Raw genomic sequence first — 114,508 nt, forward strand, 5'->3', positions numbered from 1 at the left:
AGCCGAACGCCAACGACCGCGGCAGCGCGCGCGGCAACAACCGCCAGCAGCAACAACCCCGTCGCGACGAGCGCAGCCGCAACGCACAGGGCAGCAGCGGCAACCGCCAGCAGCAGCGTCGCGATGAACGTCGCGATAGCGGTACGCAGCAGGCCAAGCCGAACGCGCAGCAGCAGAACAGCCGCAACAAGGGCAACGAGGGCGCGCAGCGCCAGCAGCAGGCCAGCCAGGCACCAAAGCAAGAGCGCCAGCAAGACCGCCAACAGCAGCCGCGCAACAACAATCTGGAGAGCAACAAGGCTCCCCAGCCTGAGCGCAAGCCTGCGGCTCCGGCCCCCGTCGCCGCCGTGCCCGCAGCACCGAAACCGGAAGCACCGGCTGTACGTCCCACTGTCGCTCCTGCTGAAGCAATGGATGAAGCCAAACTGGCCGTCGCCCCGGTGACTGATGGCCAGGAAGTGGCGGCCGGCGCCACCGAGGGCGACGCCGAAGGTTCCTCGCGTCGCCGTCGTGGTCGCCGTGGCGGGCGTCGCCGCCGCCGTCACGACGAGGCCACCGCAGGCCTGCCCGGCGCCGAGCAGGCTGGCGAACTGGACGACGAGGATCGCGACGAGGCGGACGTCGCCGCTGGAGAAGCCAGACCTGCAGATGCCGCTTCGCCCGCCGTGGCGGCACCTGCTGCCGTTGCCGATGAGGCTGTCGCCGAAGCCGTTTCGCCCAGCCCGGCCACTTCCCCGGCTCCTCGTCCGGCCCCCGCTCCACGTGTCGCGCCTCCGCAAGCCGAACGCCACGAACCCGTGCGCGTAGTACTGACCGAAGCGCCGCTGGCCGCGGCCGTTGCCACTGCCTTCAGTCTGCCGACACTGCCGCCGATTCCCGAAAAGCCCATGGCACCCGCCACCGCGGAAACAGAAGTGTCGTCCTCCGCTGAAACAGAGGCTGCCACTGTTGAAACGGAGCAGTCGCGTGAGCCCGTAACGAAGAATCCGGCCGCGGAGCAGGAGAAGCCTACGGAAACCGCTGTGCCGGCTGCTCCGGCTCCGGTTGCCGTCGTGGAAACGCACGCGGAGCCTTCCGGGAACGAGCACGCCGCACCGCCGGCTGCCACGCAACCGCAACAGGGCGATTTGCTTGGCCTCGTGGCCGAAACCACGAGTGCTCCTGCCTCGCCCGTGCGGCCTGCCACGACCGAACCTTCCGACGATGTGGCCACGGAGTCCCCGGAAAAGCCTCGACACGACGCGGCGCCCTAAGCGCCACCCGTCATCAAAACAAAAAAGCCGAACCCTAGGGGTTCGGCTTTTTTGTCAGCCCATACCGTGCCGGTTGCTCAGGTTCCCACTCGATGATTCGGGGCGTCGATCAAACCGTGCGTCGTCATCAGGTGCGCAAGCTCCAGCACGTGCTCCACGCGCAACTTTTCCATCAATCGTTGCTTGTAGGTGGATACGGTCTTGGGACTGAGGTTGAGTTGCTCACCGATCATCGTCAGGGGCTTGCCTCGCACCAGCATCATTGCCACTTCCAGCTCACGGCTGGACAGGGAGTCAAACGGCGAGGCTTTGCCATCCAGCGTGGCCAGTGCCAATTGCTGAGCCACTGCCGGCGCGAGGTAACGCCGGCCGCCAGCCACTTGCCGCACGGCAGTCACCAGCTCGTCGGCATTGCAACCCTTGGTCAGGTAGCCCGAGGCACCCGCATCGAGCAGGCGTTTGGGGAAGCGGCCATCGTCCACCACGGTGACCACCACGATACGCGTGGCCAAGTCGGCACGACTAACCCGTTCCGTCAACTCGATACCACTCATGCCCGGCATGTGTACGTCCACCAGAGCGATCTCCGGTTTCAGGCTGCGGATCAAGCGCAAGCCATCTTCCGCACTCGTCGCCTCGCCACAAATGTGCATGTCCGGCTGCTGCTGCAGGATCATCCGGAAGCCCGTGCGAACAAGCTCGTGGTCGTCGATCAGAACAATCTGGATCATGCCCTCTCCTCCTTGATGGATATCTCGGTTGCCGATGCACCATGTCATCGCGCCCACGGGGACACTCCTGCCTGCAAGCTAGGCAGCCCCGCCGCCAGATGCAAGCGTGGGGTGTACATCGAACAACGCAAGCCGTCACAAAATTGCCAATCACCAAGTGTTTCTTCACGTGTGAATCACGGTGCGAGGCGGCGTCGAACACCGCCGATCCCATGCACTGTGCCATGCCATGTCCATTGGATGCGTCAGCCGATGCCCACATCTCGTGTCCGCTAAACAGGCAGGAATTGGCCATTCCCCGACAAAGGCCGGACTGCGATGAATGCCCGAGGCGGCTTCGAGCAAGAAAAGCCCGTAGCCTCGATGTTGCCGAGCTTACCGGCCTTTTACGGATATCCCTACAGAGTCGGCCAAGGTCGACCCGCGACACTGCACGTACCTGGCGAATCACGTTTCACCCAGCAGTAGCCAGCTGGCATAGACGAATCGCACGCTGCGTGGACAGATCAGGTGCGCTACGCGTTGCTGGCGCCGTACAGAGCCGAAGATGGATCGGCATCGCCTGTCGCAGCCTCGAAACGGTTGCGGCCATTGCGCTTGGCGCGATATAGCGCATGATCGGCTTGATCCAGCATAGCCACAGGATCTATCGGCGTCTGCTCTGTCTGGGTAGCCACTCCGATGCTGATCGAAAGGCGTCCAAGAGGACAGGCCGGATGGGCGATCTGCAGGTGCTCGATCGCGGTGACCAGGCGGCGCGCCACTTCCAGCGCCACCTCCGCATTGGTATCGACCAGCACGATGGCGAACTCTTCGCCGCCGTAACGCGCCACCAGATCGCGTGCACGCACCTGGCTGCGACTCAGGGCACCGGCCACCTGTATCAGGCAAGCGTCGCCGGCGATATGTCCGAGGCTGTCGTTGTATTGCTTGAAGTAATCGATATCGATCATCAGCAGCGAGCCGAAGCAGCCGGTGCTGCGCCCCTCTTCCAGTACTTCGCGCAGGCGCGTGTCCAGCGTGGCCCGGTTGGCGATGCCAGTAAGCGGGTCGCGCCCCACCTGTTGTTCCAATCGCCAGGTACTCAGATCGATGGCACGCTGCTGGTCGATATGGCGGCTCTGGATGAATGCGACACGCAAGCCATAGAACAGCACCGCCGCCGCCCCGACCAGCAAGCTGAGCACGAAGTTGATGCGCGAAGTGCTGATGCCGAGCATCACCACCATCATTGCCAGCAGGATCGGCGCAAACGAGCCGATCGTCTGGGAAACCCCCAGCGACGGACGGTAAGTGCGCAACCAGCGCGGTGGCTGGCGCAAGGCCACCACCAGCAGCAAGGCATGCGGAACATCGATCAATGAACCCGCCCACCACGGCAGGCCGTGCATTTCGACGCGGTTGTAGATGCAGGCCACTGATGCATTGACCAGCAGATAGGCACTGGCCACGTAGTAGAAGAAACGCCAGCGGAAGCTGCGCGCACCAAACAGGCGCAGTATCGCCATCGCAGCCAGCGAAAAGTCGATGGCGTCGGCAAGGTAGACCACCACGTAGATGCTGGCCGGATCGGAAGCCAGCGGGCCGCTCAACAGCGTGATGAAGAACTGGTAGACCAGCGCCGCCACCATGCACAGCAGCACCAGATCCAGCGCCGCCACGGTGCGCGGCTCATGCTGCGTAAACAAGCGCGTCGACATGAACATGCACGGGATCACGTACAAGGCCGACAACACCGTTGCCAACGCAGCCAGGTAGCCGCCCTTGTCGCCCAGCACTGTTGCCAGCACATTGGTACTGTCCCATAGCATCTGCATCAGCACAGCCAGCGCCAACAGCAGCCATGGCAGCCGTATCAGAGACGGGCTGCGCCGATAGCGTGTAAATACCGCCCACACCGCCATGCCCTGCACGGCCAACATGGCCAACTGGGGCAGCACTGCCTCCGCATGCCCGTACCAGTGCGCTAGTGCCAAGTGGGCCGTCAGCAATACGATGAGCAAGACAACTTGCAAGCGTATGGTTCCTCTAGATCAGCGCAGGGGCGATGGCCCAACGTCTACGGACAAAACGCGTCGCGTTAATAGGGAAAGTGCTCCGCCAGCGCCGTCGTGCAGGCATATGCATGGAAATGTAGGCAACGCCCCAGGTCCTACTCATTCTGCCCTGACGCTGGCAAACATCCTACGTAACCGCCCTTAAGCAAATCATATGCTTATTCCCGCCATCATCGTCGACACCAAGTCCAGACCCAACCACCACCAAAATGAAAAAGCCACCTGAGCGAATCATTCGCTTAGGTGGCTGTATTGGTGGAGGTGGCGGGAGTCGAACCCGCGTCCGAAGGCGCTTGACGCCCGGTACTACATGCTTAGCTCACCGTTGAATCTCGTCCCGCGACAGCACGATGTGCGAAGCGCATCGAAGGACCAGCCTGCTTGATTTAACCCTTACCGACAGGCGGCAGCTTCGGGCGATCTCGTGATAATGACCCTACACCGGCGAGCACGAGCACAAGCGGGTTCGGGGCTAGGCCTTAAGCGGCCAGAGCGTAGTTGTCGTCGTTGGCAACTATAAGTTTGCTGCTGGATTAACGAGGAAAGCTGCCCCCTCGGCATGCACCAAGCCATCTCACTACCCCCGTCGAAGCCAGTACACCCCCGGGGAAACGGTATGGCCGCTCAAGTATATGGGTCGCGACGTATTGCATCAATGCGATCGCATTGCTGGGGCTCTGCAAAGCCGCCCCCACCTGGGCTAGGGCACAACTACGTTGAAATGTGCCCCTCCCATCCGCCGCAGGCGTCCGATGCGTGACCGCCTCGCTGCGAACTAAATCCAGACCAACTGAACCGAAGCCGGCTTTCACCTCCCGTCCACGCTTTTATTCAGACCACCGTCTGGAATGCGATGGTCTCATTTGTTCTGTCAGAGCCGACAGACGATCTATCCATCGCAAACACCGAACCGTGAGCTTTCCCTGCCGGCACGACCCTGCCCCATCATCAAGGAGTGCATCATGAGCAAACGCCTGCTTCCCCTGTTGATTGGACTGTCGATTGGCGGTGTCGCCTTCGCGCAAACCCAGCCTTCGCCAACCTCGCCGCCTACGCCAATGGCCGCGTCGTCCATGACCCACACCACCACGACCACCACCACAAGCACTTGGTCTACGCAGCCGCCCAATGGGGCCATGAGCGAGAACGCTATCAAGACCGCGATCGCCGATGCCGGCTACAAGGAAGTGAAAGACCTGGAATTCAAGGACGGTGTGTGGCGCAGCAAGGCTCGTGGCGGCAACAAGAAGTGGGTCAAGCTTGCGGTCGGCCCCGTTTCCGGCCGGGTCTATCCTACCGATGCACCGTCCAAGCTCGACGAAGACGAGGTCAGCGCCAAGCTGACTGCCACCGGCTACCAGAACGTCAAGGACGTGAAGTTCGATCACGGCTTGTGGAGTGCAAAGGCGAAGTCCAATGATGGACATAGCGTCGAATTGCTGGCCGATCCCAATGACGGCAGCGTGGTCGCTCAGTCACACGGATGATCCGACACTTCGCACCTGACAGCGTTATGTCGGGCCGATAATTCCGGCGCACAAAAAAGCCCCGCTGTGCGGGGCTTTTTCATGAAGCGGAGCGGGCTCTTACATTTCCACGCAGTCGAAGCGGCGATCGGCATCCACCTCGGCGCCATAGTCCACGTCGTTGCGGTCGAAGCCGAAAAGCTTGAGAAACTCGTGCTTGTAGCCGTCGTAGTCCGTGACCTCGCGCAGCGTCTCGGTGGTAACGGTGGGCCAGAGCGCTTTGCAGGCATCCTGCACGTCCTCGCGCAGTTCCCAGTCGTCGAGGCGTACGCGACCATCGTCGTCAGTAGGCACCGCAGCCCCGTCGGCCCGGTAGAGACGATCATGGAACAGGCGGTTGATCTGCTCGATGCAACCTTCGTGGATACCCTTGCTCTTCATCACGCGGAAGGCGATGGAGACGTACAGCGGGATCACCGGGATCGCGGCGCTGGCCTGGGTGACCACTGACTTCATCACGCCCACGCGGGCATCCAGCCCGGCATGGCTCCCGCGCAACGCCTTGGCGGTGTTGTCGAGGTGCTGCTTGGCCTGGCCCAGCGTGCCGTGCCAGTACATCGGCCAGGTGATCTCGGTGCCGATGTAGCTGTAGGCGATGGTCTTTGCATTCGGCGCCAGCACGCCAGCGTTGCCCAGCGCCTCGATCCACAGCGCCCAATCCTCGCCCCCCATCACGGTGACGGTGTCCTTGATCTCCTGCTCGGTGGCTGGCTCAACGCTGGCCTGGATCACCGTGTCCTTGTTGGTATCGACGGAGCTCGCCGTGAACGTGTCGCCAATCGTCTTGAGCGCGGAGCGCACCACCTCGCCGGAGTCCGGCAGCTTGCGCACGGGAGATGCCAGCGAATAGACGACGAGATCGATCTGGCCGCCCATCTCGTTCCTGATGATCTCGATGGCGCGTTCTCGGGTCTCGTTGGCGAAGGCGTCGCCGTTGATGGACTTCGCGTACAGGCCGGTGTTCTTGGCGAACTTGTCGAACGCGGCAGCGTTGTACCAGCCGGCAGTACCGGGCTTGTCCTCGCTGCTTGGCTTCTCGAAGAACACTCCCAGTGTGGCGGCACCATAACCGAAGGCGGCGGTGATGCGCGAAGCGAGGCCGTAGCCGGTGGAGGCTCCGATCACCAGCACGCGCTTCGGGCCCTTGCCGTCGTCATGGATGGCGGACTTGGTGGTGGCGATCTGCTCGGCCACGTTGAGCTCGCAACCGACCGGATGGGCCGTGACACAGATGAAGCCGCGCACTTTGGGTTTGATGATCACAGGAACTCGCTCCGCAAGGGAATTGCAAAGCGGCATCTTAGCGAAGGTGGGGCAACATGCGCTGCGGTAGGGAAATCGACCCTGGTCTCGGCCCTTCCGAAGCCGGGCCACGACTCCCCCAAGCGAGAGAAGCTAAGGCTGCATCGCCCGCACCAAGGCGCGCACCTGCTCGACATCGCTGCGCAGCTCCCCGCCTTGCATGTCGCCGAGCCGTGGCGGCTGATGGCGCATGCCGGAAGGCAATTGCCGCTTGGCTGAGGCGTGGATTTCGTGCGCCCCGGTGGCCGCGGCGAGCGCGGCAATGTTGCGCTCGGTGACGCCCGCCCCGGGCATGATGCTGATGCGGCCGTGGGCCTGCGCGATCAAATCGCGTATCAGCGGAGCGCCTTCCATCGCGCTGGCCTGGCCGCCCGAAGTAAGCACGCGCTCGCAGCCCAGGGCGATCACGTCGTCCAGCGCGCGATGCGGATCGCTCGCAAGATCGAAGGCGCGATGGAAGGTGACGCCGATATGGCCCGCCGCGGCGATCAGGCCGTAGCAGCGCTCCATGTCCACGTCGCCATCGGCATCCAGAGCACCCAGCACCACGCCGTCGCAACCCAGCGCCACGCAGGTTTCGATGTCGCGGCGCATGGCCTCGCATTCGTCGTCGTCGTAAAGGAAATCGCCGGCACGCGGCCGGATAAGCACGTACAGCGGGATGCGCACCCGCTCGCGCGCCATCGCGATGGTGGCGTGCGAAGGAGTAAGGCCGCCGAGCTCCAGCGCGGCGCACAGCTCCACCCGCCCTGCCCCGCCGGCCTGTGCAGCCAGCGCGGAGGCCACCGAATTGGCAGAGACTTCGAGGATCATGAGTAGCTCGTGGTATAGACGCTGGCCGAAGGCAGCAACGCGTCCTGCTTCTTTGCGTCGCACACGGCGTAGGTGAAGCCATGCTGGATCGCGTAGGCGCCCACTTCGCCCTCCTTGTTCATGGCGAGGAAGCCGACCTGCAGTGTCTTGGTGGCCTCAGGGCGGCGCTTGATGATGCGCATCACCGCCTCCTTGCAGGCCTCGGTAGGCGTGCGGCCCTGGCGCATCAGCTCCACCACCAGGAAGCTTCCGGCGTTGCGGATCACTTCTTCGCCAACGCCGGTGGACGTGGCGCCGCCGACATCGCCGTCCACGTACAGGCCGGCACCGATAATTGGACTGTCACCGACGCGACCGCGCATCTTCCACGCCATGCCGCTGGTGGTGCAGGCACCAGCCAGCTTGCCGTGCGCGTCCAGCGCGAGCATGCCGATGGTGTCGTGGTTGTCCTTGCCGCCGGGCAGGCCGAGATTCGTCTTGCCGTAATCGCGCACTTCGCTGTTGATCGACGGCTCGTAGTGCGCCGTCTTCAGCCATTCGTGCCAGGCCTTTTCGGATTCGGGCGTGAGCAGATGCTCCTTCTTGAAGCCCTGCTCCAGCGCGAACTGCAGCGCGCCGTCGCCGACCAGCAACACGTGCGGCGTGCGTTCCATCACGCGCCGGGCCACTGAGATCGGATGGGCGATGTGTTCGATCGCGGCGACCGCGCCACAGTTGCCCTCGGCGTCCATGATGCTGGCATCGAGGCTGACGTGGCCGTCGCGATCCGGATAACCCGCGCGGCCCACGCTGTGGTTCTTGAGATCGGCCTCCGGGACGCGTACGCCGGTTTCGACCGCGTCCAACGCATGGCCGCCCTGGCCCAGGACAGTCCATGCCGCCTGGTTCGCCGCCACGCCGAAATCCCAGGTGGAAGCCACGCGCACGATGCCGGGCTGGCCCGTGGCACCCGTTGCGCCCGAGGAAGCAGCCGCGGCAAGCGGCTTGGCCATCGCTAGCGCTGATGCGCCAAGCAAGGAAGTCTTGAGGAATTGTCGCCGGTCAGTCATGTCTATTCCTTCGTTTTTGCGATCGTCCATGGTCGCGGAGATCAAACGGACAGTCGTCCGTGGCTGCATTCTTATTTTTTGCGATCGTCATGGTGATGAGATCAAACGAGTAGCCGTCCGTGGCCGCTTTTTTCAAATCTGGCGATCGCGCCGCGGAAACCATGTGCGGTTGCCCATGGTCACTCTTCTCAAAGCAAAAAGCCCCGCGCCTGGGCGCGGGGCTCGACTTCATTGCATGGCCGACGCAAGGCCGGCCCATGGAGATCAACCCGCGATTTCGACGCCCGAAGCCTGGGCGCCTTTCGGGCCCTGAGTGACTTCGAACTTCACGCGCTGGCCTTCCTGCAGGCTGCGGAAGCCCTTGGAATTGATCGCCGAGAAATGGACGAACACGTCCTCCCCACCGTCCTCGGGCGCGATGAAACCGAAGCCCTTGGCGTCGTTGAACCACTTGACCGTACCGAAACGCATTGCTGGAACCTCTGGAAGCATGGACAGGATGCACCCGACCGAGCTCGAACCATCCCCCTGGCTCACCGTCCTGGTGCCTGGGAAGTATCCGCATGATCCGGGGCAAAGCGCAATATGCGCGGACCGATTCGCGGCTTGCCCGCACACTCCGCGCAAGATGCTGCGCAACGCGGTAATGCGCTAATGCGCGATCAGGCGCGCAGCATCGCCTCCAACAGGCGTGGCACTTCGGCGGTGGCGGCGGCGAGATGGGCGAAGATTTCCTCGATGCTGATTTCGGCCTCGTCGCCGCAACCGGCGGCGAAATTCGCCACCAGGGCGAGGCAGGCGTATTCCAGCGAGAGTTCGCGCGCCAGCGAGGCTTCGGGCATGCCTGTCATGCCGACCAGGTCGCAACCATCGCGCCGCATGCGCGCGATCTCGGCACGGGTTTCCAACCGTGGTCCTTGCGTGGCGCCGTAGCAGCCGCCATCGATTACCGCGATGCCGGTCTTGCGCGCGGCCTGCAGCAGGCGATGGCGCAGCGAAGCGGTGTACGGCTCGCTGAAATCGATGTGGTTCACCTCGGCTCCCTCGATGTCGCAGAAGCTGGTGTAGCGGCCATGGGTGTAGTCGATCAGCTGATCGGGCACCACGATGGCGCGCGGCCCCATGTCGGAACGGATACCGCCTACGGCGTTGACGCCGATCACCGCGCGCGCACCGAGCTGGTGCAGCGCCCAGAGATTGGCGCGGTAGTTCACCCGGTGCGGCGGCAGGCTGTGGCTCTCGCCGTGGCGCGCAAGGAAGGCCACGCGCTTACCCGCGAAATCACCCAGCACCACCTCACCCGAGGCCACACCGAACGGTGTCCCCACCGCATGCCGGCTGGTGTTTTCCAGGCCCGGAAACTTGTACAGGCCACTGCCGCCGATCACGGCCAGGTCAATCAGGTGGTTGCTCATGCGAAGGTTCCGAGGAAGTTGTGAAGGTGGCGCGCCAGCAGTTCGCGGGTGCGCTCGTCCGCCAGCCGGCCATCGGCGATCTTGGTGTGCGCCTGGAATACCAGGACTTCGCCTTGCGGTTCGACCACAGCACCGGCACGGCGCAGCACCAGCCGCAACTGATCCTGCGCGCGCACCGTACCGGTGATGCCCGGGCTGGCCCCGAAGATGCAGGCACGCTTGCCTGCCAGCGGCGCGACCGTCCTGGCAATGCCTGGCCGCGAGACCCAGTCGATGGCGTTCTTCAGCACGCCGGTGATGCCGCCGTTGTATTCGGGGCAGGCCAGCAGCAACGCATCCGCTCGGGCCACCGCCTCCTTCAACGCGGCGACCGACGCGGGGTCACCCTGCTCCTCCACGTCCTGGTCGAACAGCGGCAAGCCGTGCAGGTCGTGGATGGCAAGGGTCGTGCCCACTGGCAGCAGTTCCTGCGCAGCATGCAACAGCGCCGTGTTGAACGAAGCCCGGCGCAGGCTGCCGGAGATGCCCAGAATGTTCATGCACGAGTTCCCAGGAAGTGCTGCTCAACGCAATGCGTAGATCGCCGGCAGATTGCGACCCTGCTCGTGGTAGTCCATGCCATAACCGAACACGTAGCGATCTGGCAAGACCACACCATTGAAGTCGGAGGTGACGCCCTCGGCCAGGCGGTCATGATCCTTGCAGCACAGGCTGGCGATCAGCACGCGCCTGGCGCCGCGGTGCAGGCAGTCATCGCGCACGGCCTTCAGCGTGTGGCCTTCGTCGAGAATGTCGTCCACCAGCAATACGGTACGACCGGCGAGATCCACCGTCGGCTCGCGCAGCCAATGCAGATCGCTACCGCTGGTCGCACCGCGGTAGCGGGTGGCATGCACGTAGTCGAATTCGAGATCCGTGCGTATCGTCAGCGCGAGCTGGCCGGCGAACATCAGGGCGCCGTTCATCACGGTAAGGAACACCGCGCGCTCGCCGTCCAGCGCGGCATCGATGCGTCGGCCGAGCTCGGCGATCACGGTTTCCAGTTCGGCGCGCTCGAACAGCACGTCGGCGTTCGCCAGTGCATCTCTCAAGGATGGAAGCTTGTCGTTCATGCATTGGCCTGCGTGGCGTCCAGCGCCGTGATGCGCGCGACGAAGCGGTCGCGCTGCGGGTTGTCGGTGAGGCTGTCCCAACTGGCGCCGATGGCGCCGCGCAGCGCAGCCAACCGCTCGGGATGCGAGGATGGGCGATGCGCCACGGCTGTAATGGCTTCATCCACCACTTCGGGGAAACAGGCCAGCACGAGGTCGCAACCGGCATCCAGATGGCCATGCACGCGCTCGGCCACGCCACCAGCGACGCCCGCGGCAGCCATGCTGATGTCGTCGCTGATCGCCGCGCCGGCAAAACCCAGTTCGCCGCGCAGGATTTCGATGGTCCATTTGCGCGAATAGCCCGCCGGCTGGGCGTCCACAGCGGGATAGACTACGTGCGCCATCATCACCGCCTCCACCCGCGCGGCGATGCACTCGACGAACGGGCGCAGATCATCGCGGCGGATCAGTTCCAGCGGCCGCGCATCGACCGCCTGCGCCTTGTGCGTATCCACCGCGATCGAGCCATGGCCGGGGAAATGCTTGAGCACCGCGGCCATGCCAGCGAGATGCATGCCGCGCACGTAGGCCGCGGCGAGTTCGGCGGCCACGGCGGGATCGGCGTGGAAAGCACGCGCGCCGATGGCCGCGTTGCCACGCGCCAGGTCCGCCACCGGTGCGAAGCTGAAGTCGACGCCGCAGGCGCGCAACTCGCTGGCCATCACCCAGGCGTGCTCCTCGGCGAGACGCACCGCCTCGATGGGGTCGCAGTCGTATACCTCGCCGATGCGCGCCAGCGCCGGCAGGCGGGTGAAGCCCTCGCGGAAGCGTTGTACCGGGCCGCCCTCCTGATCCACCGCGACCAGCAGGTGCTCGCCGCCGATCTCGCGGATGGATTCACACAAGGCCATCAATTGCGCACGGTCGGCATAGTTGCGCGCGAACAGGATCACGCCCGCCACGCCAGGGGCACCAAGCCATGCGCGTTCACGCTCGGCGACTTCGAGTCCGGCCAGGCCGATCAGCAGCATCAGGCATTCGCTCCATCGTTGGCGTCGCGCTCGGCAGCCGTCCAGCGGGCATATGGGTGCGCGATCAGGTTGACGTTGTAATAGCGCGCCAGTGCGCTCACCTCGCGACCCAGCCATGAGGGTCGCGGGAATGGCGCATCCACCGACGGCAGTTCCACCTCGGCCACTACCAGGCCGGCATTGTCGCCCAGAAACTCGTCGATCTCGAACAGCACGCCTTCCACCGTGACGTGGTGGCGCCGTTTGCCCAGCACGCCATCGCACAAAGTCGCCAGCAACGCATCGGCATCGCCGGGCGGAATAGCGTAATCGTATTCGGCGCGTTCGATGCCCAGTCGCGCGGCCTTGATGTTGAGCCACGCTTCGTCGCCCGCGCGGCGCACGCGCACCGAACCGCGCGCGTTCCCTGCCGCAAGCGCTGCCGCACCGACCAGATAGCCCTGTGCAATGTGCTCGCTGTACGAAACCTGCGCACGCCAGCCGTCGTCGCGCAGGAGGAATTTGCGTTCGATCTCTATACCCATGGTTCGGCGCCAGCAGTCTGCAGAATCCCACTCACAAGGTGCGGCGTTGGCAAGGGTGCGGCCATGGATCGCCGCCGCCCGATCTTCGCATGCATGGACAAAAACACGGGCATCACCTCTCGAACACGGCGATGGATTCGACATGCGCCGTATGCGGGAACATGTCCATCACTCCGGCTGCGCTGAGCTTGAAACCGTGCTGGTTGACCAGAATGCCGGCATCGCGTGCCAGCGAAGCGGGATGGCAGGAAACATAGACGATGCGCCGCGTGGCCTTGTGCGGCAGGTAGGCCAACACCTGGTCGGCGCCGGCACGTGGCGGATCGAGCAACAGTTTGTCCCAAGGCTGGCACGCCCAGTCTGTACCGCGCTGGTCCTCGAACAGGTTGGCGACGTGGAAGTCCGCGTTGGCGATGCCGTTGCGCCGGGCGTTTTCGCCCGCTCGCTCGACCAGGCCGTGTTCGCCTTCCACACCCGCCACCTCGGCCACCCGGCGCGCGATGGGCAGAGTGAAGTTGCCCAGGCCGCAGAACAGGTCGAGCACGCGGTCGGTGGGCTGCGGATCGAGCAATTCCATCGCGCGCGCCATCATGCGCCGGTTCATGCCGGCATTGACCTGTACGAAATCCAGGGGCCGGAATTCCAGTTCCACATCTTCCGCGCCGCCACCCGGCGACAGCTTGAACGCCAGCCTGGGCGCCTCCGGCCACAACGAATGCACGCTGCTCACGCCGCCTGGCTGCAGATAGATGGCAAAGCCGTGCTGCTGGCCGAAGGCGATGAGCGCGGCGCGGTCGCCATCGCTCAATGGCTGCAGGTGGCGGAACACCAGCGCCACGGTGTCGTCGCCGGCGGCGAATTCGATCTGCGCGATGTCGGCAGCGGCGTCCAGTGAACCGACCAGCTCACCGAGCAGTTCGATCTTCGTACCCAACGCAGGATGCACCACGTCGCAATGACGGATATCGGCCACATAGCGCGGGTTGGCCTCCTCGCGGAACCCGACCAGCACACGTCCCTTCTTCGCCACGGCCCGCACGGAAAGACGGCCTTTGCGGCGATAACCCCAGGGTTCGTCCACCAAGGGCGGAAGCCAACCGGATGGCTCAACCTTGCCGATGCGCGCGAAGTTGTCGGCCAGCACGCGCTGCTTGGCGACGATCTGCGCGGCTGCATCCAGGTGTTGCAGCGAGCAGCCGCCGCACACGCCGAAATGGGGGCATTTCGGTTCGACCCGATGTGGCGAGGCCATGAGAACCTCGACCGCCTCTGCCTCGTCGAAATGGCGATGGCGCTTGCGGATGCGCAACCGCACCCTCTCGCCTTCGAGCGCACCGGCGACGAATACCGCCTTGCCATCGATGCGGGCCACCCCACGGCCATCGTGGGCGAGGTCGGCGATGTCGGCTTCAATCTCCGCGACGGGCGCGCGGGAACGGGAGTTGGATCGGGACATGTCTGCGAGGTTTCAACACGGCAGGAGCAGACCGGGCATTATCGCCGATTCGAGGGTCAGTGAGCCGTCGGCGCACGGCTGCTTGCGGCCTCGTGCAGGCGTCGCTGCAGGGTGGGCCAATCCACCTTGGTCTGGCGGCCGAGCAACTGCAAGTGCGGCAAGCCACTGCCATCGATGATGGTGTAACCGTCCTCCTCGTTCGCCAACCCGCCCATCAGACAGACTCCGCTTTGCAGCGTGCAGGCCAGGCCGATGCGTTTGTAGCTGAAGTTTCTGAACAGTTTCAGCATTGCACCCTGCAGACCGTTGGCCACGCCGCCGCCGCTCAAAGCGGCGAGGTTGTTCACCGCGCGCTGACTGATGCGTCCGCCGCCGTCGGCCAGCAGCGATGCCTTGAATGCGACGGGATGCCAGTCCACCAGGCGCAGGTCATCGACGGCACCATGCAATCGCCCGGTTATGGCGCCGATGTCGAACACGCTGGTGAACGCCGCCAGATCGAGCTGGTCGAACTTGAAGTCGCCGGCCAGCACCGGCGCGTCGCCAAATGGCTGCTGCAATGAAAGATGCGTAGCTTCCACGGTGCCGCCGAACACGCCTGCCGCGAGGCTGCCATCCAGCTCCAGGCGATCATTGGCCCAGCGCAGCGAAGGGAAGGTACCGGCCAGCGTGCCGGGGATGATCGGCCAATCCAGCATGCGGCTGAGGTCTGCCATGTCCACGCCGGCGACGGCAACGCTGGCAGTAATGCGCTGTCCCCTTGCCGGCGCTGGACGCCAATCCAGGCTGGTCAACCGCACCTCGCCCTTCAGCATGGGCATGGCGAGCGGCTGCGACAGGATCAGGCTGCCACCGCGATCCCGCCAGTGCGATGTCGCGGCGGCCACGGAAATCCGACGGAGCTGCAGTCCTTGCCAGGCCAGCGTAGTGGCGGGGCGATCGTCTTGCGCCGACCAGTCCAGGCCGCCATGCAGTCCGCTCACTGCAAAACGCCCTTCGCCATCGGCCAAGTCGAGCCCGTCGGTATCGAATGCGAAGGCATGCAGACCGTCGCTGCGCCAGTCGATGCTGCCGGCGACGCGCCCGGCGATGCGCGCGTCGCGCAGGCCCAGCGTGGCCAGCCAAGCCTGACCATAGCGCTGGCTGGCCAGCGGGAAATTCGCCTGGAAACGATTCAGTTGCAGTTTCTGCAGCTTGCCCCTGGCATCGAACGCCATCGCGCCATCGAGCTGCAGTGCATCCATATCGTCGATATAGAGCTTCTGCAATTCGACCGTACCCTGGCGGGTGCGCACATCCACATCCAATTGCACCGGATGCGCTGGCAGCTTCGCGTAGAACGGGCCCAGCAACAGCTCGCCCCCCTCCAGGTTGCACTGAACGTTTACCCTGCGGCCGTCCGCACTGTTGTCGAAACCAAAGCGCCCGCTGCCGGCCACACCCTGCCCTGCCATCGCGTTGCTGGGCGTGTCGAAGCCCACGTCATCCAGCGTGAACTGGCCGGACGACTGCACGCTTGCATCCTCCACATCCAGCGCAAGGTCGGCATCCACGTGACCGCTGGTGAGTCGCGCCGGCCACAAGCGCCCCAACACCCCCTGCAACCAGCCGGCGGGCAACTGGTGCAGGCTGATCTTTGCGTGGCTGGGCTGGTCCAGCGGCAGCCATGCGTTGGCCAGTGCTTTGTCCTGCTGCACTTCGACCTGCATGGTGTCGGCGTCGGGATCCAACACCCAAGTCAGCTGCGCATCGGCCAACGCGCCGCCAGGCGCTCCACGCAGTTGCACCCGGCCGTCGAACACCCAACGCAATTGCGCATCGCGTTGCAGACGACCTTCGAGATGCAGACCCACGTGGCGCCAACCCATCGCGGCAACATCGGCTTGGCTCGCCTGCAATTGCAGATGCAGACCGCCCGCTGGGTCCTCGCCGAGTTGCGCGTTCACGTCCTGCAGGCGAAGGCCCGGCAGATCGATCTGCTTAGCAGCGACCGTGACGTCAGCACGCGCGGTCGGCAGCAGGCCCAGGCCGAGCAGCAGGAACAGGCACAACAGCAGGTGGCTTGAAGTCGCACGCATGTCCGTCCATTCTGCCAAACAACAGCTGAACCAAGGAGACGGTCATGCCGGCCCAACCCGCCTATCTCTCGCCACGCGTGCTGGTGGCCGACGACGATGCGGCCAGCCGCCGCTTCCTGTGCGATGGCCTGCATTCGCTGGGCGCCGAGGCCTGGGAGTGTGTCGACGGCACGCAAGCCTTGCAATTGGCCCGCGAGCGGGCATTCGACCTGCTGCTGCTGGATTGCCGCATGCCCGGCGCCGGTGCACGCGAGGTGCTGGCGGCCCTGCACGCGAACGGTGGCGCCTCCGCCAGTTGCCTTGCCGTCGCCAGTTCCGCCGAGCTGGGTGCCGCCGAACGGCGCGAACTGCTGGCCGGCGGCTTTCACGAGGTGCTGCGCAAGCCCTGTGGCATCGCCGAGCTGCAGCGCCTGCTGGCCCTGTTGCCTGGCACCGTTCCCGTGCTGGACAACGAAGCAGCGTTGCGTGCCAGTGGCGATGCCGCCACCATGCAGGCGCTGCGCAGTTTGCTGCGCGATGAACTCGCTCAACTGCACTGCGACCTGGGTCAGGTCGGCCGGGATGACTCGGCGCTGGGCGATCGTCTGCACCGGATGCGCTCGTCCTGCGGCTTCTGCGGCGCCACTGCACTGGCGATCGAGGCGGAACACCTGCAACGGCGGCTCCGCGAATCCCCTTCTGCGCCCCTCAAGGCTATCGAACAGTTCCGCACCGCCTTGCAGGTCACATTGCAGGCACTGGATATTTGACCTCAGCGTTGCGGTTGCACGCCGGCCAGCACCCGCCAGGCACGCAACTCGCCACCGCCGAGGTGGTAGCGGATCACCTCGCGCATCAGGTGGCGCAAGGCAGCCATCCCTGCGCGATCCGGCATGCGGTCATCAGCCAGTGCCTGCAGGTCGGCACCACGCACGGCGTGAGGCGTTCCCTGGGTGCAACGCAGCGCTCCCTGTTCGACGTCGTAACGGTAATGCGCCTGCACCTGCAGGGTGCTCTCGCCATCAGCCTCGTGCTGCAACTGCAATCCGTAGCCAATGGCTTCCAGCAGGTCGCGCTCGAAACGGCGCAGCGTCCATGCCACCGGTTCACCGGCAGCCAGCCGCGTCAGTGTCCGCGCATACGCGTCGAACAGCACCGGCTGTGCGTCCTGTCGTGCGGTGAGCCGCACCACCAGCTCGTTGAGGTAGAGCCCGGCAAAACCATGGTCGCCAGCCAGCCGCAACGGCATGCCCACCACTTCGGCGCCGGCCAGCGTGGCCAACTCGCCGCGCAGCACCAGATCCAGCACCAAAGTCTGGAACGGTTCCAACTGCGAACGGCGCAAGCGCGCCCGCTCGCCACGCGCCCCGCGCGCAACCACGCCCAGCCGGCCGTGGTCCCGCGTCAGGCATTCGAGCAGCAGCGATGTTTCGCGGTAAGGCCGCGCATGCAACACAAAAGCGGGTTGCTGGTCGAGGCGCATCGCAGCCTGGCATGCCTCAGTCGGTGTAGCCGAACTTCTTCAGCATCGCCTCGTCGTCGACCCAGCCCTCGCGCACCTTCACCCACAGCTTGAGGAAGACCTTGCGCTCGAACAGGCGCTCCATGTGGCGGCGCGCGGCCGTGCCGATCGCCTTGAGCTGGGCACCGCCCTGGCCGATCACGATGGCCTTCTGGCCATCGCGTTCCACCCAGATCACGGCGTGGATTTCGGCGATGCCATCAGGGCGGTCGTTGAACTGCTCGATTTCCACCGTGGTGGCGTAAGGCAGTTCCTGGTCGAGCCGCAGCATCAACTGCTCGCGCACCATCTCCGCAGCAAGGAAACGCTCGCTGCGGTCGGTGATCTCGTCTTCGCCGTAAACCGGTGCACGCACCGGCAGGCGGCCGAGGATGGCGCGCTCCAGCTCAGCCAGGCCCTTCTTCTTCAATGCACTGACGTAGTGGATCTCGTCGTAGACATGGCTCTCGCTGAGCGAGGCCACGAATGGCAGCAGGGCGCCCTTGTCCTTGCTCAAGTCCACCTTGTTGATGACCAGGATACGCGGCGCCTTCTGTTCGGTGAGTGCGGCATATAGCGCCTCGTCCTCGTCGGTCCAGCGGCCGGCCTCGATCACCTGCACCACCAGATCCACATCGCTGATCGCCGCCCGGGCGGCACGGTTGAGGCTGCGGTTCATCGCCCGTTTGGCGCCGCGATGCAGGCCAGGCGTATCGACATACAGGATCTGCCCCGCCTCGCTGCTGGCAATGCCAAGGATGCGATGGCGCGTGGTCTGCGGACGCGGGCTGACGATGGAGAGGCGGAAGCCGATCAGCGCGTTGAGCAGGGTCGACTTGCCCACGTTCGGCCGGCCGGCGAGCGCGACCAGGCCACAGCGATAGTCGTCGTGTGGCAGCGCGGCGTCAGCTTCGGTTTCGAGGGTGTGATCCATGGATGACGACTACTGAAAGGAATGCAGGCATTGTAGTGCGCCTGACGGTGATCTAGGCGACACGCACCGCGTGTTCAGGTGTTGCGCGCCTGCGCGGTCAGTCGAGCCAGCACGATCTCCGCGGCGTCCTGCTCCGCCTGGCGGCGATTGGAGCCACTGGCTTCGGCGCTATGCACTTGCGGCTCGCTCACCGTACAGCGCACGTCGAAGGTCTTGGCGTGGTCCTCGCCATGGCTGTCGATCAATTCGTACTGCGGCAACGCATGGCCATGGCCTTGCAACCATTCCTGCAAGCGTGTCTTGGCGTCCTTGGAAGAACGCGGCAATGCGCCGACGCGCTCGCCAAACAGCTCGCGTACCACCTGTCGGCACGCCTCAAGGCCGCCATCGAGGAAAACTGCCGCCAGCGAGGCTTCGAATGCATCGGCCAGGATGGAGTCGCGACGGAAACCACCGCTCTTCAATTCACCGGGGCCGAGCGTCAGCGCATCGCCCAGCTCGAGTTTCCGCGCGATTTCCGCCAATGCCTGGCCGTTGACCAGCTGCGCGCGAAGACGCGACAACTCGCCTTCGCTGGCTTTGGGATGCGCCTCGTAAAGCATCTCGGCGACAAAGGCGCCGAGCAGCGCGTCGCCGAGGAACTCCATGCGCTCGTTGTTCGGCTTGCCGACGCTGCGATGGGTCAGCGCCAGCGCGGCAAGCGCGGGATCGCGGAAGCGGTAGTTCAGGGCCAAGCAGAGTAACTCACTCGTTCACGTTGCCCTGTAAGCGCACGCTCTTCTGGAAATGCAACAAGAAGTCGATGTTGTATATGAACGGGATGTCCTTGTCGTAAGACACGTTTAGCGAGCTCCCGCCCCCATTATCGCGAGTGATTGTGATGTCGGTTGGCTTAACCGTGGCATCGTCAACATATTGGAAGCTCATCTTGCGGAGTAGTTCGCTACGAATCTCGCCAAGCGACTTGCCGTTGGTACTGGAGCTGGCAATACCGTCCATTGCCTTCACCGCACCTGCGTATTCAGTGTAAGCCGGCACTAGCTTCATCGCCATGAAGCCGAAGAAGCCAACGATTAGTAGGATCACCAGGAATCCGATCAAGGTCACGCCCGACTGTTTCGTTTTCATAGTCCCCTCGCCATGCGGCCAGCCAGGCCGGTTGTGGATGCGTGCGACGGCCGCACCCCATGCAGCCGCTCGTAGGCGATTATGCCAGCGGCGGAGCAACCTGCACGCGCCGCTGCATCACATCAATGGATGATCCTGCCGATGCGATGGAAATCCACGCCGCCGGTGCCCCAGCCCTTCCAGCTCATCCAGATCATGAAGGCCTTGCCCGCCAGGTTCTTCTCCGGCAGGCAGCCCCACCAACGGCTGTCGGTGCTGTTGTTGCGGTTGTCGCCCATCACCAGGTAGCAACCCGACGGCACCTTGGACGGCACCACCGGGTTCGGGATCGAGTTGGGCGTGGTATAGGCCGGCATGCGCGCGATGGTGTGGTTGACCACCTTGCCGTCCTCGCGCACCAGGTGTTCGGTCCAGACCGTGGCGCCCATGTCCAGCATCAGCCGGTCTTCGTCGCGCTGCGGGTTGCCCACGAAGGGGCCGATTTCATCGGCCTGCACCGGTTTGCCGTTGACGAGCAGGTCGGAACCCTGGACTTCCAGCGTGTCGCCGGGCAGGCCGATCACGCGTTTGATCCAGTTCTGGTTCTGCACCGGCAGCATCGTGCTCGGGCAACTTTGCTCCGGGCCGACAGCCGGCGAGCCATTGCCTTCGTCGCCTCCGACGCGAATCAGCGAACCATCCGGCCGGCGGCACAGGTAACCCGGGAACCGGAATACCACCACATCGCCGCGCTTGGGCTCGCCAAGGTCGAGGAACTTGGTGTTGAACGCGGGCATGCGCAGGCCATAGGCGAACTTGTTGACCAGGATGAAATCGCCCACGTCCAGCGTCGGCATCATCGAGCCGGAGGGGATGCGGAACGGCTCGGCCACGAAGGAACGCAGCAGCAACACCACCAGCACCACCGGGAACAACGAACGCGCCCAGTCCACCGCCACCGGGTCGACGTACTCGCTGCCCGTCGCGTCCAGTCTTGCCTTGCGCTTCTTGTAGAAGAACAGCCGGTCCAGTCCCCACACCACACCGAACAATACGGTGAGGGCCAGCAGGATGGCGGAAAAGTCGAATTCCATGCTTGCTCCTGAGAGTGCCGCTTCTTATTTGTCTGTACGCAACACGGCGAGGAAGGCTTCCTGCGGAATCTCCACCCGGCCGACCTGCTTCATGCGCTTCTTGCCTTCTTTCTGCTTTTCCAGGAGCTTCTTCTTGCGGCTGACGTCGCCGCCGTAGCACTTGGCAAGCACGTTCTTGCGCAACGCTTTCACCGTCGAGCGCGCGATGATCTGCGCGCCGATCGCCGCCTGGATCGCCACATCGAACTGCTGGCGCGGGATCAGGTCCTTCATGCGCTCCACCAGCTCGCGACCGCGGCGATCCGCATGCGTACGGTGCACGATCAGCGAAAGCGCGTCCACGCGATCGCCGTTGATCAGCACGTCCACGCGCGCGAAGGGACCGGCGTCGAAGCGCTCGAAGTGGTAATCCATCGAGGCATAGCCGCGCGACACGGACTTCAGGCGGTCGAAGAAATCCAGCACCACCTCGGCCAGCGGCAGCTCGTAGGTGATCTGCACCTGGGTGGCCAGGTACTGGATCGAGCGCTGCACGCCGCGCTTCTCCTCGCACAGTGTGATGATGTTGCCGATGTAGTCCGGCGGGGTGAGGATGCTGGCCACGATGATCGGCTCGCGGATCTCGTCGATCTGCGGCACCGGCGGCAGCTTGGCCGGATTGTCCAGCGCCAGCACTGTACCGTCGGTCTTCAGCACCTCGTACACCACGGTGGGCGCGGTGGTGATGAGGTTGAGGTCGTACTCGCGCTCCAGCCGTTCCTGCACGATTTCCATGTGCAGCATGCCGAGGAAGCCGCAGCGGAAACCGAAGCCCATCGCCTCGGAGCTTTCCGGCTCGAAGAACAGCGCGGCGTCATTGAGGCGCAGCTTGTCCAGCGCTTCGCGCATGGCTGGAAAGTCGTCCGCCGAGACGGGGAACAGGCCGGCAAACACGCGCGGCTGCATGGTCTGGAAGCCGGGCAACGGTTCGGAAGCAGGCTTGCCAGCATGCGTAAGCGTGTCGCCAACCGGCGCGCCATGCACGTCCTTGATCGAGGCGTTGATCCAACCCACCTCGCCCGCCGCAAGCTTGTCCAGCTTCTTGCGCTTGGGCGTGAACACGCCCACGTCATCCACTTCGTGCACGCGGCCGGTGGACATCACCAGCAGCTTGTCGCCCGGCTTGATCTCGCCTTGCATCACGCGCACCAGCGACACCACGCCGAGGTAGTTGTCGAACCACGAGTCGATGATCAGCGCCTGCAGCTTGTCGGTGTCGCGCGGCTTCGGTGGCGGGATGCGCGCCACGATGGCTTCCAGCACCTCGGTCACGTTGAGGCCGGTCTTGGCGCTGATCGCCACCGCGTCGATGGCATCGATGCCGATCACCGCCTCGATCTCGCCTTTCACCTTGTCGATGTCGGCAGTGGGCAGGTCGATCTTGTTGAGAACAGGCACCACTTCCAGCCCCATCTCCACCGCCGTGTAGCAGTTGGCGACGGACTGCGCCTCCACGCCCTGTGCGGCGTCCACCACCAGCAGCGCGCCTTCGCAGGCGGCCAGCGAACGGCTCACCTCGTAGCTGAAATCCACATGGCCGGGGGTGTCGATGAAGTTGAGCTGGTAGGTCTTGCCGTCGCGAGCCTTGTACGGCAGCGACACCGACTGTGCCTTGATCGTGATGCCACGCTCGCGTTCGATCGGGTTGTTGTCGAGCACCTGCGCTTCCATCTCGCGCTCGGCCAGGCCGCCGCAGATCTGGATGATGCGATCCGCCAGCGTGGACTTGCCGTGGTCGATGTGGGCGATGATGGAGAAATTGCGGATCAGTTCCATGGAGCGCGGACAGCCAGCCTTACCTTGGGGATGCCGCCGGTAGGGCGACATGAACCCCCTATTGTCGCATGGAACCGTGGTGGTGCGAGGCGCACCGGCCGATCAAGCCGGCGCGCGCGCCACCCTCACTTGCCGCCCGGCACCGTCAGGCCGATGAAGCCGTTCTGGCCGTTGCGGCGCACCAGCAGCAGCACGGTGGAATCGGCCTTCACGTCCTTGGTGGCGGCCCGGAACGCCTCTACGCTGCCTACCGGCTGCTGATTCACCATCAGGATCACGTCGCCCGGCTGCAGGCCGGCCTGCGCTGCCAGATCGCCCGTGACATCGCCCACCAACACGCCCTGCCCAGGTTTCAGGCCAGCCTGCTTGCGCGTGGCATCGTCCAACGACTGTACGGTGATGCCCAGCATGCTGGAGCCGCTGCTGCCTGGATTTGGCGCGGCGCCGCTGCTGTCTACCGAATCCTTGTCACGCGCCATCGCACCGACGGTGACCTGCACGGTCTTCCTGCTGCCGTTGCGCAGGATCTCCAAGGGCACCCGGGTGCCCGGCTTGGTCATGGCGACCAGCGGCGGCAAATCCGCAGGATCGTGGATGGCCTGCCCGTTGTAATTAAGGATGATGTCACCGTTCTGGATACCCGCCTTGTCGGCACTGCCGCCAGAGGTGACATCCGCCACCGCTGCGCCGGAGGCATCCGGCAATTTGTAGGCTTTCTCCATGTCGTCACTCACCGCCGACACCTGCACGCCGAGCTGGCCGCGTGTCACGTACCCCTTGGTCTTGAGCTGATCCACCGCACTCATCGCAACGTCGATGGGGATGGAGAACGCCACGCCCTGGTATCCTCCCGTGCTGGAGTAGATCTGCGAATTGACACCCACTACCTGGCCCTGCAGGTTGAACAGCGGACCGCCGGAATTACCTCGGTTGATCGGTACGTCGGTCTGAATGAAAGAGGTGTAGGGTTGGTCCTGGCTGCCCAGGTTGCGGCCCACCGCGCTCACGATGCCCTGGGTCACGGTGTAGTCGAAGCCGAACGGCGAGCCCATCGCCAAGACCCATTGGCCGGGCTTGAGGCTGCGCGAATCGCCGATGCTCACCGTGGGCAGACTGCTGCTCGTGTTCACCTTGAGCAGGGCAATGTCGTAAGTGGCATCGGTACCCACCACTTTGGCGTCGAGAATGCGCCGGTCCTGCAGGCGCACGATCACCTTGTCCGCGTCGGCAACGACGTGATTGTTGGTAAGGATGTAGCCATCGCCGGAAATGATGAAACCGGAACCCAGCGACGTGTGCGCCTGCTCCGCCGGCGACGGCATCATCGGCATGCCGAAGAAGCGGCGAAGGATCTCGGCCTGCGGGTCGTCCGGCATGCCGCCCTGCCCCTGCCGGCCACGCGCGCTTGGCTTGTCGTGGCCATCGTACTTCGCCTCCACCTGCACCACGGCAGGCGCGTTCTTCTGCACGATGCCAGTGAAATCGGGCAGCGACAAAGCCGTGGACGGGGCAGACTGGGCCGGCGCATCAGGCACGACAAAGGCCGTGCCGGCCAAGGCGCAACACACCAGTATGCTCAAGCGGGTGCTGCGCAGGATGGACGAATGCATGACTCCTCCTTTGGTTGAACTCGGGCAATGGAACAGGCATGCCTCACCCGCGACCCGGATCGGGCGGTGTGTGGGTGAAGACATTTGGAACGGCGATCCGACTGCGCAGCGGACACGCGGACCGGCCTTACTGCGCGCTGACGGTACCCTGGCGCAGGGCATTCGGCGCCGGCTGCTGGGCCGGATCGAGCAGGATCAGGTAACTGCCATCGTGGTTGTCCAGCGTGCGGTAGCGTTGCACGGGAAATGGCGAAGCGCTGCTGCCGTAAGGCGAGAAACGGGAACTGGCCGGCGCACCCAAGGTGGCCGAGGCCTGCTGGCTGAGCAGGCCAGGTGTGTTGCCGCTCAACCACTGCGGTACCACCGCCACCTCGGGCTGTGGCGCCGTGGTCGGCAGGCTGTGCGCCGGAGCACCAGCCGCAGCCCGGGCAGTGAGCGGGGCTGCATGCCGATCAGCATTGCCGGCAGGCTGGGAAACCATCAACGCCGCGGCGGCCACACCGGCGGCAATGGCGCCACCAGCCGACCACCGCAACCAACGATGATGTCGCGGTGCCGCAACCGCGACTGCCACGGAATCTTGCTCGATAGCCAACATCACCCGCGAGGCGAAGCCTGATCCGGCCAGCGGCGGCAACTGCCGACGCAAGCCGTCGCGAACCACGTGATAGCTAACCCAGGTGCGCTGAAGCTCGATGTCGTGGTCGAGCCGGCGCAGCAGGAAGCGCAGTTCCTCGTGCGCCAGCTCGCCATCGATGCCGGCCGAAAGATGTTCACGCGCGTGCTGGTCAGGCTGGTTCATGTCGTTTCCTCGCCACCCGTCAACAACGGGCGCAATTTTTCGTCGATCGCCTCACGGGCCCGGAAGATGCGCGAACGCACCGTGCCGATGGGGCAGCCCATTTGTTCGGCAATTTCCTCGTAACTCAAGCCGTCCACCTCGCGCAGCGTAATGGCCACCCGCAGTTCCTCGGGCAGGGCTTGGACAGTGGAAAATACCGAACGTTCAATTTCCTGCCGCATCAATTCGCGTTCAGGGGTGGCGCTGTCGTGCATGCGTTCGGCACCGCTCAGGAACACGGCCTCCTCGGCATCGATATCGTCGGTGGGCGGCCGACGGCCCATCGCTACCAGATGGTTCTTGGCCGTATTCACCGCGATCTTGTAGAGCCAGGTATAGAACGCGCTGTCGCCACGGAACGAGCCGATCGCCCGCCAGGCGCGTATGAAGGACTCTTGGGCGATGTCCTCGCATTCGGCATGGCTCTTAACATAGCGTGAGACCAGCCCCACCACCTTGTGCTGGTATTTGCGCACCAGCAGGTCGAAAGCACGCTTGTCGCCGCCCTGCACGCGTTCGACCAGAGCCCGATCCACTTCGTTTTCGCCCGTACGGGCCGTTTCCGTCGTCAATGCCATGTCCCGCTGCGGAGCCTATGCCAGATCGAGCGCGCTGTCAGACAGGAATCAAGCACGCAAGTTCAGCGTTGCCGCCAAGTCTAGCGATTCCTTGCTGACGCATGGCTAGCATGGGGACGACGCGCAGCCGGCTCAAGCCGGTACGGCGGTCGGCAAACCCATTAACTGCTGGCGCTCGGCCAGCAAGCGTTCGAAGGACACCACCGGCAGCGGCCGGCAGAACAGATAACCCTGCAGTTCGTCGCAAGCCTGTTCGCGCAGGAAGGCAAGATGCGCTTCGGTTTCCACGCCCTCCGCGACCACGGTGCGCTTGAGCCGGTGCGCCATCTCGATGGTGGCGCGTACGATGGCCTCGTCGTCCGGATCCACGCCGATGTTGCGCACGAAGCTCTGATCGACCTTGATGCGATCGGCGGGCAGCTTGCGCAGGTAGTCCAGCGAAGCGGCGCCGGTGCCGAAATCGTCGATCGCGATGCCACAGCCCATGCGATGCAGCGCCTGCAGGTTCTCCACCAGGTTCGGCGCGGCTTTGATGCTGATGCTTTCGGTGATTTCCAGCTCCAGCAGCGCAGGATCGAGGCCGGTTTCCTGCAGGGCGCGGAACACCGTGGAGGGCAGCTTGGGCTCCATCAGCTGCAGCGCGGACAGGTTCACGCCCAAGCGCAGGCGCAAGCCGTAACGTTGCTCCCACTCCTGGGCCTGCCGGCAAGCGGTACGCAGCACCCATTCGCCGATGGGCACGATCAGCCCGGTTTCCTCGGCCAACGGCACAAATACCGCGGGACTGATCGGCCCCAGTTCGGGGTGCTCCCAGCGCAGCAGCGCCTCCATTCCCACAATGTCCTCGCTGCCGGTGTCCACCTGCGGTTGGTAGACCAGGCGCAGTTCGCCGTTGCCCAACGCATGGCGCAGGCGCGAGCGCAACGCCATGCCATGCTCGCGCGCGTACTCCGGGCTCACTTCGTAGATGCGATAGGCGTTGCGCCCCTGGTGCTTGGCCGCGTACATCGCCTCATCGGCGTGCTTCAGCAGGGTTTCCGCATCGGAAGCGTCGTCGGGGAAGAAGCTCACGCCGATCGACACGGCGACCTGCAGGCGTACACCATTTTCCAGTTGCAGCGGCTCGGCCACCGTCTGCAGGATCTTCTCGGCGATGCGCTGCACGTCATCGCTCTTCACGATGTGGCGCACCACCACGGTGAACTCGTCGCCGGCATAGCGCGCGACCGTGTCGGACGCGCGCACGCTGCCACGCAGCCGACGGGTGATCTCCTGCAACACCTGATCGCCGGCGGCGTGGCCATGGGTGTCGTTGATCACCTTGAAGTGGTCGAGATCCACGAACAGCACGGCGAAGCATTCACCATTGCGCACGGCTTCGCGCAGGATGGATTCCAGCCGATCGGCGAACAGCAGCCGGTTCGGCAAGCCGGTAAGTGCGTCGATCAAGCCCTCGGCCCGCCCCTGCTCGCGGGTCAGGCCCAGTTCCAGCCCTTGCGCGAAGCGTGCCGCCGCGCAGCGCAGCAGCGGTTCGACGATGGCCATGTCGCCGAAGCCACGCCGGGTGCCGGCCAGCATTGCGCCCAGCACCACACTGCGCTCGTCCAGCAATGGAATGCCCACAAAACCGGACAGCCCAAGCAACGGCAGAAGCGGGTCGTCTGGCACCCGTTGTTGCGCGTCACTGCGGCAAAGCACCGGCTCGCCGGCCAACACGTGTTGCAGCAGCGCCTGCGACTCGACCGCCGGCCAAGCCGGCTCGGTACCGTTCCACAGCTGCAGCAGCGGCACCGGGAACTCGCCGCCGTCCTTGCGCAGCGGCCACACCGCGAAGTAATCCAACGCCATCTCGTCGAACAGCAATCGCGCAGTGGCATCCCGGGTGGCGCCACCGCCGCCGGTGGCGAAGATGCGCGCGAGCAAGGCCAGTGCCTTCTCCGCCGCGCCGGGAGCTGGCGCAGGACGCGCCGTCGACGCTGTGGGCGGGTGTTGTTTCCAGCGCATCAACAACTCGGTCTCTATCTGCGCAGCATGCAGCCAACCGGCGATATCGCCGGGCAACTGCGCTGGCTGCAACGATGCCCCTTCGTCGAGCACCGCCAACAGAGGGACGTCTTCGCAGGCCTTAAGCGTGCGCAGTTGCTCGCAGCACTGGCGGGCCTGCGCCGCGTCGTCGCCGAGCACGGCCACCATCAGGTCGAGCGATTGGCGCCCTTCCAGCACGATCGCAGCGTGCTGTGCATCGCGCGCACTGTGGATGTGCCGGCAGCCCGCTTGGTCGAACACGTCGAACAGGCGGCGGCGCAGATCGCGCCGTTCGGCGAGAACAAGGATGCCCTCGCTCATGCCTGCCCACTCAACCAGCGGCCATCGCGCAAACGCAGGCGCGCAGGCGCCTCGGGCTCGCCATCGACGCATGCGATCTGGTCGCCCAACTGTTCGACGAGAGCCCGCGGCGCATTGAGCAGCACCACACGACGCAGGTGCCCAGTGGTGGCGCGCGCCAGTTGCCGCAGCAAGGTGAGATCGGTCGCAGCCAAAGGCAACTCCACCTCCTGCAACAGGTAGATGCCGAAATGCATGCTCTGCTGCATGTAGCGCAGCGCCTGGCCGAGGCGCTGCGCGTCAGGAACCCGCGCATAAGCATCGCGCAGGCTGGACAGCCCCTGCCCGGGCTGCCAGAGGTAGACCGCCTGCCCGCTATGCCTGGCAATACTGCGGAACTGCTCCAGCAAGGCCTCGCAATCGCGGCTGCGCAGAGCCACCACCCCGGCCGGCGCGGCCAGGATGCGCTCGAACACGTCATGACCGGAGGACGGCATGGGCATGCGCATCAAGGATGTCATCGCGGTTTCCTGGGTAATCCGGCGCCGGCAACCGGCGTCACCCTGCATTCTCCACGGTTTACGCCCATTCTGCGCATTGGCCGGTGCCGCGAATGGCGAACCGCTTCACATTCGGGGGTGCATCTCGCATTCCACCACACGGAACGGTATGGTTCGGGTTCCCACCACCACCCCACTCCGGCCATGTTCGAAGGACTGCGCTTCAACCACTGGAAGACGAGCCTGGACGAGCACGGCATCGTCATGCTCGGCCTCGACCGCGCCGGCAGCAGCGTCAATGCGATCAGCCGCGCCGTGCTGGACGAGCTGGGCCAGATCGTCGAGCGACTGGCCATCGAAAGGCCGGCAGGCGTGATCGTGCATTCCGCCAAGGCCGCCGGCTTCGCGGTGGGGGCGGACATCAAGGAATTCGTGGAGTACGCCAAGCAAGGCAGCGTGCTTGAGAACATCGAGAACGGCCAGCGCGTGTTCGATGCCCTGGCCCAACTGCCCTGCCCAACGGTAGCCGCGATCCATGGCGCCTGCATGGGCGGAGGCACCGAGCTGGCGCTGGCCTGCAGGCAGCGCATCGCCGCAGACGACGACAAAACCAGGATCGCCCTGCCCGAGGTGATGCTCGGCATCCATCCCGGCTGGGGCGGTACGGCACGCCTGCCGCGACTGATTGGCGCACCCGAGGCGCTGCCATTGATGCTTACCGGCAAGGCCTCATCGGCCCGGCGCGCGTTGACGCTGGGAGTGATCGACCGCGTGGCACCGCCCGACGAGCTGCTGGCCGAAGCGCGTGCATTGTTGCGCCGTCCGCAGGCGCGTCCGTTCGCGCGACGGGCCAAAGCGTGGCTCACCAATTCATGGCCTGCGCGGCAGATACTCGCGCCGATGGTGATGAAGCAGACAGCAGCCAAGGTGCGCAGGGAACACTATCCGGCACCATTCGCAATGATCGATGTGTGGCAGCGTGGCGGCGGGGACATCAAGCAACGGCTGAAGCTTGAAGCCCGCTCGGTGGCGAAACTGGCGCAGACGCCCACTGCGCGCAACCTGATCCGCATCTTCTTCTTGCAGGAGCGGCTGAAGAATCAAGGCACCGGCGCCGAGCATGGCATCGGTCACGTACATGTGGTGGGCGCCGGCGTGATGGGTGGCGACATCGCAGCGTGGGCAGCGCTCAAGGGCTTCGACGTGACCTTGCAGGATCGCGAGATGAAGTTCGTCCAGCCTGCGCTGGATCGTGCATTCAAGCTCTACGAAAAGAAGCTGAAGACGCCGGAGAAGATCGAGGCCGCCACGCGCCGACTGCGCGCCGATGTGGAAGGCGCCGGCGTAAAGGACGCCGACCTCGCCATCGAGGCGATTTACGAAAATGCCGAGGCCAAGGAGGCGCTGTACGCTGCCATCGAGCCGCAATTCCAGGACGACGAAATCCTCGCCAGCAACACTTCAAGCATTCCGCTGGACGAGCTGCGCAAGAAACTCAAGGCGCCGCAACGTTTCCTCGGCCTGCACTTCTTCAACCCGGTAGCGCAGATGCCGCTGGTGGAAGTGGTGCGCCACGACACGTTGGATCCCGCCATCGAGAGGCGCGCCCTGGCCTTCTGCAAGGCCATCGGCAAGCTGCCGGTGGCGGTGAAAGGCACGCCCGGCTTCCTGGTCAACCGCATCCTGGTGCCCTACCTGCTGGAAGCGTTGCGCCTGTACAACGAAGGTGTGCCCGGCCCGGTACTGGACAAGGCAGCCACGCAATTCGGCATGCCGATGGGACCGATCGAACTCGCCGACACTGTGGGTCTGGATGTGTGCGCCTCGGTGGGCAAGGAGCTGTCACCCTTCCTCGGTCTGGAATTGCCGCCTGGCCTGGAGGAAAAGCTCGATGCCGGCAAGCGCGGCAAGAAGGACGGTCAGGGCTTGTACGTGTGGCAGGAAGGCAAACCCATCAAACCGGAGGTCGATCCCGACTACCAGCCCGCGCCCGACCTCACGGATCGCATGATTCTGGCCATGGTGAACGAGGCCGTCGCCTGCCTCGCCGACGGCGTGGTGGACGATGCCGACCTGCTCGATGCCGGCGTGATCTTCGGTACCGGCTTCGCGCCGTTCCGTGGCGGCCCGATCCAGTACGTGCGCAGCGAGGGCATGGACAAGGTAAGGGCGAAGCTGGAGCAACTGGCGCAGCGCCACGGCGCCCGCTTCACGCCCAAGGAAGGCTGGGATCATCCGGCCCTGGTGGCTGTCACCGACCTCGTCTGAAAGACGGCCCGCATCAAGACGCAAAACGCCCGGTCATGGCCGGGCGTTTCCGTGAGCGCCAGCAGTTCACCAAACCAGATCGTCCGGCACGCCGTCGTCGTCGCGGGCAGCGTTCGGATCTATCAGCAAAGCCAGCTGATGTTCGTCGATCGCCCGCACCTGCTCGGCGATTTCGCGGGCAACCAGCAGATAACGTCCCGCCTGCTGCACCACGGCCAGCTCGCCGGCGTTGAGCGCCACCAGTTGGGCAGCATCGACGTGAATACGGCGGATCTTGCCGCCGTATTCAAAGTTGCGCACCTGATCGGTCTCGGCCTTGTTCAAGACTTTGCCGTCCAGCAATTGCTGGATCTTCTGCTTGCGCTCACGGCGCGCGCGCGCCTGTTCCTCGGCTTCCTGCTGGGCACGCTTGCGTTCGTTCGCCTCTGTTTGCGCCCGGATCGCGTAGGCCTTGGCGAGATCGATCTCTTCCTGGTTGCGGCGCGAAGACGGCGGCTTTCCGTCATGGCCTTGCGGCTTTCCGCCATGACCCTGCGGCTTTCCGCCATGACCTTGAGGCCTGCCAGCCGGCCTGCCTTTGCCCTCGTTGCCGCGCTTTTCCTCGCGGATTTGCTTGACGAGGCCGCTCTTCAGCAGCTGATCGCGCAGGGATTCGCTCATGCTCGTGGTTCCAGTGATGCTCGATGCTTTTCAATTGCGACCATCCATGATCGCGGAGATCGTATGGGCGGCCTTTCTCGCCGCACTTTTCAATTTTCCGACCATCCACGATCACGGGAATCAAAGGTTGGTCGTCATTGGAGACATGTATCAATAATGCGGCGGCGGCGGTTCGTTGTGCGGATCGGAAGCCGAACCGAGGCGCACGCTCTGCAACTCCTGCCGCAGCAGATGCAGCAGCCGTTCCAGTTCGACGATGCGCATCGCCTGTTCGGCATCCGCGGCGGCCAGCGCCTGCACGGTATCGTCAATGAAGGTCAACCGCACCTCCAGATCCGCAAGGCGCTGTTCTATGGCGTCCATCAGCGCACCGCCTGCAGGCTGCGACCGCGGCCGATACCGTAATACGCGAGGCCCGCCTCCTCCACCGTCGCCGGGTCGTAGAGGTTGCGGCCGTCGAAAATCGCCGGCGTTTTCAGCACGGCGCGGATGCGCGCGAAATCCGGGCTGCGGAAGGCCTTCCATTCGGTAACGATGGCCAAGGCATCGGCGCCCTGCAAGGCATCCCACGCATGCTCGCACAACACCAGATCAGCGCGCTCGCCGTAGATGCGCCGGGTTTCGCCGCGCGCCTCGGGATCGAAAGCCTGCACGTTGGCACCGACCGCCCACAGCGCTTCCATCAGACGGCGGCTGGAGGCTTCGCGCATGTCGTCGGTATTCGGCTTGAAGGCCAGTCCCCACAGGGCGATGGTCCGACCGCGCAGATCGCCATTGAAGTGGCGCGCGATCAGCTCGAACAGCTTGGTCTTCTGGTCGCGGTTCACCGCCTCGACTGCGCCGAGCAGGCGCGCCTCGTAACCCGCGCCGCGCGCGGTACGTTCCAGCGCCTGTACATCCTTGGGAAAACACGAACCGCCATAGCCCGCGCCCGGATAGATGAAGTGATAGCCGATACGCGGATCGGCGCCGATACCCTGGCGCACCTGCTCCACGTCGGCACCCACACGTTCGGCGATATTGGCGATCTCGTTCATGAAGCTGATCTTGGTCGCGAGCATCGCGTTGGCGGCGTACTTGGTCAGTTCGGCGGAACGCTCGTCCATCACCACGATACGCTCATGGTTGCGGTTGAACGGCGCGTAGAGCTTGCGCAGCAAGGCCACCGCACGCGCGCTGGAGCTGCCGATCACGATGCGGTCCGGACGCAGGCAATCCTCCACCGCGTCCCCCTCCTTGAGGAATTCGGGGTTGGAGACCACGTCGAACTCGACACCGACACCGCGCGCCGCGAGTTCCGCCGCAATCGCCTCGCGCACGCGATCGGCCGTGCCCACCGGCACAGTGGATTTGTTCACCACCACGGCATGGCGCTCCAGGTGCTGGCCGATGGTCCCGGCCACACCCAGCACGTACTTGAGATCGGCGCTGCCGTCCTCGTCAGGCGGCGTGCCCACCGCAATGAAGACTATGTCGCCGTGCGCGATGCCGGCCGCGGCGTCGGTGGTGAAATCAATCTGGCCGTCCGCGTGGTTGCGCTTGACGATGGGCTCAAGGCCAGGCTCGTAGATCGGGATTTCTCCACGCGCCAGCCGGTCGACCTTGCCCGCGTCGATATCGACGCACACCACGTGATTGCCCATCTCGGCAAGGCAGGCACCAGTAACCAGGCCGACATAGCCGGTACCGAAGATCGTGACTTTCATCGTGCGGTCGATTCCCGGAAAACGCGAGCGCGCATTCTAACGCGCGATGGTTACAGCAACGGAAAAGCGAGAGGGCGCGAATCGCTTCGCGCCCTCTCGCCATGGACTGAGCAACAGCGCTTACTGGCCGCTGTCGCCACCGCCGGGACCGCCATTGCCGGCAGGGGCAGCCGGAGTGGGCTTGGTGCTGACCAGCGTCACGTCGAAGATCAGCGTCTCGTTGGGCTGCATCGGCGGCTGCGGCTCGGCGCCATAGGCCAGGCCCGCCGGGATGTACAGCTTGTAATGGCCGCCCACCTGCATCAGCTGCAGGCCTTCGCGGAAGCCCGGGATCACGCCGCTCAGCGGGATTTCGGCCGGGGCATCGCCGTGCTTGGACGAAGCGTCAAACTCGGTACCGTCGATAAGGGTGCCGGTGTAGTTGATCTTCACGGTGTCGCTCGGGCCCGGGCGGGCGCCGGTGCCCTGGCTGATGACCTGGTACTGCAGGCCCGAGGCGGTGACCTTCACGCCGGGCTGGGTACGGTTCTTGGCGAGGAAGGCATCACCTGCAGCCTTGTTCTTGGCTGCCTCCTGTGCCCGCTCGGCCTCGTAATTGGCCTTGACCCTGGCCATGAAGGGCTTCATCACCTCTTCGGCCTCGGCATTGGTCATCGTCGGCTTCTGGCCGGAGAGCGCAGCCTTCACCGCGTTCGCCACGGCATTGGGGTCGAGCTCGGCGCGCATCGGCTCCGGAATCTGCCCAGCCAGCTGGTAGCCCACCACGTAGCTGGCTTTGGCCTTGTCGACCGTGCCAGGGGCACTGCTAGCCGCTTTGGCGGTTGTCTGGGCGGCGAACGCACCCGCCGACAGGCCCAGCGCCGCGGTCATCGCCACCGCCGTCAGCGTAGGACGCAGAAAATGCTTCATTCGGAACTCCCTCGTGTTTGGATATGCCGGTGCCGCCGGCCGGGCCCCTACTGCAGGGGCATGGTCGCCCATTGTGGGGTTCCCGCGCCGGGCTTGCAATCGGGTGCAGTTGCGACAATCAAGCAGGGAAAAGGTTCAGCAGCCCCGGAATTCAGGGGGAATGTTCGGGCGCTGGCGGCTCCGGCTTGTCCAGCGTCTCTTTCAAGGCCGCCTGCAAGCGTGCGTGCAGCTTAACGAGCGTGCGCCAAAGCACTACCGCCAGCACCACCAGCGCCACCAGCAGCGACAGCGCCACCCCGCGCGGCGGCAGGATCGCCGACCCCAGTGCACCGACCAGCAATGCCAGCGCGAACAGCGTGGCCAAGGGGATCATCCGCGCCAATACCTTGCGGATCGCATGCGTGTACGCACCCGTGTAGCGCTCGCGTATGCCCAACTCGGCCAGCAGCATGCCGAGTGCCTCGGCCTTTCGATACACCGCGATCAGCATCGGCAGCGACAGGAACAATGCGCAAGCCCAGATCAGCGCGTGGCGCAGGTCGCGCTGGATGCCGAACCGCGAGAACCAGTCCCAACCGTGCGCATTCACGTAGGCACCGATCACGAACAACGTGACCACCAGCAACACGTTGATCGCGATGTGCCACAACAGGCGCCGGAACATCGCCGCCAACGCGGCGTTCTCGTTCACCGGCCCGAGGTTTTCCAGCCAGCCGCTGTAGCTGTCCAGCAGTACGTGCAGCGGTCGCGGCACGATGCGCGCCAGACCATCGGCGACACGATCGGACGACCGGTTGAGGTAGGGCGAGGCCGCCATGCACAGCACCGAGACCGCGACCGCGATGGGATACAGGAAGTCGCTGGTCACATGCAGCGACAGGCCCAGTGTGGCGATCACGAACGAAAACTCGCCGATCTGCGCCATGCCCAGACCCGATCGCAACGCTGCGCGCGCGTCGTGCCCCAGGGCGAGGATGCCGAAGCTGCATGCCAGGGTCTTGCCAACGACCACCACACAGGCGATCAGCAACGCCGGCAGCGCGTATTGCCACAGCATGGCCGGGTCGATCTTCAGTCCGATCGCAACGAAGAACAGCGCCGCGAACATGTCGCGCAACGGCTCGACCAGATGCAGCACGCGCCCCACGCTGCGCGCCTCCGCCACCACCGCACCGGCAATAAAGGCGCCCAGCGCCACGCTGAAACCCATCTGCGCCGCCAGCAGGCTCGCACCGAAACAGATGCCCAGCACGCTCACCAGCAAGGTTTCGTCGCGACCGAAGCCGGCCACGTAATCCACCAGCCGCGGCAACAGCAGCAGGCCCAGGATCATGCCCACCACCACGAACAAGCCCAGGTGGCCGATCACTGCGAACGCGGTTCCCGCGTGCACACTGCCGCCCACCGCCAACGCGGTGAGCAAGGTCAGCATCACGATGGCCAACACATCCTCGGCCACCAGCAATCCGATCACCAGCTTCGCGAACGGCTCCGCCTGCTTGCCGGTGTCCTTCAGCGTGCGCGTGGCAACCATGGTGGAGGACAACGCAATGATCGCGCCGAGAAACAGGGCGTCGATACCCTTCCAGCCAAACGCGCGGCCCATGCCTGTACCCACCCACAGCATCAGCCCGACTTCCAGCACCGCCACCAGGAGCACGCCTATGCCGACTTCGCGCAACTTGCGCACGCTGAACTCCAGGCCCAGCGTGAACATCAACAGCACCACGCCAAGGTTGGAGATGTCGTCGATGGCTTGCGCGTCGGCCACCAGCATGCCCGGCGTATGCGGGCCGATCAGCACGCCGGCGAGGATGTAACCCAGCAGTACCGGCTGGCGCAGGCGCTGGAACAGGATCGTGGTGGCGCCGGCGACCAGCATCACCAGGGCGAGGTCGCGAATGAAGCCGATCTCGTGCATGTCTTCCTCTGTGCAGCTTCCAGGTCCGAAGCTTAATCGCGATGTCTTCGATGCGTCGCACTTGGCGCTCCGCGAAGCACCTCGTCGCGCTTCGACACTTGCGTGAAAATTTGTTGAAAAAAAGCTTGACGGAAATGCGAACCGTGCCTATTCTTTGCGGCTTCCAGCGGCGGGGCCATAGCTCAGCTGGGAGAGCGCCTGCATGGCATGCAGGAGGTCGGCGGTTCGATCCCGCCTGGCTCCACCAACCTAAACACGTCCCCATCGTCTAGAGGCCTAGGACATCACCCTTTCACGGTGGCGACCGGGGTTCGAATCCCCGTGGGGACGCCAAGGTTGGCTCACAACGCTGGTAAACAAAGTGGAGCGGTAGTTCAGTCGGTTAGAATGCTGGCCTGTCACGCCGGAGGTCGCGGGTTCGAGTCCCGTCCGCTCCGCCACTAACAACAAAGAAGCCGCCTTCGGGCGGTTTTTTTGTTGTTGTGCATTTGTGCACTCGTCCGTGAAGGCCAGTATCAAAAGACAGCCGCACACGGCTGCTTTTTTTACGAAGCGTCGCTACACCCTGTCGCTTTCGCGTGGCTCGAACGGTTCCAGCGTACCCACCGAATGCCCCTGCTCCGCCAGATACTCCAGCCAGCGCGCGAGAAAGCCATTCATCTGCAGGCGATGCTGGAAAACCGTGTGCGCCGGCGCGAACGGTCCAAGCACCTGCCACAGGTGCCGTCCCGGATGGCAATGCAGCGCCTCCGCCACATGGGCGTCGGTATACATGCGCAGTTGCGCCGACGGCGCGCGGCGGCCGGTGTGCGCATCGACGAAATCGTAGGTGAGCTCCAGCTCCAGCGTGTAGGGATGGCGCTCCTGCACCGACAGGTGCACGTTGAGCCTGTCGTCCACGTCCGATACGTACTGTCCCGGCGCCAGCTGCTGGGGCGCGAACAGCCGCGTCAGCCGGTGGTAATTCTCCGCGTACAGCCCCATCAGGAACTCGAAGCGTCCCGGCAGAAGACTGTGGCGATCGTCGAGTACGGCACTCATGGGGCGCTGACTACTCCGTGCGGCTTCAGTACATGGTGCGCTCGATACCGAAGCTCGCGAAGATCTTGCTCGCGATCTCCTCGATCGAGACGTGTGTGGTGTTGAGAAACGGGAGGCCGGCCTGGCGCATCAGCCGGTCGGCCTGCTCCAGTTCCCAGCGGCATTGTTTGAGCGTGGCGTAACGGCTGCCGGCCCGACGCTGTTCGCGGATCTGCGCCAGCCGCTCGGGCTCGATGGTGAGGCCGAACAGGCGATCGCGATACGGCCGCAGGCGTGCAGGCAGTTCCAGTTTTTCCAGATCCTCGTCGGTCAAGGGGTAGTTGGCGGCGCTGACGCCGTAATGCAAGGCCATGTACAGGCAAGTCGGCGTCTTGCCCGAGCGCGACACCCCCACCAGGATCAGGTCGGCCTGCGCGTAGTCCACGTCCATGCCGTCGTCGTGCGACAGCGCGTAGTTGGTGGCGTTGATGCGTGCCTCGTACTTGTCGAAATCCACCAGACCGTGCGAACGGTTGACTGCGCCGGAACGCTTGGCGCCGAGCTCCTCCTCCAGCGGACCGATGAAAGGCGCGAACACGTCCAGCATCAACGCGCCGCTGGAGGCCACGATTTCGCACAATGCGCGGTCCGCCAGGGTGTTGACCACGATGGGTCGTTCGCCGCTCTTCGCGTAGTGCGTCTTGATGCGCAGCGCGGCCGCCTCGGCCTTGCCCGCGTCGTCGACGAAGGGCAAGCGATGCTTGTCGAAGCTCACGCCCTCGAACTGCGCGAGGATGCTGTTGCCTATCGTCTCCGCGGTGATGCCGGTGGAGTCGGATATGAAGAAAACCGTGCGCTGCATGGGAAGTCCGAAGGCCGTGTCATCTGTCTGTCTCGCACCATATCGCAAGGTCCGGATGCTGTCGCCGCTTGACCGCCGCCTGACTGGTATGCAGTTGGCGCGACGCCGGCTGGCATTGGTCTTCTTGTGCCACGCACCATCGACAGCGGACAATACCAATCCTTTGCAGCCCGCTTCGGGCCTTCGCTGCGCGTGCATTCCACTCTTTATCGCCCTTCCCTCTAGGAGATTGCCTTGAACCACCTGGTGCTTTGGCTCGACCAACTGCGCATGACCGACCTTGCCAAGGTCGGCGGCAAGAACGCGTCGCTCGGCGAAATGATCGGCAATCTCGCCAAGCTCGGCGTGTCCGTGCCGGGCGGCTTCGCCACCACCGCCGACGCGTTCCAGCAGTACCTGGAAAAGAGCGGCGTAGCCAAGCGCATCGCCGCGCGCCTCGCCGACCTCAACGTGGACGACGTGGACGCGCTGACCACGGCAGGCAAGGAAATCCGCGAGTGGGTTACCGAGACGCCGCTGCCTTCCGACCTCGACCAGGCGATCCGCGATGCCTATGCCAAGCTGTGCAAGGACGCCGGCGCCGACGACATCGCCGTAGCCGTGCGCTCCTCCGCCACCGCCGAGGACCTGCCCGACGCCAGCTTCGCCGGCCAGCAGGAGACCTTCCTCAACGTGGTCGGCATCGAGGACGTGCTGCATAAGGTGAAGGAAGTCTTCGCCTCGCTGTATAACGACCGCGCCATCGCCTACCGCGTGCACCAGGGCTTCGCCCACGAGAACGTGTTCCTCTCCGCCGGCGTGCAGCTGATGGTGCGCTCGGACGTGGGCGCCTCCGGCGTGCTGTTCACGCTGGACACCGAGTCGGGATTCCGCGACGTGGTGTTCGTCACCGGCAGCTACGGCCTGGGCGAGATGGTCGTGCAGGGCGCGGTGAACCCTGATGAGTTCTACGTGTTCAAGCCCACGCTGAAAGCCGGCAAGCCTGCGGTGCTGCGCCGCAATCTCGGCGCCAAGCAGTTGCGCATGATCTATTCGAACCAGCCCGGCGAGCGCGTGAAGACTGAGGAGACGCCCGCCGAACTGCGCCGCAAGTTCTGCATCAACGACACCGACGTGGAATCGCTGGCGAAGCAGGCGCTGATCATCGAGCAGCACTACGGCCGTCCGATGGACATCGAGTGGGCGAAGGACGGCAATACCGGCAAGCTCTACATCGTGCAGGCGCGCCCGGAGACGGTGAAGTCGCGCGCGCACGCCACCCAGCTCGAACGCTTCCATCTCAGCGAGAAGGGCAAGGTGCTGGCCGAGGGCCGCGCCATTGGCCAGAAGATCGGCGCCGGCAAGGCACGCGTGATCCGCTCGCTGGCCGACATGAACAAGGTGCAGCCCGGCGACGTACTCGTAGCCGACATGACCGACCCCGACTGGGAGCCGGTGATGAAGCGCGCCAGCGCCATCGTCACCAATCGCGGCGGCCGCACCTGCCACGCGGCGATCATCGCGCGCGAGCTGGGCGTGCCGGCCGTAGTGGGCACCCACAACGCGCTGGACACCATCCCCGATGGCGCCGACGTCACCGTGTCCTGCGCCGAAGGTGACACAGGCACGATCTACGCAGGCCAGCTGAAATTCGAACGTGTCACCGCTGATCTCGGCGCGATGCCCGAAGCGCCGCTGAAGATCATGATGAACGTGGCCAACCCCGAGCGCGCCTTCGATTTCGGCATGCTGCCGAACGCCGGCATCGGCCTGGCCCGCCTGGAGATGATCATCGCCAGCCACATCGGCGTGCATCCCAAGGCGCTGCTGGAATACGGCAAGCAGGATGCCGAGACCCGCGCGAAAATCGACGAACGTATCGCCGGTTACACCGGCCCAGTCGAGTTCTACGTGGATCGCCTCGCGGAAGGCATCGCCACCATCGCCGCCTCGGTGTACCCGAAGCCGGTGATCGTGCGCATGAGCGACTTCAAGTCCAACGAGTACGCCAACCTGCTCGGCGGCTCGCGCTACGAGCCGCACGAAGAGAACCCGATGATCGGCTTCCGCGGCGCCAGCCGCTACGTCGACCCCAGCTTCGCCGAGGCCTTCGGGCTGGAGTGCAAGGCGGTCAAGCGCGTGCGCGAGACGATGGGCCTGGACAACGTGTGGGTGATGATCCCGTTCGTGCGCACGCTCGACGAAGGCCGCAAGGTGGTCGAGGTGCTGGCGAAGAACCACCTCAAGCAGGGCGAGCACGGCCTCAAGGTCATCATGATGTGCGAGGTACCCTCCAATGCCCTGCTTGCCGAAGAGTTCCTGGAGATCTTCGACGGCTTCTCGATTGGCTCCAACGATCTTACCCAGCTCACCCTGGGCCTGGACCGCGATTCCTCCATCGTCGCCAGCCTGTTCGATGAGCGGAACCCGGCGGTAAAGAAGCTGCTGTCGATGGCGATCCAGACCGCGCGCGCCAAGGGCAAGTACGTCGGTATCTGCGGCCAGGGCCCCAGCGACCATCCCGACCTGGCCGAATGGCTGATGGACCAGGGCATCGAGTCCGTATCGCTCAACCCGGACACCGTGGTCGACACCTGGCTGCGGCTGGCGAAGAAGAAGGCCGGCTAAACCTCACGGCAGGCGCGGCAAGCCGACCCGTCGCGCTTGCCACAGCCCCGGCCAGCACGTAAAATCGCCGGCTCGCGCAGACCACGCGACAGCTTCCGGAGAGGTGGCAGAGTGGTCGAATGTACCTGACTCGAAATCAGGCGTACGTGTAAGCGTACCGTGGGTTCGAATCCCACCCTCTCCGCCAGTAATATCAAAGCCCTACACGATCCCAGCCATGCGCTGGGATTTGTGTTTCTGGGGGGTCGGGGTCACCTTGGGGTCACCGCGGCATCCGTAGTGGTGACCCACAAATGGGTGCCACCCATCGTCAACTCGCTGACCTGACCTCCGTACACCGGCACCGCGGACACGCCATCGGTTCTGCCAAGACTCGCTGGATCGTGGGTGTACCGTCAGTCCGCGATTTGATCGGGAAGATCATTAACGCTGGCATAAATGGCTGCTACGGACGAGCAGTGCACTGCGGGGCACAGCGAGGCATCACCGGGAAAAGAATGAAGCAATGGCGTACTGCTAGCTCAGCGTATGCGGCGCCCCTGGTCGCCCCGGCATCCCAACTCAGCCACTTCGTAGTGGTCACCGGATGAACCCGTCCATGCGTCCGTCGCTATTCCTGATAGGCCGGCCCGGGCAACACATCACAGGAATCCACCTGTCTGGGCCGGAAGTCGTCGCTGGTGGTGACCCAGTGATCGCCGAGCACCGATCGGTAGCAAACCGCTGCCGAAACATGCTCCCTGGCATCGTCCAGCGCTTTCCAGTGGTCAAGCATCGGCCCCTCGCCTGGCCTCTTCATCTGCAGAAAATAGGCAGACTCCCTGGCAGCCACGGCACGCCCGTTCATGCTGCCGGTGATCATGTTGGCTTTCATCGCAGTGACATCGCCAGCATCTTTGACACAGCAGTGGCGCAACAGGTCGGTAGTGGTCTTGATGGGCGTTCCTTGATAGCTCACGGTGAACTTCTCGATCAAGGCCGGGCCGACACCGGCATTGGTAAGCCCCAGTAGCGCCACCGCGTCGCCGCTGCTGCCGACGTTGCTGGATTCGTGCCGCAGGTAAGGCCACGAGTTGGCCATGACCAACTGCTTCATGGCGTGATGGTTCTCGATGGCGATGATCATCGAAACGACGGAGAGCACCAGCGCGCTCAAGGCCAGCATCAGATCGACCAGGCTGTGTCCTGATTTGTGCGAGTGCGCGTGTACCTCAGGTTCCAGTTCCATAACCAGGCCTTGTCTTCCCGTGGGCGTTGCCGGAGCATCGAATGCAACCGGTTGAAGCGCCCGATCATCGCGACCAACGGCAGGTGCGCGCAAGGGCCGGAAGTCCCATCAACCAGGCGGTCGAAATTGTTGAAATTATTGGCGGAGCCCGCTGAAGCAACTTCGCTGCTCTTAATGCATGAGCGACGCGGAGTCCGCTTTCCGCGCCTTTGCGTAACCTTTAGCCGCAACAGCACCGAGAGGATCAAGCGATGCGTATGGCCAACGTAGGGCAGGCGGTGTTTGCGGCGACCCTGATCGCCCTCGGCACCCTGCCCTGATCGAGGCTGGTTTCACCGTGATATGACAGCCGTTGTTGGGTCGCGTCCTCTTCACCAAATCAGAGGATGCAGCCCTTTTTGATTTGAGTCACTTCTGGCCGTCCGTCGAGACCGCGTCAGGCACCAAGCACCGCATGGATGCGATGAATGGCGCCGTCATCAACCAGGGGAACGCATAGCACACCGTCGATAATCGCCAATGCCTTGTCGTCCAGCGAGGCGCTGGCGATGCCGTGTTGGCAGCGGTGCGGATTGTCCACCCCGATCTCATAGCGGGTGACGAGGCCGTCGGAAGCACGGCGTTGGTAGCGCATCTCCAGGTACGGCCACGCAGCCGGCAGGCATGGCGACAATTGCAGCCGGCTGCCCTGCAGGTGGAAGCCGAGGATGGCTTCCACGCCGGCGCGATACAGCCAGCCAGCCGAACCGGTGTACCAGGTCCAGCCGCCGCAACCGATCCAGGGCTCGACCGAATAGACATCCGCACAGGCCACGTATGGTTCCGCGCGATAGCGTTCCAATGCTGCGGCGGTGTCTGCGTGACGGATGGGATTGAGCAGGTCGAACAGTTCGCCGGCATGGTTGCCCTGCCCCAGCCTGGCGAGGGCGAATACCGACCAGACGGCGCCGTGCGTGTACTGTCCGCCGTTTTCGCGGATACCTGGCGGATAACCCTTGATGTAGCCGGGGTTCTTGTCGGTATGGTCGAACGGGGGCGTAAGCAGCCGTGCGATGCCCGCGTCAGGCATCAGCAATTGTTGACGCACGGCCTGCATGGCGGTCTCGGTATGAGCGCGGTCGCTGGCGCCGGCGAGGACGCTCCACGATTGCGCGATGGTATCGATACGGCATTCCGCGCTCTGGTGCGAACCCAATGGGGTGCCTTCGTCATAGTACCCACGCCGGTACCAGGCGCCGTCCCAACCGGCATCGCCGTCCATGGCCCCGCGCAACGCGTCGGCATGCTGGCGCCAGTGTGTGGCGCGCTTGTCCTGGCCTCGCGACTCCGCCAGCGGCACGAACGCATCGATGGTGGCGATCAGGAACCAGGCCATCCAGGTGCTTTCGCCACGGCCCTGTGCGCCGACACTGTTCATGCCGTCGTTCCAGTCTCCGGTGCCGATCAGCGGCAAGCCGTGCGCACCGGTGGTCAGGCTTGAATCGATGGCGCGCGCAGCGTGTTCATACACGCTGGCGGAATCGCTGGAAGCTTGGGGCAGATAGAACGCGTCGGATGCACCTTGCGGGATCGGATCGCCCTTCAGGAAGGGCAGCGACTCGTCGAGCACGGCCGTGTCGCCGGTGACTTCCACGTAATGCGCAGCGACGAACGGCAACCATAGGCGGTCGTCGCTGATGCGGGTACGGATGCCCTTGCCGGTGGGCGGCAGCCACCAGTGCTGCACATCGCCTTCGGGAAACTGACGGCCGGCGGCGCGCAGCAGATGTTCGCGCGCGACGTCGGGCCGGCTTGTGCACAGTGCCATGATGTCCTGCAACTGGTCGCGAAAGCCGTACGCGCCGCTGGCCTGGTAGTACGCGGTGCGCGCCCACAGGCGACAGGCCAGCACCTGGTACGGCAGCCAGTCGTTGAGCAGGAGATCCATGGCGCGATCGGGTGTGCGCACCTGCACGACATCGAGCATGGCATCCCACTGCGCGCGCACTTCCGCCAGTGCGTAGTCGATGCCCGCCTCCCGATAGTGGCGCACCAGTGCGCGCGCGTCCTCGTGCGACGCGGCATCGCCAAGGATGAACAGTAGTTCGGCCTCTCCCTCCGGCTGCAGTTCCAGCACAGCCTGCAGCGCGCCACAGGGATCGAATCCCGCCCCCGTGTGGCCGGACAGCTCACCCTGCTCGAGCAATGCGGCCGGCCGCCCCACCGAGCCATAGAGGCCGAGGAACTCCAGCCGATCGCCAGTGCAGACGGCCGCCTTTTCGCCCAGGTCGACGAAGGCCACGCGCGTACCGAACTCCTCGCGCCAGCCATTGCACGCAAACAAGGCGCCGGAGGTGTCGCGTTCGGTCACGACAAAGGGCGCGCCGGCGACGCCGTTGGCACTCAACGCCCATTCCACATAGCCGGTGACCGACAGCCGGCGTGACTGCGCCGAGCGGTTGCGAAGGCGCAGCCGCGAGAGCTTCACAGTGTCGTGCGTGGGTACGCATTGCAGCAGCTCAACCTCCACGTCGTGCGCAATATGCTCGAAACGGCTCCAGCCCTTGCCATGCGTGACGCGGTAATGCGCCGAAGGCACGCGGATCGGCGCGGCGGTGACGCTCCACAGCAGGTCGCGATCTTCGTCGCGCAGGTAGAGCACTTCATGCGGAGTGTCGGAGACGGGATCGTTCGGCCAGGGCGTCAAGGCGTTCTGCTGGCTGTTCTGCGACCACGCATAACCGCCGCCTTCGGCCGAGACCAGGCAGCCGAATTGCGGATTAGCCAGCACATTGATCCACGGCACCGGCGTGCAGCGTTCGCCGATCAGTTCGACCTGATAGCTGCGGCCGCCGTCCACGAAGCCGCCCAGACCATTGTCGAATTCGCGCGACTGCGTGGCCGCCGGCGTCGACGAGGGCGCAGGTGCCGGCGGAACATTTGCGTGCTGCGAGGGCGCACCAGCCACCTTCATCGTTCCACGCAGCGGTGCCGGCAACGGTGAGGTGCTATCCAGTTCGATGCACGCGACGGTGCGAAGGCCATCGCGCAATGCCGGCTGCAAGGTCTTGTCGTCCAGCGCGAAGCATTGCGCATGCGCGAGATCCTTCGACTTGAGCTGCTCGGTCTGGGCTTTCGTCATGGGCTGCAGCACGTCGTGCAAAGCACCGTCCGCGCAGTCCAGCAGCACCATATCCACACCCAATTGCATGGCCTGCCAGTAGCGCTGGGCCTTAAGCAGTTCGCACGCGCGTTCGAGCGCGGCCTTGGCCGTCAATCGCAGCAGCACGATGGGACGGTCGCCGGAAATGCCAGCGCTCCACAGTGCCGGCGCGCCGCCCTGCCCGCGCGCCAGCACGTCCGTCGGCGCGCGCCAGGCGGTGTCTGCATAGAGCAGCGGACCGACCAGGGCATCGAAGCACGCGGCCTGTTCTTCGTCGATCCCCAACGCGCGACGTCGCGACGCACTACCGGCCTCGGCGCTGCGGAGTGCCTGATCGGGGGCACCTGGGGTTTGCAAGGAGCGCAACAGCGACAACACGCCATCGCGACTGTCGGCCAGTGCGGTCCAGAAACACAGGCTGATGTGCTCACCAGGCGCCAGCTTCACGCGGCGACGCACGCTGAGCACCGGGTCGAGCATGCAGCCGGTGCGATTGGACAGCGTCGCGCCCGCGCGCATCGCAAGCGCATCGTGCAGCGTGTGACCGCGCCCAAGGAAGCGCATGCGGTCGCTTTCGTGTGCTTCGGCGCCCGGCAACCCGTCCTCGAGGGTCATGGCATGCGCAGCCCACACGCGCGTCTCGTCCGGCGTGCGCGGACGACGGGTGGCCAGCAACGCGCCGGCATCGGCCGCCCACTCCGTCTGCACGAACATCTTGGAAAACGCCGGATGCGTGGCGTCTTCGTTGGCCGGTCCCAGCACCCATTCCGCATACGACGTGAGCGAAAGATCGCGCGACCGGTCACCGTGGTTGGTCACGGTGAGGCGGCGCAGTTCCGCGTCCAAATCGCCATGCACGGCGACGTCCAGCACGCTTTCGAGCATGCCGTGACGGCGCATAAAACGTGCATGGGAAGCATGGAACTCCACGGCGAATTCCTGCGTCTCTCCACCCAGCGGTTGCGTTGCGGTGGACCAGGCCTCCCCGCTGTCCTCGTCGCGCAGCAGCACATAGCTGCCCCAGGGATCGCCAACGGGGTCCCCGCGCCAGCGTGTGACCGCCTGCCCGTTCCACTGGCAACCGCCCGTGCCGGCAGCGCTCACGAAGCTGGCGAGACGGCCGTTGGAAAGCCACAAGACGGGATGCGCGACACGGGAAGACGAGGCCATGATCGGTCGGTGATCCTTCGCACGGCCAAGCTCAGGCCGCGCATGCAGAAAGAACCCGAGCCTACGGCCCGCTCAGAAATGTGGCGTGAAAGCGATGGCTAGGCGTCCTCTACACATGCTCCATGCAATGGCTGCGGCATGCTGCAAGGCGGTTCACGTCTACCGGCCCTGCATGTCAGAAAAATATTCCGCCACGCCCGCCTCTGCCGCTGCCGGCCGGCCGTCCCTCGACGCGCTGGACGACGAGTCTCTGCTCGACCGCCTGCAGCGCGCAGCCTGCGACTATTTCACCCAGGCAGGCAATCCGCACAACGGCTTGATGGCGGACACCTCGCGCGAAGGCTCGCCGTCGAGCATCGCAGTGACGGGCTTCGCACTGTCGTGCTATCCGGTTGCGGTGGAACGCGGCTGGATGTCGCGCGCCGAAGCGCTCCAGCGCAGCCTGGCGGCGCTGCGCTTCTTTCGCGCCAGCGAGCAGAGCGATCGCCCGGATGCCACCGGCTACAAGGGTTTCTACTACCACTTCCTCGACATGCACACCGGCGGACGCACCTGGACATGCGAGCTGTCGATGATCGACACCGCCATGCTGATTGCCGGCATGCTGACCGCACGCGAATACTTCGATACGGATGCCGCGGCCGAACGCGACGTGCGCGAGCTGGCGGACGAGATATACCTGCGCGTGGACTGGCACTGGGCACAGGACGGCAAGTCCACGATACGCCAGGGCTGGAAGCCGGAATGCGGCTTCTTGCACTACGGCTGGGACGGCTACAACGAGGCCATCGTGCTGTACGCGCTGGCGGCCGGTTCGCCCGCCCATGCCATCACCGACGAGTGTTACCGCGCGTGGACGCTCACCTACCAGTGGGAAAACCTGTACGGCCACGATTTCCTCTATGCCGGACCGCTGTTCGTGCACCACTACTCGCATGCGTGGATCGATTTCCGCGGCATCCGCGACCGCTTCATGCACGAGAAACGCTGCGACTATTTCGAAAACAGCCGCCGTGCAGCGCTGGTGCAGCGCGAATACGCCCGGCGCAATCCGAACGGTTTCGCGGGTTACGGCGAATCGTGTTGGGGACTGTCGGCGTGCGACGGCCCCAGCGTGGGCCGGCTGGATGCCTCCGGCGAACCGCATCGCCTGTTCGGCTATTCGGCGCGCGGCGTTCCTTACGGCCCGGACGACGGCACCGTGTCGGCACCGGCCGTGCTGGCCTCGCTGCCGTTCGAACCGCAGCTGGCACTGCAGGGGCTGCGCCACATGCTGGCGCAGTACCCGGAGATGCTCAGCGGGGATCGCCTGGCTGCCAGCTTCAATCCCTCATTGGCCGACAGCCATGGCCGGCCCTGGGTGTCGGATGGGCACTACGGGCTGGACCAGGGCATCGTGGCGATGATGATAGAGAATCACCGCAGCGGCCTGCCCTGGCGCCTGATGCGCCGCAATCCCTGGCTGGTGCGCGGACTGCGGCGCGCGGGCTTCCGTGGCGGTTGGCTGGAGAATGTCGCGCCGGAGACGAGCCGATGACGACTGCAGCCCCTTCCCTTCCGCAGGACGAGGTCGAGCTCCGTCGCACCCGGCACCTGCATCCGACGCAGTGGCGCAATCCGGAACCTGCATCGCGCTATCACCTGGTGGTGATCGGCGCCGGCCCCGCCGGCGTAGCCGCTGCGCGGGCCGCCGCCGCGGCAGGTGCACGGGTGGCGCTGCTGGAGCGCGCACAGATCGGCGGCACCAGCCTCAACACCGGCTGCGTACCTTCAAAGGCGCTGATCCGCACCGCACGCCTGTGCGCCGATCTGCGCGACGCAGCACGCTATGGTGCCCGCGTGTCCGATGAAACGGCGCCGCCGGACTTCGGCCGCGCGATGGAACGCATGCGGCGCATCCGCGCCCGCCTCGCCGATGACGACAGCGCGCGGCGATTGGTGGCTTCGGGCATCGACCTTTTTTTTGGCGAGGCGCGCTTTGCCGGCACCGATTGCCTGCGTGTCGACGGCACGATGCTGCACTTCGCCAAGGCGCTGATCGCCACCGGTGCGCGTCCGAACATTCCCGCGATTCCCGGCCTGGTCGAAACGGGCTACCTCACCCACGAAAACATATTCGACCTCACCACGCTGCCGCCGCGCATGCTGGTGATCGGCGGCGGCCCGCTGGGCTGCGAGATGGCGCAGGCGTTCTGCCGACTGGGTGCGAAAGTCACCCTGGTGCAGGACCGCCCGTTGTTCCTGCCGCGCGAGGAACGCGACGCCGCGCAGTTGCTCTCCGATGCACTGGCCCGGGACGGCATCGCCATCCGCCTGAACAACCGGATCACCGCCGTGCGCGGCCAGGGGGAAACGCGGTTCGTCGAGATGGTCAGCGACAACTACCACAGCACCGTCGAGGTGGACGCGATCCTCACCGGCATCGGCCATGTCGCCAACGTGGACGGATTGGACCTGGAGCGTGCGGAAGTGGAATGCAATCGCGCCTCGGGCGTGCGGGTGGACGACTTCCTGCGCACCAGCAATCCGCGCATCTATGCCGCCGGCGACGTATGCATGGAACACAAATACGCGCATGCCGCGGCGGCCGCCGCGCGCCTGGCGGTGTCCAACGCGCTGTTCCGCGGAAGCGAACGCCTCAGCCGGCTGGTGATTCCGTGGTGCACCTTCACCGATCCCGAGATCGCCCACGTCGGCCTCTACGTGCGCGAGGCCAACCGTCGCGGCATTCCCGTGAAGACCTACACCGTACCCATGCACGAAATCGATCGTGCGGTGATAGACAGCGAACGGGAGGGTTTCGCGAAGATCCACGTGCAGGACCACACCGACCGCATCCTCGGCGCCACCGTGGTGGCCCGCAATGCGGGCGACATGATCAACGGCCTCACCTTGGCGATGGAGTCCGGCCTGGGCCTGCGCAGGCTTGAGCGTGTGATCCATGCCTACCCTACGCAGGCCGAAGTGATCCGCGCCGCGACCGACGCCTACCGTGCCTCGCGCCTCACCGAACGGGTGCGGGCACGGTTGACCCGATGGTTGGACAAGACCTGAGTGGACCCGCGGATGGCTGCCGGATCGCCGGATATGCGCCGCTATCCCTTCAACGCCTCGTCCACGATGTGCTGCGCCTCGCCCAGGATGGACTTGAGATGTGCCTCGTCGAGGAAGCTCTCGGCATAGATCTTGTAAATGTCCTCGGTGCCGGAGGGGCGCGCGGCGAACCAGCCGCTGGCGGTAGCCACCTTGATGCCGCCAATCGGCGCGTTGTTGCCCGGCGCATGGTCGAGCACCTGCTCGATCTTCTCACCGGCCAGCGTATCGATCTTCACCTGTTTCGGCGTCAGTTGGGACAAGCGTTTCTTCTGCCCCGCATCGGCGGCCGCTTCGACCCGGTCGGCGCAGGGCTCGCCCAGTGCGCGGGTGAGTTCCGCGTACAGCTCGCCGGGGTCGCGCCCGCTGCGCGCGGTGATTTCGGCGGAGAGCAGCGCGGGCACGAGGCCGTCCTTGTCGGTGGTCCACACGGTGCCGTCGCAGCGCAGGAACGAAGCGCCCGCGCTTTCCTCGCCGCCGAAGCCCAGTGAGCCGTCGAACAGACCCTCGGCAAACCATTTGAAGCCCACCGGCACCTCGTGCAGGCGACGATCCAGGCGCTTCGCCACGCGGTCGATCAACGCGGTACTGACTACCGTCTTGCCCACGCCGACATCGGCCTTCCAGCCGGGACGATGGCGGAACAGGTAATCCACCAGCACCGACAGGTAATGGTTGGGCGGCATCAGACCGCTGCTGCGCGTCACGATGCCGTGGCGGTCGTGGTCGGTGTCGCAGGCGAAGGCCACGTCGTAACGGTCCTTCAGTCCGATCAGGCGCTGCATCGCGTACGACGAGGAGGGGTCCATGCGGATCTTGCCGTCCCAGTCCACCGTCATGAAGGCGAACTGCGGGTCCACTTCTTCGCTGACCACGGCGAGGTCGATGCCATAACGATCGGCGATCGGCGCCCAGTAGTGCACACCCGCGCCGCCCAGCGGATCCACGCCCATGTGCACACCGGCGGCACGGATGGTTTCGAAGTCCACCACGTTGGCGAGGTCGGCCACGTAGGCGCCGAGGTAGTCGTGCTCCTGCGTCGTGGAGGCGCGGCGCGCCTGTGCGAACGGCACGCGTCGCACCTGCTTCAGGCCGCCCTCCATCAATTCATTGGCACGGTGCTGGACCCAGTCGGTGATGCCGGTATCGGCCGGACCGCCGTTGGGTGGGTTGTACTTGAAACCGCCATTGTCCGGAGGATTGTGCGAAGGCGTGATCACGATACCGTCCGCAAGGCCCGTGCTGCGCCCGCGGTTGTGCGCCAGGATGGCGTGCGATACCGCCGGCGTGGGCGTGAACTCGTCACCGGCGGAAGCGCGCACTTCCACCTCATGCGCTGCCAGTACTTCCAGCGCGCTCTCGAAGGCTGGGCGCGACAACGCGTGGGTGTCGCAACCGATGAACAGCGGGCCATCGATGCCCTTCTTCTTGCGGTATTCGCAGATCGCCTGGCTGATCGCCCAGATATGCCATTCGTTGAAGCTGCGCTCCAGCGAGCTGCCGCGATGGCCTGAGGTACCGAAGGCCACGCGCTGGTCTGCCACTGCCGGATCCGGGCGCAGACTGGTGTAGGCGGCGAGCAGCTTGGGCACGTCCACCAGGATCGAGGCGGGCGCCGGCTTGCCGGCGAGCGGACTGATGTCTGTGCTCATGTGGACTCCTGCTGGGTGGGAAGCGGTGCAGTCAGGGCCATCACGGCTCCATGCAGATCCGGCGATGCTGGCTGGACGCCTGATGCCGACATGTCAATTGCGTTGTGTCCGCCGGACGGCGAGGAGGTCGGCAAGCATGGATGTGCCGGCGTAAAGACCAGGTATGCAAGCCGCACACAGGAGCGAACATCGCGTTCATCCACGGAACACCTCGGCGTGATGGTCGCGGCCGTCGTCCACCAACGCGATGTCGTTGCTGTCCTGCAGTTGGCCGTCGAGTACGCAGCGTTCGGTTTCGCTGTCCCGCACACGGCGCACCACGATGTGGTAGTCGGTTTCGCGGAAGCGATAGTCCAGCGTGAACGTGTCCCAGCTTTTCGGCAGCAAGGGCAGCAGACGCAGGCGCTCGCCTTCCACGCGCAGGCCCAGCAGCGAATCCACGATCAGGCGGTACAGCCAGCCTGCCGAGCCGGTGTACCAGCTCCAGCCCCCTCGTCCCACGTGCGGTGGTGCGCCGTACACGTCGGCGGTCACCACATAGGGTTCCACCTTGTAGGTGGCGATGGCATCGCCCTGGCCGTGGTTGACGGGGTTGATGAGGTTGAGCAACTCCCAGGCGCGCGCGCCGTCGCCCAGTTCGGCGAAGGCCATCGCCGCCCATACTGCGGCATGCGTGTACTGGCCGCCGTTCTCGCGCACGCCGGGCACGTAGCCCTTGATGTAGCCGGGGTCGAGCGCGGAAGTGTCGAACGGGGGATCGAGCAATTGCACCAGGCCGGCGCCGCGGCGCACCAGATGCGTATCCAGCGCATCCATCGCCTGACGCTGACGCAGTGGATCGCCCGCGCCGGACAATACCGACCAGCTCTGCGCGATGGAATCGATGCGGCACTCGAGATTGTCCGTCGAGCCCAGCGGCGTGCCGTCGTCGAACCAGGCGCGGCGATACCAGCCGCCGTCCCATGCGCTGCGATCGAGGTTCTCCCGCAGCGTGGCGGCTTCGTCCACGCATCGCTGTGCGAAAGCCTCGTCGCCGCGCAGGCGCGCCAGCGGCACGAAGCGCTGCAGCACGTGATACAGGAAGAAACCCAGCCATACGCTTTCGCCGCGGCCGCCTTCGCCCACCTTGTTCATGCCGTCGTTCCAGTCGCCGCTGCCCATCAGCGGCAGGCCGTGCGGACCGCGCGCGGCAGCACGGTTGATCGCACGCTTGCAATGCTCGTAGAGCGACTCCCGCAATTCCGAATGCGTGGGCAGGTCGTAGTAGGACTCTTCGCCCGGTCCCAGCAGCCGTCCCTCGATGTAGTTCGCCTGTTCGCCCAGCACGCCGGTGTCGGCAGTGACTTCCACATACCGGCTGGTGGCCAGTGGCAGCCAGAGGAAATCGTCCGAGCAGCGCGTGCGTACGCCACGGTCCAGCGGCGGGTGCCACCAGTGTTGCACGTCGCCCTCGGGGAACTGATGCTCGGCGCACAGCAACAGATGCTGGCGCACCGCATAGGGCGAGGCGTGGATCATCGCCATCGCATCCTGCAACTGGTCGCGGAAACCGATCGCGCCGCCCGACTGGTAATAGCCGCTGCGCGCCAGGAAGCGGCAGGCGATGGTCTGGTACATCAGCCAGCCGTTGGCGAGCACGTCCACCGCCGGATCGGGCGTGCGCACCTGCACCTTGCCCAGCGTCCAGCGCCAATGCATGCGCACCGCCTCCAACGCGGCAGCGGCAGTGCCGCGATAGCGGAAGCGCTGTACCAGTTCGCTGGCCGCCTTGGCATCGGCGGCGACGCCAAGGCGGAAGATCACCTCGTACTCGTCGTCATGGTCCAGCTCGAATGCCACCTGCACCGCGCCGCAGGGATCCATGCCGGCGCCGACCTGGCCGGAAAGTCTCGCGTTCGCCATGGCCGCCGGTCGGCGCAGGCTGCCGTTGCGGCCGAGGAATTCCACCCGGTCGCCGCTGATGCTGCGCGCAGGGTGGTCGACGTCGATGAAGGCGACGCGGCCGACGAACTCCATGTTCCAGGCGTTGCGCGCCATCAGCGCGCCGGTGACGGGATCGGAACTGGTGATCACGTGCATCGCGGTCTTGTCGCGGAGGTCGCCGAGCACCCACTCCACGTAACCGGTAGCGCTGAACTTGCGCGTGCGGCCGCTGGTGTTGCGCACGCGCAGCACCGAGAACTTCACCGGCGCATCGAGTGCCACGTACACCCACAGCTCGCTGCGGATACCGTCCTGCTCGTGCTCGAACACGCTGTAGCCGAAGCCGTGACGGGTGCGGTAGGTGCCCCGTCCGCGGCATGGCAGCGGCGTGGGCGACCAGTACTCTCCGCTCTGCTCGTCGCGCAGGTAGATCGCCTCGCCGCCTGCGTCGGTGACCGGGTCGTTGCCCCAGGGAGTGAGCCGGAACTCGTGTGCGTTCTCGCTCCAGGTGTAGGCGCCGCCGCTTTCCGAAACGACCGTGCCGAACTGCGCGTTGGCCAGCACGTTCGCCCAGGGTGCGGGCGTGGCGCGGCCCGGCGCCAGCGTCACCACGTATTCGCTGCCGTCCGGCGCGAAGCCGCCGTAGGAGTTGCGCAACATCAACTCCTCGCTCGCCGGTGTTTGCGCCGGCGTGGACAAGGCACCCGAGGACTTTGCTTCGGTGGCGCGGAACGGCGCCGGTTGCGTCTGCACGTGATGGCGCCCGACCTGCTCTGCCAGGCCACCGCGGCTGTCGCTCAGTACCAGCCGTGCGGACGCCTGCATCAGCAACCGCTCCTCGCCGGACAGCTGCTGCGCGGAACGCACGAAGATGCCGCCCGGACGATCGATCAGATTCGCTTCCACGCCCGAAGCAATCAGTCCCATGATCTGGTCGCGCAACTGCTGGTGGTAGCCGGCGTGGTCTTCGTTCCAGATCACCAGGTCCACCGCCAGGCCTTTCAGGCGCCAATAGGCATGGGCCTGCACGAGCTGCCGCACCAGCTCGATGTGTGCAGGATCGGAGATATGCAGCAGCACGATAGGCAGATCGCCGGAAACCGCCTGCCCCCACAAACCGGACTGCCCGCGCCGGTTGGCGCGCAGGATGCCGGGATCGGCGCGCAGCGACGGATTGGCGTAGACGATGGAGGTGGCCATGTGCTCATACAGCTGCGCGTCGGCAAGGCTGGCGTTGAGCTGGCGCAGCAGTACCTGGCTGTGCGTCCAGGCCAGGTCGAACACGCGATCGGCAAGGTGTCGGTCGCGGTATTTCTCGATCAGGCGCAGGCAGGCATCGCGGCTGTCGCCCATGCCGGTGACCAGGTCCACCCGCGCCGACTGTTCCGGCTCCAGCGTGATGCGGCAGCGGATCGCCACCACGGGATCGAGCACCGATCCCTCGCTGTCGCCGAGCTTGCGATGCGCCTCGCCAGACGCGAGCGCACGCGGCGCGGCGAGAGTGCGGTTGCGGCCGATGAAGCGTGCGCGGTCGGTCTCGTAGGAGATCTCGTCGATGTCCGCGCCGTGCACTGCAAGCAAGTGGCACACCCACGGCACATGCTCGTCGGCCGAGCGCGGCCGGCGCGTGCAAACGATGGCCTGCAGTGCGCGCACCAGTTCGGTCTGCACGAAAAGCTTGCTGAAGGCCGGATGCAGCGCATCGGCCATCGGCGGCGCCAGCACCACTTCGGCGTAGCTGGTGATCTCGATGGTGCGCCGCGTACGCGCGAAGTTGGTAACGCGCATGCGGCGAAGCTCGATGTCGTCCTCCGGCGAAACCACGATCTCGGTGTGCGTGTCGAAGTCGCGCTCACGCACGCGGAACTCGGCGCGTGCGTCGGAGAAGATCGCCTCATGGAACCCGACGCGACGCCGCACGGGTTGATGCGCCGCGGACCAGAACACGCCGCTCTCCACGTCGCGCAGATAACAGAACTGCCCCCAGTCATCGCGGCTGATGTCCTCGTGCCAGCGCGTCACGGCCAGCTCGCGGCGACGGCTGTAGCCGCCGCCGGCGCTGCTCACCATGACGTGGTAGCGGCCATTCGAAAGCAGTTGCACGGCGGGCCGCGGGCGGTTCGGATCGCTGAACACGCGCAACCTCGTCTCCGCTCCCCGCGCCAGCGCTTCGGGCGCGGGTGCCGAGGTGGCATGACGGTATTCGGCTGCGCTGCGCGGCACGCGCTCCTGCAGCAGCAACAGGGTGGCCTGCAGGGCCGGATCGGCGACGAAGCGGCGCTGCATCGGCTGGCTGCACAGCAAGTGGTCCAGCGCCAACAGGCTCATGCCCTGGTGGTGCGCCATGTAGGAACGGAGCACCGTGGCGCGCTGTCCATGCGGCAACCGCGCGGGCGTGTAGTCAACGGCTTCGTGCAATCCATAACGGCCCTCCAGGCCCTCTTCCGCCAGCCGCTGCAGGTTGGCGCAGGCAGCCTTCGGCGCAACCATCAGCGCCAGCGCCGTGGCATAGGGCGCCACTACCAGTTCCTCGCCCAGGCCACGCTTCAGGCCCAAGCCAGGCACGCCGAAGGCGCGGTACTGGTAATTGAAATGGACGTCCATCGTGTTATAGCCCGATTCCGATACGCCCCATGGCAGGCCTAGCTGGTGGCCGTACTCGATCTGCCGCGCCACCGCGGCGCGGCAGGTCTGGTCGAGCAAGGTGCTTTCGTAGCTGGGCATCACCAGCATCGGCATCAGGTACTCGAACATCGAGCCGGACCACGACAGCAGCACCGGCTCGCCACCGGTGACGGTGAGCAGGCGGCCGAGCGCAAACCAGCTTTCCTGCGAAAGCTGGCCCTGCGCGATGGCAACGAAGCTGGTGAGTCGTGCCTCGGAGGCGAGCAGGTCGTAAAAGCCCGCGTCCAGCCGGCGCTCGTCCACGTTGTAGCCGATCGACAGCAGCTCGCGCCGCGCGTCGTGCAGGAAGCCGTAGTCCATCATCGCCAACGCGCCGCACTGTGCTGCCAGTCGCTCCATCGTCGCGAGCAGGTCCGTGGCACGATTGCGCGCCTCCTGCAACGGGATCGAGGCCTGCACCTCGTCGATCTGTGCCAGCTGGCGCAGCGTAGGCATGCCCAGGTCGCCCTCCCCGGCCGCCCAGTGGACGAAGGGGCGGAGGCAATCGCAACCGTCGTGGCATTGCACGCGCAGTGCCTGCAACCAGAAGTCGGCGTCTCCCTCCGGCTCGACATCCAGCGCGGCCGCGGCGGCCTCGGCAAGGTCGGTCAGGCGTTCCATGCAGCCGGCGGCGGCTTTCACGTTGCCGAACGGCTGGGCAAGCGCGGCTTCCAGCTCGCGGCGCAGGGCAGCCAGCGCGTCGGTGCGGCGGTCCTCCGCGACGAGCGCACGCTCCAGCAGGTCGAGGGTGTCGGCCAGGCCTTCGAGCTGGCGGTGCTCGAACAGCGGCGCATCGGCCAGCTCCAGCAGGCCGATGCGCAGGGTAAGCAGGTGCCCGGCGAGGTTGCCGCTGTCCACGGTAGATACGTAGCGGGGCGGCAACGGTTGCAGCGACAGCGTGTCGTACCAGTTGTAGAAATGGCCGCGATGGCGCGGCAGGTCCTGCAGCGTGCGCAACGTGCCACCCGTACGTTGCAGCAAGCGCTCGACGCTCAGGTAGCCCAGGTCCCACGCCGACAGATTCGCCAACAAGGCCAGGCCCATGTTGGTGGGCGAGGTACGGTGGGCGATCATCAGCTCCGGCTGCTCCTGCCGGTTGTCCGGCGGCAGCCAGTTCTCCTGCGGACCCACATGGCTCTCGAAGAACGCCCAGGTCTTGCGCGCCAGTCGGCGCAGGAAACGGATATCGGTGGGCGTGGCGTCGAAATGTTGCGACGGCTGCGGCCGGCTGATCCGCCAGGCGATCGCGGGCGCCACCAACCACAGCAGCAGGAACGGCGCGGCCACGCCAAGCGCAGCCGGCCGGGTCCATGCCAGGGTCGCGCCGACCAGCACGCCCAGCAACGGAGCGATCCACATCGCGCGCCACAGCACCGCGGGCTCGTCGCGCCCCGCACGCGCGGTCTGCCGCGAAGGTTTCCATTGCAGCAGGTTCCGGCGACTGACGAAGAGTCGCCACAGGGTACGCAGCACCGCATCGAGGCTGTACAGCGCCTCGTGCGGCAGCCACACGAGGCCGAGTGCGGCGCGCGCCGCGTGCTGCCCGACCTCGCGCATGGCGGCGCGCAGATGCTGGTCCAGCACCGCGTCGCGCGGCTTCTGGAACAGTTCCAACAACGAGGCCAGCAACAGCGGCACCAACACCACCATCAGCACGGCGAGGGTCCACGAGGGTTGCGTCGCACGCGACAGCCATCCGAACAACAGCAAGATCATCAACGAGGGCGGTACCAGGCTGCGCCGCAGGTTGTCCAGGATCTTCCAGCGCGACAGCGCAGTGAGCGGATTGCGCCGCCAGCCGCCACCGCGCGCCGGCGCCCATGGCAGCAACCAGGGCAGCAGTTGCCAGTCGCCGCGGATCCAGCGGTGCCGCCGCCTGGCGTCGTCGATGTAGCGCGCCGGATATTCCTCATACAGCAGCAGGTCGCTGATCAACCCGCTGCGCGCGTAGCAGCCTTCCAGCAGGTCGTGGCTGAGGATGTGGTTGTCCGGGAAGCGGTCGCCGAGCACCTTCTCGAAGGCGTCCAGATCGTAGATGCCCTTGCCGATGAAGGATCCTTCGTCGAACAGGTCCTGGTACACGTCCGACACCGCGCGCGTGTACGGGTCGATGCCTGCGTCGCTGCCGAACAGCCGCGCATACGCCGAACGCATCGCGCTGGACAGGCTGATGCCCACGCGCGGCTGCAGGATGGCGTGGCCCGCGACGACACGCACGCATGCGGGGTCGAATACCAGGCTGTTGAGCGGATGCGCCATCGCACCCACGAAGCGGCGCGCGGATTCGCGCGGCAACTGGGTATCCGCATCCAGCGTGATCACATAGCGCACGTCCGCCAGCACATCGGCGCGGCCCACTACCAGGGCGAAGGCGTCGCGCGCGCCGCCGCGCAACCATGCATTGAGGTCGGACAGCTTGCCGCGCTTGCGCTCGCGTCCGCCCCAGGTGCGTTCTGAAGGATTCCACCGGCGCGGACGGTGAAACAGGAAGAAGCGATCTGCCTCGGCGTCGGCATAGGCTTCGTTCAAGGCCTCGATGCGTTCGCGCATCAGGTTCAGCAGTGCTTCGTCCTGCGGCTGACTTTCGGCGGCAGCATCGGCGAAGTCAGTGAGCAGGGCGAAGTGCAGGTAGCGGTCCCGGTTCGCCAGGTAGCGCACCAGCAAGCCTTCGGCAAGTTCGTCGACGTCGTCCGCATCCGTCAGCATGGCGGGCACCGCCACCAGGGTGCGCTTGTCGGACGGCAGGCCTTCGTCATAGTCCATCCGCGGCAGGACCCGCGGATCGGTGATTACCGTCGCCAGCCAGTTCACCAGGCTGATGGCCAGCTGGCTGCTTACCAGGACTACCGGAATTGCCAGCAACAGCCAGGGCCAGCGGCGGGCGGTGTCTAGCGGCAGGTTCTGTACCAGCGGCCACGCCAGCAGCACGGTGAGCAGCACGATCAAGCCCAGGTAGAGCATCACCGGCCGGCGCCCGTGAAACACCAGCCGACGCCAAAACCGCGCGGGTGTCGCGCGCGCTTCCACGCGCGCTTCCAGTGCCTCCACTCCGCCATCCACCAGGTAGAAGCCGACGTGGCCGCGTGCCTCAGCCCGTTCGCCACCGCCACCTTCGCGCGCCAACGCCACTGCGGCCTGGGCTACCGCCTGCTCGGACAGCGTGCAATGCCGCGCCAGAGTCTCCACCGCGCGGCGGTATTGGTCGCGCGTGGCGAAGTCCATGTCCGCGTAGACACCCGTCGGGTCTTCGCGCAGCGCGCGCTCCACCAGGCTGGTGCTCTCGACGAAGCCGCGCCAGTCCATCGCCGAGAGCGTGCGCAGGCTGCCGATGCTGTTGCCGATGGAAACCTGGTCGGCCGCCTGCTGTTGCGCTTCCATCCGCACCATGTGTTCGATGCTTTGTCCGGACTCCGTCAGGCGCTGTTCCACCCAGGTCAGCGGCAGCACCAGCGCAGGACTCTGGCCCTGCAATCGGCGCGCCAGCTCGGCCACGAAGGAGCTGACCATCGGTGGATTCGAGCGTGCCATGTCGGCCACCGCCAGCACGACGCTCTTGGGATCGCGCTCCGCCACCTCGCTCATGCGATTGGCCCAGTGCGCGGCGCGGCGACGATCGCCCCAGTCGATCATCACCCGTGCGGCCACGCGGCGCAGGTTCTCTATCAGCGCCAGCCGCAACATGATCGGGATGGCCCACAGCTCGCCGAGCGTAAGCGGCGCCACGGTCTGGTACGAGGTGACGAAACGGCGCAGGCTTTCGACATCCACGTGGCCATCGCCGTGCGCAATGGTTTCCTGGGCGATTTCATATACCCGGGGCAAACCCGCACATGGCCCGTTCAACAATACCGGCAGCTCGCGGCTGTAACCCTTGGGAAGGTGACGCTGTGCCGTGCGGATCTGCTCCTCGACCAGGTAATAGTTGTCCAGCAACCACTCTGCCGCGGGGGTGATGCGACGGCCGTCGCGCATGGTTTGCGTGAGCAGGTCGCTGGCCTCTGCCAGCAGCCGTTGATTGCTGGACAGGCGCGCCAACAATGCGTCGGTCCGCGTCTGCGCACTCGTGCGGTGACGGCTGGCCAGTTCGGCGCCGTGCAGATCCATCCGATCGGCGCTGAACAGCTCGTCACGCAACGCCGATTCCGGCTCGTCCTGCTGCTGCCGGCGACGGCGCAGACGTATACGCAGACGGCGGAGAAAGGGAATGGATAGCAGGCCGTTTTTCAAAAGCGGGCGTCCTTTGGCAGGAGCGTGAGGGGATGCCGCATCGCACGGATGCGCTTCGACCGCACGAGGCGGCCATGGATTCGACCCTGTCCCTCTTTAGATAACGGGCTGCGCGAAAGCGCCGCGTGAAGGCCTCCGTGATCCTGCGTTCACATCGCGCGCGACGGGCCGATGCGGCACACACCCGTCAACTGCCTGTCCTACGCTGCGCCACACCGTGCCTTCGCAAACTCGCGTACGCTTTTTGCTTTTACAGAGATTCTTTGCACCGCCTACCGACATCCGTCATGCTCCCCGCAACAGCCCTACCCAACCTCTCATGATCGAATTCGGACACGGCACCCACGTCGGCTTGCGCCGCACGCGCAACGAAGACACCTATTACGCCGACGCCACGCTCGGCCTGTTCCTGGTGGCCGATGGCATGGGTGGACATCTGCACGGCGAGGTAGCCTCGGCGCTGGTGCGCGACAACGTGGTCGAGCTGGTCAGCCGTGGGCATGGCCTGGCCGAGGCCATCCATGGCGCCAACGAATACCTGATGGCGCAACTGCTCAACCAAGGCAACAGCCTGCCCATGGGCAGCACCATCGCTGCCTTGCGCCTGGTGGACGACGGCTACGAGGCGGCCTGGGTGGGCGACAGCCGCATCTACACCTTGGGTCGCGAGTTGCGCCAGATCAGTCACGATCATTCGCTGGTGCAAGCGCTGGTCGAAGCGGGCAAGCTGGACCCGGCGCACACCGCGCGACACCCGAACCGCAACGTGCTGACGCAGGCCTTGGGTGTAACCGCCGCGGCGCAATTGCACGTGGGCATGGCGCACGGCCGCCTCGCACCCGGCATGGGTTTCCTGCTGTGCAGCGATGGATTGACCGAAGACCTCGATGTAGCGTCAATCGCCCGCACCGTGGCGCGCACCGATCTCGCCGCGCAGGAGTGCGTGGATCAGCTGCTGCTGAATGCACTGGATCGCGGTGGCAAGGACAACATCACCGCGATCCTTGTGCGCTCAAGCTGAGCCGGCTTCCGCAAGGGCTGCGGGTGCTTCCAATTTGCGCCAGACGCTGGCGCCGCCTGCGCTCTTGTCCAGTGCGTCGAGCCGATGCTCATGCATGGCGACCTCTTCGGCGCTCGCGCGCAACACGCGCGGACGCCCGCGAAGAACCAGGGGTGCTGCAACCATCGCGGCGGTCGACGATTCCTGCGGCTGCTCGAAAGCAAGATCCATGGCGACCTGGCCCGACGTCATCGCAAGATAGACGTCGGCCAGCAACTGTGCGTCGATCAGGCCGCCGTGCAGGTCGCGCCGCGAGTTGTCCACACCGAGGCGTTTGCACAAGGCATCCAGGCTGTTGCGCTGGCCAGGATAGCGTTCGCGCGCCATGGCCAGCGTGTCGAGCACGCTGCAACGATCGCCGATGCTGCCGAAACTTTCGCCCAGTCGCGCCAGCTCGGCATTGAGGAAGCCCACGTCGAAGCTGGCGTTGTGGATGATGAGTTCGGCGCCGTCGATGAAGGCGAGGAAATCGTCCACCTTGTCGGCAAAGAGCGGCTTGTCCACGAGGAAGTCATCGCGGATGCCGGTGACCTGGCTGGCGCCTTCGTCCATCGCGCGTTGCGGATTGAGGTAGGTTTGCCAGTGCCGGCCGGTGAGGCGACGGCCCAGCATTTCCACGCAGGCGATCTCGACCAGCCGGTGCCCCTGGCGCACCTCGAGGCCGGTGGTTTCCGTATCCAGCACCACCTGCCTCATGCGTGGCTCCTGCGTTGTTCGGCCTGCTCGCGCGCTGCCTGATCCACGCGCTCGTTCTCGACATGGCCGTTGTGGCCCTTCACCCACTGCCAGCGCACACGGTGATTGCCGGTGGCGGCGGAGAGGCGCTCCCACAAATCCTGGTTCTTCACCGGCTTCTTGTCCGACGTGCGCCAGCCGTTCGCGCGCCATTTCGGCAGCCACTGCTCGATACCCTGCATCACGTAGCGCGAGTCGGTGGTGAGCAACACGGCACAGGGCCGGGTCAATGCTTCCAGTGCACCGATGGCAGCCATCAGCTCCATGCGGTTGTTGGTGGTGTCTGCCTCGCCGCCGGCCAGCAGGCGTTCGTGCCCCTTGGCACGCAGCAGCGCCGCCCAGCCGCCCGGGCCCGGGTTGCCGAGGCAGGCGCCATCGGTAAAGGCTTGTACTTCTTCAGTCACACGGTTTTCCACAATCAAGAGACGGAATGTCGCCGCGTACCTGGCGACAGGCGCGCATTCACCGGCGCGTGCGCGGGCAACGGCCGCAGCTTCAGAGGGGTGGCGATGCGCCGCTGCTTGCGCGCCAGCATCAGGTATGCACCACCCCAGCGGCTGTCGTCGCCGACCGCCTGGGTGCCGGGCCGGTACGCGCCCAGGCGGCGCAGGCTCTCGACTTCCAATCCGTCGCGTTGCAGATACTGGCGCAGGCGCCACGGCCATTGCAGCGATTGCCGCTGTCCGCGCGCGTGCCAGCGGAACCACGGTGCCCAGCCGCCCAGCGGATGCACGGCTGTCACCAGCAAGATGCCGCCAGGTGCGAGTACGCGACAGGCCTCAGCCAGCAGCGCGGCGGTTTGCGGCGCGGGTTCCAGCGCATGCTGCAACCAGACAAGATCAAAGGCTTCATCGATGAAAGGCAACGGATCGTCGGCGTGGCTGCGCAAGTCGCCACGGTAGCCGTCGCGTGCGAGCCACAGGCGTGTCCATGCCATGTCCGGCAGCGGGGGCACGGCATCGTCGTCGGCCACGCCAATGCGCAGCGCACGCCGCCCCGTCTCGCGCCGCAACAGCGGCGCCATGCTGCGCCACTGCCCGCTGCGCAACCGCCGCAGGGGCGCACTGGCCTGGATATCGTCGTCGTGTTGAAGCGGCATGCATTCGATCCGACGCACGGTCGTCGCTGGAATCCAGTCGGCAGTGTAACGTTTGGAGGCGCCGCTCGTGTCGCGTTCCCGCGGACCCGATGCATATCGCCTAACTGCCCGCGCCCCCTTAACGACAAGCTAACGAGTTGCCGCAACAGGCTGTTTATAGTCGGAAGCTTCACGCACGCCGGGACGGCTGCGTCTGCACGTTCGACCAACGCAGCGGAGCATGCCGTGCACCTCGTACCGTTACCGGCACTGGCCGACAACTACATCTGGCTGCTGCACGACGACGCAGGCAACGCCATCGTCGTCGATCCCGGCGATGACGCACCGGTGGAGCTGGCATTGGCCTCACGGGGGCTGCGGCTGCGCGCGATACTGTTGACGCACCACCATACTGATCACATCGGCGGTGCGGCGGCGCTGCACCAGCGACATGGCGCCTCCGTGTACGCGCCCGAGGATGCGCACATCGAAGCAGCCAGCGTGCGCGTGCGCGACGGCGAGAGCATCGCCCTTTCGGAGCCGCGCGCCAACTACAAGGTAATCGCCGTTCCGGGCCATACGCTGAGTCACGTGGCCTACTACGGCGAAGGCGTGCTGCTGGCCGGCGACACCCTTTTCAGCATGGGCTGCGGCCGGCTGTTCGAAGGTACGCCTGCGCAGATGCTGGCGTCGCTGGATCGTCTTGCCGCGTTGCCGGCCGCCACCCTGCTCTGTTGCGGGCACGAATACACGGCGGCCAATGGCCGCTTCGCCCACGAAATCGAACCCGGCAATGCCGCGCTGTCGGCACGCCGGCAGGAGGTGGCCGCGCTTCGCGCCCGGCAGCACCCCAGCCTGCCCGTGACCATGGCCAGCGAGTTGGCGACCAACCCGTTCCTGCGCATCGACGAACCAGCCGTGATTGCCTGGTGCGAACGGCAGGTCGGCCGAGCCGAGGATCGCATTGCACGCTTCGCCTCCGTCCGCGCAGCCAAGGATGTGTTCCGCGCATGAACGTAAACCCTCATCCCAAACGGCTATTGCCGCTGATAATCTCGGCCCTGCTCACCGCATGCGCCACCGCGCCGACACCGCGCTCCTCGACGACGACACCCGCCGTCCAACCGGTAACCGCGCCCGCTCCTGCTGCTGCGGCGACGTCCGCTGCGACGGCCACGCAAGCGCCGTCAGACGACGACAACGTCTGGAATCGGTTGCGCAACAGCTTCCAGATGGCCGATTGCGATGAAGACCCCGCAGTGCTGTCCTGGGCGAAGCGCTACACGAGCAACCCGCAGCGCTTCGAGCAGCAAGTACAGGACGCGTTGCCCAAGCTGATCTACGTGCAGCAGGTGGCGTCGGAACACGGTGTGGCCGGCGAGTTCGCCTTCCTGCCGTGGATCGAGAGCGGCTATCGGCCGATTCCCGGCCATAACGGTCGCCCCGCCGGCATGTGGCAGATCATGCCGGCCACCGCAGCCGCGATGGGTCTGCGTGTGAACGGACGCTACGACGGGCGCCTGGATGTGCAATCCACCGCAGACGCGGTGATGAAGCTGCTGAGCCGCTATTACGACGAATTCCGCGACTGGCGCGTCGCCGACTACGCCTACAACGCCGGCGAGTACAAGGCGCGCCAGCTGGTGCAGGGCCACGGTCTTCCGCCGGCGGCACCAGCGATACCGCGCTGGCCGGTGCACAACATCACCCGTGAGCACCTCACCAAGTTGCTGGCCATGGCCTGCGTGGTGCGCCAACCCGAGCGCTTCAATGTCAGCCTGCCCGTACTGGCGCCCAGCCAGCACCTCGTCAAGGTGCAACTGCCGCATTCGATGCCGCTGGCGCGTGCTGCCGACAAGGCCGGCATGCCGTTGGACACATTGAAGGACCTCAATGCCGCCTTCCGCAACGACATCGCGGATGCCAGCGTGGCCTCCTACTTGATGATGCCGGCAAACCACGCGCAGCAGTTCCACGATGCGCTGCTTGCCCAGGCCATGAACGCCGGTGATTCGACCGATGGCGGCTTCGCGAACAGCTTCGCCGCCGCCGAGAGCGGCCCCGCGTCGTCGCCCAATCCGACGGGTTCGAGACCGGCCACGCACCCCATCACGCACCGGGTCGCGCAAGGCGAAACCCTGTGGCAGCTCGCGCACCACTATTCGGTAAGCGTGGGTGATTTGCAGCAATGGAACCATCTGCAAGGGCAGGCCATTCGTCCTGGCGAGGTACTCATGGTCAGCTCGCCGCAATAACCATGGCCAACACTACGCTGTGGCGGCGCATGTAAAGAAGGCGGCCGATGGCCGCCTTCTTTGCATGATGCAGGGGCGCCTCGGCTTACATCCGGTCCTTGGCGATCTTGATCTCGGTGCCAGCGCGCAGCGCCTTGATCAACTCTTCGGTTGCCACGGCACCGTAGGCCTGAGTCATCTGCTGGCGCAGCGCGTTGCGCTGGTCGGATGGCATCTTGGAAAGATCCGCGCCCTGCACCTTGTCCACCGCCAGCAGTGCATAGCTGCCGTCCTGCATGTCCACCGCGGCGTACTGCGGCTTGCCGTCCGCCGGGTGTGGCAGCAGGAAGGCCTGGTCACGCAGTGTCGCGGGCACGTCGGGCTGGATGCGCACCACGTCGGCCACGCTCTTCACGTTGGCGTTGTCGGAAGCGGCCACTGCCGCCAGCGTCTCGCCCTTGCGCAGGCGCGCCAGCAGCGCGTCGGCCTGTTGCTTCGCGGCGGCAGTGGTGCGCTGGTCGAGGATGGTCTTGCTGATCGCGTCGTGCACTTCGGCCAGCGGTCTGGCTGCAGCAGCCACGTGCTGCGCCACGCGGACCACCACCGCGTCGTCATTGCCCAGCTCGATCAGGTTGGAGTTGTTGCCTTGTGCCAACACGTCGTTGCCGAACGCCGCCTTGATGACTTTGGGATCGGCTGCAACGCCCTGGCCGCCCTGGCGCGAGAACAGCGCCGTGGTCTTGATCGGCAGGCCAAGCGCTTGCGCGGCCGGTTCCAGCGAGGACGGGTTCTGATAGGTGTTGTCCGACAATTTTCCGGCCACTTCGTTGTATTTGCGGTCCTTGTCGCCGCTGGTCGCCTCGGCCAGCAGTTGGTCGCGGACTTCGGCGAACGACTTGGCATCGCCGCTGCGGATGTCGCGCAGCCAGAGGATGTCGTAACCGTCTGGCGTCAGCACCGGCTTGGAGATCTCGCCCTTCTTCAGCGCGAACATCGCGCTGTCGAAAACGGCGTTGGTCACGCCCTTCTGCAGCCAGCCCAGATCACCACCCTGGCGTTTCGAACCGAGGTCGTCCGAGTCCTGCACAGCGACCTTGGCGAAATTGTCCGGGGTGAGACCGGTGGCGATCTTCTCGGCCTTGGCCAGCGCGGCCTTCTGTTGGTCGGGCGTGGCGTTGGCGGGCACGTTGACGAGGATGTGCGACACCTCGCGCTGTTCGGGCAACACGAAGCGCTGCTTCTCGTTCTCGTACCGCTTCATCAGGTCGGCGTCGCTGGGCGGCGCATCCGGCTTGAGCTCGGAACCCTTCACCTCGATGTACTGCAGCGATACCTGCTCGGGATTCATGTAATCCGCGAGGTGCGCCTTGTAGTAGTCCGCGATCTGCGCATCGGTGACGCTGGCGTCGGCAGGCTGCGGCTTGGGCAGCACGGCGTAGCTGATGTCACGGCGCTGCATGCGCAGGTCGAGGTAATGGTTGATTTCCTCGTCGGTGACGATGGTGCTGGCGTTGACTGCGTTCGGCAAGGCCTGCGTGGCCAGCGAAGCACGCACGTCGTCCTGGAACATGTCGGGCGTTTTGCGCTGTTCGGCCAGCACGGTACGGTACATATTGGGGTCGAACTGGCCATTGACCTGGAACGCGGGAATGCCGGCGATGTAGTCACGCACGGCCTGGTCCGGCACGCGCACGCCCCAGTCCTCGTTCGCCTTCAACAGCAGTTGCTGGTCGATCATGCCGTCCAGCACCTTCAGCTTCATGTCCGGCTTTTCGAACGCGTCCGCGTCGAACCTGTCGCCCTGCTCTGCGCTCATCTGCTGGCGCAGCTCGTTCATGCGGCCCTGGAAATCCTGCTGGCTGATCTCGTGCTTGCCGACCTTCGCCACGTAGGTGTCGGCGCGGGACATGATGTAGCCCTCGATGCCGAAGAACGACATCGCGAAGGTGGCCAGGCCGAGAAGGACAGCGGCGGGCCATCCGTGCATCTTGTTGCGAATTGCCTGCAGCATTGCCTACCTTCCTGCGAGTGTTGTGCGGCGCACTCGGCGCACGTTGCCTGAACCATTCAACACGACGGCTTCCCCAGCGACGTCGTCAAATAACAAGGGCGCCGCTGGGGCGCCCTTGCAAACCGTGGCGGAGCGGACGGGACTCGAACCCGCGACCTCCGGCGTGACAGGCCAGCATTCTAACCGACTGAACTACCGCTCCACAGATTTCTGGTGGGTGCTGTAGGGATCGAACCTACGACCATCGCCTTGTAAGGGCGGCGCTCTACCGCTGAGCTAAGCACCCGAAACCGAGCATCAGCCGCTCAGTTTAGGGCGTCCTTGAGCGTCTTGCCAGCCTTGAAGGCAGGAACCTTCGAAGCCTTGATCTTGATCGTCTCGTTGGTGCGCGGGTTGCGACCGGTGCGGGCGGCGCGCTTGCGCACGGTGAAGGTGCCAAAACCCACCACCGACACGTCCTCGCCCTTCTTCAGCGACTTCTGCACGACTTCGACGAACGCGTCGAACGCACGACCGGCATCGGCCTTGGTCAGTTCGGCCTTGTCGGCGATGGCATTGATCAGATCGGTTTTATTCATTGAAAACTCCCTAGTGCGTTTTGCGGCAGGCTCGCCCCGTGGCATGGGCGCGCGCAACCGCCATGGATGGTTGGTAGCCGCTGGGCGTCGTGACGCAACCCCGCATCGCGGACGCATGCAGCAGGCGCCGGGATCACGGTCCCGCCTTTATACCAGCGCCTCGCCAAGCACCGCAATACAAGCTGCAGCAAGGTTTCCGGGCGATACATGGAGGTCGCTGAAACTTTTGCATCCCGCAAAACACCTGCGGCACTTGCGGATTCTCCGGAGGCGTGAATGAACAAGGCGCCGCAGGTCGATTGACGACCCGGCGGCGCCTTGCCTGCGTGTGATTTCAATGCGGGCGGATATGCGACTCAGCCTCCTCGGCTTCCGGCTTTTCCTCGTGTGCCGCGTGCGATTCCGGTTTCGCTTCGTTCGGCTGCAGCGCGCGCTCCAATGCAATGTCCAGCACTTCGTCGATCCAGCGCACCGGATGGATTTCCAACGACGAGGTGACATTGGCCGGCATGTCGGCCAAGTCCTTCTTGTTGTCCTCCGGGATGATCACCGTGGTGATGCCTCCGCGATGCGCCGCCAGCAGCTTCTCCTTTAGGCCACCGATGGGCAGCACGCGGCCGCGCAGGGTGATCTCGCCGGTCATCGCCACTTCCGAGCGCACCGGCACCTTGGTCAGCGCGGACACCAGCGCGGTGCACATGCCGATGCCGGCACTGGGGCCATCCTTCGGCGTGGCGCCTTCGGGCACGTGCACATGGATATCGAATTTCTGGTGGAAATCGGCGTCGATGCCCAATCGATCCACGCGCGCGCGCACCACCGACAACGCGGCCTGGATGGATTCCTTCATCACGTCGCCAAGCTGGCCGGTATGCACCAGATGCCCCTTGCCCGACACCACCGACGCCTCGATGCTGAGCAACTCGCCGCCCACCTGGGTCCAGGCCAGGCCGGTGACCAGGCCAACCTCGTTCTGCAGCTCCTTGCGGCCGAAGTCGAAGCGGCGCACGCCGAGGTAGTGGTCGAGGTTGGACGAATCCACGACCACGGCCCCCGCGGCCTTTGTCTTGCCCTTGGCTGCCTTGGCCGCCGCCACCGGCTTCGTCTTGCCCTTGGCCTTGCGCACTTCGCCCAACGTGAGCTCCTTCACCACCTTGCGGCAGATCTTGGATATCTCGCGCTCGAGATTGCGCACGCCGGACTCACGCGTGTAGTAGCGCACGATGTCGCGCACGGCCTCCTCGGCGACGCTCAATTCCTCCGGCTTCAGGCCATTCGCCTTGAGCTGCTTCGGAAGCAGGTATTTCTGCGCGATGTTGAGCTTCTCGTCCTCGGTGTAACCCGGAATACGGATCACTTCCATGCGATCGAGCAGAGGCCCGGGAATGTTCAACGAATTCGCGGTGGCGATCCACATCACTTCGGAAAGGTCGAGGTCGACCTCCAGATAGTGATCATTGAAGGCATGGTTCTGTTCGGGATCGAGTACTTCCAGCAATGCCGAGGACGGGTCGCCGCGGAAGTCCATCGACATCTTGTCGATCTCATCCAGCACGAACAGCGGGTTCTTGCTGCCGGTCTTGTTGAGGTTCTGCACGATGCGACCCGGCATCGATCCGATGTAGGTGCGCCGATGGCCGCGGATCTCCGCCTCGTCCCGCACTCCGCCCAGCGACATACGGACGAATTTGCGGTTGGTGGCCTTGGCGATTGATTGACCGAGCGAGGTCTTGCCCACGCCGGGTGGTCCGACCAGGCACAGGATCGGCCCCTTCATCGTCGATACGCGATGCTGCACGGCGAGGTATTCGAGGATGCGCTCCTTGACCTTCTCCAGGCCGAAGTGGTCGGCGTCCAGCACTTCCTGCGCCAGCGCCAGATCCTTGCGCACCTTGCTGCGCTTCTTCCACGGCACGCCGATCAGCCAATCCAGGTAGTTGCGCACCACCGTGGCCTCGGCCGACATCGGCGACATCTGGCGCAGCTTGCCGAATTCCTGCCGCGCCTTGGCCAGCACCGGCTTGGGCATGCCGGCGTTCTCGATTTTCTTCTGCAGTTCCTCGATCTCGTTCGGGCCCTCCTCGCCCTCACCCAGCTCCTTCTGGATCGCCTTCATCTGCTCGTTGAGGTAGTACTCGCGCTGACTCTTCTCCATTTGCGACTTCACGCGACCGCGAATGCGCTTTTCCACCTGCTGCAGGTCCATTTCGCCGTCGACGAGGCCGATAAGCAATTCCAGCCGCTCACCCACGTCGGCCGTTTCCAGCACCTTCTGCTTGTCAGCCATGCGCACGGACAAGTGCGCCGCGATCGAGTCGGCCACACGCGAGGGGTCCTCGATGCCGGACAGGCTGGCCAGGACTTCCGGCGGAAGCTTGCGGCTCTGCTTCACCAGTTGCTCGAACAGCGACACCAGGGTGCGCGACACCACGTCCAGTTCGCGGTCCTTGCTGCCATAGACCGGTTCGATAACGCGCGAACCGGCCACCAGCATGCCGCCGTCCTCGCGGCAGTCCTCAATGGAAACGCGCGACTGCCCCTCGACCAGCACCTTCACCGTGCCATCGGGCAGTTTGAGCAGCTGCAACACGCCGGCCAAGGTGCCGATCTGATGCAGATCGTCCACCGCCGGGTCGTCGATATCCGGGCTCTTCTGCGCCACCAGCAGGATCTTCCGCTCGCCCTCCATGGCGCGCTCCAGCGCACGCATCGACTTGTCCCGCCCAACGAACAACGGGATGACCATATGCGGATAGACCACCACATCGCGCAGTGGCAATACGGGCAGCGCATCGAGTATGGCGCGCTTGGGGGCATTCTTGGCCATCGGGTTTTCTCACGGCAATACGGTGGGGCGAGCCCGACACTGCGCCGGGCCGCATGACACGTCAAGTGGTGGCAAAACGGGAATTACTCAAGCGCGGCCTACCTAGGCGAATGCCCATGTTTCACGAGCTTCAAACGGAACGCCATCCGTCGCCGCACTCTTCAAAACAAAACGGCCCCGACGCGGACGCCGGAGCCGTGTTTGCGTAGCCTGCGACGATCAGGCGGCGTCGCCGCCCTCGCCTGCCGCACGCTGCTGCAGGTTGCCCCGGTAGATCAGGTAGGGCTCGGCCTGACCTTCGATCACCGCGTCGTCCACCACCACCTTGCTGACGTGCTCCAGCGACGGCAGCTCATACATGGTGTCGAGCAGCACCTGTTCGAGGATGGTGCGCAAGCCGCGTGCGCCGGTCTTGCGCTTGAGCGCCTTCTTGGCGATCGCCTGCAGGGCCTCGGGGCGGAACTCCAGCTCCACCTCTTCCATCTCGAACAGCTTCTTGAATTGCTTGGTGACGGCGTTCTTCGGCTCGGTCAGGATCTTCACCAGCGCCGGCTCATCCAGCTCCTCCAGCGTGGCGATCACCGGCAGGCGACCGACAAATTCGGGGATCAGGCCGAAGCGCACCAGGTCCGCCGGCTCCACGTCGGCCAGCACCTTGCCCAGGTTCTGCGTGCGCTCCTTGCTGCGCACTTCGGCGCCGAAACCGATGCCGGTGCTTTCGGAACGCTGCTGTATCACTTTTTCCAAGCCGGCGAACGCGCCGCCGCAGATGAACAGGATGTTCTTGGTGTCCACCTGCAGGAATTCCTGCTGCGGATGCTTGCGCCCACCCTGCGGTGGCACCGAGGCCAGCGTGCCCTCGATCAGCTTGAGCAGTGCCTGCTGCACGCCTTCGCCGGAAACGTCGCGGGTGATTGACGGGTTCTCGCTCTTGCGCGAGATCTTGTCGATCTCGTCGATGTAGACGATGCCCGACTGCGCCTTCTCGACGTCGTAGTCGCACTTCTGCAGCAGCTTCTGGATGATGTTCTCGACGTCCTCGCCCACGTAGCCGGCTTCGGTCAGCGTGGTGGCGTCGGCGATGGTGAACGGCACGTTGAGCAGGCGCGCCAGCGTCTCGGCAAGCAGCGTCTTGCCTGAACCGGTGGGGCCGATCAGCAGGATGTTGGACTTGCCCAGCTCGACATCGTCGCCCTTCTGGCGCGACTCCATCCGCTTGTAGTGGTTGTATACCGCCACCGCCAGCGCCTTCTTGGCGCGAGCCTGGCCCACCACATACTGATCCAGCGACTCGCGGATTTCCTTCGGCTTGGGCAGCTGAGTGCGACCGGAGGCCGCCTTTTCTTCCAGCTCTTCGCGGATGATGTCGTTGCAAAGCTCAACGCACTCGTCGCAGATGAACACGGACGGACCCGCGATCAGCTTGCGCACCTCATGCTGGCTCTTTCCGCAGAAAGAGCAGTAGAGAATCTTGCCGCTGTCACCGGAACGCCCCTGTCGGTCGTCGCTCATACTTTCGATCCCGCTGATGAAACTGTCGTTTGTTCAGGTTGCAGCCCGAGAATAGCACAGGGCTCCGCACCGACTGGCGGATGCGGAACCCCATGGGCACAAATCATTATTGAAGAGTGCGGCCATGGATGGCCGCCCGTTTGATCTTCGCGATCAGGGATGATCGCAAAAATTAAGCCGATTTGACCGAATCGACGGCACGGCGGTCGAGCACCGCGTCGATCAGGCCGTATTCGCGGGCCGCCTCGGCGCTCATGAAGCGGTCGCGCTCCATGTCCCGCTCGATCTTCTCCAGCGGCTGGCCGGTGTGCTGCACATAGATGTCATTGAGGCGCCGACGCAGATAGAGGATTTCCTGCGCCTGGATCTCGATATCGGTGGCCTGGCCACGGGCGCCGCCCGAGGGCTGATGGATCATCACGCGCGAATTCGGCAGCGAGAAACGCTTGCCCTTGGCGCCGGCCATGAGCAGCAAGGAAGCCGCGCTGCATGCCTGGCCAATGCACATGGTGCTGACGTCGGGCTTGATGTACTGCATGGTGTCGTAGATCGCCAGACCCGCCGTGACCGCACCGCCCGGGCTGTTGATGTACAGGTGGATGTCCTTGTCCGGATTTTCCGATTCGAGGAACAGCATCTGCGCGACCAGCAGGTTCGCCACCTGGTCGTTCACTTCGCCGACCAGGAAGATCACGCGCTCCTTCAGCAGGCGCGAATAGATGTCGTAGGAACGCTCGCCGCGGGCGGTCTGCTCGACGACCATCGGCACCAAGTTGAGGTTCTGGATCGGTTCCATGGTCTGTGCGCTCTCTGATTGATGTGCCTGAAGGGAGTATGCCATCGGGCCCGGCGTGCGCCAGACCCGATGGACGGATGCCTGTATCAGGCGCCCGCGGGGCGCATCACTTCGTCGAAGCTCAGGTCTTGCACGGTGGTGTTGGCATGCTCCGCCACCCACTCGGCCACCTGGTCTTCCATCACGCGGTTCTGCAACCCAGACATCAACTGGGGGTCACCGTTGTAGAGTTCAATGACCTTTTCCGGCTCTTCGTAGGTCGAGGCGATGGCGGCGAGCTGCTCCGCCACACGCGTGCGATCGATCTTCAGCTCCTGCTTGCGGGCGATCTCGCCCATCAGCAGGCCCGCTATCACGCGTTTGCGCGCCATCGGCAGGGCTGCTTCGACCAACTGCGGCGGCGGCTGCTGGCCACGCGGCACGCTGCCCGCGGCCATCGCACGGGCCTCGGACTGCACCAGCATATTCGGCACGTCCAGCGAACCATGCGTATCGGACAGCTTTTCGGCCACCTCGGACTTCAGGCGCCCCATCAGCGCCGCCTTCAGTTCGCGCTCGAGGTTCGCGCGCACTTCCTTGCGGAAGTGTTCCAGGTCGCCATCGGCGATGCCAAACAACTTGGCAAACTCGGCGTCGATCTCCGGCAGCTTCGGCTCCTGCACCTTGACGACCTTGAAGCTGACCTTGGCAGTCTTGCCGGCCAAGTTCTCGTTGCGGAAATCCGCCGGAAATTCGATGTCGGCCTCGTAGCTGTCATCGGCCTTGTGACCCGTCAGCGCCGAGTCCAGCGCCTTGAACAGGTTACCCGAGCCCAGCACGCTGCCAGCACGCTCCAGGCCTTCCGCCGGGAAGCGGTAGTCGCCAACCTGCGCGGCGTACTCGAACATCACGAAATCACCCTCGACCGAAGCACGCTCGACCAGTTCGAAGCTGCGGCGCTGCTGGCGCAGCGTTTCCAGCATCTTCTCGATGTCGGCGTCGCTCACCGCGGCCTGCGGACGCTTGATCTCCAGCGCGGAGACGTCGATCGACGGAAACTCCGGCATCACCTCGAAGGTGGCGGTGTAGGCAATTTCGCCGTTTTCCGGCTTGCCGGTGGTGTCGATGGCGGGGTTGGCGATCGGCTGCAGCTTCTCCTGCGTCACCGCCTCGCGCAGCGTGCTACCGATCAGGTCGGACAACACTTCGCCACGCACCTGTTCCCCGAAGCGCTGCTTGATGACGGCCACCGGCACCTTGCCCGGGCGGAAACCCTTCAGTCGCACCGTGCGACCCAGCTCCGCGATGCGCGCACCCACCTGCGTCTCGTAGCGCTCGGCGGGAAACTTCACAGTGAGCTTGCGCTCGAGCGTGCCGATGCTTTCAACCGAAACCTGCATGTCGTCTCCTGAAACCTGATTGTTGTGACACCCGACCGGGCGCCATGGCGGCAACCGTAAGCTGCGCCGAGAACCATCGCTGTTGGTGCGAAAGGCGGGACTCGAACCCGCACGGGGGTTACCCGCCAGAACCTAAATCTGGTGCGTCTACCAGTTCCGCCACTTTCGCTTGTCGTGCCCGGCTTTCATGGCAGAACTCCACCCGCCCAGCCAGTACCTAAGTCGATGATTACCCTGCGCTAAAGCGGTTCATTGTACGGGCGCGCCAAGCCGCAGCACAAGCACGCAACGCATGTCGCCAGCCGCATCCGCAAAGCGAAACGCCGACCACGAGGGTCGGCGTTCCGATGTTGGTGGGCCGTGTAAGATTCGAACTTACGACCAATTGATTAAGAGTCAACTGCTCTACCAACTGAGCTAACGGCCCTGAAACCTGAATTTTGGGGTGAACGATGGGACTCGAACCCACGACGACCGGAATCACAATCCGGGACTCTACCAGCTGAGCTACGTCCACCATGAAATCATTTAGTGGTGCGCCCGACAGGACTCGAACCTGCAACCGTCGGCTTAGAAGGCCGATGCTCTATCCGGTTGAGCTACAGGCGCGGACGCCATTTGCAGAACAGGCAGTGGTCGGGGCAGAGGGATTCGAACCCCCGACTTTTGCGTCCCAAACGCAACGCTCTACCAGACTGAGCTATACCCCGAACGAGCCCGCGACAGCCTTCATCAACGGAGCCTCGGAACACCACGGTTGATCGTACCAAGCATCAAACCGCAAGCATCGCCCAGGACACCATGCCCACCATCCCGCGGCATCGGCAAACAGCCTGTTCCGCGGTGCATGACGAAGCGCGGATGCTTCGACTTGCAGTACAAAATGGCGCGCCCGGAGAGATTCGAACTCCCGACCACCTAGTTCGTAGCCAGGTACTCTATCCAACTGAGCTACGGGCGCGCACTGAACTTATCGTTTCGTCGACCGGTTTCACTGGCCGCCGAAGCGAGGAGCGGAATTATTCAGGGTCACGCATCGAAGGTCAACACTTTTCGTGAATTTTTTTCACGTTCGCAATCCGTGCTCTGCCCTGTTCCATTCCGGCTGCGCGTCGAAACTCGCCGGGCAGGATTACCAGGCCGCTCCACAAACGACAAAGGGAGCCGTCGTGGCGGCTCCCTTTGGTCGATTCGGCACCCACTTCCGTCTGGACGTCCAGACGGCCAATTCAGACGTCCAGGCCGGAGCGGTTCTGTGTCGCCGGATCGCCCACCTTGCCCACCGTGGAGTCACCGCTCTTGGGCGGCGGAGGCGGCGGCGTGGAACCACCGCCGGCATTGCGGTTCCAGTCCGCAGGCGGCCCCGGCTGCCGTCCGGCCATGATGTCGTCAATCTGGCGCGCGTCGATGGTTTCGTACTGCAGCAGCGCCTCTGCCATTGCGTGCAGCTTTTCGATGTTGTCGGTCAACAGCTGGGTGCTGCGCGCATAGGCGCGATCCAGGATGCCGCGCACCACCCCGTCGATCTTGCTGGCGGTTTCGTTGGAAATGCTCTTGTGCTGAGTCACCGAACGGCCGAGGAACACTTCGTCCTCGTCCTCGCCATAGGTGATCGGGCCAAGCTCGTCGGACAGGCCCCATTTGGTGGCCATGTTGCGCGCCATCTTGGTGGCACGCTCGATGTCGTTTGAGGCACCTGTAGTCACCTTGTCGGTGCCAAAGATCAGCTCTTCCGCCACGCGTCCACCGTACAGCGAACACAACTGCGATTCGATCGCCACCCGGTTCATGCTGTAGCGATCGCCTTCCGGCAGATACATGGTGACGCCCAGCGCACGGCCGCGCGGGATGATGGTGACCTTGTAGACCGGATCGTGCTCCGGCACCAGGCGGCCGACGATGGCATGGCCGGCCTCGTGGTAGGCGGTGAGTTTCTTTTCGTCCTCGCTCATCGCCATCGAGCGGCGCTCGGTACCCATCAGGATCTTGTCGCGCGCCTTGTCCAGGTGAGCCATGCGCACTTCGCGCGCGTTCTCGCGTGCGGCGAACAGCGCCGCCTCGTTGACCAGGTTGGCGAGGTCGGCACCGGAGAAACCCGGTGTGCCACGCGCGATGGTCATGGCGTCGACGTCGGCGGCGACCGGCACCTTGCGCAGGTGCACCTTGAGGATCTGCTCGCGCCCCTTCACGTCTGGCAGCCCCACCACCACCTGACGGTCGAAACGACCCGGGCGCAGCAGCGCGGGATCGAGCACGTCGGGACGATTGGTGGCCGCGATCACGATGATGCCTTCGGTGCCTTCGAAGCCGTCCATCTCGACCAGCAACTGGTTGAGGGTCTGCTCGCGCTCGTCGTGGCCACCGCCGAGGCCGGCGCCACGATGGCGGCCTACCGCGTCGATTTCATCGATGAAGATGATGCAGGGCGCATGCTTCTTGGCCTGCTCGAACATGTCGCGCACGCGGCTGGCGCCCACGCCCACGAACATTTCCACGAAGTCCGAACCGGAGATCGAGAAGAACGGCACCTTGGCCTCGCCCGCGATGGCCTTGGCCAGCAAGGTCTTGCCGGTGCCGGGCGGGCCAACCATCAGCACGCCGCGCGGAATCTTGCCTCCCAGTTTCTGGAACTTGGACGGGTCGCGCAGGAATTCGACGAGTTCGCCCACCTCCTCCTTGGCCTCGTCGCAACCGGCCACGTCACTGAAGTTGACCTTGACCTGGTCCTCGCCCTGCAATTTGGCGCGCGAACGGCCGAAACTCATCGCACCGCGCCCGCCGCCGCCGGACTGCATCTGGCGCATGAACCAGATGAGTACACCGGCGAACACCAGGATCGGCAACCAGCTTACGAACAAGCCGATCAGCGAAAAGCTCTCGGCAGGATCCTGGCGGACTTCCACGCCCTTGTCCTGCATCTGTTTCACCACCGCATTGGTGGAGAAACCCAGCATCGGGGCCACGGTTCGGTAGCTGGTGCCGTCCTTCAGCTTGCCGCTGATGCTGGCCGGCTGGTCGGCGCTGATCACGGCGCTGGAAACGTTGCCGTTGTCCACACTCTGTGCAAAGGCGCTGTAGGCCATGTTGGACGACCCGCCACCGTGCGGGTTGAAGCTCTGGAACACGGTGAACAACACCACCGCGATGATCACCCAGAGCAACACTTGTTTCGCTGTTTCGTTCATGCGCCGTTCCCGCCCGGATGCGCCGCGGCGGCCTTGCGGCCGGTCGCCAGCGCGTACACCTCGCGCGAACGCGCGCGTGAGGCCTTTGGTTTACGCATCGTCACGCGCGAGAAGTCCGCGCGCAAGCTGCGCAGGTAATCGTCGAAGCCCGCGCCCTGGAACAGCTTGATCAGGAACGCACCTCCCGGCTTAAGCCACTGCCGGGAAAAATCCAGCGCCAGTTCGGCCAGCGCCATTGCCCGGATCTGGTCGGCCAACGCCACCCCACTCATATTGGGGGCCATGTCGGACAGCACAAGATCCAGCTTCTGCCCTTCCAGCCGCGCCTCCAGCGCCTGCACCACGGTTTCCTCGCGGAAATCGCCCTGCAGGAAATCCACGCCGGCGATGCTCTGCATCGGCAGGATATCCAGCGCGAACACCTTGCCGCTGTCGCCCAACCGTTGCCGCACCAGTTGCGACCATCCGCCCGGCGCAGCGCCCAGATCCACCACGGCCATGCCCGGCTTGAGCAGGCGGTCGCGGTCGATCAGCTCCTCCAGTTTGTAGACGGCGCGCGAGCGCACGCCCTCGGCCTGCGCCTTCTTCACGTAGACGTCATTGAAATGTTCACGCAGCCAGCCGGCGCTGCTCTTGCTGCGGCTCATGGGACAACATCGCTACAGGGGTATGGTCGCGCATGATACCCTTTGCCGCCCAATCCCCGCGAATCGAAGCCACCGCATGGCCCTCTCTCCGTCGCAGATCCGTTACCTGCGCAGCCTTTCCCATGGCCTGAACCCGGTCATCCTGCTCGGCAACAAGGGCGCCAGCGAAGCCGTGGTCAAGGAACTGGGCTCGGCGCTGGAGATCCACGAACTGGTCAAGGTGAAGCTCTCCGGCGGTGACAAGGACGAGCGACAGGCGCAACTCGACGTCCTGCTGGCCGGCACCGGCGCCGAAGCCGTGCAGCAGATCGGCCACGTCGCCGTGCTGTTCCGTCGCAATGCCGACGAGCCGAAGATCGCCCTGCCCCGCTGATGGATCTCTCGCTCGACCGGCCCGATGGGTACCTGTTCGTACGCCGCGTCGGCGAGAGCGGCATCACTCTGATCGACCGCGAGCTCACTGACAGCTTCTTGCTGGCACCCGACCAAGCGGTCGAACACTGGCCGGTACACGAAATCGGCAGCCTGGGGGCCGAGCACGTCGAAACCCTGCTCGCCCTGCAGCCGGAGCTGGTGCTGCTGGGTACCGGTTCGCGCCAGGCGTTTCCACCGGCTGCCTTCATGGCCGGCTTCCTGCGCAAGGGTATCGGCCTCGAGGCGATGGACAACGCTGCGGCCGCACGCACCTACAACCTGTTGGCCGGCGAAGGACGGCGCGTCGTCGCCGCGTTCATTCTTGGCGCTCATTCCTGAGCGCAAAGACCAGACAGGCGGCTGTCCAGGGCCACGCTATTCAGGAAAAACTCACTTCGCTGGCAGGTAACTCATCGGATCGACCGGATTGCCGTCCTTGCGGATCTGGAACCCCAGCTCCACGCGCGAGGCGCCGCTGGAACCCATCAGGGCGATCTCCTGGCCGGCGCTGACGCGCTGGCCTTCCGTAACCAGACGCTTGCTGTTGTGCCCATAGGCGGACAGCAGGCTGTCGTTGTGCTTGATGATGACCAGCTCGCCATAGCCGACCAGGCCATTGCCGCTGTACACCACCACGCCATCGGCCGCCGCTCGCACCGGGTCGCCGGCATTGCCGGCGATCTCGACACCCGGTACCGCGTCGCCAGGCGTGAAGCGTTTGAGGATCTGTCCGTCGGCCGGCCAGCGCCAGGTCACGCCGCCCGCCGCGTGGGAATTGCCGGTCGCTACCACGGGCGTCGGGGCCGGAGCCGGCGGTGGCACAGGCTTGGGGCCACCCGCGACGGGCACCACGGTACTCGCCGGTACGGCAGGCACGGTAGTTGACGCAGCGGTCGTTGCCGTGGGTGCCTGCGCATGCGGCGGCGCTACCGCGCTCGCGGCATTCGATACCGACGCTTCCGCCGGCACATTCTCGAAGACCGGCGCGGCCGGAGCAGGCGGAGCAGCTGGTGTGGGTGCAGGGTTCGCCTTGGCTACGGCAGTCGCCGCCTGCGAGGGTGGTGCGCTGCCGCCGTTTGGCGGCGACAGGCGCAGCTTCTGCCCCGGCCAGATCGTGTAGGGCACGGCGATACCGTTCCACTTCGCCAAGTCGCGATAGTCCACGCTGTTGCGGAAGGCGATCGAATACATGGTGTCGCCCTTGACCACCACATAGCTGCCACCGGGAATCGGCGTGCGCGCCACGGCATGTGCAGGCGCAACGGGCGCGCCGTAGTGTTGCTGGCCCGGAGCCGGCTCCACCACGACAGTACTGCAGGCCGACAGCAGCAGCGATACAACCAAGAGCGGCAATAAAGAACGGTATCGATTCATGCGCGCCAGCATAGCGAAGCACCCCTGTACTTTCATGCGACCCGCCGCCGTCAATGCCGCCAGATCCACCACGCCAGCAGTGCTCCCAGCAACACCAGCACAGCCCAGCCGATCCATTCGATGTATTTGTGCAGCAGGTGCTCGGCGCGCTCGCCGAACAGCCGTATCAACAACGCCAGCAACCACACGCGCTTGCCGCGCCCCAGCGCCACGCAAGCGAGGAAAGGCAGCACCGGCACGCCGACGATACCCGCTGCCCAGGTCACGAACTTCATCGGCACCACCGGCTGCAAGGCTGCCAGCATCAGCACGCCATAGAGCCCCCAGCGATGCTCGGCCATCTGTGTGCGCAGGCTCTGCACACCCAGCTCGATGGGCGCCAGCAGATGCAGCGTGCCAAGCAGCGGCTTCAACGCCTCGAACGCCCAGTGCCCCAGCGTGTAACCGACCAACGCGCCGAGCAGCGAGAAGGCCAGGCTGATGTTCGCGTAGAAGAACGCCCTGTGCCGCTTTCCCAGCATCATCGGCGCCAGCATCACCTCCGGCATGATCGGGAAGATGAAGGCTTCGACGAAGCTGAGTCCGCACAGGTAACGAACGGCGTGGGGATGGCGCGCCCACGTCAGCGCGCGGGCGTAGAGTCTGCCGAACAAACGCATCAGCCGATGCCCCCGAGCAATGGCACGAAGCTGACCGCCCCGAGTTCTTCCTGCACGAAATCGCCCTCTCCGTCGCCGCGCAGGCGAATCAGTACCTGATTGCTGGGCGACCCCACGGGCGCCACCAGCACGCCGCTGGGACTGAGCTGCTCCAGAATGCGGCTGGGAATGCTGTCGCCTGCCGCGGTGAGGATCACCGCGTCGAACGGCGCCTCGTCAGCCCAGCCCAGCTTGCCATCGTCGTGGCGCGAGCGGATGTTGCCGATGCCGAGCTGACGGAAGCGCCGCCGCGCCTGGCGCAGCAGTTCCTCGATGCGCTCCACCGTGTAGACCTGCTCGACCAGCGCCGCCAGCACCACGGCCTGGTAGCCGGAGCCCGTGCCGATTTCCAGCACGCGGCCGGGCTTTTCCTTGCGCTCGTCGAAGTGCTCCAGCAACGCTTCGGTCATCCGCGCCACGACCCAGGGCTGGGAAATGGTCTGGCCGTGGCCGATCGGCAACGCGGTGTTCTCGTAGGCGCGCGAATGCAGCGCCTGGTCGATGAAATGGTGGCGCGGCAGGTTCCGGATCACGTCGATCACCCGTGCGTCGCGGACTCCGCTTTCCTTGAGCTGCGCGGCGAGCCGGTCGCGCGCGCGCTGCGAGGTCATGCCCTCGCCTTTCAACACCGATGGTGGCAGCGTGTGCATGCTCATCGCTCAAGCCGCCTTGTGGCCGGGCGCGGCCTGGTCTTGGCCCAGCGATTGCACCCAACTGCTCACCTTTTCCAGCGCCTGGTAGCGGGTGAGATCGACATGGATGGGAGTGACCGAAACATGGCCGCGACGGACGGCGTCGAAGTCCGTGCCAGGGCCGGCGTCATCGATTTCGCCCGCCGGGCCGATCCACCAGATCGGGCGACCGCGCGGGTCGGTCTGCGCGATGCATGGCGCCGCACGATGGCGACGCCCCAGCCGCGTGACCTCGAAGCCGCGGATTTCCGGCCAGGGCCGATCCGGCACGTTGACGTTGAGGATGGTGTCGGCCGGCAGCGGATCGACCAGCAGGCGACGCATCAGCAACAGCACAGCCGTCGCCGCGGAGTCGTAATGCTCGCCGCGATGATCCTCGCTGACCAGCGACACCGCGATGGCCGGCAAGCCGAGGAAGCGCCCTTCCATCGCCGCCGAGACCGTGCCGGAATAGATCACGTCGTCGCCAAGATTGGCCGAGTTGTTGATACCGGATACCACGATGTCGGGTTCGTGGTCGAGCAGGCCGGACAATGCGAGATGCACGCAGTCGGTGGGCGTGCCCGCGACGCGGTAACGGCCATCCTCCATGCGCAATACGCGCAGCGGCGCGTCCAGGGTCAGCGAATTGCTGGCGCCGGAACGGTCGCGATCGGGCGCCACCACCGTCACCTCGCCCACCTCGCGCAAACGCGCGGCAAGCACATGAATGCCCCGTGCATCCACGCCATCGTCGTTGCTGACAAGAACTCGCATGCTGATCCGTGTTGAGTCGACCGCAGCGCATCGCCAAGCGGCACGCGCACCCCGCAATCGCCCGAGTTTACCGGAGCGACACCGCGGTTTCACGGATCGACGGCATGCATTGCGCCCGAGCCGTTGCTTGCTAGCATCGGGCCATGCAACGCCGGCCGCCTGCGATCAACGAAGACGATGCCCGCCTGTTCCGCGAGGCGGTCGGCGAAGTGCGCCACATCGACACGCAAGCCGCGCCACCGTCCGCACCGAAGCCCTCGCCGCAGCCGCGTATGCTAGAAGCCGACGAAGCCGCCGTGCCGGGCGAATTGCTGGGGATGGCCTTCGACCCGGCCACGCTCGAGGTAGGCGAGGAACTCAGCTATCTGCGCGACGGCTATCCGCCGAAGCTGTTGCGCCAGTTGAAGCGCGGCCAGTACAGCGTGCAGGACGAAGTCGACCTGCATCAGATGAACGCCGCCGCTGCGCAGGCCAGCATCGCCGTCTTCCTCGCCGAAGCGAAACGGCACGGCCTGCGCTGCGTGCGCATCATCCACGGCAAGGGCTTGCGCTCGAAAGCCGCCGGCCCGGTATTGAAGACGCTCACCGATCGCCTGCTGCGGCGAAGGGACGACGTGATCGCGTTCGCTTCGGCAAGGCCGGCGCAAGGCGGCACCGGGGCGGTGGTTGTGCTACTCCAAGGTTGACGCGAGGCCTTATTTCCGCGTGCCGGGCTTGGCTTTTTCGTAGTTCGATTGCAAAACCAGCCATTCCGGCTTGGCGGTGGTGCGATTGCCCAGCCAGTAAGTGACCATGCATCCCGTGCGCTTTTGCAATTCGTCTATGAGCAGCCACTCGCACGGAAAGGAACTGCCGATTCGTCGCCGTACACCGGATCTGAGCACCAACACCAGGTGCGCTTCACGACTATCCGATCTGCGCTCAAGTTCGAGCACATCCGTATAGGCAACAACTTGTCCGCATCGCCAACCAAAGCGGATGTCGTTTTGTTCCAAACGAAGGCCAAAAAAGGAGCGGATCCAGACGAACACCGATCCGGCAAGGCCAATCAGAGCCATGGGCCAAGTCACATCGCCACGCCCATGATGAAAAGTTGCCATGGAGATGACACTACTGAGCAGGCCAAGCGCCAGAAAAAGCACCACCCGATATCTGGGCGATTTCAGCTCGCCCGTCGTCTTGAACAACTCGGCGTTCTCGCGCTCGGATAGTGAACTCCTCCATCCAAGGAACGCGACTGCCAACATCCCCGTCGATATCAGCGCAATCAACGCGTCATTCGCCACCGCGACCTCCTGTCTACGCAGACGCTGCAACTTCGCGTGCCACCACCGTCGCATACGCGCCCGCCGGCAACTCGAATGACAATTCCAGTGCATCGTCGGCCAGCCAGCGCCAGCGCAAGTCTTTAGGCAACAGGCGAAGCGGCCTGCGTTCCTGATCCATGCGCGCAGCGGCGATGCCTCGCGCAAGATCATCGTGCGTTGCGGCGACTTCGCGTTCCAAGCGGCCCGCCTCGCCTGCCGTGGGTGGTTCGCCCTGCCCCCACAACGGACCGGAAGGATGAATGTCTCCCTTGGCCAGGCGCTGCGCCAGGACATCGTTGTACGGCTCCGGCCCGAACCAGGAACGCGAGCCGGCCAGCGACCAGATTTCACCATCCAATGGCGCATCCCATGTGCCGCGCTCGACGCGCACCGCCAACACGTCGTTGAAGATCTGCGAGCGCGCGGCGGAGAGCAGGAAGCCGCGCTTGTCGCGATCCACCCTGCGTCCCGCGAACATCGCGCGCGCCTGCTCCAGGTTGCCGCCCTCGCGGCCGAAGCGCTGTTCGCCGAAGTAGTTGGGCACGCCGCGTGCCGCGATCGCCGCCAGCACCTGTTCCGCGCGTTCACGCTCGCCTTGCGCCTCACGCAGCACCAGCACGAAGCGGTTGCCGCGCAAGGCACCGCGCTTGAGCTTGCGGCCGTGACGGGTGGCGGCCAGCACTTTCACGTTCTCGTGCGGGAAGGCCGACCAGTCGGGATCGGGTTTGCCGGCGAGTTGCACGGTGAAGGCCTGGCGCGTCACCGCGTGCCGGTCCTTCAGGCCGGCGTAGCCCACGGCCAGCGGCGGCACGCCGGCGAATTTCGCCAGCTCCCTTGCCAGCCAGTCGGTGTTGGCATCGCGCTTCTCCACCCACAGCAAGGCGTGCTCGCCGTTGCCGTCGGCGTCGTAGCCCAGGATTTCCTCGACGACGAAGTCTTCAGGGGTGCTGCGCAGGCGCGCAACCAGTGGAGGCGCAGTGCCGTGGGCGAATGGAAGCTCTTGAGTCGTCATGGCGTGACAGGTATCCGGGTGTTCACTCCCTCATACGATACGGCCACACCGTGCCATATCTGGAAACTGAGGATCGAAGTACTCGTGCTTCAGTGCCTTTCAAGCAATACGCTGGCTTGTGCGGCGATGCCTTCGCCGCGGCCGGTGAAACCGAGTTTTTCGGTGGTGGTGGCCTTGATGCTGACCTGGCCGAGCTGGCAGTCGAGATCGGCGGCAAGGTTTTCACGCATGGCCTGCGCGTGCGGACCGATCTTTGGGGATTCACAGATCACGGTGATATCGGCGTTGCCCAGCGCATAGCCATGTTGTGCCGCCAACATGGCGGCATGGCGCAGGAACTGGCGGCTGTCGGCATTGCGCCAGCGTTCGTCCGAGGGGGAGAAGTGCTTGCCGATGTCGCCCAGCGCCAGCGCGCCGAAGATGGCGTCGCACAGCGCGTGGATCACCACGTCGCCGTCAGAGTGCGCGAGCAGGCCGCGCGCGTGAGGGATGCGCACGCCGCCCAGGGTGACGTGGTCACCCTCGCCGAAGGCGTGCACGTCGAAGCCGTTGCCGATGCGCATGCTCATGCCGTCCTCGCCAGCAGGAATTCGGCGAGCGCGAGGTCCGCCGCCGTGGTGACCTTGATGTTGTCCTCGGCGCCTTCGACCAGCAGCGGGCGGAAGCCGGCCAGTTCCATCGCCATCGCCTCGTCGCTGACCGCACGGCCATCGTTCGATACCGCGCCCAACGCAGCAACGAGTTCGCCGCGGCGGAACATCTGCGGCGTGAATGCACGCCAACGCTGGTCGCGCGGCTCCGTGGCGAGGCTGCAATCGCCTTCGCCGGCACGCTTGAGCGTGTCGCGCAACGGCGCGCCAAGCAGACCCCCATCGGTTCCGGAAGCGCGCTCGATCAGCTGCGTGATGTCCTTCGCACGCACGCAGGGGCGTGCGGCGTCATGCACCAGCACGAAGTCGGCATTCTCCACTTCGGAAGGCAACGCGTTGAGGCCGGCCAGCACCGAATCGCTGCGCTCGGCGCCACCGATGGCGACGCGCACCGGTTTGCCATGCAGTGTTTCGATGCCGGGCCAGAGTTCGTCCCGCGCGCCGAGCACCACCAGCAGGCCGGCGATGCGCGGATGCGCCGCCAGCCGCTCCAGCGTATGCGCGATCAGCGGCTTGCCGGCCAGCGGCAGGTATTGCTTGGGACAATCCGCACCCATGCGCATGCCGCGACCTGCGGCTGGCACCACGCACCACAGGGCCTCGCTCATTTGACGACGCCGCCCGCGGCGGCGCCTGCCGGGCGGGCTGGTGGCGGCAAGGGCAAGCTGCTGCTCGCGCCCGCCGGCTGGCTGTCCACCTGATAGAACACCTCGCCGGGCTTGATGAGGCCCAGCCCGGTGCGCGCACGCGCCTCGATGGCCTGATTGCCGTTCTTCAGGTCGGCCACGTCGGCGGCCAGCGCCTGGTTGCGCTGCTGCAGGCGGCCGTTCTCGTCGGTCTGTTTCTTGATGGCCACGCGCAGGGCATCCACCTCATGCACACCGCCCTGCGCGGACCACAGCTTCATCTGCAGTCCGATCAGCAGCAGAACCAGGACGAGAGCGACCCAACGCAGCATGGGGCAGCGTGCTTCCGTCAGCCCGGCAGATGGGCCAGGTTCGGGAAGGCGTTGCGGCCGGCATAGTGTGCCGACGCGCCCAGCGCCTCCTCGATGCGCAGCAGCTGGTTGTACTTGGCCACGCGGTCGGTGCGGCACAGCGAGCCGGTCTTGATCTGGGTCGCGGTGGTGGCCACGGCGATGTCGGCGATGGTGGTGTCTTCCGTCTCGCCCGAGCGGTGCGACACGATCGCCGCGTACTTCGCCGCGTCGGCCATGGCGATGGCTTCCAGCGTTTCGGACAGCGTGCCGATCTGGTTGACCTTGATCAGGATGGCGTTGGCGATGCCCTTGTCGATGCCTTCCTTGAAGATGGCCGGATTGGTGACAAACAGGTCGTCGCCGACCACCTGGATGTTCTTGCCGATGGCGTCGGTGAGCAGCTTCCAGCCGCCCCAGTCGCCTTCGGCCATGCCGTCCTCGATGGTGACGATCGGGTACTGCCGGGTCCAGCCGGCCAGCACGTCGACCCATTGCTCGGAGGTGTAGATCTTGCCCTCGCCCGCCAGGTCGTACTTGCCATCCTTGAAGAACTCGGAGCTGGCCGCGTCGAGGCCGAGCAGGATCTCGCTGCCGACTTTGTAGCCGGCCTTGTTCACTGCCTCGAGGATGGTGTCCAGCGCCTCGATGTTGGAGCGCAGGTCCGGCGCGAAGCCGCCTTCGTCGCCCACCGCGGTGTTCAGGCCCTTGCCCTTCAGCACGCTCTTCAGCGCGTGGAAGATCTCCGCGCCGGCGCGCAGCGCCTCGGCGAAGCTGGACACGCCCACCGGCAGCACCATGAATTCCTGCACGTCGACGTTGTTGTCGGCATGCGCGCCGCCGTTGATGATGTTCATCATCGGCACCGGCAACGCACCGGGCTTGCCGGTGGTGCCGTTGATCTCCGCGAGGTACTGCCACAACGCCTGCTTGCGCTGCGCCGCCACCGCGTGCGCGGCGGCCATCGATACGCCGAGCAGCGCGTTGGCGCCCAGCTTGCCCTTGTTCGGCGTGCCGTCGAGCCGGATCAGCCTGGCGTCCAGGCCGCCCTGGTTGGCTGCGTCGAAACCCTTCAGCTCGCTGGCGATGGAGTTGTTGACGTTGGCCACCGCATTCTTCACGCCCTTGCCGAGGTAGCGCGACTTGTCGCCGTCACGCAGTTCCACCGCCTCGCGCGTGCCCGTGCTGGCGCCGCTGGGCACCGCAGCGCGACCGAAACCGCCGCCCGCCAGGGTGACCTCGGCCTCCAGCGTGGGATTGCCGCGCGAGTCGAGGATTTCACGGGCGTGAATGCGGGTGATGTCGGTACTCATGCGGCTGCAATCCTTCAAAAGTTTTGGAGAGGGGACGATCCGGGGCTTACAAAGTGTTTTCGAGGAAGCCGTGACGCTTGGTCACGGCGTCCAGTTCCAGCAGGGTTTCCAGCAACGCTTCCATCTTGTCCAGCGGCCATGCGTTGGGACCGTCACTGAGCGCCTTGGAAGGATCGGGATGGGTTTCGGCGAACAGACCGGCCACGCCAGCCGCCACCGCGGCACGCGCCAGCACCGGCACGAACTCGCGCTGGCCGCCGGAGCTCGTACCCTGCCCGCCCGGCAGCTGCACCGAGTGCGTGGCGTCGAACACCACCGGGCAGCCGGTGTCGCGCATCGCGCTCAGGCTGCGCATGTCGGAAACCAGATTGTTGTAGCCGAAGCTGGCGCCGCGCTCGCACACCATGATGGCGTCGTTGCCGACGTCCTTGGCCTTGGCGACCACGTTTTTCATGTCCCAGGGCGCGAGGAACTGGCCCTTCTTGATGTTCACCGGCTTGCCGGCACGGGCCACGGCCTGGATGAAATCGGTCTGGCGGCACAGGAAGGCAGGCGTCTGCAGCACGTCCACCACCGAAGCCACCTCGGCGAACGGGGTGTACTCGTGCACGTCGGTAAGCACCGGCACGCCGATCTGGCGCTTCACCTCGCCGAGGATACGCAACCCTTCTTCCATGCCCAGGCCGCGAAAGCTGGTGCCGGAAGAACGGTTGGCCTTGTCGAAGCTGGACTTGAAGATGAAATGGATGCCCAGCTTGCCGGTGATCTCCTTGAGCCTGCCGGCGGTATCCAACTGCAACTGCTCGGATTCGACCACACAGGGGCCGGCGATCAGGAACAGCGGCTGGTCGAGGCCGACTTCGAACCCGCACAGCTTCATGCCACGGCTCCCTGCGCCAGCTTCTGCCCGTCGCGCACCGCCTTGTACTCGCGCGCGGCGTGCACGAAGCCGATGAACAGCGGATGGCCGTCGCGCGGTGTGGAGGTGAACTCCGGGTGTGCCTGGCAGCCGAGGAACCACGGGTGCTTCTGCGGCGACAGTTCGACGATCTCCACCAACAGGTCGTCCATCGACTTGCCGGAGATCACCAGGCCCTGGTCCTCGAAACTCTGGCGGTAGCGGTTGTTGAATTCGTAGCGGTGGCGGTGACGCTCGCGCACCACTTCCTGGCCGTACATCTCGCGCGCCAGCGTGCCGGCCTTGAGACGGCATTCCTGCGCACCAAGGCGCATGGTGCCGCCGAGATCCGAGCGCTCGCTGCGCTGCTCGACTTCGCCGGCAGCCGTCGTCCATTCGGTGATCAGCGCGATCACCGGATTGGGCGTGTTGCGGTCGTTCTCGCTGGAATCAGCATCGGCCAGGCCGGCCACGTGGCGGGCGAAATCCACCACCGCCGCGTGCATGCCGTAGCAGATGCCGAAGTACGGCACGCCGTGCTCGCGCGCGTACTTCGCGGCCATGATCTTGCCCTCGAAGCCGCGCTTGCCGAAGCCGCCCGGCACCAGGATCGCGTCCATGCCGCCCAGCACCTTGGCGGCACCCTCGGCCTCGACCTGCTCGGAATCGATCCACTGCAGGTTCACCCGCGTCTGCTGCTTGATGCCGCCATGGCGCAGCGCCTCGCCCAGCGACTTGTAGGCGTCCTTGTGCTCCACGTACTTGCCGACGATGGCCACGGTGACCTCGTCCTTCGGGTGCACCACGGCATCCACCGTGCGCTGCCAGCCGGAGAGATCGGCCGGCTTCGCGTCGAGGCCCAGCCGCTTCACCACGATCTCGTCCAGACCCTGCTGGTGCAGCCACAGCGGGGTCTTGTAGATCACGTCCACGTCCACCGCGCTGATCACGGCGTTCTCAGGCACGTTGGTGAACAGCGCGATCTTGCGGCGCTCGCCCTCAGGCAGCGGCTGCTCGCTGCGGCACAGCAGGATGTCCGGCTGGATGCCGATGGAGCGCAGCTCCTTCACCGAATGCTGGGTCGGCTTGGTCTTGATCTCGCCGGCGGCCTTGATGAAGGGCACCAGGGTGAGATGCATGAACAGGCACTTTTCCGGCCCGTGCTCGGAGCGCAGCTGGCGGATCGCCTCGAGGAACGGCAGCGACTCGATGTCGCCCACCGTGCCGCCGATCTCCACCAGCGCCACGTCGAAGCCGCGCGTGGCCTCGTGGATGCAGTGCTTGATCTCGTCGGTGATGTGCGGGATCACCTGCACGGTGGCGCCCAGGTAGTCGCCGCGGCGCTCCTTGCGGATCACGCTCTCGTAGATCTTGCCGGTGGTGATGGAGTTCTTGCCGGTGAGGCGGGTATGGACGAAGCGCTCGTAGTGGCCGAGGTCGAGATCGGTCTCGGCGCCGTCGTCGGTGACATAGACCTCGCCATGCTGGAACGGGCTCATGGTGCCCGGATCCACATTGATGTAGGGATCGAGCTTCATCATGGTGACCGAGAGGCCACGCGCTTCCAGAATGGAGGCCAGCGACGCCGCGGCGATGCCCTTGCCAAGCGAGGACACCACACCGCCGGTGACGAAAATCAGGGGGGTCATGGGATGCAGCCGTGCTGGAAAGGCACATTTTAGCGGCAGACGGGCTTCACTGCGAGATGTTTGGAAGCCGAAGGCAGGGTCGCTTGTGAAAATGCACTATTGAGGCTGACTTTCCGAGCCTCCCGCTCCGCGCGCTGGGCTTTCTGCTCAGGCCGGCGAGCCCGGAACTCGGCTCATCGAGCAAAAAACCCGACGAGCCGAGCAAAAAATGGCACGTGCCGAGCGCGGAACTCGGTGGGCCGAGCTAAAGCCCCGTTCGCCAAGCAAAAAGCCCAGCGTACCGAGTCCGACATGCGGCGCATGCGTTGTTTAGCTGTGATGCGATTCCACAGCGATGGTCAACGTTGGCTGCTTGCCAGGTTCCGCGCCGTTCTGCAACGTGATCTCCCAATCATCCGGAAGCGTCACGGTCGCTTTCTGCTGGTTGCCCATGAATGTCCGGTAGGCATCGCTCGCCTGCGTCGATTGTTCCGGCGTTATACGATCCAAGGTGCTGCCGTGTTTGACATAGCGGGTCATGCCGGGCGACACGCCAGTCCAGATTTCGCGCACCAGCCCCGATACGCCCGACCGAGCCTCGGCAGGCGTCGCGAATTGGATGAACGATTTTGCGAAGTCCCGCGCGAACGTCGATGTGGCCGGCGTATCGATGAAAGACCGCGTGATGGCCGCCAGCATGCTCTCGATCATTTGGCCGTCCTTGCCAACCTTCACGAGTACGAATACCTGCCCGCTGAATTGACCAGGCGTGCCGTAAACGATGTAGGTGTCCTTTGTGTTCGGCGCGGTCTGTTCACCGACCCGCGTCAGAGAGAAGAACTTGAAGAAGTCGCTGGCTGGCAATTGCGCCACCGTGCGTTCACCAAAGTTGGACTCACCCGCTGCCACTAGCCTTGGCAGAGCCAACCAACACAACGCGATCACCAGAACCAACTTGTTCATGTGCCACCTTAAAAACAAGAGCCAGAGTTCAATATTGCCATGCTTCATGCCACCGTGATCGCAGCTGCGCGCCGCTATGATGCGACACTGAACCCACCTCACCGCCATGCCGAGTAAAATCGCCGCTTCCTCGAAGCGCATGAAGCCCTACCCATGACCGCCCCCATCCCCGCCCGGATCGCCGCGTTGCGCACGATCATGCAGCAGCACGGCATCGCCGCCGTGATCGTCCCCAGCGCCGACCCGCACCTGTCCGAATACCTGCCCGAACGCTGGCAGGCGCGCGCATGGCTGTCCGGCTTCGACGGGTCGGCCGGCACGCTGATCGTCACGCGCGAACACGCGGGCCTGTGGACGGACTCACGCTACTTCTCGCAGGCCGAACAGCAACTGGCCGGCACCGGTGTCGCCTTGATGAAGCTGCGCGTGGCGCACACGGCCGAACACCTCGACTGGCTGGCTTCGCACCTGCATCATGGTGAAACCCTCGCCGTGGCCGGCGACAGCGTGTCGCTGGCCGGCCTGCGCTCGATGGAAGGCAAGCTGGCCGAACACGGTGTGCGCGTGCGCACCGATCTCGACCTGCCTGGCACGATCTGGGACGATCGTCCCGGTCTCCCGCATGCACGCATCGTCGAGCATCCCATCGCCTGGGCCTGCACCGCCCGCGCGGACAAGCTCGCGCGACTGCGCAGCGCCATGCGCAAGCACGGCGCCACGCACCACCTGCTCTCCAGTCTCGACGACATCGCCTGGCTCACCAACCTGCGCGGCAGCGACGTGGAGTGCAACCCGGTGTTTCTCGCCCACCTGCTGGTGGCCACCGAAGGCAAGGCCACGCTGTTCGCCGAGCGCGGCAAGTTCGACGACGCACTGGTGGCGCAGCTCGCCGCCGATGGCATTGCCATCGCGTCCTACGAAGGCATCACCGGCGCACTGGCCGAGCTGGGCAAGGCCGACACGCTGCTGTTCGATGCCGGTCGCGTGGTTTGCGCGATCAGCAACACGATTCCTGCCGCCGTGCAACGCACCGAAGCCGCCAACCCCAGCACTGCGTTCAAGGCGCTGAAGACACCGGCCGAGCTGGACCACGTGCGCGAGGTGATGCGCCGCGACGGTGCCGCACTGGCCGGCGCGTTCCGTGAAATCGAGCATCAGCTCGCGCAAGGCAAGCCGCTCACCGAACTGGACGTGCACCGCCTCGTGCACGCCGCCCGCGCCGCGCAGCCGGACTTCATCGGCGAAAGTTTCGCCACCATCGCCGGCTACCAGGCCAACGGCGCGTTGCCGCACTACCGCGCCACGCAGGCGTCGCACAGCACGCTGCAGGCGAAGGGCCTGCTGCTGATCGACTCCGGCGGCCAATACCTCGGCGGCACCACCGACATCACCCGCGTGCTGGCGCTGGGCGAGACCACGGCCGAACAGCGACGCGATGCGACGCTGGTGATGAAGGGTATGATCGCGCTGTCCCGCGCCCGCTTCCCGAAAGGCGCCAGCGGCCCGCAGCTCGATGCGCTGGCGCGCGCGCCGCTGTGGGCGGCCGGCTGCGATTATGGCCATGGCACCGGGCACGGCGTGGGCTACTTCCTCAACGTGCACGAAGGTCCGCAATCCATCCGGCCGCCGATTTCCGGCGGCGCGCTGGTGGCGCTGGAGCCGGGCATGATCTCGTCCATCGAACCTGGCCTGTACAAGCCGGGTCGCCACGGCATCCGCCACGAAAACCTCGCGGTGGTAGCCGAAGCCGAGCGCACCGAGTTCGGTGACTACTACGCCTTCGAGACGCTCACGTTGTGCCCGTTCGACCGCCGTGCACTGGAACCGAGCCTGCTTGGCCCCGACGAGCGCGCGTGGCTGGACGACTACCATGCCACCGTGCGCGCGGCACTGGCGCCGCTGCTGGAAGGTGCCGACCTCGCCTGGCTGGAGTGGCATTGCGCTCCACTTTGATCGCGCCACGTCGAACGGCTTGACCCTCCACCCACCCGCAGCCATGCTGCGGCGTTTCCACCGGCATATTCCCCACGCATGAGCAGTCGCTACAACGCCGCCGACATTGAAGTCCTTTCCGGCCTGGACCCGGTCAAGCGCCGCCCGGGCATGTACACCGACACCACCCGCCCCAACCACATGGCGCAGGAGGTGATCGACAACTCGGTGGACGAGGCGCTGGCCGGCCACGCGAAAGCGATCGAGGTGGTGCTGCACTCGGACGGCTCGGTCGGGGTCACCGACGACGGCCGCGGCATGCCGGTGGACATCCATCCGGAGGAAGGCATTCCGGGCGTGGAACTGATCCTTACTCGCCTGCACGCGGGCGGCAAGTTCAGCGGCAAGAACTACAACTTCTCCGGCGGCCTGCACGGCGTGGGCGTGTCGGTGGTGAACGCGCTGTCGCAGCGTGTGGAAGTGACCATCCGCCGTGACGGCAACGAATACCGCATGGCCTTCGAGCACGGCGACCGCGTGAGCGAGCTGCAGGTGATCGGCACGGTGCCGAAGAAGAAGACCGGCACCACCGTGCACTTCTGGCCCGACCCGAAATACTTCGACTCGCCGAAGATCTCGCTGTCGAAACTCAAGCACCTGCTGCGCGCCAAGGCCGTGCTGTGCGCCGGCCTCGCGGTGAAGCTCACCGACGAAGCCAGCGGCGAGACCAGCGAATGGCTCTACGAGGACGGCCTGCGCGACTACCTGCGCGGCGAACTCGACGGCGGCGAGGCGCTGCCGGCAGATCTCTTCGTGCATCACATCGCGCGCGACACCGAAGGCATGGACGTGGCGCTGGCCTGGTTGCCGGAAGGCGAGCTGGTGCAAGAAAGCTACGTCAACCTGATCCCCACCGCGCAGGGCGGCACCCACGTCAACGGCCTGCGCTCCGGCCTCACCAATGCCATCCGCGAATTCTGCGACATCCGCAACCTGCTGCCGCGCGGCGTGAAGCTGGCGCCGGAAGACGTGTGGGAGCGGCTCGCCTTCGTGCTCAGCGCCAAGCTGCTCGATCCGCAGTTCGCCGGTCAGACCAAGGAGCGCCTCTCCTCGCGCAATGCCGCCGCGCTCGTGGAGAACGTGGTGCACGACGCCTTCAGCCTGTGGCTGAACCAGAACGTGGACAGCGGTGAACGCATCGCCCAGCTCGCCATCGAGCGTGCCAGCGCGCGGCTCAAGGCCGCCAAGCAGGTGGTACGCAAGAAGATCGTGCAAGGCCCCGCCCTGCCCGGCAAGCTGGCCGACTGCACCTCCACCGATCTCTCGCGCACCGAGCTGTTCCTGGTGGAGGGCGACTCCGCCGGCGGCAGCGCCAAGCAGGCGCGCGACAAGGAGTTCCAGGCGATCCTGCCGCTGCGCGGCAAGATCCTCAACACCTGGGAAGTGGAATCGACCTCGGTGTTGGCCTCCGAGGAAGTGCACAACCTCGCCGTCGCGATCGGCTGCGACCCAGGCAAGGACGACCTCGCCGGCCTGCGCTACGGCAAGGTTGTCATCCTCGCCGATGCCGACTCCGACGGCCTGCACATCGCCACCCTGCTCAGCGCGCTGTTCCTCAAGCACTTCCCGCATCTGGTCAGCGAGGGCCACGTGTTCGTGGCGATGCCGCCGCTGTTCCGCGTCGATGTGGGCAAGCAGGTGTTCTACTGCCTCGACGAGAACGAAAAGCAGGCGATGCTGCAGAAGATCGAGCGCGAGAAGATGAAGGGCGCGGTCAGCGTTACCCGCTTCAAGGGCCTGGGCGAGATGAACCCGCCGCAATTGCGCGAATCCACCATCCATCCCGACACCCGTCGCCTCGTCCAGCTCACCGTGGAGGGCGACGACGGCACCGCGAGGCTGATGGACTTGCTGCTCGCCAAGAAGCGCGCCAGCGACCGCAAGGCCTGGCTGGAGGAAAAGGGCGACCTCGCCACACTGGAGGTTTGACCGGGAGGGCGCCCCAAGCCGCCCCGAATTCGCCCGTTTTGGCCGCCGCCCCAGCACAATGGGCGACCATCCTTTTCGCACCATCCTCCAACCCAAGAACAGCTCCATGCTAGTCGCCGAGTACCCACAGGAAGTGGAAGGCCATCCAGGGGTGGCCGTTGTCTCCACGCAAGCTGTTCCAGTCCCCGCCGCACGCCTTTCCGGACTCGATGGCCTCCGGGCCATCGCGGTCACGGCCGTCGTGCTTTTCCATGCCGACTTCTATTGGGCCCGCGGCGGCTACCTGGGAGTCGACCTGTTCTTCGTCATCTCGGGCTTCCTGATCACCGGCCTGATCGCCCGCGAGGTGGACGATACGGGACGGCTCGGTCTGCGCAACTTTTATTGGCGGCGCGCCAAGCGCCTGCTTCCGGCCGCCTGGCTGATGATGGCTGTCGTCGTGGCCGTCGCGGCGCGGGTCGCGCGCGACGCGTTGCCCCACCTGCGCAGCGATGCCTTCGCCTCGTTTTTCTACGCCACCAACTGGGAACTGCTGCGCAGCCAGACCTCGTACTTCGAAGCCACCGGCCGGCCGCCGCTGCTGCAGCACTTGTGGTCGCTGGCGATCGAAGAGCAGTTCTACATCGCCTGGGCACCGCTGGCCTTCATCGTGTTGCCGCGCATTGGCCGGCGAGCGCTGGCGACCGTCGCCATCCTGCTTGCCATCGCCTCGGCGACCTGGATGGTGGTGCTTGCGCAACGGATGGGCTACCCCGGACAGGGCGATCCGTCCCGGTTGTATTTCGGGACCGACACCCATGGCTTCGCCTTGCTGCTTGGGTCGGCGCTTGGGCTGCTCTGGCAACCGTCGCCGGCCGAACGCCCGGGCATCGCACTACGCATCCTTGGCTGGCTGCTCGGCCTCTGGGCGCTCGCCCTGATGATCATGCTGTTCGCCGTGATGGGCGAGAATTCGCCTGTGCTCTATCCCTGGGGCTTCCTGGGAGCAGCCACTGCGGCCATCACTCTGATCGCCGTGGCCACCCATCCCGGCATGGCCTTCGGCCGCTGCCTGGACAACCCGGTAATGCGCTGGCTCGGCGAGCGTTCCTACGGCATCTACCTGTGGCATTGGCCCATCTTCATGCTGACGCGGCCGGACATCGACCTGCGCAGGCTGGGCCACGGCGAGACGCTTGTCTTGCGCATCATGCTCACGCTCGCCGTCGCCGAACTGTCCTACCGTTGGCTGGAGATGCCGGTACGGCGCGGCGCGCTCGAACGCGTCTTCGCCGGCAAGCGTCGCCACGCCTGGTCGGGGCGACTGGCCATCGCGTTGTCGATGGCTCTGGCCTTCGGCTCCGTGGGCGCGACCCTGCGGCACGCCCCTGCCGAAGCGAGGCCCGCACTGGACGTGCGCGAAGCGCTGTCGCTGGATGCGCCGGCAACGCCCATTGCGTTGCAAGGCAAGCTCGCCCCTCTTTCCGCCACGTCGGTGGAAATTCCCATCGAGCCAATCGTTCCGCCGGTCGTGCCGACGCTACCGGATGAACCCACCGTCCAGACGTATACCGGTGGCGATCTCACTGCCATAGGCGATTCGGTGCTGCTGGGTTCCAGCAGGCTGCTGAAGGTCACCCTTCCCGGCGTGGACGTGCACGCCACGATGGGGTGGCAGGCCGCCGACGTCATCCGCCAGCTCAAGGCGCTCAAGAACGCCGGCTCGCTGCGCGCCGTCGCCTTGGTGCACCTGGGAACGAACGGGTACGTCACCGAGGAGCAACTGCGGCAGATCCTCTCCATGCTGTCGGACTGCAAGCGCGTGGTGCTGGTCAACACGCACGTGCCGCGGCGCTGGATGGAAGCGAACAACGCGCTTATCGACCGCGTCGCGCCGGAGTTTCCCAACGTCGTGGTGGTGCGCTGGAGCGACCTCTCCGAAAACCAGCCCGACTACTTCGTCTCCGACGGCGTGCACCTGACCACCATCGGGCAGCGCGCGTTCATCACCGAGATCATGCGCACCGGGCATCTGGCGCGAGACAACACGCCGGCAACGGACACCACCCTCGTGTCTCAAGCAAGTGCCAACATGGCAGGCGACCTCTCGCCGACCTTGGTGCTCGCCGCCCAGTCAGCCGCCAGCGACACCTACTGGCGCAAGATGGCGCTGTGCGAAACCGACGCCAACTGGAAAAACAACGGACACCGCTCGGGCGGCCTTGGGATTTCGGTGGATGACTGGAAAACCTGGGGCGGCGACGAATTCGCCCCGACCCCGGCGGAAGCGACGCCTGCCCAGCAGATCGAAGTGGCCAACCGCATTTCGACGCAGGGATGGGCGAATCCACAGGGCGAGGTCGTCAAACCGGTCGGTTTCGTCCGCTGGCGCTGCGTAGCGGCGCTGGGTCGCCCGCATTCCAGCTCCCCTAACACCTACACTCGCGAGAGCGTGCTTGCCCAGACCTTCCATCTTGGCGAACGCGGCGAAGTGGTGCGCGACCTGCAACGCATCCTCGGCGATGCGCCCGACGGCATCTACAGCAGGAAGCTGCACAGGAAACACCTCATTTACCTGAAGCAGAACGGCCTGCCCGGATCCTTGGCAGGCATGGATTCTTGAATAACCGGAGTACGTGGCGCATGGCATCTGTTTCGCGCTTATTGACGATCAGTGCCTGGTGCGCTGGCTGGCTTGCTTTGTCTTTCTGCCGGCCGCTGATGGCGCAGGATGGTGCACCGCCCGTGGGTGGCGTCAACGACCTGGTGTGCCCCAACACGTCGCCGGCCCAGCCCAAGCCGTCCGCGACCAATCCCGGCGGTCGCGCCGCCCTGGTGGGCTCGCAGATGCCCAGCGATGCCGAGCTCGGGTCGCTGGCCCGCACGGTCATCCGCACACAACCCTTGCTGGCTGCCGGAACCATTGCCGGATTCGCACCGGGTAGCGCCACCCGTCCGCGTCGCATTGCCTTCTGGGGCGACAGCCATATTGCCGGCGGTCCGTTCGCACCCACCCTGATCCAGGCCTTGCGCGACAAGGGGCTCAGCGTGGAAGCACGCTTCCTGCCGCCGACCATGGGCCGCGCCAACATCGTGCTGCCCGGCCTGCGCGCTTACTGCATCGGCTCAAGCTGGACGACCGAGATTGCCTACACCTCGCCGACGACGCTGGACATCGGGCCGGCATTGGCCAATCGCACTGTCGATGCCGGCCCGGACAGCTATCTCTGGCTCGATCTGCGCGACGCGGCGCGGCAAACCGACGTGCAACAGGTGCAACTGGTCTACAGCGCCCCCGCCGGTGCATCCATCGATTACGTCATCGACGACCGCGTGCAACGTACGGTGTCCCTGCCCGCAGCGGCCACCAGCCACATGGTGGCGCTACGCGCCGACGCCCCGATCTCCACCCTCAAGCTGCGCCTGTCGCGAGGCAAGCTGGTATTGCAGGGCTTCATTCTCGATCGCACGCAAGTACCGGACGTCGCGTTCGATTTCTTCGGCATCCCGTCTGCCACCGCCAAAGGCTGGGCGAACGCCAATCCGGAAGCGCTTGCTCAGGCATTGCACGGCGTGAGTTACGACGGCGTGGTGCTGGAATACGGCACGAACGAAGGCGCCGACCCTGATTTCGACGGAGACAAGTACGCGACCATGCTGAGCCGGGCGCTGGGCAACCTGCGGCAGGTATTTCCCGCCGCGTCCTGCGTGCTCGTCGGGCCGCCCGATCGCGGCGTGCTGCGCCAGGGCAAGGGCGGCACGCTGCCGCTGCTCACCTACGGCCGCATCCACCAGCGCATCGAGCAGATACAGCGCGACGTGGGCAGCCGCTTCGGTTGCGTGGCGTGGAGTTGGCAGGATCTCATGGGCGGCCCGGGCGGCAGCTATGGCTGGGCGCATGCCAACCCCAGCCTGATGGGGCACGATCTCATCCACCTCAGCCCGGACGGCTACCGCCTCACCGGCCGTTCGCTGGCCCATAGCCTGGGTTGGGCGCCTTAAATCGCGCTATCGTCACCCGTGCTCCGCCGATACTTGGCCTCTCACTCGACCGATCCTCCATGGCCCTTACTGCCCCCTTCGACCTGCAACGCTGGATAGACGAGCATCGCCATCTGCTCAAGCCGCCGGTGGGAAACAAGTGCATCGTGGACGGGGATTTCATCGTCATGATCGTGGGCGGCCCGAACGCGCGCACCGATTACCACCATGATGAAGGCCCCGAGTTCTTCTATCAGCTCGAAGGCGAGATGGTGCTGAAAGTGCAGGACGACGGCGTGGCGCGCGACATCCCGATCCATGCCGGCGAGATGTTCTACTTGCCGGCGCGCGTGCCGCATTCGCCACAACGCATGGTCGACTCCATCGGCCTGGTGATCGAGCGGCGGCGTCTGCCACATGAGAAGGACGGCCTGCTGTGGTTCTGCGAGCGCTGCAACCACAAGCTGTATGAGGAGTACTTCGTCCTCGACAGCATCGAGCGCGATTTCCCGCCCGTATTCGAACGTTTCTACCGCTCACGCGAGGCGCGTACCTGCCAGGATTGCGGACACCTCAATCCCGCGCCAGAACGCTACGGGTAGGAGCACCTGTGCGCGATTACCTTGTGCTCCGATCGAAGCGCCGGAGCATTCGCGCACGAAGAGCATCTACGGTGAGCGCGCCAGCCACTTGCCCGCCATGCGCCGCAGCGAGTCATCGGCCTGCGGATTACGCACGATCTCGCGTACCGGCTGCCATGCCAGCGCCAGCGATTCCGCGTTGATCGCAAACTCCTCGCTGCCGGTGGCGCGCACCACGTACCGCACGTCGTAATGCCAATGCTCCGGCTCACCGACGCGCGCGGGAATGCGGTGGCGGTCGATGTCGAAGATCTCCCGCTCGACCGTCAAATCGCCCAGACCGGATTCCTCTTCGGCTTCGCGCAGGGCCACGCGCGCCAGTTCGCTGTCTCCATCGGCATGGCCGCCGAGCTGCAGCCAGCGCCGCAGTTTGGCGTGATGCGTGAGCAGCACGCGCTCGCCGTCCGCACTCGTCAGCCAGGCGGACCCGGTGAAATGACCGACGGCATGGCCGCGCTCGAACACGGCCCTGTGGGAGGCGAGGAACACCTCGAAGTCGGCGACGGTCTCGCCCTCTTCGGGATGCCGCGTGAGATAGTCGTCCAGCGCGGTAGCGATATGCGGAAAATGAAGTGGCATGACTTGTGGCAGAGGCGCGGAAAACAAAGCGCATTCTAGCTGCATCGCGTCTTGTCCCCCTCCAACCGCTCGGCTATGGTTGGGCGTCCGTCGGCTCGTCGCGCCCCTTTTCGTCGCGTTTCCGTTCGAGCGTGACGCCGTAGTTTCCCGGGGAGCAACACATGCTGTTCAAACGCATCAAGCCGATCGATCAGATCATCGCCACGGCGGAAAAGAAAAGCCTCACCCGCCAGCTCGGAGCCTTCCAGCTCACCATGTTGGGCATCGGCGCGATCATCGGCACCGGCATCTTCGTGCTCACCGCCGAGGCGGGCCAGAAGGCCGGTCCCGGCATGATGATCGCGTTCGTGATCGCCGCGGTGGTCTGCGCTTTCGCCGCGCTGGCCTACGCGGAACTCGCCGCGATGGTGCCGGTGGCCGGCTCGGCCTACACCTATACCTACGGCGTGCTTGGCGAGGGCGTCGCGTGGATCGTGGGCTGGGCATTGGTGCTGGAGTACACCATCGCCGCAAGTACGGTATGCGTGGGCTGGGCTGGCTACGTCAACGGCCTTCTCGCGCATGCGGGGTACGGGCTGCCGCACTTCCTGCAGGCTGGCCCGATGGATGGCGGCAGCTTCAACCTGCTGGCCTGCCTGATCGGCCTGGCGGTCACCGGCCTGCTGGTGGTCGGCACTTCGAAGTCCGCCAAGGTCAACACCGTGCTGGTGCTGATCAAGATTGCCGCCCTCACCGCCTTCATCTTCGTCGCACTGCCTGCGGTGAAGGACCAGAACTTCACGCCCTTCGTGCCGAACGGCTGGGGCAGCCCGATGGGCGGCATCGGCGTACTGGGCGCGGCGGCCTCCATCGTATTCGCCTACATCGGCTTCGATGCCATCTCCACCGCTGCCGAGGAAACTAAGAACCCTAATCGCAACATCCCGATCGCCCTGATCGCTTCGCTGGGCGTGTGCACCGTCTACTACCTCCTCGTGAGCTACGGTGCCGTGGGTTCAGTAGGTGCGCAGCCCATGCTGGGCCCGAACGGTCTGGCGCTTGAGCCGGGCACTCCAGCGTTTGCTGCGGCCTGCGACGGTTCACAGGCGCTGGTGTGCAGCAAGGAGGCGCTGGCCCATGTGGTGCGCCTGCTCAACCACAATACAGTCGCCGCTTTCATCGCCTTTGCCGCCGGCATCGCATTGCCGTCGGTGATCCTGACGATGACCTATGGCCAGACCCGTATCTTCTTCACCATGTCGCGCGACGGCCTGCTGCCGCACTCGCTCGCCAAGATCCACCCGCGCTTCCACACGCCGCACGTGATCACCCTGATCACCGGCACCTTCGTCTCGCTGTTCGGAGCGCTGTTCCCGGTCGGCATCCTTGCTGACATCACCAACTCGGGCACGCTGTTCGCCTTCATCATGGTCGCCTTGGGTGTACTGATACTGCGCCGCACGCAGCCCGATCGTCCGCGTCCGTTCCGCACGCCGATGCCGTGGGTGATCTGTCCGCTGGCGGTGATCGGCTGCCTGCTGCTGTTCCTCAATCTGTCAAGCGAAGCCAAGATCACCTTCTTCGTGTGGGGTGCGATCGGCCTGGTGGTGTACTACCTGTACGGCTACCGCAAGAGCCACCTGGCCCACGGTACCGAAGCGGACTGATTCGCGCAGGCACAAGTCATTCGCCACATTACCGGCACGACCACGTCGTGCCGGTTCCTTGTTTGGAAGTCCCATGTTCAAGCAACTGCTCGCCCGCAAGATCGATTTCTCCAGCGCCGATGGCGCGCACGGCATTGGACTGAGGCGCACGCTCGGCCCCTGGGGGATCACCGCATTGGGCATCGGCGCCGTCATCGGCACCGGCATTTTCGTGGTCACCGGACAGGCGGCAGCCGAGCATGCCGGCCCGGCGGTGCTGATCTCCTTCATCCTCGCGGCGATCTGCAGCGGCTTCACCGCGCTGTGCTACGCCGAGTTCGCCACGTTGATCCCGATCTCGGGCAGTTCCTATTCCTATGCGTACGCCACGCTGGGCGAACTGGTGGCATGGTTCATCGGCTGGAACATGGTGCTGGAGTACGGGATCTCCGCATCCGCCGTCGCGGCCAGTTGGACCGGCTATTTCGTCAGTCTCCTCGGCGAAGTCGGTATCCATTTGCCCGCAACGCTGACCGATGCACCGCTCGCTTTCACCGATGGCCACCTCGTGGCAACCGGACATCTGATGAATCTGCCCGCGGTCGCCATCGTGATGGCGCTGACGGCGCTGTGCTACGTCGGCATCAAGGAATCAGCCGGCCTCAACGTGCTGATGGTGGCGCTAAAGGTGGGCCTCATCATTATCGTGGTGGTGGCCGGCTACCGCTACATCAACCCGGCCAACTGGCATCCCTTCATCCCCGACAATGTGGCGTCAGGCAAGTACGGCTGGTCGGGCATCATGCGCGGCGCGGCGATGGTGTTCTTTGCCTACATCGGCTTCGAGGCCACCTCCACCGCCGCGCAGGAATGCAAGAACCCGCAGCGCGACCTGCCCTTCGGCACGCTGGTCTCTCTGGTGATCTGCACGGTGCTCTACCTGGCGATGGCGGCCGTACTGACCGGCTTGATTTCCTACACCCAGCTCGACACGCCCGATCCGGTGGTCACCGCCATCAAGAACATCCCGCAGCTGGCATGGCTGCGCGGGGTGGTGGAGATCGGCGCCCTGATCGGCCTGTCATCCGTGATCCTGGTGATGATCATCGCGCAGCCGCGCATCTTCATGATCATGGCGCGCGACGGTCTGTTGCCGCCGGTACTCGAGCGCATCCATCCGCGTCACCGCACGCCGCACATCAACACGGTGATCACCGGCGTCGGCATCGCCATCCTCGCCGCGGTGTTTCCGCTGGACCTGCTGGCCGACCTCACTTCGATGGGCACACTGATCGCGTTCGTCGCGGTGTGCGCGGGCGTGCTGATCCTGCGTTACACCGCCCCGCAGCTGCATCGCGGCTTCCGCGTGCCGTGGGCGTGGGTGATCTGTCCCGCCGGCGTGCTGAGCTGCCTGGCGCTGCTGAGTTTCATGTCCTGGTTCAACTGGCTGCTGATGATCAGCTGGACGGTGATCGGCCTGGCGATCTACTTCGGCTACGGCTACCGGCACAGCAAACTGCGCCGCGCCCAGGCCAGTGCCTGAAGCGGAACTTCGGCAAAATGTGCCGAAAACCATCCCTTTTTCGGCCATCAATGCCGATCATGACCGGCCCAGTCTCGAAGTGCCGCCGCACCCGGGGACACTCCAAATTCAAAAACAAATCCTTGTCTTTGAATGACTTAACGGAATATTTCCGAAAGAGCCTCGACTATCCACAGCCCATTCGCCTCGGCCGGGGGTATGATCCTCAGTCCGAGGGTTGATCACTTGGCAGTGGGCCCCGGATCGCCGCCCGGCGCGTCAGGTGGGTAGCTCCTCAAGCCTGACGCGCCGGGCAGCACTTTTCCCGCCGCCCTTCCCTTCGCATTCCACGACTGCACGACGCAGCCGTTGGCAATCGATCCCCGCGCCGAACACGCGCAAAAGAAAGGCCGGCAACTCGTGCCGGCCTTTCACGCATATCATCGATGCAACAGACTGAATCGCTCGGTCACTTCGCCTTCGGCGAATGCGACACGCACCATCCCTTCGCATTGACTGCCTTGCCCGGAAACAGTGCGCACGGGCCGTAGCCGGTCGGACCACCGGAGTAAAACTGGCAATTGGCGCACGCGTCGCCGGCCTTGTGCTTGGGATCGGTAGTCTTGCTGGCATCCTCCACATAACCCAGCGCCTTGGCGGTCGGGTCGGAATCGTCCACGTGCGGCAGATCGGCAGCGCGGACCACGCGCGGCAGACCGCCTATTGCCATCACGGCCGCCGTGGTGCCGGCAGCCAACTTAAGGAAACGGCGACGCGATTCGTTGTTTTCGTCACGAGACATCGGAAACCTCCGTCATGGGCCAACGCCCCCACCACGCGTGATGGTGGAAACATCCGGAATGCTACGCCCACCGTCCAAATCGAGGCGCGAATGGATCGCATTCGGTGCAGACACGTTGCCGCAGGGCGACCCCTTCATGCGTGATATAGTTTCGCACTCGTTTGGACGTCCATTTGCATGAGCCAACAGCTGCCCGACTCGATTCCACCCAGCCTCTTCGCAGCGCGAGCCGAGGCCATCGCCGATGCAGCTCGCGAACTGGCGCTCGCCGGATGGACGCCTGCCACCAGCAGCAACTTCTCGATGCGCATCGATGCGGAACACGCCGCGATCACCATCTCCGGCCGCGACAAGGGCAAGCTGGGCCGCAACGACATCATGCTGGTGGACATGCAAGGCCATGCCGTCGGCACCGACGCCCGCCCCAGCGCGGAAACCGCGCTGCATACCCAGATCTACCGGCGCTGGCCGGGAGCACAGGCTGTGCTGCACACCCATTCGCGCACGCAGAGCGTGGCATCGCGGCTGTTCGCGCGCGACGGCTTGATTCGGCTGGAGGGCTGGGAATTGCAGAAGGCCATCGCCGGCCACACCACGCACGAAAGCGTGCTGGAAATCCCGGTGTTTCCCAACACCCAGCATATGCCCGAGCTGGTGGCGCGCGTCGACGCATGGCTGGACGCCGGCAAGCCGCTCGCGGCCTACCTGATCGACGGCCATGGCATCTACACCTGGGGCCGCGACATGGCCGAGGCGCGACGCCATCTGGAGGCACTGGAATTCCTGCTGGGCTGCGAACTCGACCTACGGAGACTCAACGCATGAGCCGTCTGCGCATCTTCGACGAAAACCATCCGGCAACACCGCTGTCCCTCCATGCCGAGCACGCGGCCATCGCCCGCGAGCTGGGCAAGGTTGGGGTGCGCTTCGAACAGTGGGCTGCCAACCAGCCCATCGCTCCCGGCGCCGGCCAGGACACGGTGATCGCCGCTTACCGCAACGACATCGACCGCCTGATGCGCGAGGAAGGCTACCAGTCGGTGGACGTGATCAGCCTCGCGCCCGATCACCCGGATCGCGCCGCGCTGCGCCAGAAGTTCCTCTCCGAACACACCCATAGCGAGGACGAGGTGCGTTTTTTCGTGGCTGGTGCCGGCCAATTCACCCTGCACATAGCCGGCAAGGTCTACGAGGTGCTGTGCGAGCAGGGCGACCTGATCGGCGTGCCGGACGGCACCCGGCACTGGTTCGACATGAGCGAGGCGCCCTATTTCGTGGCGATCCGCCTGTTCACCAACAAGGAAGGCTGGGTGGCCAACTTCACCGGCAGCGACATCGCAGCAGGCTTCCCGCGCATGCAACCCGTCACAACCTGAGCCTTGCCTTCCCCCCAGGAAAAGGTTTGACGCGCAAGGCCGGGTAAACTGTTCGTTCACCGCCCCAAGCAGCAGCCATGCCCGAAATCCGCGCCATCGTCACCGACATCGAAGGCACCACCAGTTCGATCAGCTTCGTCAAAGACGTGCTGTTTCCCTATGCGCGCAAGCGCCTGCCCGCCTTCGTCGAGACCCACGCCGACCGGCCCGAGGTGCAGCACTGGCTGCACGAAGCGGCGAAGGAAGCCAACTACATCGAGGCCAGTCGCAAGGAAGTGATCGACTTGCTGCTGCGCTGGATAGACGAGGATCGCAAGTTCACCGCGTTGAAGGCCCTCCAAGGCATGATCTGGCAGGAAGGCTACGAGGCCGGCGATTACCGCGCCCATGTCTATCCCGAAGTGGCGGCGCAGTTGCGCGCGTGGCGCGCAAAGGGCCTGCACCTGTACGTGTATTCCTCCGGCTCGGTGCCGGCGCAAAAGCTGTTCTTCGGCTACAGCGAGAGTGGCGACCTCACCCCGCTGTTCGCCGGCTATTTCGACACCGAAACCGGCCCGAAGCGCGAGCAGGACTCCTACGAAAAAATCGCCGAGGCCATCGGCGAGCAACCGCAACATCTGCTGTTCCTCTCCGACATCGTCGAAGAACTGGACGCCGCCCGAGCCGCCGGCTTCCAGACTGGCTGGCTGCTGCGTCCACCGCAGGCAATACCCACCGAACCACGCCACCCCGCCTACGCCGATTTCGACGCCATCACCCTCTGAGCCCGCCGCCGCATGCGCACCGTCCTTACCGCCCTGCTCGCCTTCGCCGCCGGCCTGCTGTTGATGCAGTGGCTGCCCAGCCACGCCGCGCCGCCGTCCATTGCCGGCACGACGGTGGCCGCGGCCGGCAGTGTCGCTTCGTCCAGTTCGTCCGCCGACGACGGCGAGGACAGCGAGGGCGACGCCAATTGGCCGCAGCAGGCCCCCACGCCCGAGCAGGTGCTGTACTCCCAGCCCAAGATGCTGCAGGACGAGCTGGCGAAACTGGGGCCGCGCGTTCCCGGCAAGCCCAACCTCTACCTGGTCGCCTTTGCCGGCGACGGCAGCCAGGACGTGTTCCGCAACGAAGCCGAATATGCCGCCAAGCTGTTCCGCCAACGCTTCGGCGCCAGCGCGCACGCGCTGGTGCTGGAGAACAACCCGGCCTCGCTTTCCACGCATCCCATTGCCGGCTGGAACAACCTCGAAGCCGCGTTGACCGGACTTTCCAAAGTGATGCAGCCGGACGACATCCTGATGCTCTACGTCACCACCCATGGCAGCGACGACCACGAACTGCTGGTGGACATGGATCCGCTGCCGCTGGACCAGATCGGTGCGCAGGACCTCGCCGAGATCCTCAAGGAGCACCCGTTCAAGTGGAAGGTGGTGGTGGTCAATGCCTGCTATTCCGGCGGCTTCATTCCTCCGTTGTCCACCAGCGGCACGCTGGTGCTCACTTCCGCGCGCACCGACCGCAGCTCGTTCGGCTGCGGGACCGAGTCCGACCTCACCTACTTCGGCCACGCGTTCCTGGTGGATGCCCTGAACCGTACCGACAACTTCGTGGATGCCTTCGCCCAGGCCAAAACCGAGATCGCGCAGTGGGAGCAGCATGACAAGCTCACGCCCTCGGAACCGCAGAGCTATGTAGGGGACGGCATCGAAGGCGAACTGGATGCCTGGCGCAAGGGCGTTGTGCCCGGCGCCTCTGTACCGTTTATGCCGGCGCCGCCGGCGCCCGCTTCCACCGCGGCGAATCCTTGAGGCTTCCTGACAATCTCCGATTCACTGGGGACCTCGCCCTGCGTTGTCGCAAGTAAGAAGATGGTTTCGATCGCTGCCGCCGCCCGAACTCCTTCCCTGTGCCGGCCCATGCCATCGCAGGAGTGGTGACGAGCAGCGAAGCCGGCGCGAGGTGCCGAGGGCGGGATGCCCATGATCAAGGAGAAGGAACCAGAAGCCACCTAGTTTGATACGCCGGAGCTACAAGCAAATTGTGCAGCGGGTCGCGGAAGCCGTTCATCCTAGGCGACAGGCGGGCTGCCACGCGATATCCGAAAGCTGAGCTACTTCCGTGGCTCGCTGTCCAGGCAGTGCAGTTTATGCGGAGAGCTTGAAGGAGCTCTGGGGCGACGCTTCAACCCGCAGCGTGACGCCGCGCCAACACGCCTGCCGCATCGGCAAGCGACAGCCCGCGTGCACGCAACAGCACGACGAGGTGGAACAGCAAATCCGCCGCCTCCCCCAGCAGTTCCTCTTCGCCTTGCGCTACGGCGGCAAGCGCAGTCTCCACGCCCTCCTCGCCTACCTTCTGCGCGATGCGGCGGACGCCGCCTTCGAACAATCGGGTGGTGTAGCTGCCTTGCGGACGATCGGCATCGCGCCGCGCGACCAGCACATCGAGCTCGGCCAGAAAGCCCAGTGGCGGCCGTACGTCGTCGCCGAAGCAGCTGGATGTTCCGTTGTGGCAAGTCGGCCCGTGCGGCTCCGCCTGCAGCAGCAGCGTGTCGGCGTCGCAGTCGACGCGGATGGATTTCAGCGCCAGCACGTGACCGGAGCTTTCGCCCTTTGTCCAAAGACGCTGCTTGCTGCGGCTCCAGAACGTGACGTGGCCGCTGCGCTGCGTTTCCGCCAGGGCATCGGCGTTCATGTAGCCGAGCATCAGCACCTCGCCGGTCAGCCAGTGCTGCACGACGGCGGGCAAAAGGCCGTCGCCCTTGGGCCAGTCGAGTCGCGCAAGATCAGTCTGGATGTCGCTCATGGACGGTACCTGCAGTCGTATGCGCCGAGGCATACAGGAAAGTATGGTTTCTCCGTCATTCCGGCGAAAGGCGGAATGACGAGCTAACAGGCTCGCACGGCCACGCCCTGCCCTTGCAGGTAGCGCTTGAGCTCGGGAATCGCAATCGCGCCGGAGTGGAATACGCTCGCGGCGAGCGCACCGTCCACGTCGGCTTCGACGAAAGCATCGCGGAAATGTTCGATGGTGCCGGCGCCACCCGACGCGATCAGCGGCACGCGGCACAGCGCACGCACCGCGCCGAGCTGTTCGAGGTCGTAGCCCTGGCGCACGCCATCGCTGCCCATGCAGTTGAGCACGATCTCACCGGCACCGAGGCGCTGCGCCTCGGCCACCCAGTCCAACGTGCGACGCGCCAGGGCGCGCGTCTTCGACGGGTCGCCGGTGTACTGGCGTACACGCCACTCGCCGTCGGCGTCGCGCAGCGAATCGACACCCACCACTACGCACTGTACGCCGAAGGCGGCGGCCAGTTCGGCGACCAGCTCCGGCCGTTCCAGCGCCGGGGAGTTCACCGACACCTTGTCCGCGCCCGCGTGCAGTACGGCCCGCGCGTCGTCCACGGAGCGGATGCCGCCTGCCACGCAGAATGGGATGTCGATCACCCGCGCCACCTTCTCCACCCAGCCGCGGTCCACGCTGCGCCCTTCCGGGCTGGCGGTGATGTCGTAGAACACCAGTTCGTCGGCGCCTTCGTCGCGGTAGCGCAGCGCCAGGTCCACGATGCCGCCCATCGCCACGTGGTCGCGGAAGCGCACGCCCTTGACCACCTGGCCATCGCGTACGTCGAGGCAGGGGATGATGCGTCGGCTCAGCATGCCAAAGCCTCTGCCACGGTGAAGCGGCCTTCCAGTAGGGCACGCCCGAGGATCACACCGCGCGCGCCGGCTTCGCGCGCCGCGACGATGTCATCCAGCGAACGCACGCCGCCCGAGGCCTGCACCGCCAGTTGCGGCACGATGCCGGCAAGGTGGCGATACAAGCCGAGGTTGAAGCCGGCCAGCATGCCGTCGCGCTCGATGTCGGTGCACAGCAGATGGCGGGCGCCATGCGCGGCATACCACGGCGCAAGCTCGTCCAGCGTGCGCGTTTCCGCCTTGATCCAACCCGCGCTGGGCAAGGTCCAGCGGCCTTCGGCGTTGCGGGTATCCAGCGCCAATGTGAGCCGCTCGGCGCCGAGCTTTCCCAGCCAACCAGCCACACGCTCGGGATCACGGATCGCCACGCTGCCCACCACGACGCGCGCCACGCCAGCATCGAACAGGCGCTGCAGATCGTCCTCCTCGCGCACGCCTCCTCCAGCCTGCACCTGCATGCCGTCGCGGGCGATGGCCTCGATCACCGCGAGGTTGTCGAGGCTGCCCGAACGCGCGCCGTCCAGGTCGACCAGGTGCAGCCAGCGCGCACCGGCCTCGGCGTAGCGCTGAGCCACGGCGCGCGGATCGTCCGAATAGGTCGTCTGCTGCGCGTAGTCGCCCTGCTTCAGGCGCACCACACGGCCGCCGCGCAGGTCGATGGCGGGAATCACGGCAAAAGTCATACGACACCCGTCATAAGGCGAGGAAATTCTTGAGGAGCCTGGCGCCGACGGTGGCGGAGCGCTCGGGGTGGAATTGCATGCCGTGGAAGTTGCCGCGCGCGACCACGGCGGAGAACGGTTCGCCGTAATTCGCCGAAGCCAGGGTCCACTCGTTCATCGGCACCGCATAGCTGTGCACGAAATACGCCTGCTCGCCGTCGGACAGGTCCTGCAGGAGTGGATGCGCGTTTTGCACGGTCAGGCCGTTCCAGCCCATGTGCGGAACGCGCAAGCCGGGCCGCTCCGCGAAGCGGCACACCGTGGCCGGGATCAGGCCGAGGCACTCGGTATCGCCCTCTTCCGAATGCGCGCAGAGCAGTTGCATGCCGAGACACACGCCGAGCACCGGCTGGGTCAGCGAGCGCATCAGCTCGACCAGGCCCAGCTCGCGCAGCCGCGCCATGCCCGGCCCCGCCGCACCCACGCCGGGCAGGATCACTTTGTCGGCGGCGCGTATCGCCGCGGCATCGGAGGTCAGCGCCGCATCCACGCCGAGGCGTTGCAGTGCGTAACGCACCGATCCGATATTGGTGCCGCCGGCATCGACCAGCACCACGGTCATTACAGCGCCCCCTTGGTGCTGGGCAATTCGTCGCCTTCGCGGCGGATCGCCTGGCGCAGCGTGCGCGCCACCACCTTGAAGCAGGCTTCGACCATGTGGTGCGCGTTGTCGCCGCGCACCGCGAGATGCAGGTTCGCACCCAGCGTTTCGCACAACGAACGGAAGAAGTGCGGCACCATCTCCACCGCCACTTCGCCCACGCGTTCGCGCGGAAAATTGCCCTCGAACACGAAGTACGGGCGACCGGAAAGATCCAGCCGCGCCTCCGCCGCGCTCTCGTCCATCGGCAGGCAGAACCCGTAGCGACCGATGCCGCGTTTGTCGCCCAGCGCCTGCTTGAGCGCCTGCCCCAGCGCCAGCGCGCAATCCTCGACAGTGTGGTGCTCGTCGATGTGGATGTCGCCGTCGCAGGAAAGCTCCAGCGCGAAACCGCCGTGCTTGCCGATCTGCTCCAGCATGTGGTCGAAGAAGCCCAGGCCGGTATGCACCTTCGGCTCGGCCAACTTGTCCAGGTCGACGCGAACGCGGATCCGGGTTTCCTTGGTATTGCGTACCGCCTCGGCGATGCGCGGCGCATCCAGCACGAGGTGTGCCACCTCGCTCCACGTCGTGCCTTGCGGCCCAACACGCAAACCGCGCACGCCGATGTTCGCGGCAAACTTCAGGTCGGTTTCGCGATCGCCCACCATTACCGAAGCCGCACGGCTCCAGCTGTCGTCGGCCAGCCAGCCACGCATCAGGCCGGTGCCGGGCTTGCGCGTGTCCAGGCCCTCGTGCGGGAAACTGCGGTCGATCAGCACCTCGCGGAAGCGGATGCCCTGCGAGGACAGGATGCGCAGCAGCAACTCCTGCGGCCCCTGGAAGTCCGCCTCAGGAAAACTCACCGTGCCGAGGCCATCCTGGTTGGTCACCATCACCAGCTCGTAGCCCGCAGCGGCGAAGCGCTGCAGCGCGGCGATCACGCCCGGCAACAGCGCCAACTTTTCGTAGCTGTCGATCTGCTCGTCCTGTGGCTCCTCGATCAGGCAGCCGTCACGGTCGACGAACAGGATCTTGCGTCCGCTCATGCCGCGCCCCGCACCGTCGCCGAGCTGGCCAGCACGGCCAGCACCTGCGCATTGTCCGCCGGTGCGCCGACGGTGATACGCAATGCATCGCCCAGGCCAGGATAGCGGCGTACGTCACGCACCACGATGCCGGCGTCGAACAGGCGCCGATACGCGGCCTCGGCATCGTCGAAACGCACGGTGAGGAAGTTCGCCTGCGAAGGCAGCACGCCACGCACACCCGGCAGCCGGGCCAACGCTGCGCGCATGCGCGCACGCTCGCTGCGCACCACGTCGATGTGCGCGCGGGCGTTCGCCTGGCCCCACCCGGACAGCGCGAGCAGGGCTGCGTCCACACTGGGCAGCGGCAACGGATACGGCGGCATGATCCGGCGCAGCAACGCGATCACGTCCGGATGCGCAAGCAAGCAACCGATACGCGCACCGGCCAGCGCCCAGGCCTTGGAGAGCGTGCGCAACACGGCAAGGTTGTCGTGGCGGTCCAGCAGGTCGGCCACGCTGCCTTCGTCCGCGAACTCCACATAAGCTTCGTCCACCACCAATAGCGCGCGTCCGTCCAGCGCCCGCACCAGGCGCTCGATGTCGTCGCGCGACACCACGCTGCCGGCAGGATTGTTCGGCGTGCAGACGAACACCAGCTTCACTGCATCGGTGACCGCAGCCAGCACGGCGTCCACATCCAGCGTGAAGTCGCCGCGCAGCGGCACCTCGACCACGGCGGCATCCTGGATGCGCGCGCTCACTGCGTACATGCCGAAGGTCGGCGGCTGGATCAGGATCGCATCGCGCCCCGCACGGCAGAAAGCCCGCACCAGCAGGTCGATGGCTTCGTCGCTGCCACGGCCCACCAGCAGCTGTTCGCGGCGCACGTCGTACAGACGCGCCAGCACATCCACCAGAGCCGACGGCTGCGGTTGCGGATAGCGGTTGCAGCCGGTGCCCACATCGCCGGTCGGCGCCCACGCCGATTCGTTCGCGTTCAGCAGCAGCCGCCCGCCGCTGGCCTCCATGCGCGCCGAGGAATACGGCTGCAGGGAGCGGATTTCCGCCCGCGCAAGATCGAGCACGCTCATTTCGTCGTCTCCAGTTCGGTCAATCGCAAAGTCACCGCACGGCGGTGCGCTTCAAGTTGCTCGGCAGCCGCCAGCACGGCGGTGCATGGGCCGATGGCGCGCAGCCCGTCGGCCGAAAGCTCCTGCACGGTGATCTGCTTCTGGTAGCTGGCCACCGATACGCCGCTGTAGCTGCGCGCATGGCCATAGGTGGGCAGCACGTGATTGCTGCCGCTGCAGTAGTCGCCCACCGATTCGGGCGTCCATGCGCCCAGGAAGACCGATCCGGCGCTTTCGATACCGGCCAGCAGCGCGCGCGGCGCGGCCACCTGCAGGATCAGGTGCTCGGGCGCGTAACGGTTGCTCACCTCGATCGCCTGCGCGAGCGACGACACCGAAATCAGGCGGCTCTGCCCAAGCGCCTGCCGGGCGATCTCCGCGCGGGGCAAGTCGGCGCATTGCCGCGCGACTTCCCTCTCGACGCGATCCAGCAGCGAGGCGGACTCGCTGACCAGGATCACCTGCGAGTCCGGGCCGTGTTCGGCCTGCGACAGCAGATCGGCGGCTACGAAAACCGGATTGGCTTCCGCGTCGGCGATCACCAGCACCTCGGACGGACCGGCCGGCATATCGATCGCTGCGCCTTCCGGCTCGGCCGACACCTGCAGCTTGGCCTCGGTCACCCATGCGTTGCCAGGACCGAACAGCTTGTCGCACTTCGGTACGGAAACCGTGCCATAGGCCATCGCGGCGATCGCCTGCGCGCCACCCAGCTTGAACACCTTGTGCACACCGGTGAGGCGCGCGGCATACAGCACCGCGGCATCGCAGCGGCCGTCGGCGCGCGCGGGCGAGCACAGCACCACTTCGCGGCAACCGGCAATGCGCGCGGGCACGCCCAGCATCAAGGCCGTGGAAGGCAGCGGCGCACTGCCTGCCGGCACATACAGGCCTACGCGCTGGATGGGGCGCAGCATGCGCTCCACGCGCACCCCGGGCGCAGTGTCCACGCCCACCGCTTGCGGTGCGGCGGCACGGTGGAAGACCTCGATGCGTCCGGCGGCTTCGCGGATCGCCGCTTTCAAGGCGGGTGCCAGCGACGCCTCGGCATCGGCGAACTCGGCCTCGTCGACTTCGAGTTCCGTCAGGGCGCAACGGTCGTATTTCGCGCTCAGTTCGCGCAGGGCTTCGTCGCCACGGGCACGGACATCGGCGATGATGCGGCCCGTGCCCTCGCGCAGCTCCGCCGCGCGCGATTGCGCAGGCCGCGCCAATGCGGCACAGCGGCCCGGTTCGTCGAGCAAATCCCAATCGATCCAGTTCATGGCAGCCGGCCTTTCATGCAAGCATTTTCTCGACGGGAAGGACGAACATCTCGCGCGCACCGGCCTTCTTGATCTCCTCCAGCTGGCGCCAGCTCACCTCGCCCGCGCACAGCGCCTGCAGCATCAGCTGGTCAGGCTGGCCGGCCACCGGCAGCAAGGTCGGCTGCGGACCACCGGGCAGCAACCGGGTCACCGCATCCAGCGCGGCGCGCGGGGTTTGCAGCAGCAGCAGGCGGGATTCGCGCACCTGGATCACACCATCCAACCGCTTCAGAAGCAGCGCGATCAGATCGCCGCGCTCGTCGGCGGGCATGTTCTGCGGGCCAGCCAGCACCGCCTCGCTTTCCAGCAACACATCGACCTCGCGCAACTGGTTAGCCACCAGCGTGCCGCCACTTTGCACCAGGTCGCAGATCGCGTCCGCGGTGCCGAGCTTCGGCGCGATTTCCACCGAGCCGGCCAGGGTCACCACGCCGGCTTCAACCCCATGCTCGCGCAACCATGCGCCCAGCAGCCCCGGGTACGAAGTGGCGATACGCCGGGCGGCCAGTTGCGCGGGCCCGCTGTAATCGAACTCCTGCGGCACGGCGATGGAAAGCCGGCAGCGGCCGAAACCCAGCGGGCGCAACTCGGCCAGTGGCTCGCTCTCGCGGCCGGCCGTGAGGCGGAACTCGTCGAGCACGTTGCGCCCCACAATGCCCAGTTCGCACACGCCCTGCGCGATCAGGCCGGGGATGTCGTCGTCGCGCACCAGCAGCAAATCCACCGGCTCGCCTTCGCCGAAGCAGAACAGCTTGTCGCGACTCTGCCGGAACGTGAGGCCACAACGCTTGAGCAGCTCCAGCGCCGGCTCGGTGAGCCGGCCCGATTTCTGCATCGCGATGCGCAAACGGTCGCGGGGTTTCATGCGCGTTCCTTCTTCGTTGTGGCACGGCGACGCGTCGCCCGCGCCGCGGCAGCGAGATAACCGCCATTGCCCTGGTTGAGGAAGCGCGCCACCCGGCCGATGGTGGTGATGCTCACCGCGGTGCGCTCGTGGATCTCGCGGTACGCCACCCCGTCCAGCAGGAAGGGCACCACGCGCCAGCGGTCCACCAGCACTTCGAGTTCGGCCGGCGTGCACAGGTCGCGGAGGAAGGCATTCATCTCATCCGCGTCCTTCAGCGACAGCAGCGCCTGGCACAGGCTGAGTTCGGCCGACTCGACGGGCGTCTCGGGATCCAGCGATCGACGTTTCATAATGTATTAATGCGTTAGTACATTGGATCGCCATTGTAGGTAGC

General features: G+C 65.3%; 94 protein-coding genes, 12 tRNA genes and 1 other RNA gene (1 of these 107 running past the window's edge). 28 read left to right on the forward strand and 79 right to left on the reverse strand.

Going from position 1 to position 114,508, the window contains the following annotated elements; all coding sequences use genetic code 11:
• Positions 1-1,253, forward strand: the end of a protein-coding gene (locus IHE49_RS10425; protein ID WP_192157600.1) for an Rne/Rng family ribonuclease. 1,768 nt of this gene lie to the left of the window's left edge; 1,253 of the gene's 3,021 nt are visible here — the last part of the coding sequence; its start codon lies beyond the left edge, outside the window; it ends in the stop codon at positions 1,251-1,253.
• A gap of 77 nt (positions 1,254-1,330) precedes the next feature.
• On the opposite strand, the gene IHE49_RS10430 is transcribed toward IHE49_RS10425, so the two are convergent.
• From IHE49_RS10430 to ssrA, 3 genes are all read right to left on the reverse strand, one after another.
• Positions 1,331-1,984 (reverse strand): response regulator, encoded by a 654-nt coding sequence (locus IHE49_RS10430; RefSeq protein ID WP_192157602.1) that lies wholly within the window; start codon positions 1,982-1,984, stop codon positions 1,331-1,333.
• Positions 1,985-2,499: 515 nt separating this feature from the next.
• Positions 2,500-3,999: a GGDEF domain-containing protein gene (locus tag IHE49_RS10435; RefSeq protein WP_192157604.1), complete on the reverse strand. Its 1,500-nt coding sequence runs from the start codon at positions 3,997-3,999 to the stop codon at positions 2,500-2,502.
• Positions 4,000-4,294: 295 nt separating this feature from the next.
• Positions 4,295-4,646, reverse strand: a transfer-messenger RNA (tmRNA) gene (ssrA, locus tag IHE49_RS10440).
• A gap of 357 nt (positions 4,647-5,003) precedes the next feature.
• On the opposite strand from ssrA, the gene IHE49_RS10445 reads away from it, so the two are divergent.
• Positions 5,004-5,528: a PepSY domain-containing protein gene (locus IHE49_RS10445; RefSeq protein WP_192157606.1), complete on the forward strand. Its 525-nt coding sequence runs from the start codon at positions 5,004-5,006 to the stop codon at positions 5,526-5,528.
• Positions 5,529-5,627: 99 nt separating this feature from the next.
• On the opposite strand, the gene fabV is transcribed toward IHE49_RS10445, so the two are convergent.
• The 11 genes from fabV to IHE49_RS10500 all read right to left on the reverse strand — a co-directional run bounded on the left by fabV (position 5,628) and on the right by IHE49_RS10500 (position 16,329).
• Positions 5,628-6,830: an enoyl-ACP reductase FabV gene (fabV, locus tag IHE49_RS10450; protein WP_192157608.1), complete on the reverse strand. Its 1,203-nt coding sequence runs from the start codon at positions 6,828-6,830 to the stop codon at positions 5,628-5,630.
• Between the two features lie 132 nt (positions 6,831-6,962).
• The gene (locus IHE49_RS10455; protein ID WP_192157610.1) at positions 6,963-7,682 is read right to left on the reverse strand and encodes a copper homeostasis protein CutC; all 720 of its coding nucleotides are present in this window, start codon (positions 7,680-7,682) and stop codon (positions 6,963-6,965) included.
• Positions 7,679-8,731, reverse strand: a complete 1,053-nt coding sequence (locus IHE49_RS10460) for a N(4)-(beta-N-acetylglucosaminyl)-L-asparaginase (RefSeq protein WP_192157612.1) — start codon at positions 8,729-8,731, stop codon at positions 7,679-7,681. The genes IHE49_RS10455 and IHE49_RS10460 overlap by 4 nt, the downstream gene beginning before the upstream one ends.
• A gap of 264 nt (positions 8,732-8,995) precedes the next feature.
• Positions 8,996-9,202: a cold-shock protein gene (locus tag IHE49_RS10465; RefSeq protein ID WP_049620931.1), complete on the reverse strand. Its 207-nt coding sequence runs from the start codon at positions 9,200-9,202 to the stop codon at positions 8,996-8,998.
• A gap of 191 nt (positions 9,203-9,393) precedes the next feature.
• Positions 9,394-10,146, reverse strand: a complete 753-nt coding sequence (locus tag IHE49_RS10470; protein ID WP_192157614.1) for an S-methyl-5'-thioinosine phosphorylase — start codon at positions 10,144-10,146, stop codon at positions 9,394-9,396.
• The gene (locus tag IHE49_RS10475; protein WP_192157616.1) at positions 10,143-10,685 is read right to left on the reverse strand and encodes an NADPH-dependent FMN reductase; all 543 of its coding nucleotides are present in this window, start codon (positions 10,683-10,685) and stop codon (positions 10,143-10,145) included. The genes IHE49_RS10470 and IHE49_RS10475 overlap by 4 nt, the downstream gene beginning before the upstream one ends.
• Before the next feature lie 24 nt (positions 10,686-10,709).
• The gene (locus IHE49_RS10480; RefSeq protein WP_192157617.1) at positions 10,710-11,258 is read right to left on the reverse strand and encodes a hypoxanthine-guanine phosphoribosyltransferase; all 549 of its coding nucleotides are present in this window, start codon (positions 11,256-11,258) and stop codon (positions 10,710-10,712) included.
• The gene (gene nagZ, locus IHE49_RS10485; protein WP_192157618.1) at positions 11,255-12,271 is read right to left on the reverse strand and encodes a beta-N-acetylhexosaminidase; all 1,017 of its coding nucleotides are present in this window, start codon (positions 12,269-12,271) and stop codon (positions 11,255-11,257) included. Before nagZ ends, IHE49_RS10480 begins: the two co-directional genes overlap by 4 nt.
• Positions 12,271-12,795 (reverse strand): CYTH domain-containing protein, encoded by a 525-nt coding sequence (locus tag IHE49_RS10490; RefSeq protein ID WP_192157619.1) that lies wholly within the window; start codon positions 12,793-12,795, stop codon positions 12,271-12,273. Before IHE49_RS10490 ends, nagZ begins: the two co-directional genes overlap by 1 nt.
• Positions 12,796-12,907: 112 nt before the next feature.
• Positions 12,908-14,251 (reverse strand): 23S rRNA (uracil(1939)-C(5))-methyltransferase RlmD, encoded by a 1,344-nt coding sequence (gene rlmD, locus IHE49_RS10495; protein ID WP_192157623.1) that lies wholly within the window; start codon positions 14,249-14,251, stop codon positions 12,908-12,910.
• A gap of 56 nt (positions 14,252-14,307) precedes the next feature.
• Positions 14,308-16,329, reverse strand: a complete 2,022-nt coding sequence (locus IHE49_RS10500) for a hypothetical protein (protein WP_192157625.1) — start codon at positions 16,327-16,329, stop codon at positions 14,308-14,310.
• A 44-nt stretch (positions 16,330-16,373) separates the two neighbouring features.
• Here IHE49_RS10500 and IHE49_RS10505 point away from each other — a divergent pair, with 44 nt between their 5' ends.
• Positions 16,374-17,078 (forward strand): response regulator, encoded by a 705-nt coding sequence (locus IHE49_RS10505; RefSeq protein ID WP_192157627.1) that lies wholly within the window; start codon positions 16,374-16,376, stop codon positions 17,076-17,078.
• Between the two features lie 2 nt (positions 17,079-17,080).
• Here IHE49_RS10505 and recO read toward each other — a convergent pair whose 3' ends face one another.
• The 11 genes from recO to IHE49_RS10560 all read right to left on the reverse strand — a co-directional run bounded on the left by recO (position 17,081) and on the right by IHE49_RS10560 (position 28,634).
• The gene (recO, locus tag IHE49_RS10510) at positions 17,081-17,791 is read right to left on the reverse strand and encodes a DNA repair protein RecO (RefSeq protein WP_192157629.1); all 711 of its coding nucleotides are present in this window, start codon (positions 17,789-17,791) and stop codon (positions 17,081-17,083) included.
• Positions 17,792-17,807: 16 nt separating this feature from the next.
• Positions 17,808-18,743, reverse strand: a complete 936-nt coding sequence (gene era, locus IHE49_RS10515) for a GTPase Era (protein ID WP_192157631.1) — start codon at positions 18,741-18,743, stop codon at positions 17,808-17,810.
• A gap of 74 nt (positions 18,744-18,817) precedes the next feature.
• Positions 18,818-19,477: a ribonuclease III gene (gene rnc / locus IHE49_RS10520; protein WP_192157633.1), complete on the reverse strand. Its 660-nt coding sequence runs from the start codon at positions 19,475-19,477 to the stop codon at positions 18,818-18,820.
• Positions 19,478-19,487: 10 nt separating this feature from the next.
• Positions 19,488-19,871: a DUF4845 domain-containing protein gene (locus IHE49_RS10525; RefSeq protein WP_192157635.1), complete on the reverse strand. Its 384-nt coding sequence runs from the start codon at positions 19,869-19,871 to the stop codon at positions 19,488-19,490.
• Between the two features lie 122 nt (positions 19,872-19,993).
• A complete protein-coding gene (gene lepB, locus IHE49_RS10530; protein WP_192157637.1) occupies positions 19,994-20,944 on the reverse strand; it encodes a signal peptidase I in 951 nt (316 codons plus the stop codon).
• A gap of 24 nt (positions 20,945-20,968) precedes the next feature.
• The gene (gene lepA / locus IHE49_RS10535; RefSeq protein WP_192157639.1) at positions 20,969-22,759 is read right to left on the reverse strand and encodes a translation elongation factor 4; all 1,791 of its coding nucleotides are present in this window, start codon (positions 22,757-22,759) and stop codon (positions 20,969-20,971) included.
• A 125-nt stretch (positions 22,760-22,884) separates the two neighbouring features.
• A complete protein-coding gene (locus tag IHE49_RS10540) occupies positions 22,885-24,369 on the reverse strand; it encodes a Do family serine endopeptidase (protein WP_192157641.1) in 1,485 nt (494 codons plus the stop codon).
• Between the two features lie 127 nt (positions 24,370-24,496).
• A complete protein-coding gene (locus IHE49_RS10545; protein WP_192157643.1) occupies positions 24,497-25,171 on the reverse strand; it encodes a sigma-E factor negative regulatory protein in 675 nt (224 codons plus the stop codon).
• Positions 25,168-25,788, reverse strand: a complete 621-nt coding sequence (gene rpoE / locus IHE49_RS10550) for an RNA polymerase sigma factor RpoE (protein ID WP_192157645.1) — start codon at positions 25,786-25,788, stop codon at positions 25,168-25,170. The genes IHE49_RS10545 and rpoE overlap by 4 nt, the downstream gene beginning before the upstream one ends.
• A 132-nt stretch (positions 25,789-25,920) precedes the next feature.
• On the reverse strand, positions 25,921-28,134 hold the full coding sequence (locus IHE49_RS10555; RefSeq protein ID WP_192157646.1) for a bifunctional diguanylate cyclase/phosphodiesterase: 2,214 nt from the start codon (positions 28,132-28,134) through the stop codon (positions 25,921-25,923).
• Positions 28,131-28,634 (reverse strand): hypothetical protein, encoded by a 504-nt coding sequence (locus IHE49_RS10560; RefSeq protein WP_192157648.1) that lies wholly within the window; start codon positions 28,632-28,634, stop codon positions 28,131-28,133. The genes IHE49_RS10555 and IHE49_RS10560 overlap by 4 nt, the downstream gene beginning before the upstream one ends.
• A 183-nt stretch (positions 28,635-28,817) precedes the next feature.
• On the opposite strand from IHE49_RS10560, the gene IHE49_RS10565 reads away from it, so the two are divergent.
• Positions 28,818-30,881 (forward strand): 3-hydroxyacyl-CoA dehydrogenase NAD-binding domain-containing protein, encoded by a 2,064-nt coding sequence (locus IHE49_RS10565; protein ID WP_192157650.1) that lies wholly within the window; start codon positions 28,818-28,820, stop codon positions 30,879-30,881.
• Positions 30,882-30,947: 66 nt separating this feature from the next.
• On the opposite strand, the gene IHE49_RS10570 is transcribed toward IHE49_RS10565, so the two are convergent.
• The 5 genes from IHE49_RS10570 to IHE49_RS10590 form a co-directional block, all read right to left on the reverse strand.
• Positions 30,948-31,541 carry a DUF2058 family protein gene (locus IHE49_RS10570; RefSeq protein WP_192157652.1) on the reverse strand — a complete coding sequence of 198 codons (594 nt, stop codon included), beginning with the start codon at positions 31,539-31,541 and terminating at the stop codon, positions 30,948-30,950.
• Positions 31,542-31,691: 150 nt separating this feature from the next.
• Positions 31,692-31,904: a SlyX family protein gene (locus tag IHE49_RS10575; protein ID WP_192157654.1), complete on the reverse strand. Its 213-nt coding sequence runs from the start codon at positions 31,902-31,904 to the stop codon at positions 31,692-31,694.
• Positions 31,904-33,247: a UDP-glucose/GDP-mannose dehydrogenase family protein gene (locus IHE49_RS10580; protein WP_192157656.1), complete on the reverse strand. Its 1,344-nt coding sequence runs from the start codon at positions 33,245-33,247 to the stop codon at positions 31,904-31,906. Before IHE49_RS10580 ends, IHE49_RS10575 begins: the two co-directional genes overlap by 1 nt.
• Positions 33,248-33,367: 120 nt before the next feature.
• Positions 33,368-34,156, reverse strand: a complete 789-nt coding sequence (locus tag IHE49_RS10585; protein ID WP_192157658.1) for an FKBP-type peptidyl-prolyl cis-trans isomerase — start codon at positions 34,154-34,156, stop codon at positions 33,368-33,370.
• 151 nt (positions 34,157-34,307) lie between these two features.
• Complete coding sequence (locus IHE49_RS10590; protein WP_192157660.1) at positions 34,308-36,077, reverse strand: cation:proton antiporter; 1,770 nt, start codon at positions 36,075-36,077, stop codon at positions 34,308-34,310.
• Between the two features lie 171 nt (positions 36,078-36,248).
• On the opposite strand from IHE49_RS10590, the gene IHE49_RS10595 reads away from it, so the two are divergent.
• From IHE49_RS10595 to IHE49_RS10605, 3 genes are all read left to right on the forward strand, one after another.
• Positions 36,249-36,324 (forward strand) — tRNA-Ala (locus IHE49_RS10595).
• A 10-nt stretch (positions 36,325-36,334) separates the two neighbouring features.
• A tRNA-Glu gene (locus IHE49_RS10600) sits at positions 36,335-36,410 on the forward strand.
• A gap of 30 nt (positions 36,411-36,440) precedes the next feature.
• Positions 36,441-36,517, forward strand: a tRNA-Asp gene (locus IHE49_RS10605).
• 118 nt (positions 36,518-36,635) lie between these two features.
• On the opposite strand, the gene IHE49_RS10610 is transcribed toward IHE49_RS10605, so the two are convergent.
• Positions 36,636-37,118, reverse strand: a complete 483-nt coding sequence (locus tag IHE49_RS10610; protein WP_192157662.1) for a DUF1249 domain-containing protein — start codon at positions 37,116-37,118, stop codon at positions 36,636-36,638.
• Positions 37,119-37,143: 25 nt separating this feature from the next.
• Positions 37,144-37,959: a pyruvate, water dikinase regulatory protein gene (locus IHE49_RS10615; protein WP_192157664.1), complete on the reverse strand. Its 816-nt coding sequence runs from the start codon at positions 37,957-37,959 to the stop codon at positions 37,144-37,146.
• A gap of 234 nt (positions 37,960-38,193) precedes the next feature.
• Here IHE49_RS10615 and ppsA point away from each other — a divergent pair, with 234 nt between their 5' ends.
• Together ppsA and IHE49_RS10625 are read left to right on the forward strand one after the other, a co-directional pair.
• Entirely contained in the window at positions 38,194-40,566 is a 2,373-nt protein-coding gene (gene ppsA, locus IHE49_RS10620) for a phosphoenolpyruvate synthase (RefSeq protein ID WP_192157666.1), read from the forward strand.
• Positions 40,567-40,663: 97 nt separating this feature from the next.
• A tRNA-Ser gene (locus IHE49_RS10625) sits at positions 40,664-40,753 on the forward strand.
• Between the two features lie 423 nt (positions 40,754-41,176).
• Here the strand turns inward: IHE49_RS10625 and IHE49_RS10630 are convergent.
• Both IHE49_RS10630 and IHE49_RS10635 read right to left on the reverse strand, forming a co-directional pair.
• A complete protein-coding gene (locus tag IHE49_RS10630; RefSeq protein WP_192157668.1) occupies positions 41,177-41,794 on the reverse strand; it encodes a hypothetical protein in 618 nt (205 codons plus the stop codon).
• A 436-nt stretch (positions 41,795-42,230) separates the two neighbouring features.
• Complete coding sequence (locus IHE49_RS10635) at positions 42,231-46,106, reverse strand: glycosyl transferase family 36 (protein ID WP_192157670.1); 3,876 nt, start codon at positions 46,104-46,106, stop codon at positions 42,231-42,233.
• Between the two features lie 172 nt (positions 46,107-46,278).
• Between IHE49_RS10635 and IHE49_RS10640 the strand changes: the two genes are divergently transcribed.
• The gene (locus IHE49_RS10640; RefSeq protein ID WP_192157672.1) at positions 46,279-47,643 is read left to right on the forward strand and encodes a glucoamylase family protein; all 1,365 of its coding nucleotides are present in this window, start codon (positions 46,279-46,281) and stop codon (positions 47,641-47,643) included.
• A complete protein-coding gene (locus IHE49_RS10645) occupies positions 47,640-49,160 on the forward strand; it encodes a mercuric reductase (RefSeq protein ID WP_192157674.1) in 1,521 nt (506 codons plus the stop codon). Before IHE49_RS10640 ends, IHE49_RS10645 begins: the two co-directional genes overlap by 4 nt.
• A 41-nt stretch (positions 49,161-49,201) precedes the next feature.
• Here the strand turns inward: IHE49_RS10645 and pgm are convergent, their stop codons facing one another.
• Positions 49,202-50,851, reverse strand: a complete 1,650-nt coding sequence (gene pgm, locus IHE49_RS10650) for a phosphoglucomutase (alpha-D-glucose-1,6-bisphosphate-dependent) (protein ID WP_192157676.1) — start codon at positions 50,849-50,851, stop codon at positions 49,202-49,204.
• A gap of 195 nt (positions 50,852-51,046) precedes the next feature.
• The gene (locus tag IHE49_RS10655; RefSeq protein ID WP_343227569.1) at positions 51,047-59,572 is read right to left on the reverse strand and encodes a glucoamylase family protein; all 8,526 of its coding nucleotides are present in this window, start codon (positions 59,570-59,572) and stop codon (positions 51,047-51,049) included.
• Between the two features lie 412 nt (positions 59,573-59,984).
• On the opposite strand from IHE49_RS10655, the gene IHE49_RS10660 reads away from it, so the two are divergent.
• Positions 59,985-60,686, forward strand: a complete 702-nt coding sequence (locus IHE49_RS10660; RefSeq protein WP_192157678.1) for a protein phosphatase 2C domain-containing protein — start codon at positions 59,985-59,987, stop codon at positions 60,684-60,686.
• On the opposite strand, the gene dnaQ is transcribed toward IHE49_RS10660, so the two are convergent.
• From dnaQ to IHE49_RS10675, 3 genes are read right to left on the reverse strand one after another with little or no spacing between them, the layout of a single operon-like run.
• The gene (dnaQ, locus tag IHE49_RS10665) at positions 60,678-61,421 is read right to left on the reverse strand and encodes a DNA polymerase III subunit epsilon (RefSeq protein WP_192157679.1); all 744 of its coding nucleotides are present in this window, start codon (positions 61,419-61,421) and stop codon (positions 60,678-60,680) included. The two genes, IHE49_RS10660 and dnaQ, sit on opposite strands and share 9 nt — an antisense overlap.
• Positions 61,418-61,864: a ribonuclease HI gene (gene rnhA, locus IHE49_RS10670; protein WP_192157681.1), complete on the reverse strand. Its 447-nt coding sequence runs from the start codon at positions 61,862-61,864 to the stop codon at positions 61,418-61,420. Before rnhA ends, dnaQ begins: the two co-directional genes overlap by 4 nt.
• A gap of 14 nt (positions 61,865-61,878) precedes the next feature.
• Entirely contained in the window at positions 61,879-62,559 is a 681-nt protein-coding gene (locus tag IHE49_RS10675) for a class I SAM-dependent methyltransferase (protein ID WP_192157683.1), read from the reverse strand.
• Positions 62,560-62,784: 225 nt separating this feature from the next.
• Here IHE49_RS10675 and gloB point away from each other — a divergent pair, with 225 nt between their 5' ends.
• Both gloB and IHE49_RS10685 read left to right on the forward strand, forming a co-directional pair.
• Positions 62,785-63,552, forward strand: a complete 768-nt coding sequence (gloB, locus tag IHE49_RS10680) for a hydroxyacylglutathione hydrolase (protein ID WP_192157685.1) — start codon at positions 62,785-62,787, stop codon at positions 63,550-63,552.
• Positions 63,549-64,793, forward strand: coding sequence for a transglycosylase SLT domain-containing protein (locus IHE49_RS10685; RefSeq protein WP_343227570.1), 1,245 nt, complete (start codon positions 63,549-63,551; stop codon positions 64,791-64,793). The genes gloB and IHE49_RS10685 overlap by 4 nt, the downstream gene beginning before the upstream one ends.
• 85 nt (positions 64,794-64,878) lie before the next feature.
• Here the strand turns inward: IHE49_RS10685 and IHE49_RS10690 are convergent, their stop codons facing one another.
• The 16 genes from IHE49_RS10690 to rlmE all read right to left on the reverse strand — a co-directional run bounded on the left by IHE49_RS10690 (position 64,879) and on the right by rlmE (position 77,707).
• Positions 64,879-66,783, reverse strand: coding sequence for a SurA N-terminal domain-containing protein (locus IHE49_RS10690; protein ID WP_192157687.1), 1,905 nt, complete (start codon positions 66,781-66,783; stop codon positions 64,879-64,881).
• Between the two features lie 125 nt (positions 66,784-66,908).
• Positions 66,909-66,985 (reverse strand) — tRNA-Asp (locus IHE49_RS10695).
• Positions 66,986-66,994: 9 nt separating this feature from the next.
• Positions 66,995-67,069 (reverse strand) — tRNA-Val (locus IHE49_RS10700).
• Positions 67,070-67,088: 19 nt separating this feature from the next.
• Positions 67,089-67,361 carry an HU family DNA-binding protein gene (locus tag IHE49_RS10705; RefSeq protein WP_192106112.1) on the reverse strand — a complete coding sequence of 91 codons (273 nt, stop codon included), beginning with the start codon at positions 67,359-67,361 and terminating at the stop codon, positions 67,089-67,091.
• A 334-nt stretch (positions 67,362-67,695) separates the two neighbouring features.
• Positions 67,696-70,188, reverse strand: coding sequence for an endopeptidase La (lon, locus tag IHE49_RS10710; RefSeq protein ID WP_192157689.1), 2,493 nt, complete (start codon positions 70,186-70,188; stop codon positions 67,696-67,698).
• Between the two features lie 219 nt (positions 70,189-70,407).
• Positions 70,408-71,700 carry an ATP-dependent Clp protease ATP-binding subunit ClpX gene (clpX, locus tag IHE49_RS10715; RefSeq protein WP_192157691.1) on the reverse strand — a complete coding sequence of 431 codons (1,293 nt, stop codon included), beginning with the start codon at positions 71,698-71,700 and terminating at the stop codon, positions 70,408-70,410.
• 172 nt (positions 71,701-71,872) lie between these two features.
• Positions 71,873-72,496: an ATP-dependent Clp endopeptidase proteolytic subunit ClpP gene (gene clpP / locus IHE49_RS10720; RefSeq protein ID WP_192157693.1), complete on the reverse strand. Its 624-nt coding sequence runs from the start codon at positions 72,494-72,496 to the stop codon at positions 71,873-71,875.
• Positions 72,497-72,582: 86 nt separating this feature from the next.
• Positions 72,583-73,875: a trigger factor gene (gene tig / locus IHE49_RS10725; RefSeq protein ID WP_192157695.1), complete on the reverse strand. Its 1,293-nt coding sequence runs from the start codon at positions 73,873-73,875 to the stop codon at positions 72,583-72,585.
• Between the two features lie 83 nt (positions 73,876-73,958).
• Positions 73,959-74,044, reverse strand: a tRNA-Leu gene (locus tag IHE49_RS10730).
• Between the two features lie 182 nt (positions 74,045-74,226).
• Positions 74,227-74,302, reverse strand: a tRNA-Lys gene (locus IHE49_RS10735).
• A gap of 14 nt (positions 74,303-74,316) precedes the next feature.
• Positions 74,317-74,392, reverse strand: a tRNA-His gene (locus IHE49_RS10740).
• A 15-nt stretch (positions 74,393-74,407) separates the two neighbouring features.
• Positions 74,408-74,484 (reverse strand) — tRNA-Arg (locus tag IHE49_RS10745).
• Between the two features lie 24 nt (positions 74,485-74,508).
• Positions 74,509-74,585: transfer RNA gene (locus IHE49_RS10750), tRNA-Pro, on the reverse strand.
• 174 nt (positions 74,586-74,759) lie between these two features.
• A tRNA-Arg gene (locus IHE49_RS10755) sits at positions 74,760-74,836 on the reverse strand.
• A gap of 268 nt (positions 74,837-75,104) precedes the next feature.
• Positions 75,105-77,060: an ATP-dependent zinc metalloprotease FtsH gene (ftsH, locus tag IHE49_RS10760; RefSeq protein WP_192157697.1), complete on the reverse strand. Its 1,956-nt coding sequence runs from the start codon at positions 77,058-77,060 to the stop codon at positions 75,105-75,107.
• Positions 77,057-77,707: a 23S rRNA (uridine(2552)-2'-O)-methyltransferase RlmE gene (rlmE, locus tag IHE49_RS10765; RefSeq protein WP_192157699.1), complete on the reverse strand. Its 651-nt coding sequence runs from the start codon at positions 77,705-77,707 to the stop codon at positions 77,057-77,059. The genes ftsH and rlmE overlap by 4 nt, the downstream gene beginning before the upstream one ends.
• A gap of 76 nt (positions 77,708-77,783) precedes the next feature.
• Between rlmE and IHE49_RS10770 the strand changes: the two genes are divergently transcribed.
• Together IHE49_RS10770 and IHE49_RS10775 are read left to right on the forward strand one after the other, a co-directional pair.
• A complete protein-coding gene (locus IHE49_RS10770) occupies positions 77,784-78,080 on the forward strand; it encodes a YhbY family RNA-binding protein (protein ID WP_192157701.1) in 297 nt (98 codons plus the stop codon).
• Positions 78,080-78,460: an Mth938-like domain-containing protein gene (locus tag IHE49_RS10775; RefSeq protein ID WP_192157703.1), complete on the forward strand. Its 381-nt coding sequence runs from the start codon at positions 78,080-78,082 to the stop codon at positions 78,458-78,460. Before IHE49_RS10770 ends, IHE49_RS10775 begins: the two co-directional genes overlap by 1 nt.
• Positions 78,461-78,511: 51 nt before the next feature.
• On the opposite strand, the gene IHE49_RS10780 is transcribed toward IHE49_RS10775, so the two are convergent.
• From IHE49_RS10780 to surE, 4 genes are read right to left on the reverse strand one after another with little or no spacing between them, the layout of a single operon-like run.
• On the reverse strand, positions 78,512-79,507 hold the full coding sequence (locus IHE49_RS10780) for a peptidoglycan DD-metalloendopeptidase family protein (protein ID WP_192157827.1): 996 nt from the start codon (positions 79,505-79,507) through the stop codon (positions 78,512-78,514).
• 38 nt (positions 79,508-79,545) lie between these two features.
• A complete protein-coding gene (locus IHE49_RS10785; protein WP_192157705.1) occupies positions 79,546-80,154 on the reverse strand; it encodes a DedA family protein in 609 nt (202 codons plus the stop codon).
• Positions 80,154-80,849, reverse strand: a complete 696-nt coding sequence (locus IHE49_RS10790) for a protein-L-isoaspartate(D-aspartate) O-methyltransferase (protein ID WP_192157707.1) — start codon at positions 80,847-80,849, stop codon at positions 80,154-80,156. Before IHE49_RS10790 ends, IHE49_RS10785 begins: the two co-directional genes overlap by 1 nt.
• Before the next feature lie 3 nt (positions 80,850-80,852).
• Positions 80,853-81,641, reverse strand: a complete 789-nt coding sequence (gene surE / locus IHE49_RS10795) for a 5'/3'-nucleotidase SurE (RefSeq protein WP_192157709.1) — start codon at positions 81,639-81,641, stop codon at positions 80,853-80,855.
• Between the two features lie 143 nt (positions 81,642-81,784).
• On the opposite strand from surE, the gene IHE49_RS10800 reads away from it, so the two are divergent.
• The gene (locus IHE49_RS10800; protein WP_192157711.1) at positions 81,785-82,327 is read left to right on the forward strand and encodes a Smr/MutS family protein; all 543 of its coding nucleotides are present in this window, start codon (positions 81,785-81,787) and stop codon (positions 82,325-82,327) included.
• Positions 82,328-82,336: 9 nt separating this feature from the next.
• Here IHE49_RS10800 and IHE49_RS10805 read toward each other — a convergent pair whose 3' ends face one another.
• The 9 genes from IHE49_RS10805 to IHE49_RS10845 form a co-directional block, all read right to left on the reverse strand.
• A complete protein-coding gene (locus IHE49_RS10805) occupies positions 82,337-82,927 on the reverse strand; it encodes a hypothetical protein (protein WP_192157714.1) in 591 nt (196 codons plus the stop codon).
• A 13-nt stretch (positions 82,928-82,940) separates the two neighbouring features.
• Positions 82,941-83,960, reverse strand: a complete 1,020-nt coding sequence (truD, locus tag IHE49_RS10810) for a tRNA pseudouridine(13) synthase TruD (protein ID WP_192157716.1) — start codon at positions 83,958-83,960, stop codon at positions 82,941-82,943.
• Between the two features lie 89 nt (positions 83,961-84,049).
• Positions 84,050-84,523, reverse strand: a complete 474-nt coding sequence (gene ispF, locus IHE49_RS10815) for a 2-C-methyl-D-erythritol 2,4-cyclodiphosphate synthase (protein ID WP_192157829.1) — start codon at positions 84,521-84,523, stop codon at positions 84,050-84,052.
• Between the two features lie 2 nt (positions 84,524-84,525).
• Entirely contained in the window at positions 84,526-85,218 is a 693-nt protein-coding gene (gene ispD / locus IHE49_RS10820) for a 2-C-methyl-D-erythritol 4-phosphate cytidylyltransferase (protein WP_192157718.1), read from the reverse strand.
• Positions 85,215-85,568 (reverse strand): cell division protein FtsB, encoded by a 354-nt coding sequence (gene ftsB, locus IHE49_RS10825; RefSeq protein WP_192157720.1) that lies wholly within the window; start codon positions 85,566-85,568, stop codon positions 85,215-85,217. Before ftsB ends, ispD begins: the two co-directional genes overlap by 4 nt.
• A gap of 17 nt (positions 85,569-85,585) precedes the next feature.
• Positions 85,586-86,899 (reverse strand): phosphopyruvate hydratase, encoded by a 1,314-nt coding sequence (gene eno, locus IHE49_RS10830; RefSeq protein WP_192157722.1) that lies wholly within the window; start codon positions 86,897-86,899, stop codon positions 85,586-85,588.
• Positions 86,900-86,945: 46 nt separating this feature from the next.
• The gene (kdsA, locus tag IHE49_RS10835; RefSeq protein WP_192157724.1) at positions 86,946-87,779 is read right to left on the reverse strand and encodes a 3-deoxy-8-phosphooctulonate synthase; all 834 of its coding nucleotides are present in this window, start codon (positions 87,777-87,779) and stop codon (positions 86,946-86,948) included.
• A complete protein-coding gene (locus IHE49_RS10840) occupies positions 87,776-89,446 on the reverse strand; it encodes a CTP synthase (RefSeq protein WP_192157726.1) in 1,671 nt (556 codons plus the stop codon). The genes kdsA and IHE49_RS10840 overlap by 4 nt, the downstream gene beginning before the upstream one ends.
• 309 nt (positions 89,447-89,755) lie before the next feature.
• The gene (locus IHE49_RS10845; RefSeq protein WP_192157728.1) at positions 89,756-90,529 is read right to left on the reverse strand and encodes a hypothetical protein; all 774 of its coding nucleotides are present in this window, start codon (positions 90,527-90,529) and stop codon (positions 89,756-89,758) included.
• 12 nt (positions 90,530-90,541) lie between these two features.
• On the opposite strand from IHE49_RS10845, the gene IHE49_RS10850 reads away from it, so the two are divergent.
• From IHE49_RS10850 to IHE49_RS10870, 5 genes are all read left to right on the forward strand, one after another.
• Positions 90,542-92,341, forward strand: a complete 1,800-nt coding sequence (locus tag IHE49_RS10850; RefSeq protein WP_192157730.1) for an aminopeptidase P family protein — start codon at positions 90,542-90,544, stop codon at positions 92,339-92,341.
• A 78-nt stretch (positions 92,342-92,419) separates the two neighbouring features.
• The gene (parE, locus tag IHE49_RS10855; protein WP_192157732.1) at positions 92,420-94,309 is read left to right on the forward strand and encodes a DNA topoisomerase IV subunit B; all 1,890 of its coding nucleotides are present in this window, start codon (positions 92,420-92,422) and stop codon (positions 94,307-94,309) included.
• 106 nt (positions 94,310-94,415) lie between these two features.
• Positions 94,416-96,911 carry an acyltransferase family protein gene (locus IHE49_RS10860; RefSeq protein ID WP_192157734.1) on the forward strand — a complete coding sequence of 832 codons (2,496 nt, stop codon included), beginning with the start codon at positions 94,416-94,418 and terminating at the stop codon, positions 96,909-96,911.
• Positions 96,912-96,931: 20 nt separating this feature from the next.
• Entirely contained in the window at positions 96,932-98,290 is a 1,359-nt protein-coding gene (locus IHE49_RS10865) for a hypothetical protein (protein ID WP_192157736.1), read from the forward strand.
• A gap of 59 nt (positions 98,291-98,349) precedes the next feature.
• On the forward strand, positions 98,350-98,871 hold the full coding sequence (locus IHE49_RS10870; RefSeq protein ID WP_192157738.1) for a 3-hydroxyanthranilate 3,4-dioxygenase: 522 nt from the start codon (positions 98,350-98,352) through the stop codon (positions 98,869-98,871).
• Between the two features lie 66 nt (positions 98,872-98,937).
• On the opposite strand, the gene IHE49_RS10875 is transcribed toward IHE49_RS10870, so the two are convergent.
• Positions 98,938-99,489 carry an NUDIX hydrolase gene (locus tag IHE49_RS10875; RefSeq protein ID WP_192157740.1) on the reverse strand — a complete coding sequence of 184 codons (552 nt, stop codon included), beginning with the start codon at positions 99,487-99,489 and terminating at the stop codon, positions 98,938-98,940.
• A 161-nt stretch (positions 99,490-99,650) separates the two neighbouring features.
• Between IHE49_RS10875 and IHE49_RS10880 the strand changes: the two genes are divergently transcribed.
• Both IHE49_RS10880 and IHE49_RS10885 read left to right on the forward strand, forming a co-directional pair.
• Positions 99,651-101,135 (forward strand): amino acid permease, encoded by a 1,485-nt coding sequence (locus tag IHE49_RS10880; protein ID WP_192157742.1) that lies wholly within the window; start codon positions 99,651-99,653, stop codon positions 101,133-101,135.
• A gap of 73 nt (positions 101,136-101,208) precedes the next feature.
• Positions 101,209-102,657: an amino acid permease gene (locus IHE49_RS10885; protein WP_192157744.1), complete on the forward strand. Its 1,449-nt coding sequence runs from the start codon at positions 101,209-101,211 to the stop codon at positions 102,655-102,657.
• Positions 102,658-103,105: 448 nt separating this feature from the next.
• On the opposite strand, the gene IHE49_RS10890 is transcribed toward IHE49_RS10885, so the two are convergent.
• Positions 103,106-103,438 carry a high-potential iron-sulfur protein gene (locus IHE49_RS10890; protein ID WP_192157746.1) on the reverse strand — a complete coding sequence of 111 codons (333 nt, stop codon included), beginning with the start codon at positions 103,436-103,438 and terminating at the stop codon, positions 103,106-103,108.
• A 177-nt stretch (positions 103,439-103,615) separates the two neighbouring features.
• On the opposite strand from IHE49_RS10890, the gene IHE49_RS10895 reads away from it, so the two are divergent.
• The 4 genes from IHE49_RS10895 (at position 103,616) to IHE49_RS10910 (ending at position 106,604) form a co-directional block, all read left to right on the forward strand.
• Entirely contained in the window at positions 103,616-104,263 is a 648-nt protein-coding gene (locus tag IHE49_RS10895; protein ID WP_192157748.1) for a methylthioribulose 1-phosphate dehydratase, read from the forward strand.
• On the forward strand, positions 104,260-104,814 hold the full coding sequence (locus IHE49_RS10900; RefSeq protein ID WP_192157750.1) for an acireductone dioxygenase: 555 nt from the start codon (positions 104,260-104,262) through the stop codon (positions 104,812-104,814). Before IHE49_RS10895 ends, IHE49_RS10900 begins: the two co-directional genes overlap by 4 nt.
• A gap of 77 nt (positions 104,815-104,891) precedes the next feature.
• Positions 104,892-105,578, forward strand: a complete 687-nt coding sequence (gene mtnC, locus IHE49_RS10905) for an acireductone synthase (RefSeq protein WP_192157752.1) — start codon at positions 104,892-104,894, stop codon at positions 105,576-105,578.
• Positions 105,579-105,590: 12 nt separating this feature from the next.
• Positions 105,591-106,604, forward strand: coding sequence for a C13 family peptidase (locus IHE49_RS10910; RefSeq protein ID WP_192157754.1), 1,014 nt, complete (start codon positions 105,591-105,593; stop codon positions 106,602-106,604).
• Between the two features lie 373 nt (positions 106,605-106,977).
• Here IHE49_RS10910 and hisIE read toward each other — a convergent pair whose 3' ends face one another.
• The 9 genes from hisIE to IHE49_RS10955 all read right to left on the reverse strand — a co-directional run bounded on the left by hisIE (position 106,978) and on the right by IHE49_RS10955 (position 114,464).
• Entirely contained in the window at positions 106,978-107,601 is a 624-nt protein-coding gene (gene hisIE / locus IHE49_RS10915; RefSeq protein ID WP_192157756.1) for a bifunctional phosphoribosyl-AMP cyclohydrolase/phosphoribosyl-ATP diphosphatase HisIE, read from the reverse strand.
• 83 nt (positions 107,602-107,684) lie between these two features.
• A complete protein-coding gene (gene hisF / locus IHE49_RS10920) occupies positions 107,685-108,458 on the reverse strand; it encodes an imidazole glycerol phosphate synthase subunit HisF (RefSeq protein WP_192157758.1) in 774 nt (257 codons plus the stop codon).
• A complete protein-coding gene (hisA, locus tag IHE49_RS10925) occupies positions 108,452-109,180 on the reverse strand; it encodes a 1-(5-phosphoribosyl)-5-[(5-phosphoribosylamino)methylideneamino]imidazole-4-carboxamide isomerase (RefSeq protein ID WP_192157760.1) in 729 nt (242 codons plus the stop codon). Before hisA ends, hisF begins: the two co-directional genes overlap by 7 nt.
• A gap of 10 nt (positions 109,181-109,190) precedes the next feature.
• Positions 109,191-109,781 carry an imidazole glycerol phosphate synthase subunit HisH gene (hisH, locus tag IHE49_RS10930; protein WP_192157762.1) on the reverse strand — a complete coding sequence of 197 codons (591 nt, stop codon included), beginning with the start codon at positions 109,779-109,781 and terminating at the stop codon, positions 109,191-109,193.
• On the reverse strand, positions 109,781-110,848 hold the full coding sequence (gene hisB, locus IHE49_RS10935) for a bifunctional histidinol-phosphatase/imidazoleglycerol-phosphate dehydratase HisB (protein WP_192157764.1): 1,068 nt from the start codon (positions 110,846-110,848) through the stop codon (positions 109,781-109,783). The genes hisH and hisB overlap by 1 nt, the downstream gene beginning before the upstream one ends.
• Positions 110,845-111,921 carry a histidinol-phosphate transaminase gene (hisC, locus tag IHE49_RS10940; RefSeq protein WP_192157766.1) on the reverse strand — a complete coding sequence of 359 codons (1,077 nt, stop codon included), beginning with the start codon at positions 111,919-111,921 and terminating at the stop codon, positions 110,845-110,847. The genes hisB and hisC overlap by 4 nt, the downstream gene beginning before the upstream one ends.
• A complete protein-coding gene (gene hisD / locus IHE49_RS10945) occupies positions 111,918-113,225 on the reverse strand; it encodes a histidinol dehydrogenase (protein WP_192157768.1) in 1,308 nt (435 codons plus the stop codon). The genes hisC and hisD overlap by 4 nt, the downstream gene beginning before the upstream one ends.
• 13 nt (positions 113,226-113,238) lie before the next feature.
• Positions 113,239-114,132, reverse strand: a complete 894-nt coding sequence (gene hisG / locus IHE49_RS10950; protein WP_192157770.1) for an ATP phosphoribosyltransferase — start codon at positions 114,130-114,132, stop codon at positions 113,239-113,241.
• The gene (locus IHE49_RS10955; protein ID WP_192103839.1) at positions 114,129-114,464 is read right to left on the reverse strand and encodes a YerC/YecD family TrpR-related protein; all 336 of its coding nucleotides are present in this window, start codon (positions 114,462-114,464) and stop codon (positions 114,129-114,131) included. Before IHE49_RS10955 ends, hisG begins: the two co-directional genes overlap by 4 nt.
• Positions 114,465-114,508 lie beyond the last annotated feature (44 nt).

Source organism: Rhodanobacter sp. 7MK24 (assembly GCF_014842995.1).
In the GTDB taxonomy this organism is placed as follows: Bacteria; Pseudomonadota; Gammaproteobacteria; order Xanthomonadales; family Rhodanobacteraceae; genus Rhodanobacter_A.

What these genes read in the sequence shown, in the direction of transcription:
- IHE49_RS10430 (WP_192157602.1), bottom strand. Translation starts at nt 1,984, where the DNA reads ATGATCCAGATTGTTCTGATCGACGACCACGAGCTTGTTCGCACGGGC.
- IHE49_RS10445 (WP_192157606.1), top strand. Translation starts at nt 5,004, where the DNA reads ATGAGCAAACGCCTGCTTCCCCTGTTGATTGGACTGTCGATTGGCGGT.
- IHE49_RS10455 (WP_192157610.1), bottom strand. Translation starts at nt 7,682, where the DNA reads ATGATCCTCGAAGTCTCTGCCAATTCGGTGGCCTCCGCGCTGGCTGCA.
- IHE49_RS10460 (WP_192157612.1), bottom strand. Translation starts at nt 8,731, where the DNA reads ATGACTGACCGGCGACAATTCCTCAAGACTTCCTTGCTTGGCGCATCA.
- IHE49_RS10465 (WP_049620931.1), bottom strand. Translation starts at nt 9,202, where the DNA reads ATGCGTTTCGGTACGGTCAAGTGGTTCAACGACGCCAAGGGCTTCGGT.
- IHE49_RS10470 (WP_192157614.1), bottom strand. Translation starts at nt 10,146, where the DNA reads ATGAGCAACCACCTGATTGACCTGGCCGTGATCGGCGGCAGTGGCCTG.
- IHE49_RS10475 (WP_192157616.1), bottom strand. Translation starts at nt 10,685, where the DNA reads ATGAACATTCTGGGCATCTCCGGCAGCCTGCGCCGGGCTTCGTTCAAC.
- IHE49_RS10480 (WP_192157617.1), bottom strand. Translation starts at nt 11,258, where the DNA reads ATGAACGACAAGCTTCCATCCTTGAGAGATGCACTGGCGAACGCCGAC.
- nagZ (WP_192157618.1), bottom strand. Translation starts at nt 12,271, where the DNA reads ATGCTGCTGATCGGCCTGGCCGGACTCGAAGTCGCCGAGCGTGAACGC.
- IHE49_RS10490 (WP_192157619.1), bottom strand. Translation starts at nt 12,795, where the DNA reads ATGGGTATAGAGATCGAACGCAAATTCCTCCTGCGCGACGACGGCTGG.
- rlmD (WP_192157623.1), bottom strand. Translation starts at nt 14,251, where the DNA reads ATGTCCCGATCCAACTCCCGTTCCCGCGCGCCCGTCGCGGAGATTGAA.
- IHE49_RS10500 (WP_192157625.1), bottom strand. Translation starts at nt 16,329, where the DNA reads ATGCGTGCGACTTCAAGCCACCTGCTGTTGTGCCTGTTCCTGCTGCTC.
- IHE49_RS10505 (WP_192157627.1), top strand. Translation starts at nt 16,374, where the DNA reads ATGCCGGCCCAACCCGCCTATCTCTCGCCACGCGTGCTGGTGGCCGAC.
- recO (WP_192157629.1), bottom strand. Translation starts at nt 17,791, where the DNA reads ATGCGCCTCGACCAGCAACCCGCTTTTGTGTTGCATGCGCGGCCTTAC.
- era (WP_192157631.1), bottom strand. Translation starts at nt 18,743, where the DNA reads ATGGATCACACCCTCGAAACCGAAGCTGACGCCGCGCTGCCACACGAC.
- IHE49_RS10525 (WP_192157635.1), bottom strand. Translation starts at nt 19,871, where the DNA reads ATGAAAACGAAACAGTCGGGCGTGACCTTGATCGGATTCCTGGTGATC.
- lepB (WP_192157637.1), bottom strand. Translation starts at nt 20,944, where the DNA reads ATGGAATTCGACTTTTCCGCCATCCTGCTGGCCCTCACCGTATTGTTC.
- lepA (WP_192157639.1), bottom strand. Translation starts at nt 22,759, where the DNA reads ATGGAACTGATCCGCAATTTCTCCATCATCGCCCACATCGACCACGGC.
- IHE49_RS10540 (WP_192157641.1), bottom strand. Translation starts at nt 24,369, where the DNA reads ATGCATTCGTCCATCCTGCGCAGCACCCGCTTGAGCATACTGGTGTGT.
- IHE49_RS10545 (WP_192157643.1), bottom strand. Translation starts at nt 25,171, where the DNA reads ATGAACCAGCCTGACCAGCACGCGCGTGAACATCTTTCGGCCGGCATC.
- rpoE (WP_192157645.1), bottom strand. Translation starts at nt 25,788, where the DNA reads ATGGCATTGACGACGGAAACGGCCCGTACGGGCGAAAACGAAGTGGAT.
- IHE49_RS10555 (WP_192157646.1), bottom strand. Translation starts at nt 28,134, where the DNA reads ATGAGCGAGGGCATCCTTGTTCTCGCCGAACGGCGCGATCTGCGCCGC.
- IHE49_RS10560 (WP_192157648.1), bottom strand. Translation starts at nt 28,634, where the DNA reads ATGACATCCTTGATGCGCATGCCCATGCCGTCCTCCGGTCATGACGTG.
- IHE49_RS10565 (WP_192157650.1), top strand. Translation starts at nt 28,818, where the DNA reads ATGTTCGAAGGACTGCGCTTCAACCACTGGAAGACGAGCCTGGACGAG.
- IHE49_RS10570 (WP_192157652.1), bottom strand. Translation starts at nt 31,541, where the DNA reads ATGAGCGAATCCCTGCGCGATCAGCTGCTGAAGAGCGGCCTCGTCAAG.
- IHE49_RS10575 (WP_192157654.1), bottom strand. Translation starts at nt 31,904, where the DNA reads ATGGACGCCATAGAACAGCGCCTTGCGGATCTGGAGGTGCGGTTGACC.
- IHE49_RS10580 (WP_192157656.1), bottom strand. Translation starts at nt 33,247, where the DNA reads ATGAAAGTCACGATCTTCGGTACCGGCTATGTCGGCCTGGTTACTGGT.
- IHE49_RS10585 (WP_192157658.1), bottom strand. Translation starts at nt 34,156, where the DNA reads ATGAAGCATTTTCTGCGTCCTACGCTGACGGCGGTGGCGATGACCGCG.
- IHE49_RS10590 (WP_192157660.1), bottom strand. Translation starts at nt 36,077, where the DNA reads ATGCACGAGATCGGCTTCATTCGCGACCTCGCCCTGGTGATGCTGGTC.
- IHE49_RS10610 (WP_192157662.1), bottom strand. Translation starts at nt 37,118, where the DNA reads ATGAGTGCCGTACTCGACGATCGCCACAGTCTTCTGCCGGGACGCTTC.
- IHE49_RS10615 (WP_192157664.1), bottom strand. Translation starts at nt 37,959, where the DNA reads ATGCAGCGCACGGTTTTCTTCATATCCGACTCCACCGGCATCACCGCG.
- IHE49_RS10630 (WP_192157668.1), bottom strand. Translation starts at nt 41,794, where the DNA reads ATGGAACTGGAACCTGAGGTACACGCGCACTCGCACAAATCAGGACAC.
- IHE49_RS10635 (WP_192157670.1), bottom strand. Translation starts at nt 46,106, where the DNA reads ATGGCCTCGTCTTCCCGTGTCGCGCATCCCGTCTTGTGGCTTTCCAAC.
- IHE49_RS10640 (WP_192157672.1), top strand. Translation starts at nt 46,279, where the DNA reads ATGTCAGAAAAATATTCCGCCACGCCCGCCTCTGCCGCTGCCGGCCGG.
- IHE49_RS10645 (WP_192157674.1), top strand. Translation starts at nt 47,640, where the DNA reads ATGACGACTGCAGCCCCTTCCCTTCCGCAGGACGAGGTCGAGCTCCGT.
- pgm (WP_192157676.1), bottom strand. Translation starts at nt 50,851, where the DNA reads ATGAGCACAGACATCAGTCCGCTCGCCGGCAAGCCGGCGCCCGCCTCG.
- IHE49_RS10660 (WP_192157678.1), top strand. Translation starts at nt 59,985, where the DNA reads ATGATCGAATTCGGACACGGCACCCACGTCGGCTTGCGCCGCACGCGC.
- dnaQ (WP_192157679.1), bottom strand. Translation starts at nt 61,421, where the DNA reads ATGAGGCAGGTGGTGCTGGATACGGAAACCACCGGCCTCGAGGTGCGC.
- IHE49_RS10675 (WP_192157683.1), bottom strand. Translation starts at nt 62,559, where the DNA reads ATGCCGCTTCAACACGACGACGATATCCAGGCCAGTGCGCCCCTGCGG.
- IHE49_RS10685 (WP_343227570.1), top strand. Translation starts at nt 63,549, where the DNA reads ATGAACGTAAACCCTCATCCCAAACGGCTATTGCCGCTGATAATCTCG.
- IHE49_RS10690 (WP_192157687.1), bottom strand. Translation starts at nt 66,783, where the DNA reads ATGCTGCAGGCAATTCGCAACAAGATGCACGGATGGCCCGCCGCTGTC.
- IHE49_RS10705 (WP_192106112.1), bottom strand. Translation starts at nt 67,361, where the DNA reads ATGAATAAAACCGATCTGATCAATGCCATCGCCGACAAGGCCGAACTG.
- lon (WP_192157689.1), bottom strand. Translation starts at nt 70,188, where the DNA reads ATGGCCAAGAATGCCCCCAAGCGCGCCATACTCGATGCGCTGCCCGTA.
- clpX (WP_192157691.1), bottom strand. Translation starts at nt 71,700, where the DNA reads ATGAGCGACGACCGACAGGGGCGTTCCGGTGACAGCGGCAAGATTCTC.
- clpP (WP_192157693.1), bottom strand. Translation starts at nt 72,496, where the DNA reads ATGGAACCGATCCAGAACCTCAACTTGGTGCCGATGGTCGTCGAGCAG.
- tig (WP_192157695.1), bottom strand. Translation starts at nt 73,875, where the DNA reads ATGCAGGTTTCGGTTGAAAGCATCGGCACGCTCGAGCGCAAGCTCACT.
- ftsH (WP_192157697.1), bottom strand. Translation starts at nt 77,060, where the DNA reads ATGAACGAAACAGCGAAACAAGTGTTGCTCTGGGTGATCATCGCGGTG.
- rlmE (WP_192157699.1), bottom strand. Translation starts at nt 77,707, where the DNA reads ATGAGCCGCAGCAAGAGCAGCGCCGGCTGGCTGCGTGAACATTTCAAT.
- IHE49_RS10770 (WP_192157701.1), top strand. Translation starts at nt 77,784, where the DNA reads ATGGCCCTCTCTCCGTCGCAGATCCGTTACCTGCGCAGCCTTTCCCAT.
- IHE49_RS10775 (WP_192157703.1), top strand. Translation starts at nt 78,080, where the DNA reads ATGGATCTCTCGCTCGACCGGCCCGATGGGTACCTGTTCGTACGCCGC.
- IHE49_RS10780 (WP_192157827.1), bottom strand. Translation starts at nt 79,507, where the DNA reads ATGCTGGCGCGCATGAATCGATACCGTTCTTTATTGCCGCTCTTGGTT.
- IHE49_RS10785 (WP_192157705.1), bottom strand. Translation starts at nt 80,154, where the DNA reads ATGCGTTTGTTCGGCAGACTCTACGCCCGCGCGCTGACGTGGGCGCGC.
- IHE49_RS10790 (WP_192157707.1), bottom strand. Translation starts at nt 80,849, where the DNA reads ATGAGCATGCACACGCTGCCACCATCGGTGTTGAAAGGCGAGGGCATG.
- surE (WP_192157709.1), bottom strand. Translation starts at nt 81,641, where the DNA reads ATGCGAGTTCTTGTCAGCAACGACGATGGCGTGGATGCACGGGGCATT.
- IHE49_RS10800 (WP_192157711.1), top strand. Translation starts at nt 81,785, where the DNA reads ATGCAACGCCGGCCGCCTGCGATCAACGAAGACGATGCCCGCCTGTTC.
- truD (WP_192157716.1), bottom strand. Translation starts at nt 83,960, where the DNA reads ATGACGACTCAAGAGCTTCCATTCGCCCACGGCACTGCGCCTCCACTG.
- ispF (WP_192157829.1), bottom strand. Translation starts at nt 84,523, where the DNA reads ATGCGCATCGGCAACGGCTTCGACGTGCACGCCTTCGGCGAGGGTGAC.
- ispD (WP_192157718.1), bottom strand. Translation starts at nt 85,218, where the DNA reads ATGAGCGAGGCCCTGTGGTGCGTGGTGCCAGCCGCAGGTCGCGGCATG.
- ftsB (WP_192157720.1), bottom strand. Translation starts at nt 85,568, where the DNA reads ATGCTGCGTTGGGTCGCTCTCGTCCTGGTTCTGCTGCTGATCGGACTG.
- eno (WP_192157722.1), bottom strand. Translation starts at nt 86,899, where the DNA reads ATGAGTACCGACATCACCCGCATTCACGCCCGTGAAATCCTCGACTCG.
- kdsA (WP_192157724.1), bottom strand. Translation starts at nt 87,779, where the DNA reads ATGAAGCTGTGCGGGTTCGAAGTCGGCCTCGACCAGCCGCTGTTCCTG.
- IHE49_RS10840 (WP_192157726.1), bottom strand. Translation starts at nt 89,446, where the DNA reads ATGACCCCCCTGATTTTCGTCACCGGCGGTGTGGTGTCCTCGCTTGGC.
- IHE49_RS10845 (WP_192157728.1), bottom strand. Translation starts at nt 90,529, where the DNA reads ATGCGCTTCGAGGAAGCGGCGATTTTACTCGGCATGGCGGTGAGGTGG.
- IHE49_RS10850 (WP_192157730.1), top strand. Translation starts at nt 90,542, where the DNA reads ATGACCGCCCCCATCCCCGCCCGGATCGCCGCGTTGCGCACGATCATG.
- parE (WP_192157732.1), top strand. Translation starts at nt 92,420, where the DNA reads ATGAGCAGTCGCTACAACGCCGCCGACATTGAAGTCCTTTCCGGCCTG.
- IHE49_RS10860 (WP_192157734.1), top strand. Translation starts at nt 94,416, where the DNA reads ATGCTAGTCGCCGAGTACCCACAGGAAGTGGAAGGCCATCCAGGGGTG.
- IHE49_RS10865 (WP_192157736.1), top strand. Translation starts at nt 96,932, where the DNA reads ATGGCATCTGTTTCGCGCTTATTGACGATCAGTGCCTGGTGCGCTGGC.
- IHE49_RS10870 (WP_192157738.1), top strand. Translation starts at nt 98,350, where the DNA reads ATGGCCCTTACTGCCCCCTTCGACCTGCAACGCTGGATAGACGAGCAT.
- IHE49_RS10875 (WP_192157740.1), bottom strand. Translation starts at nt 99,489, where the DNA reads ATGCCACTTCATTTTCCGCATATCGCTACCGCGCTGGACGACTATCTC.
- IHE49_RS10880 (WP_192157742.1), top strand. Translation starts at nt 99,651, where the DNA reads ATGCTGTTCAAACGCATCAAGCCGATCGATCAGATCATCGCCACGGCG.
- IHE49_RS10885 (WP_192157744.1), top strand. Translation starts at nt 101,209, where the DNA reads ATGTTCAAGCAACTGCTCGCCCGCAAGATCGATTTCTCCAGCGCCGAT.
- IHE49_RS10890 (WP_192157746.1), bottom strand. Translation starts at nt 103,438, where the DNA reads ATGTCTCGTGACGAAAACAACGAATCGCGTCGCCGTTTCCTTAAGTTG.
- IHE49_RS10895 (WP_192157748.1), top strand. Translation starts at nt 103,616, where the DNA reads ATGAGCCAACAGCTGCCCGACTCGATTCCACCCAGCCTCTTCGCAGCG.
- IHE49_RS10900 (WP_192157750.1), top strand. Translation starts at nt 104,260, where the DNA reads ATGAGCCGTCTGCGCATCTTCGACGAAAACCATCCGGCAACACCGCTG.
- mtnC (WP_192157752.1), top strand. Translation starts at nt 104,892, where the DNA reads ATGCCCGAAATCCGCGCCATCGTCACCGACATCGAAGGCACCACCAGT.
- IHE49_RS10910 (WP_192157754.1), top strand. Translation starts at nt 105,591, where the DNA reads ATGCGCACCGTCCTTACCGCCCTGCTCGCCTTCGCCGCCGGCCTGCTG.
- hisIE (WP_192157756.1), bottom strand. Translation starts at nt 107,601, where the DNA reads ATGAGCGACATCCAGACTGATCTTGCGCGACTCGACTGGCCCAAGGGC.
- hisF (WP_192157758.1), bottom strand. Translation starts at nt 108,458, where the DNA reads ATGCTGAGCCGACGCATCATCCCCTGCCTCGACGTACGCGATGGCCAG.
- hisA (WP_192157760.1), bottom strand. Translation starts at nt 109,180, where the DNA reads ATGACTTTTGCCGTGATTCCCGCCATCGACCTGCGCGGCGGCCGTGTG.
- hisH (WP_192157762.1), bottom strand. Translation starts at nt 109,781, where the DNA reads ATGACCGTGGTGCTGGTCGATGCCGGCGGCACCAATATCGGATCGGTG.
- hisB (WP_192157764.1), bottom strand. Translation starts at nt 110,848, where the DNA reads ATGAGCGGACGCAAGATCCTGTTCGTCGACCGTGACGGCTGCCTGATC.
- hisC (WP_192157766.1), bottom strand. Translation starts at nt 111,921, where the DNA reads ATGAGCGTGCTCGATCTTGCGCGGGCGGAAATCCGCTCCCTGCAGCCG.
- hisD (WP_192157768.1), bottom strand. Translation starts at nt 113,225, where the DNA reads ATGAACTGGATCGATTGGGATTTGCTCGACGAACCGGGCCGCTGTGCC.
- hisG (WP_192157770.1), bottom strand. Translation starts at nt 114,132, where the DNA reads ATGAAACCCCGCGACCGTTTGCGCATCGCGATGCAGAAATCGGGCCGG.
- IHE49_RS10955 (WP_192103839.1), bottom strand. Translation starts at nt 114,464, where the DNA reads ATGAAACGTCGATCGCTGGATCCCGAGACGCCCGTCGAGTCGGCCGAA.